Raw genomic sequence first — 115,343 nt, 5'->3', positions numbered from 1 at the left:
CCGCGTGGCGGATCAGTGGCGTGACTTTTTGAAGCGTTACGCGCTCAATGCGAAGCCGCACGCCACGATGGTCGCGTGGAAACGCTTTGCCGAGCTGCCTGCGGGCGAATTTGCCGCCAAGGCGCCTGCGATTGCCCAGGAACTCGCGAAGCCGGAAAGCGGCTGCTCGCCGGAGATCGCCGCCACCTTTGCCAAAGCGCCGCCGAAGTCGATGAAGGACGTCGCCAGCGCCTACGCGCAGATCATTCTCGACAGCAAAGTGGAGCCGCTGCGCCAGCTCATGCAGGACAAGCTCTCGCCCATGTCCGTGCCCGTCGAAGGCGCGGACGCCTTCTTCACACGCAAGGACCGCGAGACCGTGGTGCGGCTGGAAAACGAGCGCTCGAAGCTCGACAGCACGCATGCCGGCGCACCACCGCGCGCGATGGTGCTGCTCGACAAACCAAAGCCCAATGACGTGCGCATTTACATCCGCGGCAATCCCGCGCGCCAGGGCGATCCTGCGCCGCGCGCGTGGCTCACGATGTTTGGCGGCAAGAAGTTCACGGAAGGCAGCGGCCGGCTTGAACTGGCCCAGCATGTCGCCAGCAAGGACAATCCGCTCACCGCCCGCGTCATTGCGAATCGCGTGTGGATGCAGCATTTCGGCAGGCCGCTCGTTTCGCAGCCCAGCGACTTCGGCGTGCAGACACCGAAGCCCGTGCAGGCTGATTTGCTCGACTACCTAGCCGCTTACCTCATGGAAAACGGCTGGAGCTTGAAGAAGCTGCACATGCTCATCTTGAGCAGCCGCACCTGGCAGCAGAGCAGCCATGCCACGCCGGAAAAACTCACGAAGGACGCCGAGAACGACCTGCTCAGCCGCTTCAACCGCCAGCGTCTGGATTACGAGACGATGCGCGACGCCATCCTCTCCGCCACGGGCGAACTGGACGCCGCGAAGCAAGGCGGACGCGCCGTCGAGTTGAACGCGAAGGACGCCGACACCCGCCGCACGCTTTACCTCAAAGTGGACCGCTACGATCAGGCCAGCGTGCCCGCGATGTTCGACTTCGCCAATCCCGACAGCCACAGCCCGCAGCGCTTCAACACCACCGTGCCACAGCAGGCGCTGTTTTTGATGAACAGCCCTTTCATACGCGCCCGTGCCGATGCCATCGCCAAGGCCACGCCGCTGAAAGGCAGCACGCTCGATTCCGAGGCCATCCGTGCGATGTATCAGCGCATCCTCGCCCGCGATCCGCAGCCCGATGAAGTCGAGCTGGCCCAGCGCTTCGCGGCGGATGCGGAAGCGCTCAATGGTGAAAAACCCTTCCGCTGGAGCTACGGCTCGATGAAGCTTTCCCGCACGCCGGATGGCAAACCTGCCTTCGCCGAGTTCCAGCCCTTCGCCCACCTCACCGAGCGCGGTGGTGGCGGGCAGAAGCTCTGGAGTCCGAGTGATAAAATCCCCAGCGCCGATCCGACATGGGGCCATGCCTTCTGGGCGAACTACGGCGGTCATGCCGCGCCCAAAGACCTCGCTGTCACCGCCCGGTGGCATGTGCCCACGGACATGAAAGTCAGCATCGACGCCGTCTTGAGCCGCAGCAGTGATCGCGGCGACGGCGTCCGCGCTTGGATTCACAACAGCCGCAGCGGAGTCGTCTCCGAATACTTCTGCACCCCGCAGAACAAGAAAGTGCCCACCCAGATCACCACCGACGTGAAGCGAGGTGACATCTTGAGCTTCGTCGTTCACAACGAATCCAGCACCGACAGCGACAGCTTCGACTGGCAGCCCCAGATCACCCGTGCTGACAACGGCGAAGTCCTCACCCATGCCAAGAATGACTTCTGCGGCTCCGATCGCTGGCCCTTCGGCCGCCAAAAGCCCCAGCAGCCGCTCAGCCAGCTCGCGCAGGTGCTCATGATCAGCAACGAGTTCATGTTTGTGGATTGAACCGGCTCGTACGTTGTTCACGCTTCAGCGTGAGATGCGTTTCGTCACGCTGAAGCGTGAACAACGTACTCCAAATACGTCTCGACACCGCTGTCGGCGTTTCGGTATCATGCCAGCATGAAATCGCTTCTTCGTGCTGCTGCCGTGGTGTCAGCCCTGGGTCTCCTTCTCGGCTGCGCTTGGTTTGCACAGAAGCAGGCGAATCCAGCCATGATGCCCGGTTCCAAAAGCGGCACCTTGATCATGTCCGGCAGCAAATCTTACACTGGCGGCACCACGATCAGCTCCGAGGCCTTGAAGCTGCAAACCGGCAAGCCGCTGCTGCCGCCCACGAAGCCATGAACATGGCGTCCAAACTCGCTCGAATCACCGTGGTGGTGTTTTCGCTGGCACTGCTGGTGGCTTATGTCTGGCATTCGCACGTCACGCCGAACACGCCACCGCCGGATCCGCTCGGTCTCAACACCGTCGAATGGGAGCTGCAGCCTGAGGTCGCCGAGTTTGAGGGCTTCACCAATCACGGTAGCCCGGCACCGCCAGGTGGACGGCAGGGGAACGAACTTCGCATCATCAGTTCGAAGGTCATCAACCAGCCGATTTTCTCGGCAAGGAAAACAACTGTGATCCAAGTTTCAGAAGCCGTCGGCGTGCCTTTTATGTACGTTCGGCCGATGATGGCGGGCAGCAAGAGCGGCCCGGTTCAATTCTTCGGCCTCCATGCTTGGCGACGGTTGGGGTTTTTCGGATATGAAATTGCACTGAATCCATATTCGGATGCTGAACCGAAGTCTTCACCTCCGACTCCTTTCCCAGACTGGTTGGCGAAGGGACATTCCGAGACTGCAAACCGTGGTCCTGATCCGTTTGCTCCAAATAACGCCACGCAGGATCCTTTTGCGCCGCTGTCAGAGAAGCCTGCGCCATGACTCTCCCAGCCATCATCCTCTCCACCGGTTTGAGCATCCTCTTCCTCGTGGTACTGTTCCGGCCGTTGGAAAAGCTCTTCCCCGCTCGTGAAGGCCAAAAGTTCCTGCGGCCGGCGTTCTGGACCGATTTGTTCTTTCTCCTCGGCCAATACCTGCTCTGGAGCGGCCTAGTGTTCTGGGCGCTGAATCACTTCCGTGGCTGGCTCGATGGCATCGTGCCCGCGAACTTCCGTGCCGCCGTCGCCGCGCAGTCGTGGTGGCTGCAGGCCATCGAAATGATCGTGCTGAGCGACTTCATCATCTATTGGGCGCATCGATTGCAGCATCGCGTGCCGTTCCTGTGGCGCTTTCATTCCATCCATCACAGCGCCGAGCATCTCGACTGGCTGGCGGCGCACCGGGAGCATCCGCTCGACACGATTTACACCGTCGGCCTCATCAACCTGCCCGCGTTCATCCTCGGCTTTCCGTTGGAAACGCTGGCCGGCTTCCTCGCCTTTCGTGGTCTGTGGGCCATCTTCATTCACTCGAACGTGCGTCTGCCCATCGGTCCGCTGCGCATGATCATCGGCGCGCCGGAACTTCATCACTGGCATCACGACAAGGCGCGTGATGCGGGCAACTACGCGAACATCTCGCCGCTGATGGACATCCTTTTCGGCACCTATCGCTGTCCGGATCACGAACCCGAGGCCTTCGGCATCCACGAACCGATTTCGAGGCACTACCTCGGCCAGCTTTGGCATCCCTTCCGCCGCCGGAAGAAGGACGCGGCATGATCCCGCGCAGCCTCATGGACTTTCCTGCCCGGCCTGGACGATCTGGGCCGAAATGGCAAGATCAGCCCTTCCTTGTCGTACAATGCCGCTAAAATTGACCTCCAACACTCACCCCTAGCACCCCATGTTCCGTATTCCTGGCGTTCCCGGCAAAGACCTTTGTGACAAGCATCTCGGCTTCTCGCGTCGCGACATCCTGCGCGTCGGCGGCGGCTCGATGATGGGCCTCACGCTCAACAACATCCTCCGTGCGCAGTCCGCCAGTGCCGCCACAGCACCCACAGGCGCAGGGCGTGCCGGATGGGGCAAGGCGAAGCACATCCTCATGATTTATCTCCAGGGCGGCCCCAGCCATCTCGATCTCTGGGATCCGAAGGAGAACGTACCGGACAATGTGCGCAGCATGTTCAAGACGATTCCGACCAAAGTTCCCGGCAAGCACTTCACCGAGATCCTGCCGCAGCTCGCGAAGGTGAACGACAAGTTCACGATGATCAATTCGATGAGCTACACGCCGAACGGTCTCTTCAATCACACGGCGGCCATCTACCAGATCATGACCGGCTACACGACCGACAAAGTCAGTCCCTCCGGCCAGCTCGAACCGCCGAACGCCAAGGACTTCCCCAATTTCGGCAGCAACATCGTGCGCCTCAAGCCGCTGAAGGAGCCGATGCTCCCATTCGTGCAGTTGCCGCGCCCCTTGCAAGAATCCAACGTCGTCGGCAAAGGCGGCGGTGCTGGCTTCCTCGGCAAGGCCTACGATCCTTACACGCTCTTCCCCGATGGCGACGACCTCGATATGGGCAAGATGGACCGCATCAAGATCGACGACCTCCAGCTTCGCCCAGATCTCTTCAGCGTGCGGCTCGAACGCCGTGCGAAGCTGCGCAATGCCATCAACGACCAGATGCCCACCATCGAGGCTGCCGTGAAGGACATGAGCCTCGACAGCTATTACAGTCAGGCGCTTGATCTCATCTCCAGCGGCCGTGCGCGCGATGCTTTCGCGCTCGATCGCGAAGCGGTGTCGATGCGCGACCGTTATGGCCGCAACACCTTCGGGCAAAGCTGCCTCCTGGCCCGTCGTCTGCTCGAAGCCGGCACCCGCGTCGTGGAAGTCATCTGGCCCAAGGTCGCCAACTCTGACAATCATTCGTGGGACCACCACACCGGCCTCACCACGCGCATGAAGACTCAGAGCGGCCCGATGCTCGACCAGGGTCTCAGCGCGCTGTTTGAAGATCTCGACGCCAGCGGCTTGCTCGATGAAACGCTCGTCGTCGCCCTCGGCGAATTCGGTCGCAGCCCCGAAAAAGGCGTCTCCACCAGCGGCAACAGCAACAGCGCCGATGGTCGCGACCACTGGCCGTATTGCTACACCGCCGTCATCGGTGGTGCCGGCATCAAGCGCGGCTACGTACACGGCAAATCCGACGCCACCGGCTCCGCCCCGGCTGAAGACCCCGTGCATCCCACCGAACTCCTCGCCACCATGTATCACGCCGTCGGCATCGACCCCGAGACGATTGTTTACAATCATCTCAACCAGCCGCGTGAACTCGTGAAGGCCAAGCCGGTGACGAAGCTGTTTGCGTAACGCCTTCAGTCATCATGAACGCTTCTCGCGGCCATCTTCGCTTCATCGCGGATGGCCGCGAATCTTTTCAGGAGTGCCGTCGAGATGAGATTCGTGAGGAACTGCTGCACAAACACGCCCGCGAACTTTCTACATCGTTGGTGGCTTCGCCGGCAAATTGAGCGCGAAGTCGCCCGTCGTGCGACAGCCACAGCGCCATCCCGGGATGCATTGTTCGTGATTGCAAAGTGAAGCAGACGCTCCTGCATGCCGCGTGCGTATGCTATCGTGCTTGCGCATGCCCGGCACTCCCACCCTCGAATCACGTCTCGTCGTCCGCGAACGCCCGGCACGCGCGCATGTGATGCACCAGCGCTGGGAGCAGCTCCTGTTCCTGCACTGGCGCTGGGACGCGGCTGAAATTCAGCAGACACTGCCGCCGGGTTTGTTCGTGGACACGTTTCAAGGCGAGGCATGGCTCGCCATCGTGCCGTTCCTCATGCGTGGCATTCGCCCGCGCTTCTACCCTCCCGTGCCAGGCATCAGCAACTTCCTCGAACTCAACGTGCGGACCTACGTCCACGATGCGCAAGGCCGTCCTGGCGTGTGGTTTTACTCGCTGGACTGCAACCAGCCGCTCGCTGTCTGGACCGCTCGCGCCTTCTTCCACCTGCCGTATCAGCATGCGCGCATGCAAGCGGCAATGAGCGACAACGAGATCGACTACACCTGTCACCGACGCGGGGAGGCGCACGAAGCACGTTTCCGCTATCGCATCACGGCTGAATCGCATCCTGCCCAGCCAGGCTCGCTCGAATTCTTCCTCGCCGAGCGCTACTTGCTGTTCTCGCAATCACCTCGCGGCATTCGATGTGGCCAGGTGCATCACACGCCGTATCCGCTGGCGGACGTGAAACTTGAAACCTGGAACTTGGAACCGTTGCTCCAGGCCGGTTTCGCCGACCCACAACGGCCACCCGATCACATTATCGGCTCGCCAGGCGTCGATGTGCGTGTGTATCCGCTCACCGCATGAACACCGTGATGCCTTCTTCTACCTTCGGCTTCACGGCGCGCAGTTTTTTGTCCGTGGAAGAGATTTGCTTGTCGCCTTGCAGGTAGTCCGGGATTTCCTCGCTGCTCGGATTGAACCGCACGCTCAGCTTGGCGGCCAGTTTGCCGCCCTCGAAGTTGGCGTAGCCGCCGTAGTCCCAGCTAAACCCGGTGATCTTGAACGGCTTGCCGTTGATCTTCTCGACCTCCTCGATGGTCATGCCGGATTTGAGGCCGTTTTCGAACTTCCACGCTTTGCCGATGACACGGATGTCGAACACGATCTTCTTGTCCTCCTTCTCCGGATCCCACACGATCTCCAGTTCACGTTCTGTGTCTTCAAACAGCTTCGCTCCAGGAAACGTGGAGCCCTCCGGGCCGGGCAGGTCCATGATTTTGAGGTTTTTCTTCCCGTAGGCCCGCTCGATCTCCACCGAGGTCATACCGGGCTTGATCAAGCCCACACGTTTGCCGAGCACGATGGTGTTGTCGGCGGGATCAAACTCATCCGCGTGAATGACAGGAACGAAAAGGGCGAGGAAGAAGAGGATGGCGCGCATGGGCCGATTACACCGACACCAGAACGGCAAATCAAGCTTGCAGTTCTCTTTTGCTCACGAACCCGTGCTACAGCCCCGATCTGATGAAGTCCACGCACTCCTGGGCATGCGTCATGACGATCAAATGCCCGCCATCCAAAACCAAATCCACCTCGGATGGCATGGGAATGACGGAGTCACGCCTGCCATGAATCCTCACCGGCCTGACTGTGCAAGCGGCGAGTCCTGCCCACCTGGCAATGGCCGGAAACATGGTCCGATAGAATGACGCCTGACAGACGCTGAACATCCGGATGGAATCCAGCACCGCCCGGGTGAAAGGCACCGGCTGTCTTCCAACCGAGCGCTCCAGAAGGTTTTCAAGGCGTCTGAAAAGCAACTGCAGCAATGGCAGAGGCACGATGCGCGTCAGCAGGCGCATGTTTTTCGTTTTTTTGAATTCGCCGCTATTTTCCCCGCTGGCGACAAGGATGAGTGAGCGAACTGATCTGATCCTGGCAATTTCGCAGGCAATCACACCGCCGAACGAGGTGCCGACGAGAACCGCCCCATCGGGAATCTGCCAGGCCTCGGCCATGAACCTGGCGACTGCGGGGATGTCAGATTCACCATGATACTCGGGCCAGTCGGTGCAGATGCAGCCGGGCAGATCCTGCCACGCACCGTGGTACGTGCGGCTGTCGGCACCCAGTCCAGGAATGAGGTAAACTGGCGCATCCATGAGATTCTGTTTGATCGTGGGTTGATGACAGCAGTGTGCCGGGCAGATACGAGCTTCGTCAGTTCGCAGACCGGCCCTTGCGGTGGGCCTTTATGAGCTGCGAATGGCGCAAGAAAATGTTGGCCAGTCTGTTCCGCATGCCAAACCAGGTGTTTTCATAGTGATGGATCGCGTACGAATCGCGGATGATGCGGGGGATCATAGGCGCATGGTGGGCGAATAGGAATGAGGCTGCTTTTGCGGATGCATTCGGGACTCCAGCCAGTCAATGAGGGCAGCTTCGTCAGGACGGTGCAGCACCCGCCGCTGCACTTCAGCCGCTTTTTGGCGCATGATCTCGTTCTCCAGGCAGCGCTTTAGCAGCGGTTCCGCCTTTCGGACGTTGAAATGGCGGATGTCCAGACTGTCTCCTACGCCCAGGCGGCGGACACGCTCGGCATTGTCCGGCTGATCGAACGCCATGGAGACGATGAACTGTGGCAAGCCTGCGGCGAAGCATTGCGACAGGGTGCCGATGCCACCGTGGTGTACAAAAGCCGCAGCACGCGGGAGCAGGGTGCTGAATGGCGCGTAGGCGGCCACAAAAATCGAAGCGGGCGGCAATGCGGGTGCTTGCTCGCGGTCGCGTGTCACAAAAACGGCCCTGCAACCAAGCCTTGCCACAAGTGCCGCGGCTGTGTCAAAGAACTGCCGTGCATGCAGGAAGCCGGTGCCCAAGGTGAAGACCACAGGTTTTTCGCCGGCCTCAAGAAACGCGTTCAAGGCGGGGTCGCACGGCTTGGTCTCGGCCAGATCTTCGAGAGGGAAATCCCATTGAAAAGTATTCTTGGGCCAGTCCGGTTGAGGTTTGGCATACCATTTGGGAAAGAGCGCCAGCACACCATCCGGGGAGTGCCACCATCCGCGTTGGAGATGGCGCGGCGGTTTGACTCCGTGCTCCAAACAATACCGGCGGACGGTTGGGAGAGCATGGCGGTCATACGGTGCCGCCAGGGAAAGAATGATCCTGCGCAGGAACAGCGGCTGCATGCGTAGAAGGCCGCCTGCGGGAAGACCGCCAGGCACCTCATGCGCGCTGACAAAGGCCATGGCATGCAGCACCACGGATACCAACGGCACACCGAGTTTTTCGCGCAGGAGATGCGCCGCGAAGTTGATGTTTGGAGCCACGAGCAGATCCGGCCTGCCATCGCGCTCCATGTCTTCCTCGAAGGCGGCGATGCAGTCTCCGATGCAGCGTCCGGCGTATTCAAAACCGAGCTTCAGGCCTTGGTGCGGCTTCCACAGCAGGGGATTTTTCAGAATCTCGTCAAATCCGTCGTCCTTCATCGCCACATACTTCAAACCGGCCCGTTCGGCGGCCTTGCGAAACGATTCGATCCAGATCATCGACACCTGGTGACCGCGTCTCAACAGCAGCCGGCCCAGCCAGATGTACGGCAGCACATCACCGGCGGTCCCGTGTGGGAGAAGAACGATTTTGGCCATCAGTCGTCAGCGGGTTGCGGGGTTGCCCATGTGTTCTTCCAGCCACGCCAGCAACGGCGCCGTGTCGCGTCGAGGATTCATGCGTGCGGCCAATTGCTCCGCATTTCGTGCGATGCCGTTATCTTCAATGCACCGTTGCAGCAGCGGCAACGCCTGCCTCACAGAAAAACGCCCCATGCGCGTACCAAGTCCGACGCCCAGCCGCTCCACGCGGCCAGCGTTGTCCGGTTGGTCCAGTGCCATCGCCACCATGAGCTGCGGAATGCCCGCTGCGATGCATTGAGCCACGGTGCCGATGCCGCCGTGATGCACGAATGCCCGTGAGCGCGGCAGCAGTAGGCTGAATGGCGCGTAGCGTGTCACGAAAATAGAGTCCGGCAGGTTCTCTGGCACCTGCTCTGGCTTGCGCGTCAGAAATACGGCGCGGTAGCCGAGCTGTCTCACCAGGGCGGCTGCCGTTTCAAAGAAGCGGTTGGCATGAAAGTGACCGGTTCCAGGCGTGAAGAGCACCGGTTTCTCCCCCGCCTCCAGAAACGCCTCCAGTTCCGGCTCCAGGGGGCATTCCGCCACCATGTCTTCCAGCGGGAAATCCCATTGCAGCAGATTTTTCGGCCAGTCGGGCTGCGGTTTCGTGTACCATTCCGGAAATAGAGCCAGCACTCCATCAGGAGAGTGCCACCACTGCTTCCACAGGCTCCACGGTTTACGTACACCATGCGCCGCGCAGCATGTACGAACCGCAGGCAGGGCAAAAAAATCCAACGGGTTCGGGAATGCGAGCACTGCCTTGCGGATCCAGAGCGGCAGCATCTGCAACAGACGGAACCCCGGCAGGGCCAGCGGAGGCTCATGCGCGCTCACAAACATCATCGGGTAGAGATGCACCGTCACAAGCGGGATGCCCAGTTTTTCGCGCAGTAACCGCGCGCCGAAGCAGATCATCGGCGCCAGCATCAGGTCCGGCGCGCCGCCGTTTGCGATCAGCTTTTCCACCGCCTTCACATAGCCGGCGGTGGAGCGTCCTGCGTGGCGGTAGGACACCAGTGACCCGACATCTCCCTGCCACATCATTGGATTGTGCAGCATCTTTTCCAGCTCGTCGTCCTCGACCGGGGCGAATTCCAGGCCGGCGCTGAGCACGGTTTCCCGATAAACCCCCGCCGTCACCAGTGTCACGCGGTGGCCGCGTTGCCGGAGCAATCTGCCCAGCCAGACGAATGGGTAGATGCTTCCAGCAGTCCCATAGGGCAGCAGCAGCACGTGACTCATGACATGGTTTGGGCGGGGTTCACACGTTCTTCAATCCAGCGCAACAAACGGTTCACGTCACCCGATTCTGCGAGCTGTGCTGCGCATTTCGCCGCAGATTGGCGAAATGACATTTCGTCCATCAGCCGCTTCAACTCACGCGCCACCCGGACTGGTGTGAACTGCCGCACACTGAGGCCGATGCCGGCGCCGAGGCGTTCCAAACGGTCCGCATTGTCCGGTTGGTCGTGCGCCATTGCCATGATGAGTTGCGGCACAGCGGCCGCGAGTCCCTGGGACATCGTGCCAATGCCGCCGTGATGCACAAAGGCTGACGCGTGCTTCAGCAGTGTGCTGAACGGTGCATAGTCGACTGTGAGAATGCTCGCAGGCAGATTCGGCGGCACTTGCTTCGGCTCCCGCGTGACAAAAACCGCTCGGCAACCAATGCGACGCACGGCTTCAGCAGCGACGGCGAAGAAACGTGATGCTTGAACATTCGCACTGCCTGGTGTGAACACGACCGGACGCTCACCGGGGGCTAGAAACGTCTGTAACTCCGGTTTGAGCGCCTGCTCAGTCGCCAAGTCCTCCAAAGGGAATGTCCATTGCAGCAGATTCGCCGGCCAGTCGGGTTGTGGTTTGGCAAACCATTCGGGAAAGAGCGCAAGAACGCCGTCCGGCGAGTCCCACCACTCCCGCCAGAGGCTTTTGGGCGGTTTCACACCATGCTCCTGGCAGATGCGCCGCACTTTGGGCAGCGCGAAGAGATCGACCGGGTTCGGCAGCGAGAACAGCACCCTCTTGAACCACACGGGCATGCGACGGAGCAGACGCATGGCCGGATGCAGCAGCGGCGTCTCATGCACGCTCAGAAACACCGCAGGCTGTAGATGCACCGTGATCAGCGGCGTGTCGTGCTTCTCGTGTGCAAGACGTGCGGCGAAGGCGGTGACCGGGGCGAGCATCAGATCGACTCTCCCGCAGCTCTCGATGGCCGCAAGATACGGCTCCACGGACTTCGCGGCGAATTCAAACACGACCTTCGTGCCATGACCGAGCTTCCAGATGCGCGGATCGCGGATCATGGCCTCGAATTCGTCTTTTTCGCCCAGCGGGATGAAATTCAGCCCCGCCTTGCGCGCCTGCTCCTCAAACAAACACGCGGTGATCATCGTCACACGATGTCCGCGTGCCATGAGATGCCGTCCCAGCCAGATGAAGGGAAACACATCACCGGCGCTGCCGAAGGGAAGGAGGAGAATCTCAGCCATGTCCGGTATCCAGCCTGCCATGCGACCAGCGTTTGAGCAACGCAGGCAGTGCCGTCGGTCGCGACATCGTCACATAGACGCCCGCCACCACCGCGCAGGCTCCGCAGAACCAGAAAATGTCTCCGGGCGTCCAGCCGAGACGGATGTTCAGTTCCTTTTGCAGCAAGGCCGCCGCGCTGATGCCCACCCATGACAACCACGAAGCCGCGCCCTGCACCGAGCCTTTGCGATCTGCCGGTGGACGATGTTGAAGCACCGCAGCCAGCGGCACGATGAACATGCCGCCGCCGATGCCCAGCAGAGTGAGGCAGACGGTAAAAATTGACTTGGAAATGTCCTCGATGCCGAGTGCGAAGCCCATCGCGGCCATGAGGAAGGCACCGAGCGGGATGAGGCCATACTCGACGTGATCGCCGCTCAATTTGCCCGCCAGCAGACTGCCAGCGGCCATGCCGATGGCGAGCGCGACCTGCAAGGCGCTGTTTTCCATCGGCTTGATGTGCATGACCTGCTCCGCGTAGAGAACGAGGTTCATCTGCAACAGCACGGCGATAAAAAAGAACCCTGTGTTGCCGAGATTCGCACGCCACAGGTCGCGATCCGTGCGCATCCAGCGGAATTCACGCCACAAATCGCCGAGGAAGTTGATGCGCAGCGGTTTGTGAGGACTCGCGGCAGGAACACGCGTGATGCCCAGGCTCATCAGCCAGCCGATAGTCGCCAGGACGAGCAGAATGCCGCCTGACCACGCCGGCTTGCCCGCAAAGCTCTCCGCCAGCCACGCGGCGGCCAGCGTGCCGAAGATCGCCGCGAGAAAGGTGAGCATCTCGATCACGCCATTGGCCCACGAGAGTTTCTTTGGCGGGACGACCTCAGGCAGCGAGCCATATTTCGACGCGGCGAAGAAGGCGCTATGAACGCCCATGAGGCAGATGCTGGCGAGTTGCAGTCCCATCTTGCCCGAGGCCAGCGCATAGGTGGCGAAGACCATGATGCCGATCTCCATCGTCTTCACGCCGATCATCACATGCCGTTTGCTGAAACGGTCCGCCATCCAGCCGCCAAACATCGAGAGCAGCAGGAACGGGATCGCAAAGTACATGCCCGAGTCAGACACCAGGCTGTCGAGCTGCTCCTTCGGCATCTTCTGCGCAATGACGAGGTAGATGACCAGCCACTTGAGCACGTTGTCGGAAAACGCTCCTTGGAATTGCGTGCCCATCAGGCACCAGAAGCCGCGCTTCCAGTGGGTTTCGGTGATCGGGGAGGGAGAAGGGTTCATGCGCGTTTGGCGGCGGCTTGGGCAGGCGTGGGGCAGATTTTCTTCAAAAGAAAGTGCGTGGGAATAAACACGAGGATGATCAGCAGCGCGATCCATGTCACAAGATAAAGCTCCGCACTCATCCAAGTCTGCGGCTGCGCATCGTCCATGCCGAAGACGTAGTTGATGTTGCGCGGCAGATTCGGGTCCGGCAGCGTTTCGCCTGCTTTTGGGAACAGGAAGAAAGCGGCAAGACACAAACCCGACGCCGAGGCCGTCCAGCCTTTCAAAGCGCGACGGTCATAGCCGAGCTTGAAGACGAGAAAGAGCAGCAGAAACGGCAGCCAGCCGTGGAACAGCGACAAACCGCGCAGGAACAGCGGCTTCGTTTCATCAAACATGTAGGACGTCATGCCGGTCATTTTGTTGCCAGTGAATTGCACCACGAAATCCACACACCACAACGCCTGTGGCATCAAGATACCCACGGCGGGCAGCGAGATGAGCAGCGGCTTTTCCAGCCACACGCCGACGAGCGTGAGCAGCAGCGCGATGTCACAGAAGTAGAGGAAGTTCGTCGGACCGTAGTGATACCAGTAAACGGGAATCAAAACCGCCATGAAGGCGGTGTAGGACACTTTGAGCCAGAGCGGGATCGCGGGTGAAGGATGTGTTTTCATGCGAGGGCAGCTTCCAGCGCGGAGATCAGATCGACCAATCGACCGTTTTTGAGTTTGTATTGAGAAAAGGCATGATCAACGCAGCCAGGCATCAATCGCAGGCGAGACATTGCCCGCGATGTGATAGGCAAAGAAGGCTACCGCAGCCCCGGCGATCACGTCCAGCGTGTAATGCGCCCGCAGCACCAGAACCGTGGCCATTTCACCTACCGCGATCACGGCGACGGTGATGCCAAGCCACAGCGGGCCGACGTGCGCGAGTTCCAGCGCGCCGAGCACGGCCAGCGCCGTGTGGCCGGAGAAAAAGAAGTCATTCCCCACCTCATACGTCACCAGCAGTGAAGGGCTGCCCGGATGCCGCCAGATCATGCCGGGAGGCGGCGGCAGCGTGCAGATGGCCTGTGAAAGCTGCCGCAGGCCAAACAGAATGAGCAGCGCAACGAACGGCGCGAAGCTGCCGCCAAACACCGCCAGCGCGATGACAGACAGCGCCAGCACGTCGATGAAAAACGAGCTCACGATGAGCAGCCGGTTCGCCGCAAGATCATTCACGCTGAGCCAGCCATGCCAGCGGGCGGTGAGATCGTGAACGAGATCGCCGAGGCCGTGACGCGGTGTGCTTTTGCGGGCGATGAGGATTTGCGTCCAATGCCAGGCGCCGAGCGCCAGCGCGACGACGCCGATGCGGATGAGGATGGTGGTGAGGTTCATGATTTGCGATGGGAGAGGGATTGGGCCATGAGCGATTCGAGACGCTGGCGGATTTCGAGCGTGACGGGATCGGCAGGCACGCCGCGTGGCCGTTCGGGTGAGACTTCAATCGCTTCGCCGATCATCACGACGGCTCGCATCGGTGGATGCGGACGTGCCACATCGGTCAGGTCTTCTTCAAAACGCTCGACCGTTTCCAGCAGGCGTTCCGGCGACTCCGAGGTGTCGAGATAGCTGCCAGGATAGCAGTGCAGCTGCTGCACGAGGTAGAGATCGGCCAGTTGCCGCCAGCGCGCGGTTTTATCGGCCTCGGAGAGAGTTTCGTCGTGCAGATCAGGCACGATGGCGGTGCGCAGCGCCTTGATGCGCTCCATGGTGTCTTTGTCACGACGCGGAGCTTTGAGCCAGCGTGCTTCCAACGGTGAAAGCAGATGGTCGATCAACGTCCCAACACGCTCCGCCAGCGATCCGCTGCGGGTGGCGCCGAGATACTCGATCTCTTTGAGCGACAGCAGCGCCTCACCGAGTTTCGCGATACGTTCCCGCATGGAAAGATGCGTTTGCGGCTGCCAGGTGAGCTTCGTTTCGATGTCCTTGAGCACCGGGCGCAGTGTTGATTCGAGATCGCCCTCGAAGAAATAGCGCAGGAAGGTCGGATGAATCACCACCTTGCGTTTCGGGTCGATCTTTGCCGCCATTTTGGCTCCCAGCCGCGCCATGAAGGCCACACCGTCCATCAGGTTCGCCAGATGATCGTTGCTGCGCGTGATGAAGCCTTCGGGAAACACGACCAGCGGTCGCCGTGCCTCGCCAAGAATCTGCGTGGCATGATTCAACGACTCGCGGTCCATCCCTTCGCGATACATGCTGAATCCGCCCATGCGCGGCAGCAGGAACGACTGCATGCGGCTCTGATGAAAAATATGCCAGCTCGCCATCGTGCTGAAATCGCAGCGCACATGCGGCCGCAGGCTGCGTGCGATCACCATCGGGTCACCGGGCCGGCAGTGATTCGCCGCCAGCAGCACGCCATGACCTGCGTTCAGCGAGTCTCGCAGCCGCTCCGCGCCGACGCATTCGCAGGATTCGATGCCATAGGCCTTTCGCAGATGCCCCGGCAGCCAGAGATGAACCAGCGCGCTCCAGAAGCGGCTGTTGCGGGAAGGAATGAAACGATAGGGCTTGTCGATGATGAGCTGTTGCATGGCGCAACCGTGCTCATCCTGACGCCATTCCTCGAATTGATAAAAGCCGAGGTTGTATCGACGGCGTCAATTGACGCCCAGGCACACCATCTGGCCCGTCGCGTTGCGTGCGTAGATGCGGCCATTCGCCAGAACGGGAGCGCTCCAGCAGCGCCCGGTGAGCACTTGGGTGCGGGAAATGGGCTCGAACTTGGCCGGATTGGCCTTGGCGATGATCAATTCGCCCTTGGCGGTGACGATGAGGAGTTTGCCATCCGCCGCCATGAGCGAGCAGAAGCCGGTGCTGGCCTCGCTCCACTTTTCCGTGCCGGTGGCGAAGTCGATGCATTTGAGCGACGCGGTTTTGCCCTCATCGCCATCGCTGCCGTAGAGATGGCCCTCGATCAGCACGGAGGAGTTGAATTGATTCTTCATCACCCGGCTGCGCCAGACTTCGGTGGGTTGTGCGGAGGCGAGATCGAGCAGGGCGCAGCCTTTGTTGTAGCCAGAGGAGATGAAGAGCTTCGTGCCGCTGAGGATCGGGTCCGCCGCGTTCACGCCGTAGCTGGTGGACCAGGTGTGCTCCCACAACACGGTGCCGTTGGTGGGATCGACGCCCTTGTAAGCGCGTCCGGAGCCCAGCACGACCTGTGCTTTGCCATTCACATTGATCGGGTAGGGCGTGGAGTAGCCTGCATTGGCCGTGTCTGATTTCCAAACCAGCTTGCCGGTGGTTTTTTCGACCGCCGTGCCCGCTTTGCCGACGTTCAGGATGAGCAGCTTGCCGGAAACGAGCGGCGAACCCGCGAAACCCCAGTCAGGAATATCCGCCTCCGTTTCCTTCTGGATGTTCTTCTGCCACACGATCTTTCCTGTGGCCGCGTCGAAGCAGAACAGATCGCCCCAGCGGCTCAAATGATACGCCTTGCCGTCTTCAATCGTCGGTGTGGCCGAGGTGCCGCCTTCGTAATACTTGTCGCCCAGATCGGCGGCATACACCTGCTTCCACACCTGTTTGCCACTGACTGCGTCGAAGCAGAACACGGTGTCCTTGTCATTCGCATGTCCCGTCGTGTAAACGCGTCCATCCGCGACGGTGAACGAGGCGAAGCCGATGCCGATCTGCGCGTTCCAGAGCTTCTTCACTTCTGTTCCGGCCAGCTTCTCTGCCGAAATGCCGTCGTGATTTGGCCCGCGCCAGATCGGCCAGTCAGCGGCTTGGGTGACGGTCGTGAGGGCGAGGAGAGAAAAGATCAGTATTTTCATGCGAGGGACTGGATCAGTTCAATAAACTCACTGGCAGCGTTAACTCGAAGATTATTTTTCGAAGAATCCTGCCAGCCAGCAAAACTTCTGATGCGCTGACCGCTCCGGTTCCAGCCGACACTTCGCCTGCTGCCATCAAAAGCATTGACGTTTGGCGACGTATCCTTGTCAGATGACGGGCCATAGTCACTTCTTTGCGCGCTGCCATGAACCTCCTCTCCAGAATTTTGATGCTCGTGCTGCTTGCCACGGCCAGCACACCGATGCCGATGTTCGCTGACTGGCCGATGTTCGGTGGCAATGCCCAGCATACCGCCATCTCCAGTGTCCAGGGCCGTGCGCTCACGCAGATCCTGTGGCAGACGCCGGTAGATCTCAATCCAGGCACGTACACTCATTACGGGACGCCCACGATCACCGCAGGCAATACCGTCATCGTTCCCGTGACCACCGGAGTTGGTGCCGATTTCGTGGTCGAAGGCCGGCGTGGATTCGATGGCTCACTGCGGTGGTCCCAGGCGACGGATTACATCGCCCCGGCATCCGTTTGGCGGCCGAACTTTTCACCGATGCTGGTCAAGACATCGCCGACCGCCTACCGCGTCTATATTCCCGCAGCCGGCGGCACCCTGGACTGGCGCGATGACGCTGATCAGGCGGCTGCCACCGCCACTGGCAAGCTCGCCTTCTTTGACAACACCCCCGGTTGCACGGCCTATCTGGCCGACAAGGCTGCGTATGACGCCAGCGTCAAAATCAACACGCCCATCACGGCCGATGCCGCAGGCAATCTGTACTTTGGTTTTCAAGTGGCCGCCAACACGCCACTGCTTCCTCAAGGTGGCGGCATCGCACGCATTTCGTCGGCAGGGGTCGGCAGCCATGCCATCGCCAGCACCGTCTCGGGCTGCCTCCAGACATCGTTGAACACCGCCCCGGCGCTGACTGCGGACGGCGCCAAGCTCTACGTCGTCTTCAACAACGGCGGTGACTATGGCAGCGGAACCGAAGGCAAGCTGGTGCAGTTCGACAGCACCACTCTCACTCCGCTGAATGCCACCGGCGTCCTTTCTGGAGTCCTGGGCATTTCCACCGCTTCTCCCACGGTCGGCCCCGATGGCGATGTCTATCTCGGCACCAACATCAGCGGAAGCTACAGCCGTGGCCGGCTGCAGCATTTCTCGGCCGATCTGCAGACGGTGAAACTCATCGGCGGCTTCGGCTGGGACACCACCGCCGCAGTCGTGCCAGCCAGTATTGTTCCTGGCTACACTTCCGCCGCCGGCTCCACCTACCTGCTGTTTACCAAGTACAACAGTTACAGCTACCCAGGAGGCCTGAACAAGATCGCCATCCTCGACCCCAATGTCGCGCAGACCGATCCCCTCACGGGTGAAACGGATATGCTGGAAGTCATGACCCTGGCCAGCCCGGGCATCAACAACGACGAATGGTGCATCAACAGCACCGTCGTCGATGTGCCCGGCAAAGCCATCTACGCCAACAACGAGGATGGAAACCTCTACCGCTGGAATCTCGTGACCGGCACCTATTCAAGCCTCGTGATCGCGACTGCGGGCCTGCAACCGTACACTCCGACGCTCATCGGCCCTGATGGCACCGTCTATGCCATCGCTCGGGGAAAACTCTTTGCTGTTGGCTCAAGACCCGCCGTGCAGCTTCCCATCACGACCTTGACGAAAGATGGGACGGATTTGTTGTTCAGTTTTCAACGTGAGAGCCTGGATCTGACCTACATCACCGAAGCCTCCAGCGATCTTAGTTCATGGATTCATGTCGCCACCCATCCAGGTGCTCCCGGCAGCCCTGTCACCGTGACCCAGCCGATTCCGCTCGGTGCCAGCAGGTATTTCCTTCGCCTCCGCGTTTATTAGCGTCTGGCAGTCCGCAGTTTCACACCAGCTTCGCGAGCACGCCCGGCAGCGGCAGCTCGAAGAACATTTTTTCATCGGTCGCAGGATGGATGAAGCGCAGTTCGCTGGCGTGGAGGGCGAGGCGTCTGGCGGGGTCGGTTTTGGCACCGTAGGGCTTGTCGCCGACGATGGGGTGGCCCATGTCGGAGAGGTGGACGCGGAGTTGGTGGCGGCGGCCGGTTTCGAGCTTCAACTCGACGAGCGTCGAGTTGTGCGTACGTTTGAGCACCTTGAAGTGGGTGATGGCCTCGCGGGTGTCTTCGCCGGGCGGGACGCTGCGGACGCGGAGGGAGAATTCTTCGTTGAGGTGGCAGCGCAGGGTGCCGGAATCGCGTTTCATGACCCCTTCGACGATGGCGAGGTAGGTTTTGTCGAAGCGATGCCAGTTCTGCTGGAGCACGCGCTTGTAGGGCTCGGTCTTGGCAAAAACGATGAGGCCGGAGGTGTCGCGGTCGAGGCGGTGGACGATCCAGACGCGGTTGCGGGCGTCGGTGGCGCGGACGTGATCGGTGAGGGCGGCGTAGGCGGTGCGGCCGTTGCCGGAGTCGGTGGCGACGGTGAGCCAGCCGGAGCCTTTGTTCAGCACGATGATGGCCTCGTCCTCATGCACGATGCTGAGGCCGGAGGGCATGGGCGGGGCGGCCTTTTGCGGGGCGTGCCCGACCTTGATGGTGATTTTGTCGCCGGGCTTGAGCTTGTGGTCGTGTCGGGTGACGGAGTGGTCGTTCACGCGGACGCTGCCGAATTTGAGCCACTGCTTGATGCGGGTGCGCTTCATGTCGGGCCAGTTCTCGAAGAGAAAGGGCAGGAGTTCGGCGGCTTCAGTAACGGTGTGCTGGGGGGGCATGGGACGTTCATGCCACGGGAAGAAGTTGCTGGCTAAGGAAAAGCGGGATGGCACGTTGTCCTCAGACCCCAACGCGCCCCATGTTTCTGCCTCGTCACACCCTGCTCATTTCGTTCCTTTGTGCCGTCACGGCGGGCGCCGCCGATTTCAAGAAGGACATCCAGCCGATCTTGGAGAAGAACTGCTACGAGTGCCACAGCGAGAAGAACAAAAAGCGGAAGGGGGGCTTCGTGTTTGACGTGCTGGAAACCTTCAAGCTCGACATCGCCGACAACGACGTGGCGCAGATCCGGCCCGGCAAGCCGGCGGAGAGCCACTTCTTGGAGGTCATCGTGAACGCGAATCACGAACGCCACATGCCGCCGGACGACCAGCTCTCGGCCAGTGACATCAAGAAGATCACGGAATGGATCTCGGAGGGCGCGAGTTTTGACAAGGACGCGCCCAAACTGGCCGTCGCCACGACCGCGCCGAAAAAAGACCTGCCGCCGATCATGAGCTGGACGAATTTGGAGGGCAAAACGATCAAGGCGGGCTTTGTGCGTCTGGAGGGCGAAAACGTCGTCCTGCGCATGCCGGCGAACGCCGCCGAGGTGCCGTATCCGCTGGCGAAGCTCTCTGCGGAGAGCCAGAAACTGGCGCGTGACTGTGCCGCGCCGTGATCACGGTCATTTCTCCGCCAGCACAGCACTGACCGCCGCTTCCAGCGGGCGTGAGCCGTCGCCACCGAGTCGTTCGTCGAGGGCTTCGAGGCGCTGGATGAGATCAGCGACGTGTTTGCGCGGGTACATGCCGCCGGCTTCGGCGCAGAAGTGGGTACGGCAGCCGAAAGGGCGGTGCGCATAGATGGTGCAGCGGCCATCACGACCCAACAGCGGACAGGCACCATCGAGGTGCGGTTTGAGCGTCTTGCGACCACTGGCGCGCACACCTTGGGCCGAATACAGCGCCTCCCCTTTGGTGAGCAGCGGCGTTCGGCCAGTGAGGCGAAAGTGGCAGCATCCGGTGCGCATCTCGCAGGTGCGGGGCAGGGGACGGCGCTCCAGCTCGGCATAGATCGCCTCGATTTCGATGCGGTGGTCGGGCTTCGGGTTTTTCATGCGGCGTCCAGCCAGCATGGCCGTGCTGGCAGTTGTGGCACGCGATTTTTGCAAAGCGGCATTTGAGATTTGAGATTTCCCATTCCGCCCCCATCGTACGCGCCCCAGATGTCGCTCCAGCCTTTGATTCCGAGGCATCCGGGTTCAACCTTCACCCACCCGAGACCACTGAATCACGCATGAGCCTGCCCGATATCGCCGGACATGAATTGCAGGACCTGGTCGGCAGCGGGAGGTGTGGGGCCGTTTATCGAGCGGTGTCCGCGAACGGCAAGGCCTGCGCGGTGAAAGTGTTCAGCTCGATGGCGATCAACCGCAAGGCTCTGGCCACCGCCTTCCGTGCCTTGCAGCAGATGCCGCATCATCGCGGGGTGCTGCCGGTGGAGAGCTACAGTTTTGACAAGACGCCCTACTTCTGCGTCATGCCGCTGGTCGGCGTGATGACGAAGGACAGCCACGGCCGCCGCCAATGGCAGACGCCCACGCTCGAGTCTGCCTGCAATGGATTGCCACCCGAGCAGGCCTGGCGGCATATTTACGAGGTGTCCGATGCGCTGGCCTGGCTGCACAAGCACGGCATTCCGCACGGTAACCTGCGTCCGTCCAACGTGCTGCTGGAGGACGATGTGGAGTCCTCGATCCGCCTCACTGACATCGCGCAGGGCTGGGTGGGCGGCATTCATCATCTCGAACTGACGGATCACTTCGTGCATCTCTGCCCGGAACAGGCGGAGAATCCGGATGGTGTGTTCGCGGGCTACGGGCCGACGTGGGATGTGTACAGTTTCGGCGTGCTGGCGTACCGTCTGCTCAATGGCATCCTGCCGCGTGGTGCGGAAATGTGGGAGAGCGAGATCGAGCGCGCCCGGCAGCAGGCCGCGGCGGGTCTTGCGGTGCAGATCGACAGCAATGCGCTGCTCGCTGCGGTCAAATCGCAGCCAAAGGTTGTCTGGCCGCATCCCGCGCAGTCGAAATGGGACGAGCGCCGCCGCAACATCATCGAACGCGCCCTCGATCTGAATCCCGCCGCGCGCTGGGCGGACATGCGCGAGGTCGTGCGCGAGTTCGAGGTGCTCGAAGGCGACTACCTGCTGGAAGAGTCACGTGAGCAGACCGTCCGCGAGCGTCAGAAGCAGGCGAAGAAGGTGCTCACGCTGCAAACGGCCGCCATCTCGTTGCTGACCATCTTTGTCCTCAGTTTCATCTACGCCTTCGTCACCTTGCGCCGGGCACAGAAGGCCGAGAAGACCATCGACAACCTCGGCTCGAATCACAAGATCGAGATCGACGCCCGCGAAAACCGCATCGCCACGCTGACGACCGAACGTGACATCTCGCGCAGTGCGAAGGCCGTGGCGGACCAGAATCTGCAAAACTCGCAGAACGCCGTGGACCAGTTCCTCACCCAGTTGCTGCAAACACCGACGGGCAACGAGATGGAGGCGGGATTTCAGAAGGAGCAGCTCAACGACGCGCTGGCCTACTGCATGCGCGGACTGCCGGCGCTGGAGCAATCGCCCACGCTCGGGGTCGAACGGCTGCGCTCGTATGGCAACATCGGCCAGCTTCACCTCAAGCTGCGTAACAGCGTGCAGGCGGTGACCTTCCTCACCAAGGCACGTGAGCAGGCCCTCGAATTGATCAGCCAGGGGGCCGGCGAAGGCGCGCAGATTGCACTCTACCAGCAGTGGCTGGGCCGTTACAGCCTGCTGCTCTCCGACATCCGCAGTCGTGAAGGACGCCACGCGGATTCACTCACGCTGCTGAAGGACGCCACGGAGAATCTCGACAAAGGCCTGGCCGCCGATCCGAAAAACCGCCTCGCGCGCAACGAATGCGCCCGTGCGTGGCTCGAATACGGCCTGCGCACCTTGCGCAACGGCGACGTGGCCGATTCCGAGCAGGCCATGGCACGCGTGCCGGCCATTCTTGATGCGAAGCTCATCGGGCACGACCTCATCAATGACGAAAAATTCATCCTTGCCCGTGCCAAGTTTGCCAAGGGCATCAGCCAGCGTGACGCGGGCAAGACCGAGGACGCGCTCAACACGCTCATCGATTCCGTGAAGGACATGGGCGAACTCGTGCTCGGCAGCAGTCCGCGCAACCAGGACCAGGCCCTTCTTCTCGCCGAGGCCTACACCGAGCTCGCCGAGTTGATCGGGCGTCATTTCAGCGGGGCTGATGCCAGGGAGGCGCACAACCAGGCCCTGCCCATCCTGCTCGAATTGAACCGGCTCATGCCCGAGTGGGCCGAGGTGAAGTACTTCCTCTCTCGCACTTACGGTGCCCTCGCCTCGCTCGCGCGCGATGCCGGCAGTCCGTCCGAAGCCAGCAAGAAGAAACAGGACGCCATCGAGCTGGTGAACGAAATCCTCGCGGATGACCCGACCAACGCGCGCTACGGCTTCCTGCTGGCCAAGCTGCGCGGTGAATACGCCGAACTGCTGGCCGACAGCGGCAAGACCAGCGGTGCCATTCCGATCGCGAAGCAGGCCGTGGAATCCCTTGAAGCGCTCATCACCGCGCAGCCGCCGTCAGAGAAGCTCACGCCGGAGCGCCGCATGTGGGCCAGCCAGCTCGCGCAGCTTTATGGCTCGCTCGGTCACACGAGCGAAAGCGCCGGAAAAAAAACCGAGGCCAAGGCCGCTTTCGCCAACGCCGTCGCCATCTGGGAAAAACTCGCCGCCGCCATCGCCAACGACGAGGCCATCCAGGCCGGTTTGAACTGGAGCAAGGGCCGTCTCGCGAAGATCAAATGACCCTGGCAGAGAAACAGCAGTCGCTCATCGACGACCTGAACATCATCCACGATCCGCACGAGCGCCTGAACGCCGTCGTCTCACGCGGCGCGTCGATGAAACTGGATGCCGCGCACAAGATCGAGGCGAATCTCGTCCCCGGCTGCGTTTCCCGCGTCTGGTTGCACGGCGAACTCGTCGATGGTCGCACTCGTTTCGTCTGTGATGCCGAATCCCCGATGGTCAAAGGCCTCGCCGCGCTGTTGTGCGAACTCTACACCGATTCCGATCCGCAAGAGGTCGTCACCATCGATCCGAAAGTCTGGGAAGGCTGTGGTTTCACCAAAATGCTCTCGCCGACACGTTTGAACGGCCTCGCGAACATGCGGAAACTCATCCGCGAGATGGCGGAGCGGTTCGCTTGATGCTTCCCAAGAATTTTTGGAACAGAAGATAACGGAGGAAACAAAGGTCTGACTCTGCATCAATCCGGCCTCCGTTAACTTCGTTATCTCCTGTTAAAATCAGGACACTGCACTTCCCGATGCTTCGTCTCCAAAACTTCCACGGCCCCGAACTCGAACCGCATCTCGATGCGCTCGGCTCCCTGCGCATCACCGTGTTTCGCGAGTTCCCGTATCTCTACGACGGCAGCCTCGACTACGAACGCGAGTACCTGCGCACCTACCTGAAATCCAAGAGCAGTCTGGTCGTGCTGGCCTTCGACGGTGATCGTGTCGTCGGTGCCACCACCTGTCTGCCGATGCTGGATGAAGGCCCGGAGTTTCAGGTGGCCTTTGTGAAGGCCGGTTACGATCTCGCCACCATTTGCTACTTCGGCGAATCCATCCTGCTACCCGAGTATCGTGGTCAGGGCATCGGCAAGGAGTTCTTCGCTCGTCGTGAGGCCCATGTTCAAGCCTTGGGCATGAAACTCAGCACCTTCTGCGCTGTGGATCGCACCGCCCATCATCCGTTGCGTCCCGCAGGATACCGCCCGCTCGACGACTTCTGGCGCAGCCAAGGCTATGTGAAGCATCCCGAGTTGCAGGCCACGTTTGTGTGGAAGGAGATAGGTGAGGCGGCCGAATCACCGAAGACGCTGACGTTTTGGACGAAGAGGGCGGCGTGAACGGATCTCAAGCTGTTGGGTGTTCGTGTCAGATGTTCATTGATCTTCAGCCCGACGGCGATCACTCTGACCAGGCATTCCTGCCTGGCATTTTCACAACCTCCGACATCCAACGAACATGCAAGAGACAGAACTGCTAGAGCAAGTGGAGTTGCTTGCGGGGAACACGAGGCAAAAATCTTTCCGCCTCGCTGCGGAGTTCATCATCCGTCACAAGATGCGAAGAATCGTCGAGACCGGATGCTTTCGCGGACAGCCGGCCGCCACGACACAGGCGCACATCGAGAACCGCGGCCATGACGGGCAAAGCACGGTCATTTTCGCGCTGCTGGCCAGGGAGCTCGGCTGTGTCTTCGACTCCTACGACAAGGATCCCAACCATGTCGCGCGGGCACGTGAGCTGCTGAGTCTCTTCGGGCTGCAGGATTCGGCCAATTTTCACATCGGGGACTCGGTGATCGCGCTTTCCCAGCGCAGCGAGCCCATTGATTTCATTTATTTCGATTCCTTCGATCACAACCCCAACAATCCGTTGCCGTGTCAGTTGCACCAGCTTGCCGAGGTTGGCGCGGCCCACGGCAAACTCCAGCGGCCCGCTGGAATCCTGCTGGATGACTGCAAATTCGCGACCGGCGGCAAAGCCGGCCTCAGTGACCCCTTTTTGAGATCAAGAGGCTGGAAGCTCGAGTTCGACGGCTACCAGAGGCTTTTCACATGGCTGGAATGAACATTGTGCCAGCAGTGGAGTTCATCCTGCCGTCCGAATATAGGGGCTACATACCTCGGTTTTTGGGAGTTCTGCCGTCGCACTTGCCTGAGTTACATTGATAGCAGGCGGGTTGTATATTGTCGATGTGGTCCGTGCCTCCCCGAGCGAGGGGAATAATGTGATCCTTGGTCCATATGTGACGATAACGCAGATCTGGTCGCGCGGGGATTTTGCTCCAAAGGCGGTTGCAGATCGGACAGTGATCAAACATGGCCAATTTGGCGAGCCATGCGCTTTGAGTATGGCTCGATTGGCTTGCTTTCTTGCGAGCGGAGTATGCGGCAGCCCGGATTCGGCGACACGGGCGACAGTAACGGTGAATCTTACCGGTGGACGCTGAAGTCCAGATGCCGAAGTCGCGAGAACCACACTTGGTGCAGGGTTCCGCTGTGCTGCCGTTCATAGAACTTCAATCTGCCTGTTACTATCTCAGACGATTGGAGCGCTATTAGTATCATTCAAATGCCGATCCAACTCATACTTCCCAAGCGCCAGCGCCCCAAGCAAACCTGAGCGTGCTCCCAAACCTGGGGCGACGATGAAGTCGTCGATGGTACGGCCGAGTTCGGGGACGCGGAGGTAGCCGTTGTTGAGTTTGAGGAGGCGGCCGCGGATCAAGGGCAGGATGTGTTCCTGGCTCATGACGCCGCCGCCGAGGATGATGCGCTTGGGGCAGAGGCTGAGTGTCAGATTCATCAACGCATGTGCCATGACATCGGCGACTTCCTCCCAGGCGGGATGATCGGGCGGCAGGGCGTCGGCTTTGACACCCCAGCGGGAGGCGAGGGCGGAGCCGCTGACGTAGCCTTCGACGCAGCTCTTGTGAAACGGGCAGTGGCAGGCCTGCTGAACGGCGGTGGAGTTGTGCGGTGGTGGCACCAGGAGGTGGCCGATCTCGGGATGCAACAATCCGTGCAGAAGCTGGCCGTTGATGAGCACGCCACCACCAACGCCGGTGCCGACGGTGATGTAGATGAGTGGATCCGTGTTTTGTCCAGCGCCCCAGAGGAATTCGGCGAGCACGGCGGCGTTCACATCGGTGTCCCAGGCGATGGGGACGTGATAACGCTCACGCAGCTTCGGCACGATGTTGGTGAACTGCCAGCCGGGTTTCGGCGTGGAGGTGATGTAGCCGTAAGTCTCGCTGTTTTTGTCGAGATCAATGGGTCCGAAGGAGCCGATGCCGATGGCGGCAAAGGGGCCGTGCTTCGATTTTGCCATCGAGAGGAAACGAGTCACCCCGGCGAGCGTGTCTTCGGGCGTGGTGGTGGCGATGCGGGTGACTTCGCGCACGTCATGTGGCCCGGTGCCGACGGCGCAGACGAATTTCGTGCCGCCTGCCTCGATGGCGGCGATGAGGGGCAGTTCTTCGCTCATGATTGCGGACGCACGGCGGCGGAGTCACGGATGCCGAGGCTGGAGTAGATCTCGCGCGTGGCGTGGGATTTGTTCAAGGTGTAGAAATGGATGCCATCGACACCGTGATCGAGCAGGTCATGGCACTGCTCGGTTGCGTAGTGGATGCCGACTTTCTGTACGGCGGCCTCGTCACCACCGCAGCGCTGGATGGCACGCAGCAGCTTGGCCGGATAACGCGCCCCGGCGGCCAGTTCGGCCATGCGGCGCATGCCGGCGGCACTGGTGATGGGCATGATGCCGGCGATGATGGGAATGTTGATGCCAGCGAGCTGGCAGCGCTCGCGGAAGTCGTAGAAGTCGTGGTTGTCGAAGAACAACTGCGTGCAGATGTAGTCCGCGCCGGCATCGACCTTGGCTTTGAGATAATCCATTTCCAGCACGCGGTTCGGCGTGGTGGGATGACCTTCGGGGAAACCGGCGACGCCGATGCCGAAGCCGCGCGGATCAGGATGCGCGCCCGTGTCGATGAACTTCCTGATGAAGGCCACGAGATCAGCGGCGTGCTGGAAAGCATCCTTCGCACGGTCGTAGCCGGTGAGGCTCTGCGGGGGATCGCCACCGAGAGCGAGGATGTTGCTCACCCCGGCCTTCGCATAGCGTTCGAGGATGCCAGCGATGTCGGCTTCACTGTGGCAAACGCAGGTGAGATGCGGGATGGGATCGAGCGAAGTCGTCGTTTTGATGCGCACGACGAGATCGTGCGTGAGTTCACGCGTGGAACCACCTGCTCCATAAGTGACGCTGACGAACGAGGGTTTGAAGGCTTCGAGTTCGCCGATGGTGCGATACAACGCCTCCGATGACTCGGCGGTCTTTGGGGGAAAGAACTCGAACGACAGCGTGGGGCGCTGGGCTTTGAGGATGTCGGCGATGTGCATCTAGTGGTTCGCAGTACTCGGTTCTCAGTTGTCTCAGGCGATGTGTTCGCCTTTGAGCACGTCGTCAAGCGTCTGACGTTCACGCACGACAGTGGCCTTGTCACCATCGACGAGGATTTCAGCGGGCATGGGACGCGTGTTGTAGTTCGAGGCCATCGTGAAACCGTAGGCCCCGGCGCTGAGCACAGCGAGATACTCACCCTCTTTGACGAGCGGGAGTTCACGGTTCTGGGCGAGGAAGTCGCCGGATTCGCAGATGGGTCCGACGACATCGACTTTTTCGAGCGCATCGGTCGTCGGCTGCTTCAATGGCGTGATTTGATGCCAGCCTTCGTAAAGTGTCGGACGGATGAGGTCGTTCATGCCGGCATCGACGATCTTGAAGATCTTGGCGGAGCCGCGCTTCTCATAGAGCACCTTGGTGAGCAGCACGCCGGCATTGCCGACCATAAAGCGGCCGGGTTCACAAAGAATGCGCAGCCCGAGCGGCGCGAGATGCGGCACGACGGCGTCGGCGTAAGCCTGCACGGTCAGCGGATGCGTGTCCGCATTTTCCTGCCACCACGCGGAATCACCGGAGTCGAGGCTCTGCTTGTAATTGATGCCGATGCCGCCGCCGATGCTGAAGAATTCGATGCCGTAGCTCTGTTTCACCTGCTTCACCAGCGGGATGACCTTCTGCACGGCTTCGAGGAAGGGATCAACATTGGTGAGCTGCGAGCCGATGTGCATTTGCAGGCCCTTGATGACGAGATTCGGGCAGTCGGCGGCGACGCGGGCATACACATCGAGGATCTGGTCGAAATCGATGCCGAACTTGTTCTCGCTCTTGCCGGTGGTGATCTTGGCATGCGTCTTCGCATCCACGTTCGGGTTCACGCGCACGGCCACAGGCGCTTGCAGGCCGAGTTCCCCGGCGACTTGGTTGATGTAGTGCAGCTCGGCCTCGGACTCGGCGTTGAAACAGTAAATGCCGGATTTGAGGGCGTATTCGATCTCGTCGCGTGTTTTGCCGACACCGGCGAAAGTACACTTCGCGGGATCGCCACCGGCCTTGATGACGCGGTAGAGCTCGCCGGCGGAAACGATGTCAAAGCCACCGCCGAGCTTGGCGATGGTGTTGAGCACGGCGAGGTTCGAGTTCGCCTTCACCGCGTAGCAGATGAGGTGGTTCAGCTTGGAAAGAGCCGCATCAAGACGCGTGAAGTGGCCGGTGATGGTGGCCTTGGAATAGACATACAGCGGTGTGCCGTGCTGTTCGGCGAGCGACTGAAGCGGGACGTTTTCGGCAAACAACTGGCCTTGGTGGTAATGAAAGCTGTGCATAAGCGGGCCGCGTAGATAAGCGGGATTCACCCCGGCGCAACCGGCCTGCGACGCCAGAATGCAGCTACTTCGCCAGCGCCTTGCCAATTTCCTCTGCGACTTTCTGGGCCAAATGCTCGCTGCCTGCCGCTGTGTAATGCACATCACGCGGGTTCTGCATCGTGGCGAGGTGCGGGGTGATGTGGGCGTTGAGGTCGTCGATGGCGACACCGTTCTCGGCCATCACTTTGGCGGCGATGGCGTTGTATTCGGGCACCTGGCCGAATTTACGCTGCGGGTTGAGTTCGCCTTCGGGAATCGGCGTCGTGGTGGCCCAGATCAGCTTGGCACCGGTGGCTTTCAGGGTAGCGACGAGGCTGCGCAGATTGGCTTCGTAGTCTGCGGGTTCGACCTGGCGTTTGCCATCGGGCATGTATTTGAGGTCGTGGATGCCCCAGTTGAAATGAATCACGTCCCATTTGCCGGTGCCGAGCCATTTCTGGATGTTCGCGACACCGTTCTTGGTCGGACCGCCGTTGGTCGGGATACGGTGGACGTTGGCCTTGCCTTCCAGCAGCTTTCGGGTCGGCACGGTGTAGCCGATGGAGATGGAATCGCCGATGAGCAGCACCCGAGGCAGCCCGGCCACATCTTGAATGGGGGCCATGGTCGGATTCGGGGCGCGTTTGGCCTGTGGAGCTTTGGCGGCAGGAGTGTCGGCAGCGCCCGTGGTATGGATGAGGCCGAAAAGCAGGGCGAGGCAGGGCAGGGAGGTGTGAAGGCGCATGGGTGGAATGGGAAGCTGTGGAGACAGTCGAGGGCGAGGATTTCTATCTTCAGGTTATTAAACCGTTAAGGTTTATCGGGATTATCCCTTTGACATACGGTAACGAATGCGCTAGGGTTGGCGCATGAAGAAAAAAGACGTGAAGTTCCAAAAGAGGGGCCAGGACAGCATCACCGTCCGCGAGTTCTTCCAACTGTTCCCCGATGACGACACCTGTTTGGCTCACGTCTTCAAGAACCGCTTTGGCGACGGCCACGCATGCCCCAAATGCGAGCGTTCGGCCAAGTGGTATCGCATCCAAGCCGAGCGCGCCTTTTCCTGCCAGTGGTGCGGCCATCACATCCACCCGACCGTGGGAACGCCGTTTGAAGCCTCCCACACGCCCTTGCAGCTCTGGTTTTACGCCATCTACCTGTTCACCACGTCCCGGCATGGTGTGTCCGCAAAGGAGCTGGAGCGCCAGCTTGGTGTCACCTACAAGACCGCTTGGCGTATGGGCCATGAGATCCGCAAGCACATGGCTGACGTGGACGGTGACCGCATCCTTGAGAACATCGTGGAAATTGACGAGACCGTTATCGGCGGGCGTGTGGCGGGAGGATTGCCCGGCTGCGGCGAACCAAACAAGACATTGCTCTTTGGCATGATGGAACGCGACGGCGACATCATCACGGAAGTGGTTTCCGACGCGAAGCGCGAGACGCTGCTTCCGCACATTGAAAGCAACGTGGCCTCCGACGCCACAATCCACACCGATGAACACCGCTCCTATCGCATCCTGAAAACACGCGGCTTCAAGCACGAAACCGTCAAGCACGGCGCGAGGGAATACGCCCGTGGCGAAATCCATGTGAACGGCATCGAATCGTTCTGGAAAATCTTCAAGGACAGCGTTCGCAGCACGCACATGCACGTGAGCCGCAAGCACTTGAAGAAATACGCGAAGGAGTTCGAGTTCCGGCACAACAACCGGCACATCCCTAAAGAGATGTTTCCGCGCCTCGTTTCCGAGTTTTTGGCCGTTCAGCCTTCTCCATCTGCTCAAGCGTCTTGAGCAGGCGGGGCTTGTTGGCTGGCGCGGAGGATTTGCGCTCCTTGATGAACGCTTCAAGGTCGCCGCTCTCTCTGGCTTGGCGAAGGGTGGTTTTGGGCTTCGTGGGCATGGGTGCATTTTAGGGCTTGGGTTTGGGATTGCCAAGGTCGGATTGGCTCCCTACGCTCGTTGGATATGAGCGATGATCTTCCTGACCGGCTCCGACAACGCGTGTGGCAATCATTGCGCACAGACACGGTGGAATGGATAGCAGGAGGATCAGGGACAGTGCTCCTAGCAATCCTAGCGTGGTTTCGGGATTCGTGGTGGCCAGCACTAACAGACTGTTTGTCGCGACACACAGCAGAAACGCTGTTTTTATCAGCACTCGGAGCCACGACAGTCTTTGTGGTGCTGTGGCTGAACGCAAAGGAAACTTCGCGGATTGCATTGGAGTTGGCATCGGAGAGGGCTTTAAGGGTCGATGTCTTGGAGGGGGAGCTTTCTGAAAAAGAGCAGCAACTCGCATCCTTGGAAGCGGTGAGCCAAGCGCTTCAGAAGCCTGCTGATATTCTTCAGAATTGCGGCCAGCATCGCTCTGTTCTTAGTTTCCTGTTCAAATTCAAAGAGGGGGCTTTTATGGAGGTCTCGAACGAGCTTTCTATTTCTCAAGCGAACGCGCAGGGGCTTCTGCGAGAATTGGAAATCGATTTTCACCTTATCGACCGGATTGGCAAAACCGCTCAAGGCCACATTATTTATGCCCCTAACGAGAAGGGACTCGCATACGCAGGGTCTCACAACTGGACGCCCGGAAACCAGACAATGAGCGAGATTCGCGCCAGCGAGGCGGAGAGGGAATTGGAGATAGTGCGCGCTAGCTTTAGCTCCACGTTCCAACAACTGGCCGATGCCAACAATGAAACAGTAGAATTGACGAAAAAACTCGACGCGGCTAACGCCTGCATCGCTTCTTTGCAGAAGGAGCAGCAGCTTGCTCGCTTGCCACCAAAGCCTGCTGGAATGGCACCTCTTCCCGGGCGTTGAGATTTCGCTACTCACAAACCACCTCCATTTCGGAGAAGTGTTCCAGAAACGTATGCCAAAGGGATAATCCCGAGGTTTATTGACAATATTTGTGGAAATTATATAATTGGTGGGTAAATAACGGTTTAGCCAACTCTCCCACTCCATGCGTCTCTTCAAACACATCACCCTTTGCGCCCTGCTCGGTTGCACCAGCCTGCGGGCGGACGTGATCACAGACTGGAATGCTTTGATGCGGCAGACCTTCAAGGCTGAGTCCACTTCGGCGACTCCGCCCACCAACTCCCGTACCATGGGCATGATGGGAGCGGCGATGTTTGACGCCGTGAACTCCATCAACCGCACCCACACCGGCTACCACGGCTACTTCGATCCCACGACCGCTGGCAGCAGCATCGACATCACCGCAGCGGCTGCCGCAGCCGCGAACACGGTCATGCAGTCCATTTACACCGACTTGTATGGGGCTGGAAACACCCATCTGACGAACTTCACCAGCCTCTACAACACACAGATGAGCGGCATCGCCGATGGTGAGGCGAAGACTCGCGGCATTGAGGTGGGCATCGCCGCCGCGCAGGCGATGATCACGGCACGTGCCGGCGACGGCTGGAACGCGACTTCGACGTATTCGACGCAACCGCTCGGCACCGCCGGTGCCTGGCAACCTGGAACCACCGCCGGTGCTTGGGGATCCTCCACCGGCACGTTTTTGAGGTCGGAATGGGGATACGTCACCCCCTTCACCATGACCAGCGGCGACCAGTTCCGCCCCACGTCCATTGCAGGCTATCAGGCGAATGATCTCGCCTCGCTCGTCGGCAGCCAGACCTACACCGATGGCTTCAATCAGGTGAAAAGCCTTGGCGTGTCCACTGGTTCCACCCGCACCACCGACCAGACCAACATCGCCTACTTCTGGGTGGATGGCCCCGGCACGGCCTCGCCACCGGGCCACTGGAATCGCATCGCACAGACCATTTCCGCCAGCATGGGCCTGAGTGTGGAGGATAATGCGCGCCTCTTTGCCCTGCTCAATCTCGCCGAAGCGGACGTGGGCATTGCCACTTGGGATGCGAAGCGTGCTTATGACTTTTGGCGGCCCATGATCGCCATCAACACCGCCAGCACCGATGGCAATGGGGACACGCTCGAAGACGCCGCATGGGCACCGCTGATTCCCACGCCGTCCTTCCCCGCCTACACCAGCGGCCACAGCGCCTTCAGCATGGCGGCGGCGACCATTCTCGCGGAGTTCTTCGGCACCGACGACATCGCCTTCACCACAGACACCGAGTCGCCCTTCCTGCCGCTAGGCTACACCCGTGATTACACCAGTTTCAGCGAGGCTGCTGCGGAAGCCGGCATGAGCCGCATCTACGGCGGCATTCACTGGGATTGGGACAACACCGAAGGTCAGGTTCTGGGAGCGAATGTGGCGGACAATGTCTTCAACAGCTACTTCCAGCCCGTGCCGGAACCCGGCAGCGCCATGCTCATCCTATGCACGGGCGTGGCCTTCATGCTGCGCCGCCGTTCACGTCTTCTGTAACCGGGGCATTCCTGCCCCGTCTGTGGTTTGATAAGGAGGCAGGAATGCCCCCGCTACCTGCCTCAGACGATCTCCACGCTCACTTGCGCACTCGTGTCCATCGTGCCGATGATCTTCGCGCCCGTGCCGCAGCCCAGCGCCTTGTCGGCGTCGTCGGGAGAAACAATCGCCACCCAGCCGAGACCCATGTTGAAGGTGTCGAAGGCATCCTTCGGGTCCGCATGACGCAGCACCTTCTGCACCACGTCGTTTTGCCAGAAAGGAATGCGCAGGTTCGCACCGAGGCCGCGCTTCAGGAAGATGCGGCCCAGATTTTCCGGCAGACCACCTCCGGTGATGTGCGCCATGGCCTTGGGCTTGATGCCAGCGGCTTTGAGGGCCTTCGTCTGCTCATGGTAGAGCAGCGTCGGCAGCAGCAGGGTGCGCATTTCGTCCTCGCTGAACTGGAGGTTTTCCTTCTCGATGATGCGGCGCACGAGGCTGAAGCCGTTCGCATGGAAACCCGCGCTGGGCCAGCCGATGAGCACGTCACCTGCGGCGATGGTGCCGGGATCGAGCATGTCCTCCTTTTCACACGCGCCGATGGCGAAGCCGCTGAGCTCCACCATGCCTTCGGGCACCATGCCGGGCATCTCGGCCGTCTCACCGCCTGCGAGGATGCAGTTGCAGGCCTCCAGGTATTCCGTCATGCCGGCGATGATGCGGGTGATCTGCCGCTTGTCGATTTTCGGGATGCCGACGTAGTCGAGGAACATGATGGGATCGGCCCCCGTGGTGAGCACGTCGTTCACGTTCATGGCGACGAGGTCTTTGCCGGCGGCTTCGAGCTGGTCGTGCTTGAGCAGCAGCTCGATCTTCGTGCCCACACCGTCGCAGCCCGTGAGAATCATGGGGTGCTTGTAGCCGCTGAGGTCGTAGGCGGCGGCGAACAGGCCGAAGGGATTCGCCAGCTTGCGGTTGCGCTGCGTGCGCTTCACCAGCACCCCGATGTCATCAACCAGCGACGCTGCTTCGTGAATATCGACGCCGGCTTCTTTGTAAGTGTGTGCGGAGGGGCTGCTCATGGGGGAAAGGTGGCCCGCTGACTAGCCCGAAAGCCGGGACGGCTCAAACGGAAACTCATCGCTCTGAAGTGTGAAAGAGGCTGCAAGGCTGTGCTTCCCGCCTGAAACGATTCTTGCCTCGCCTGCCAAATATAATGACTGACAGGCACACCCCAGTGTGGATGATGCCCATGTCAGGCGTCATTCCACCCATTCATCATCCTTATGAAATCCATCCATTGCCTGGCTCTCATCGCGTTCACCACCGTCGCCTTGGCCGGCTGTGGGTTGTTGCCCCAAGGTGCCCAGGACTGGATGGTGCGCACTGGCATTGGCGACATTAATCGTGATGGGGATTCAGGCGGCTCCTCCTACAGCTCCAGTTCCGGCAGCTCTTCCTCTTCTTCTTGCACCCACTGCGCCGGACAGGGACAGGTCAAACGCCAGGATGCCTGGGGATCCGACTCCAACGGCCAGTTGGTCAACAAATACCACTGGGAAGTGTGCCGCTGGTGCAACGGCACCGGCGTTCGTTGAACATCGACCGGCAAAGCGGGCGATTCGTGCTTCAGGGCTTGGGAGCCAGAAACGCCTTTGGTATGACCTCATGCACCGCTCCCATGATGCGCTCCTCCACATCCGGCGCGAACTTGGTTGGACGATCATAATAAACCATCGCTCCAGCGCCTTCGTAGCCGCCTTCATCCAAAACGCGGCGCGAGGGCACATAACACGGCACGTCATTCGAGTAGCCGTTCACCCACATGCGCGCACGGTCGAACTCGCGCTTGATGCGCAGAGAGTAATCCACGGTGATCTCGCCGGGCAGGAAGACCATCGCCATGTCATCGCCAAAGCTCCAGCGCTGCACGAGGTAAGGCAGTTGTGTCGGAAGCTTCTCGCCACGGTCCAAACGGGCGAGGTTCTTCTTCGCGTGATACGCAATCGCTGGCGTCTTTGAGGCCGCCAGAGTCTCCCATTCCTCATGCGTCGGCAATTTGTCGTAGGCCAGCTCGATCTGCTTCGCCTGGCATTCTAGCGGGCCATTCACCGGCTTGAGGTCGCCTTGCACGAGGCGTTTGGCCTCGGCACCGAGATCTTCACCGTATTGTTTCACCAGTTCCATCGTGCGGCGCGGATTTGGATTCTGATCCGCGCCGCAACCGAGTGCCGTGAGTGCGATCGCTCCTGGAAACTCGCGTTGCAGCGCCTCTTGCGCGCATCCAGCCCAGTCGCCGTGGATCTCGTCGATGCCAATGGTCGTGCAATGGCAGGCGTAGCTCGTGAAAATCGCCCGCACCTTGTCGTCCGCGCCCGTGGCACACAAAACAGGCAGATCGTGATCCACCGGCTTCATGGGAAAACTGCGGCGATTCGCCGCGAAACCGACTTTGCCGACACTCCATGCCAACGTGGTCGGTTTTCGGTCCGCCAGGGCCGCCAGCACGACTTTTTCGATGTGGTCGGTCAGTTCGCGTGTGTAGCGCTCGATGGCTGGCAGATGCTCCGCCGGGATGTCCATGCCAAACAGATTCGGCAGCACGCCAATCAACATCGGCGCGCAATGCGTGTGGCTGGAGCAGATCGCGAAATGCTCGCCGATCACCTTGCTCTTCGTCGCGAGGCGACGCAGCACTTCATCCCGCATGGAGGCCGGCACGCCGCAGTTATCTACGGTGACAAGCACCGCCGGGCCTTCTTCGTCACTGCCAATCGCCAGCGCCTTGGCAAAGATATGCTGCGACACGCCGGTGTTCGGCAAACGACGTCCGCCATAGCCACTGAGGCGCACCGGATAGTCCGGCGTGATGTCCACCGAAGCCGCTCCGACTTGGCGAGTGGTGTCTGCGGCAAAGACGGCGAGTGGCAGAATGATAAGCGCGAGGAGGATGCATTTCATGAGTGGTCATCACTACGCGCGCCGATGAGGTGGACTTGCCGATGACTGCCCGCTGTCACTTGCTCCACTCCATCCATGCCTTTGCCATGCGCTGGCCGATCTCGAGTTTGGCACCTTTGCTGAAGTGCAGGTTGTCGTAGCGCTGTCCGCGCAGGTCCAGCGTGTCGATGTAGCGAAAGGTGGGATCGTTTTTCGCCAAGGCTGACTGCTGCGCACGCACGACATCGCTCTTCTCACCGCCTGAGGCAATGCCGCCGATGATGACTTTCATCGCAGCGGCATTCGACAAGTCCTTGCGCATGTTTTCGACGAGTGTGCGCACTCGCTCGCCTGATGCGGCCGCTTCGGCGGGGCTGTCGCTCTCGCCTTGGATGTAAAGCAGCGCGGCGATTTCAAAGGTGACACCTTGCGGCAGCGCTTTGACTGCCTGCTGCACGGTTTCGACGACATGGCGATACATGTGGTCATCGCGACTTCCCTTCAGCCAGCAGCTGTTGCCACCGCCGCCACGGCTGGCTTTGACGAAGAGAAAATCCTTCACGCCATTTGCGGCCAGGTGCCGTGAGAAGCCGATCTCCGGTCCCCAAAACAGAGGGTTCGCCCCATCGCCCTTTTGCGCGCGCAGTGTGACGATCTTCCCGCCGGAGTCATCGTAGAGCTTTGCCGCGGCATCACCGCTTCGTGACGAACGATTCGCCCAGAAGAAGGGAATCCGGGCATCCATCGCGTCTTTGCCCGGCGAGATGTCAGGCTCCTTCGTGTCAGCCGTCGTGCCGAGGCTGTTCGACTGGCCGGTGAGCACGAAAATCTTCACATGCTGGCCGTTTGCCTTCAGCGGTGATACGTCGTCCTGTGACCAGGCCACTCCTGCGGCCAACATCAAGCATGTGAAGATGAAATGGAAAGGCTTGCTCATGGTTTCGGCATCTCCTTCGCCAGCGCCTCGATTTCCAGGGCATTCAGAGTCCGGCGATACACACGCACATCGGACAGACGTCCGTTCAAGGATCCATTCATGCCGGTGCCGATACGCAGTGGTGCATCCGTGTCGAGTTGATAGCTCGTGACATCGAAAGCAGACGTTTGTGAAACCATCTCGCCATCGACATAGAGCGTCAGGCGATTCGCCGACTTCACGGCGGTGATGTGATGCCATGCGGAAGACAGCGTATGACCCCAGGTGGTCTGCCGACCGGCGGAGAAGGCGAAAATCTTGCCGGATGGCAGCGTGCTGCAAAACACCTGGCCGTCGTGCTCGGCCATCGTCCAGGCGCGGCGATAAGTGACATCCGGCGTGTGATCGAGCCGTGCGAGCTTCTTCCATGTGTCGCCGCCTTCATATGAATACACCTCCGCCAACGGCAGGGAACCGGCCATGAGGCGGCCATTGTGAACGGTCATGCCCATGACTTCCAGTTCCTCGCCGAGGCGGCCCACGTCGGTCCATCGGCCGACATCCTCGAAGCGAAACACACGCCCGCTGCGCCAGGTGCCGACATAGAGACGCCCTTCGTATTGCGCAAAGGAGTAGGTCTGCGTGTTGTCGCCGAGCTGGCCGCAGTCGGTCCACGTCTTGCCATCAAAGCGATGCACATGACCGCCGTCGTAGCTGCTGGCGTAGATGAAGCCGTCATACACGGTCAGTGCTTCCACGCGCTTTGGGCCGATCTCCTGCGTCTTGAGATCAGGCCCCTGCGGCACAGGTAGCGCCGTCCAGCGCGATTCACCTTCGTGGCGGAAGAACCCGGCGGGCTTGAACAATGACGAGGCATAAAGCTGATCCTTGAACACCACCAGTCCGCCCACGGCCTCCGTCTCGGGCAACTGGCCGCAATCCACCCATTTTGTGCCGCCTTCATAACGAAACACGCGCCCACCGAGCGTGGGGTTCTCGGATTCCTTCAACGAGGAGCCGCCCAGCCGATACTTGCCTGTGCCGGCATAAAGTTTGCCGTGATGCACCGCGAGCGCCGTGACCGAGTTCGATTTGTCCGGCGAGCCGCAGTCGATCCACAAGTCACCTCCGCCGTGGCGATACACATGGCCGGATTCATTCTTCCCCGGTTCACAGGTGCCCGCGTAGAGAGCGCCTTCATGCACCGCGAGTCCAAAGGCGAGCGTGGCATTGCCAGGACGCCCGCAGTCGCGCCACTCCGATGCGCGATCATCATCAATGCCGAACTGCAAGTGCCGCCAGTTCACCTGGTTCGTCGTCGCGCCCGGATTGCTCTTGAGCGTGAGATGAAACCCGCGTCGTTTCACGGGATCGTATTGGCTCATCAGATCGCCCGGCAGACGATCCGCGTTCTCTTCCGACTTCATCCACATCGACAAGGTGAAATCACCCGCGCCAAACTGCGGCGCGTCTTTGGCCGGAACTTCGAGCGCTTGGTCCGCCGCAGGCCAGTGGGCGATGAGATCACGCTTCAATTCCACTTTCCCAGCACGAGGTCGCAGATGCTTGTCGAGAAACGCATACGCCGCCTGACGCTCTGGCGCAGGGAAGGCATGACCGGCATCGGGATAACGTACCGCGAGCCGGTCCTCGGCCTGGAACACCTCGCGATACACCGGAATGGCCGCCGTAAAGCAATCGCGCACGCCGGACACCTCGAAGTCCGGCGCATCATGCAGCGGCGCGTTCACAAACACCGCGCGAGGTGCCAGCGCTGCCAGCACTTCGGTGAAATCGAAGGGAATCTTCGCAGGCACATCGCCATACACCGTCTTGATGCGCGGCATGTAATAGCGGCTGCTCCAAGCGCGCACGTCGCCGCCATTGTGCTTCGAAAAAACATTGAACCCACAGCTCGACACCACCGCCTTCACCCGTTCATCAAACATGGCCAGAAACAACGCATTGTGCCCGCCGAGCGAGTGCCCGATCACGCCGATGGCCTCCGCATCGACAAACGGCAGCGATTGCAGCACATCCACGCCGCGCCGGTGGTTCACGACGCCCTTCATCGTCGCGCTGTCATACTTCAGCGCATACGGATCGGTCTTGTACTCAACCGTGTGCAGCAGCGGATAGTCGAGCACGAGGCAAACGTAGCCGCGCTCCGCCAGCTCATGCGCATACGCACGATCCGCGCTCGCGGTGAGGCCTGCGGGCGTGTCCTTGCCCGGCGCGGAGCTTCCTGGTAGGCAGATCATCGCAGGTCGCTTGTCCGTCGCGCTCGCGCCATCTGGCACCAGCAGCCATCCCGGCAGGCGGTCACCTTGCTCGGCCAAAAACGTCACATGCTGCTGCGTGTAGTGTCGTAGCGGAGTCTCACTATCGATTTTGAGGTCCAAAGGCAGTGTGGTCTTCTCCGGCAGCGCTCCCATCACCAGCTCCATGTTCGCCCGGATGTGCGCCGCTCTTCGCGCCCAGTCATCGGACGACTTCACGGTCTTCAACGAGCCTTGATCGTCTTTGTAGTGCAGCAAATTTGCGCGGTCATCATACCAAGGCGCGGCTTTGCTCTGCGCCAGCGCCGAAACCACCGGCAGCAGCAGAGATGAGGTGAAGATGAAAGCAGTCAGTCGGTTCATAAAATAATCAGCCTTTCCGCAACGCTCCGAAGACCGTCGTCATGATGTCCTTCAGCAGGCTGCTGTCATTGGAGTGGCAAATGAAGCGAGCGCCTTGTTTGATGGCGCGGAGTTGCTGCTCGGTTTTGCCGAACCACGAGCCAGCAGGAATGTGGCGCTTGTCGGCGGCGTCGATGACCTTTTGCACGGCGGCGATGAAGTCGGGGTGGTCGTATTCGTTAGGGATGCCCATGTTCGTCGTCATGTCGTTCGGACCGATGAACAGGGCGCTCACGCCGGGAATGGCACAGATGGCGTCGAGATTGTTCACGGCTTTCACGGATTCAATCATCGGCACGAAGAGCGTATCAGCACATTTTTGCTCGATGTAGTCGCGCGTCTTGTCGCTGGGCCATTTGCCTTCTTTGATGGCACGCTCCAGCGCGACGCCTTTGAGCGGGCGATACACGGCTGCAGCCGCCAATCGTTTGATCATCTCCACATCCTCCGCATACGGAATGACCACGCCATCAAATGAATCGCACACCTTGGCCACGTCATCGGCATCGCGGCTGTGCGTGCGCGCAAGACAAGCGATGCCCTTGGCGGCCAGCGCATAGCGCAGCGGCATGAAGTCGGCGATGTCGAGCGCGTTGTGCTCCGCCGTGACGATGACGAAGTCGATGCTGCCATCAGGAATGAAGTCCACGATCGCAGGCACGACAGCGTGCTGGATCAGCGTGCCAAAGACCGTGTGGCCTTTCATCATCTTCTCTTTGAGGGTTCGGGCGGGCTTGGAGCTGGCGGGACCGTAGGGAGTCGGGTTGTTCATGGTTGGAAAGGGATACGGCTTGGCTGCGGTGCGATTATCCCCGGAAAGTGCCTTCATCGGCGACTCGTAGGTTTGCAGCGCATGTTCACCTTCCCGAGCAGCACCTCCAGCCACCACCGCCGCAGTTTTCTGAAGGCGGGGGCGATGGGTGTTGGGTCGCTGACGCTGGCGGACTTGCTGCGCGCGGAATCGGCGGCAGGTGTTCGGTCTTCGACGAAGGCGGTGATCAACATTCATCTCGATGGCGGGCCGCCACAGATGGATCTCATCGATCCGAAGCCGGACGCACCGAGCGAGATTCGCGGCGAGTTCAAATCGCTGCCCACGAAGATTCCCGGCCTGCATTTGACCGAGTTGCTGCCGCGATTGGCTGCGAACGCGGACAAGTATGTCTTCCTGCGCTCGTTGGTCGGTGCGGCGGGTGCGCACAATGCGTTTCAGTGCCAGTCGGGCTATGAGGAAAAGGATCTCGCCTTCATCGGCGGACGCCCGGCGATGGGTTGCGTGGTGAGCAAGCTGCTGAGCACTTCCAAGGACTCCGCGCCTGCCTTTGTCGATCTCATGCAGGGCCGTCCGCTCGTGCGGAATAGTGCGCGGCCGGGCTTTCTCGGCACCGCATCTTCAGCGTTTCGGCCGGACATCTCGCATCTGTTTGAGCGACAGTTGGAAGAGGGCATGAAGGCCGAACTGGCGCGTCGAGGCTCGGGTCACAATCAAAGTCTCGCGCTGACAAAAGGCCTGACCGTCGGGCGGCTTGAAGACCGGGTGTCGCTGCTGCGTGATCTCGACACGATCCGCCGCGACATCGACTCCAGCGGCTCCATGCACGCGCTGGATGAGTTCACGCAGCTTTCACTCGGCATTCTCACTTCCGGTCGATTTGCGGCGGCGATGGATCTGAGCAAAGAAGACCCCCAAGTGCTCGAACGCTACACGCCGCGCATCATTCGCCCTGCCGATGCCTTCGGCTCCATGGAAAGCCCCAAGTGCGCGCAGAAGTTCCTGCTCGCACGGCGCTTGATCGAGGCCGGTGTGCGCTGCGTGAGCATCTCCATCAGCGATTTCGACACGCACTCACGAAACTTCTCCGCCATGCGCTATCTCGGTCCGCTAATCGATCACGCGCTGCACACGCTCGTCACCGATCTCGACGAGCGCGGCATGTTGCAGGACGTGATGATCATCGTCTGGGGCGAGTTTGGCCGCACACCGAAGATCAACGTCAAAGCCGGCCGCGATCACTGGCCCAAGGTGGCGATGGGCATCATGGCAGGCGGACACCTCAAAACCGGCCAGGTCATCGGGGCCACCGACAAACACGCCGCCGAGGCCACTCAGCGCCCTGTGCATTATCAGGACGTGATCGCCACGCTCTACCATCACCTTGGCATCGACGCACGCGGCACCACGCTCACCGACACGACCGGCAGACCACAGTATCTCGTCGATCTCGGCCAGCCGATTGCCGAACTGATATGATCCCTGATTTTGGCAGGGGAATGTTCGGGCAGAGGAATGAATCCGAGTCATTCCCTTGCCACATCATTCCTCTGCCCAATCAGAACCCACGATAAGCATGAAACGCTTCCTTCTCCTCCTCAGTCTAACCATCACGATCCAAGCCGCCGAACTCCGCATCGGCTCATCCACGGTCAGCATCACGCCGGACAGGCCTGTGGCGCTCGCGGGGCAGTTTGGGACGCGCATTTCGCAAAGTGTCGAGGCACCGATCATCGCCGCAGCGGTGGCGATTGAGTCAGTGGAGGGCGGCGAGGTGGTGGATCAGAGCATTCTCATCTCCTGCGACCTTGTGGGCATTCATCACTCGGTGCTCGCGCAGTTTCGTCAGTATCTGAAGCCGCTGCTGCCGGACTTTGATGTGCGGAAGGTCATCGTCTCCGCTACGCACACGCATACCGCGCCAGTGACCTCGGAGATTCCAGAGGAGACGCTGATCACCTATCCAATCCCAAAGGAAGGCGTCATGCAGCCGGCGGAATACACCGGATTTCTTGTCGAGCGACTCTCGCAGGCCGCCGTGCAGGCCTGGAAGGGCCGCAAGCCCGGCGGTGTGAGCTGGACGCTCGGTTTCGCGCAGATCGGCGAGAACCGCCGGTCCGTCTTCGCTGATGGTCATGCGCAGATGTATGCGAAGACGAACGACGCGCGCTTCCGCCACATGGAGGCCGGTTCGGACTCGGGAATCGAGACGCTGTTCTTCTGGAATGCCGAAAAGCAGCTTCAAGCCGTCGCGATCAACGTCGCATGTCCTTCGCAGGAAGTGGAAAGCCGCAGCGCGCTCAACGCCGACTTCTGGCATGACGCGCGCGAGCAGTTGAAGGCCAAACTGAACATGTCTGACCTCGCCGTGCTCGGCTGGTGCAGCGCTGCGGGAGATCAATCGCCGCATCCACAGTATCGCAAGGACGCCGAGGCGCGCATGATCAAGCTGCGCGGCCTCTCGCGGCAACAGGAACTCGGTCGCCGCATCAGCAACGCCGTTTTCGACACGGTCGATGCCGCGAAGGCCGACATCCGGACTGATGCGCCGTTCGGTCATATCGTTGAAGACCTGCCGCTGCCGCCGCGCAAGATCCTCGAACGCGAGTATGAGGACGCGAAGAAGAACATCGCGCAATACAGCGTCGTCGAAAAGCCGGACAACCGCGTCATCACGATGCTCGCGCTGGAGAAAGGCATCGTGAAACGGTTCGAGGAAGCGGACAAACTCCCGCCCTACGACATGGAGCTGCACGTCCTGCGTCTCGGTGACATCGCCATCACCACGAACACCTTTGAACTGTATCTCGACTGGGGCATCCAGATGAAGGCCCGCAGTCCCGCGCAGCAGACGTTCGTGCTCCAGCTCACCAACGGCTGCGGCATGTATCTGCCCACCGCGCTCGCCATCGAAGGCGGCAGCTACAGCGGCCTGCCGCACGTGAACAAAGTCGGCCCCGAAGGCGGGCAGATTCTCGTCGATCAAACCGTGCGTGCCATGCATGCGCTGTTTCCATCACCGTCTGATGTGAAATAAAACATGTCGTCGCAAAGACGCGACATCCTCACCTAACCGCTAGGATTCAGGCTCGTGCCGGGCCTCGATCGCGGAGATCATGGGATGAATGTGCGGCTTTTTGCCATCGCGCGGCCTCATGATCGAGAGACTCTGTTCAAACGATCCCCACTTGATCACCTGGATGTTCACGTTGCGGACGCCCCAACTGTTCATGGATGCCTTTGATGGCCGGTAGAGGTCGATGGTTTTCGTGCCCACGAGCGCGGAGCCATAGTCGTCCACCTGATAAACATACGGCTCGCCCTCGATCTTGAACTCGGTTCCTACGGGGTAAACGGACCAGTCTGCTGCGGCGCTGCGCACAGCACCAAACTTGAGGGTGGTGCCGACGGCGCTCTTGGCACCATAAACGATGTGGTCGCTCTCGCTCTGGGTGTACGCCGTGGTCCTCACGTTGTGGAGGGAACCGGGAAGACCCACACTGGTAATCTTTCTCGATGGCACTTTTGAGGTGCTTTGGCAGGCAACAGAACCCACGCAGAGCGCGGCCAGCAGGATCAAGCGAAGTTTAATCATCATCATTATAGTTGCGGACCCATTGGCTGGTCGGCAATTCTCAGACAGTCTCACTGCCCTTGTGTTCAATCCGTCGGCCCCATGCATGATGCCGAACAGCAAGTGTCGAGACATTGTAATCGTGGCGGAAAGCAAGGCCCGCCATCTCATGACGTAGGTTCTCATCAACTCAACGCCACGCGCATGAATCCCACGACTGCATCCATCACTCAGGCCTTCAGTCCCGCTCGCGGAGATCTGTTGCGCGTCGGTTCCACGCGGCGCGGTTTTCTCCAGACTGGACTCGCGGGCTTGGCGGGCGTTTCGATGCCTTCGCTGCTCCAAACGCAGGCGCTCGCAGCAGCCACTGGACAGGCGAAGAGAAAGACAAACGTGATCCTCTTCTGGCTCTCGGGCGGGCCGAGCCACATCGACATGTGGGACCCGAAACCTGACGCGCCCAGCGAGATTCGGGGCCCTTTCGGCCACATCGCGACCAAGGTGCCCGGCATTCATGTCTGCGAGCATTTGCCACTGACCGCGAAGATCATGGACAAGCTCACGCTGATCCGCTCGGTCGATTGCAGCGCCAGCAATCACACACCGATCACCATGCAGGCCTGCAATCCGCTCGCGAAGCGCACGAACGATGGTCGTGATGGCGGCGGCTGGCCTTCGATGGGTTCGATTGCGGCAAAGTTTCGTGGGGCAAACGCACCAGGCATTCCCGGTTACGTTGCGCTGGCTGACTCACTGCCTGCCGACATCTGGGGCGCGGGGCACATGGGTGGCGACTTTGAACCTGTCAGCGGCAAGGATTTGTCCGGCCGCCTCAAACTCTCCGAGGGCCTGACCATCGAGCGCCTCGGCAATCGCCGTGATTTGCTCACGCAGATGGACGACTGGAAGCGCAGTGTCGATGGCAATGCGCAGATCGCCGCTGCGGATCGCTACACGCAGCAGGCCTACGAGGTGCTCATGACCGGCAACGCGCAACGCGCCTTCAATCTCGACGCCGAATCACCCGCGATGCGTGACCGCTACGGCCGCGACAGCATTGGCGAAAAGGCGCTGCTGGCACGTCGTCTCGTCGAAGCCGGCTCTACCTTTGTCACCGTGAGCGGTGCCTGGGGCTACTTCGATCATCATGGCGATGAAGTGAAGTGGGGCGGCATCAAAAAGGGCCTCACGCCGCTGCTGCCCAGCGTGGACCGCACGCTGCACGCCATCGTCACCGATCTCGAAGAACGTGGCCTGCTCGACAGCACGCTCATCCTCATGATGGGTGAGTTTGGCCGCAGCCCGACCATCAACAAGAACGCCGGACGCGATCACTGGCCGCGCGTGATGTCCATGGTCGTCGCGGGTGGGGGAATGCGGCACGGCCAGGTCATCGGCAGCACCGACCGCCAGGGCGGAGACATCGACAGCCGTCGCGTCGCGCCCGGTGATCTCGCCGCCACCGTGTTTCATCATCTCGGCATCGAGCAGAACACCAATTGGATAGATCCGCAGGGCCGTCCTCGACCCATTGTCGCGGATGAAGGCAAGGTGATCAGCGAATTGGTTGGCTGAGTTCGGTGCGCGAGCGCATTCTCCCGCATCTCATGAACGCCCGCCTCATCCTCGCGCTCCTCGCCACCTCGCTTCCACTTTCTGCGCACGACCTCGTGCTCGCTAACGGTCGCGTGATGGACCCGGCCAGCGGGCTCGACGCCGTGCGGCACATCGGCATTACGGGCGGCAAAATCAGCGCGATCTCCGAGACGCCGCTTTCCGGCGACAAGGTTCTCGATGTGGCCGGGCATGTCGTTTCGCCCGGTTTCATTGATCTGCACGCGCACGGTCAGACGACGGGAGATTTGCAGATCAAGGCACAGGATGGTGTGACAACGGCGTTGGAGCTTGAAGGAGGCGTCTATCCTGTTGCAGAGTGGTATCAGTCGATGGAAAGCAGCGCACCGATTCATTATGGCGCCACGGTGGGCCACATCTCGTCAAGATTTGCCGCGTTTCACCCGGAACTCAAAACGGGACAGTGGGCAAGTGGCAAGGCGCGACTCGCTCTTCTGGGCCCAAAGCCCGACGGTGCGAACAAGGTGGCAGGCGCGGTAGAAATGAAGCGCATGAGCGACGCGATCCGCACGGGGCTCGATGAAGGCGCACTCGGGGTCGGTTTCGGCATCAATTACACGCCAGCGGCCACGCCGGAGGAGATCGAGGCGCTGTTTCGCATCGCGGCGGAACGGAAGGTGCCCGCGTTTGTCCACACGCGGGCCTTTGGCATCGCGCCGATCCGCGAGGCAATCACCACGGCGAAAAAGACCGGCGCGGCACTGCACATCGTCCACATCGGTAGCAGCAGCATCTCGGATGTTCCTGAGGTGCTGAAACTGATCGATGAAAACCGCACGGCAGGCATGGATCTCACGACCGAGGTCTATCCCTACACCGCCGCGTCCACGATGTTGGAGTCGGCGATGTTTAATCCAGGCTGGCAGGAGAATCTGCGCATCAGCTACGGCGACATCGTGTGGACGGCCACGGGCGACCGGCTCACGAAGGAGAGCTTTGAGCGCTATCGCAAACAAGGCGGCTGGGTCATCATGTACATGATGAAGGAAGCCAACGTCGAAATGGCCATCGCACATCCCGGCGTGATGATCGCCAGCGACGGCGTGCCGTTTGTCGATGGCAAAGGCCATCCACGCGGCGCAGGAACGTATGCGCGTGTGCTCGGCCATTACTCTCGCGAGAAGAAACTGCTGCCGCTCATGGATGCGCTGGCGAAGATGACGATTCTGCCCGCGAAGCGTCTTGAAGGCCACGTCCCGATGATGAAAAACAAAGGCCGCATCGCCGTCGGTGCCGATGCGGACATCACCGTCTTCGATCCGGCCAAAGTGATCGACCGCGCGACGTTTGAAGCGCCCACCACGCCTTCCGCGGGCATTCCACATGTGCTGGTGAACGGCATTTTCGTCGTCCGCGATGGTGAACTCGTGAAAGATGCCCGTCCGGGCCGCGCTGTGAAAGCACGCAAATAGTGGTCCACCGAACCCACCAAAAATCATGAAACCGCTTCTGTTCTCCATCCTCCTCGCCACCACCGCCCTCGCCGATGACGTGCCGCAGTGGCGCGATCTCTTCAATGGCAAGGACCTCACCGGCTGGGTGGATGTGAACACGAGCAAAGAAACCTGGCGCGTCAAAGACGGCCTGCTCGTCTGCAAAGGCTTGCCCATCGGCGTCATGCGCAGCGAGAAGCAGTATGAAAACTTCATCCTGCACATCGAGTGGAAGCACACGCAGGCGGGCGGAAACTCCGGCGTCTTCGTCTGGAGCGAAGGGAGCACGCCTCCGAATCGACCGCTGCCGAAGGGTATGGAAGTGCAGATGCTGGAGCTGGAATGGCCCCAGCTCCATCCCGGCAAAGACGGTCAGCCAAATCATCCTGGTTATGTTTCAGGCGAACTCTTCGGCGCGAACGGCCTCGAAGGCATTCCCGACAATCCACGCGGTCGCCGCAGCATGTCGTGGGAGTTTCGCTGCAAGGGCAAGGGCGAATGGAACACCTACGACGTCGTCTGCGTGGATGGCACGGTGAAGCTTTCGATCAACGGCAAGTTCGTGAACGGCATCAGCCAGTCCACCGTGCGCAAAGGCTACCTCTGCCTCGAATCCGAAGGCGCGGAGATTCACTTTCGGAACATCAAGATCATGGAGCTTCCCGGCGGCCGCGCGACGCCGGAGCAAACGGCTCCAGTCGTCGGAAAATAGTCGCTTGGTTTGCTTGAACAGCTTCTCGACCTCATATCATCGAGCGGGATCGCGAAATGGTGTAGCATGCGTGGCCGTGAGACTCTAAAATCAAAACCATGCTGTGCTTGCCATGACTGACTACCCCGACGCTGACGAGATGGATACGCTTGAGTTAGCTTCAAGCGATTATGGTCGTGTTAATGCAATTTACGAGATTGCGCAGGCAATCGACGACAGCGGACGGTTATCGGAACTACTATCAGAAAAGTCGTGGGATAGATATGAAAGTCATGAGCCTAACACAGACCTGTTGATTCAACTGGTGGAGGATCGTCACCCAAAGATTGCAAATTGTTTTGCGTTTCGTTGCGACATCGAACGATTGGCCGATGACCGTTCCCCAATCTATTTCGCGAGTGCATTGAATTTTGCGAGACGAGTTTGGCAGGAATTGAGTTCTCAAATTCGCAAACGTGCAGGCGACATGAACCTTGGAGGCATATCCAATGAGCATCGGGGTGGGGTACATGTTTCCGTGGTCTTCGAAGAAGCCATGAGGCGTCTCAAATGGAACATCGATTTTGCAGATAGGTGGGGCGCTCCGCCGGACTACTTGATGTACAACACGGCTTGCCCGGTTGAACAGGCAGATTTTTACAATACCGAGGGTTGGCGGTGTCGCGCTGAAAGCATTAAGGCTTTAGATAGTCGTCGATGTAAACAATGTGGTCGCGGCAATGCGACGGAGTCGATCCATGCTCATCACGATGAGCCAATTTATGGTCTGCTGACGACTTCTTTTGTGAAAAATTTCGAATCAAATCGCATTTATTCGATGTGCAAAAGCTGCCACGAAGCCTTCCACAGAGAACGTCTAAAACATAGACGTGATTTCGTGCCGGTGTCGAGTGAGATGCTCGAGTATAGAAGACTTGTCAGGATTGCTCACGATAACAGCCGAGTCTGTGGATATTGCTTTGGAATCGATTCTCTGCCGACTTTTTACCAACCGCAGACTGATTACCTTCAGATACTTTCATCATAAAAGCTGCCGCAACGCGGGCTGTTGGCGGTCATTTAATCCGTGTTATCAATTCCTCGACCTTCGTCGTAATTCGCTCCTCCACGGTCTCGGTGTAAGGCGCACGATGGCCGTATTCAAACATGCCGGTCACACCCTCGTAACCGCCTTCCTTCAAGACGCGTAGCGAAGGCACATAACTGAGCAGGTCGTTGTTGTAACCACAGACCCACGTGTTGTTCCAGCCGTAGGCCGCTTTGAACTTCAGCGAGTAATCCACGACCGTCTCGCCAGTCAGCGCGATGAAGGTGAAGTCTGCCCCGATGCGCCACACTTGAACCGGATACTTCACGCGATCCGGCGGTGAGCCCAGTGTCTCATACTGCCGGATGAAGTGCTCGAACTCGCGTTTCGGCATGCCGGTGAGGTTCGGAACGCGTTGCTTCAACTCATCGAGCGGGATTCCAGGTTGCAATTCCAGTTCCGTCTCGCCCATCGCGGCACGAATCGGCCCCGTGAGTGATTTCATCGTGCCAGCGATGACCTGACGCACAGCTTCCGCCAAAACCTCGCCATACATGCCCGCCAGTTCCGTTGCTTCGACATCCTTCCCGCGAATGCGCGGCAGTGGATTCGCATCGCCGCCGCAATTCTGCACAAACATCGCCACCGAGCCTGGAAACGACTTCTCCAGCTCAAGCTGCGCAAAGCCCGCGTAGTCGCCATTGATGCTCAGGCCGCCGAGAGCCGTCGTGTGGCAGGAATAACCAAACACGATGGCCTTGAGATCATTGCCGGCCTTCACCGTGAGCACCGGCACATCCTGATCCACCTGCCCGCCGAGCGCTCGGCTTTCAGCACCGCGTGAGCGACGACGATTCACCGCCACCCCGGCCAGCCCTTGCTCAAACGCTAGCTCCGCCGGTGCGAGGTTCGCGATGGCCTTGCCGATCACCTCATCATACTTCGCATACACCATCGCCGTGTAGCGATCCTTCGCCGCCGCCTCTTCCGGCGTGAATTCATAATACAACCACAGCACATCCTCCGTCACCGGGCACGAGTGATTGTGCGACGTGTTCAAGATCAGCCGCTCCCGCGGCACTCCATGCTTCGCCGTCGCGTTCTTCGCGATCACCGCGACCATCTTGTCGCTCAGCCCCACCAAATCCGCCGTCACCAGCACCGAAGTCGCACCCGAGTCATCCTTCAGCGCCAGCGCCTTCAGCCAGATCGCATGCTCCACCCGCTCCGACATGCGCGTCTTGCCTCCATACCCCGCCAGCGGCACGGATTCGGTCGGTGTGATGTCGGCTTTCGACACGCCAGCTTGCCAGGCCGCAGAGACTGGCATCGACAACAAGCATAGGACTGTAAAGAGATGTCTCATTCAGGTGGAAACAATCCGAAGACGCGTTCCGCCTCACGCACGCGCAGACGGCGTGTATGATTCAGATCAAGAGCCTGTATGGTCACGCGACCGATGGCGGTCAATCCAGCAAGAGTCGTTCCCTGCCATTCAAAGTGCAGTGACCAGATGTGTTGACGCGGGTGAAACAAAGAGACGACCAGTCCAGTGTCAGGATCGTCGGCATGGGAGCGGTCCGACTTGTGCAGGTTGCAGCTCGGACAGGCGAGCGCCAGATTTTCAGCGGTGGTCGCACCACCGCAAGTGACTGGGACAACATGCTCAAGATGAAACGTCGCCCCCTGGAGCGATTGGCACATGCCGCAGTATTCGCAATGATGCCCGGCACGATCTCGCACCAGCGCAGCCAGGTCGGAGGGGACGCTCATGCCGGGCGCCGACCTAGAAGTTGCAGCGCCTGTGCTCGCAGGAGTGAGATCTCCTCACTGAGCGCTGCCAAAGCCGCCAATTCTTCCTTTTCGGGCGGCTGCAAGATGCCATTCGTGTTCCGATCCATGAGGCTCTGCAATTGCCGGTCGGTCTGGTCCGGCAGGCGGAAGTTGCTGATCGACTCAATCCAAGAGGCAGGAGCTGCAATGGTGGCTGGCATGAGAAAAGGTGCTGGCAGGTCTTCTTTTGTCAATGCCCCATGCGCTTCATGCCGCCTCCAGCCCCGTGAGCGTTCCCGTGCTGCTGCCAAACTTGTCGGCTTCGATGCCCATGCGTTGCAGCATGGTCACATACAAATTCGACAATGGCGGGCAGTTCTTCGGATCAAAGGCGAGGTGCTGGCCATGCTTGAAACCGCCACCGGCAAGGATGACCGGCAGATCCTTCGTCGAATGACTCGCCGCGCTGCCGAGATTGCTGCTGAAGAAGACCATCGTGCGATCAAGCAGCGTATCTCCCTCCTCCTTGGTCTGCTTCAGTTTCGCCAGCAGTTCCTGCACCAGCTTCATCTTGCCCAGTTCCACTTTTTTGAGCTGCTCGATCTTCGCCGGGTCCTGACCATGATGGGAGAGATCGTGATGCCCAATCGTCACGCCTGGAACGAGCGGCACGCTGCTCGTTCCAAGCAGCAGCATGTTCACCAGCCGCGTCGAATCCGTCTGCAGAGCGAGATGCGTGAGTTCAAAGAGCAGCTTCGTCTTCCCGAGCAAGTCGGCGGAGTTCATGTTGTTCTGCATCGGCTTGGCATCGACGTGCGGCTTCGGTTTCAATGCCCACTCCTGCGCCGTAACCATGCGCTGCTCCAGCTCGCGCACGCTGGTGAAGTATTCGTCCACTTTCTCGCGATCTCGTGCGCCCATCGCTGGAGCCATGCGCTTCGCCTGCTCGCTCACCGTGTCCAGGATGCTCTTGCCATTGCGCAAGCGGCGCGTTTGCGCCTCCACTTCATCGGGCCGGCCTTCGAGGAACAAACGCGCGAATACACTCGCAGGCCACAAGTCCGGAGGGACCAGCGCACCGCTGCGCGTCCATGACAGGCCAAAACCCTCCGCCGACAGCGACAAACTCGGCACCCGTGTCTGTCCGCCGATCTTCTCCGCCGCAAACTGGTCGAGCGAGATGCTATTGCGAAACCCGGCGCGGATTTCCGGATGCGGGGCCGCCGTGAGGAAGCTGTAGATCGAGTCATGGCTCGATCCGACATCAGGATGCGACAGCCCCGAGATCACACTGAAGTCATTCTTGAACTCCGCCAGCGGCTCCAGGTAAGGCGTGAGCGCATAGTCCCTGCCCTTCTGTTGCGGATACAAATGCGGCGTGTGCAACCCCAGCGGCGTGCAGATGCACACCATGCGCCGGATTGGCTTCACACTCGCCGCCGCACGGCCGCGCGGCGCGAAGCATTCGAGGAAAGGCAACCCAAGCGTGACACCAGCGCTTCGGAGAAAGTGACGACGGGAAAGCGGATTCGTGTTCATGGCGGCAGAGGAGCTGGTTCATGAGACAGAACGCTGGCTGCCTCCGTATCCTCGCAACCTGTCTTTCCACCGCCCCGCCTTTGAGAAACAGCTTCGTCGCTCCGTTTGGTCTCACAACCATCGTCGCTGCCATGAAACACTGCATCCCTGTCATCATCGCCTTCCTGTTTGCTCACGCATTGCCCGTCAGCGCCGAGCCGTCCGGCTTGTTTGCCCTTGATCTGCCCGAGGTCGCTGTGTCGGAGCGCGTCAGCTTTGTGAAGCGGCTGGAGGCGAACCAGCGCGAGACCTATGCCACGCTCGATGGCCCCGGCTGCATCAAGCACATCTACCTCTGTTTCAGCAAGCCGATCGTTCCGACCGCAGTGCAGATGATGAATCGCAAGATCATCATCCGCATCTTCTTCGACGACTCGCCGATCCCGCATGTCGAAGCACCGGCGGGCGATTTCTTCGGTGTGATGCACGGCCAGAATCACTATGCCATCGACACCCCGCTGCTCTCGGCGAAGCAGTGGAGCGCCTTGAACTCCTACTTCGAGATGCCCTTCGCCAGGAAGGCGCGCATCGAGTTCGAGACCGGCGGCGAAGGCATGGCGGTCTATCTGCAAGTGGACTGGCATCGCTATCCCGATCAAGAGTTGAAGGAGCAGCGCCGCTTCTGCGCAAGCTGGCGGCGCGAAATGCCGACCGCGAGCTATGGCGAAGATTTCTTCATGCTCGATGCGGATGGCCCAGGGCAGTTGATCGGATTCGTCTATGGCGTGCGGCTCATCGACAACACCGACCGCTGGAGCCACGGCGGGGCCGACAACATCTTCATCGACGGCCTTGGCGACCATCCCGCGTTCATCCGCGGCATTGGCGGCGAGGATGTGTTCGGCACGTCGTTCGGTGGCGCGCTGCATCCCCCCGAGACGCACCTGTGGTCCGGTATGCCTTACTACACGCATGAGGACACCGGTGAGGCACGCGTGGCACAGCGGCTGGTGGGTTATCGATTCTTTGTGCCTGATCCAATCAAGTGGCGCGAGTCCATCCACATGCGCTTCGGCACGATGGAGAACGACGTGTGCGCCACGGTGTATTGGTATCAAACCAAGCCGCGCCGGCCCTTCGTGAAGCTGCCGAAGTTCGAGGAGTTCCTCCCCGGCGTCGAACTCAAGCGCGGTGTCACGGACCTGCCGCTGCCCGATCACGGCTCCTGGTGGCTCAATGGCACGCTCGTGAACGAAAAGAATGCCGCCATCGACACCGCGCTGCGCTCGCCGCTCGATGCCGTTTTCAAACTTGGCGGCGAAGGCTGGGTGAAGCAGCGCAGCGATCATGGCTTCACCGACTTCAATCACGCCTTCCGTCCGCACAAACGCGGTGCGGGCGCGCATTTCACCGGCGTGGCCGCGCAGGCCGGTTGCGTGCTCGATGCTGACCGCGACATGACCGCGCAATTCCAAATCACCTGGGATGATCACCTCGTGCTGCGCGTGAATCAGGACAAACCGCTCGACCTCGGCGCGCACACGCATTTCCGCACCGCGAAGATTGAAGTGCCGCTCAAGAAAGGCACCAATCGTATCCTGCTCACCCTGAACAACGAGTCAGGCACCAATCACGGCGGCTGGACTTTCGCCTTCAAGGCCGCCACGCCGGACGGCACGGTGCTGAAGCCGAAAGCGGTTGAGTAATCTGGCTGATTGCCACGCCCTCAGTTCTTGTTCGTCGATTCACCAAACAGCGGCACGCGGCCATCGACACCGACACCCCACGGCTTCGCGCCAATCGGCAGCGCCCCCACATCGGGCGCGTCTTTGTCATCAGCGCGCATCTCATCAGGCCACTCGGCGGGCAAGGCGATGCCGGTGTTGATGGCGGGGCTGTCACCTTGCAGGCGGAGATCGGTCAGCGAGGCAAATTTCGGATCAAGGACACGATCCTGCGTGGTCCAGCCTGCTGCGTGGATTTTTTTGCTCGCTTCAAACAACGGTGAGGCGCGGAATTTAGCGAAAGGGTCGGCTTTGGAACTGTCATTCACGCCCCAGAGGATGTTGCCGCCTTCGCGCAGGCTCCAGGGTTCCTTGAGGCCGGCGAAACTCGCGCCGGGCATCTTGTCGATCTGGACGAGGATGTTGTTGAAGACATCGCGCTCGGTGCTGCGGATGCCTTGCGCACCGAGACCGAGCAGGAAGTAGTCGCGGAAGGTGGGTGTGCGGCGCAGGATGGAATTGTGATACCAGCGCATCACGGCCCAGATCGGACCGCCATGGTCGCCGACGAGATGGCCTTCGTGGTGCAGGAAGTCTCCACTCGGATCGGGTTCGGACGGCGATTGATAATAGGCTCCAGCGCGCTGGTCGATGACGTTGCGATAAATGTAGGCTCCCGCACCCGGATCGTGATCCAGCGGAGCCTCGTCCTTGTCCATCTCATGCTGCGTGAAGTGGCTGAGAATGCCGCCGATGCGGTTCTGGAAGATGTAGAGCGTGTGATCCCGACGTTTCGGGCCGACCTCGAAGCCGTCGTCGTTGAAGTTATCGATGAAACAGTGGTGCAGTTTCAGATTTTTCGCGAAACGCAGGAAGGCGAAATCGTGGTCGTCGGTGAACTCACAGTTCGCGAACTCGATGTTCTCGTTGATCGGCTGGTCGTCGCGCAGCACGATCTGGTAGGAAGCGGTGCCACGGTATTTCATATGCGCGCGCCCAGTCCACGGTGCTGCGAGGCCGCGCATGGTGCTGTGGGTCATGGTGATGTTTTTCGAGGCATTGATGAGCAGGCCCGGATTCCCGCCGAAGATGGCGCAGTGATCGATCTGGATGTTTTCGCAGCCGTAGATGCTGATCATCGGACTGCCGGTGGCTCCGCGCAGGATGAGATTTTGCAGACGCACATGCTTGATGCCGGTGAGGCGCAAAACATCGTCGCCAAAGCCGAGCGCAATGATGAGCGGCAGCTTGCGCGGGTCCGTCTCGCCGCGATACGCGCGGTTGCCGAGACCGTCGAGCTGGTGGTGCGCGAGCCGGATGTGTACACGCCCCGTCTCGCGGTCAAACCACACGCCGGGTCCGCAGTAGAAGTCAAAATCCTCCTTCTTGCCCTTCACCCACAGCTCGTTCATGGAACGTAGATCCTTCAGCGAGCGGTAGCCATGCAGCGGCACCATCGAATCCGCGAAATGGCCAAGCGCGAGCGGCCGCTGCTCCTCAATGCCCCACATCGGCTCCCACGCGGCCGGGAGGAACTGATGCGGCACGCGGCGGTCATCCACATCCGCAAAGCTCCGTGTGGAAACGAACTCGCCCTCCGCACCGCTCGACAGCGGCTCCCAACTCGACGCAGGAGTCTCCTGAAACTCGCGCGCGCTGCCGTCGATCACCGCCAGCTCACCAGGATACGAAGCGATGGTGATCGGCTGCTCCGGCGTGCCCGATTGCGTGAGTGGGACCTTTTCAAAATAGGTGCCGCCGCGCAGATAGAGCGTGTCACCCGGTTTCAATCGGCGCAGCGCATGACCGAGCGTTTTCCACGGTTCCTGCTCGGTGCCCGCCTTGGCATCATCACCACGCGTGGCATCGACAAAATGCCGCGGCCCCTTCGTCAGAGCCGACTTTGAGACCACGGGCAGCGGTCGCATCGCTGGATGCGTTTGCGCGTGCAGCATGCTGTTGAGGCACAACGCAACGATCAGAGCTGTAGCGAGTGTTTTCATGGTGCGACGGTTCATTTGTTCTGAAACAGCTCACTCGCGACGACCTCGTGGATCAGCATGCGGAAGCCGAGATTCTTCGCTTTGGGCTTTGCGACAATCGACAATGGCTCCACGCAGGAAATGGCAGCGGTGGGTGTTCATGTCACCCAAACGGCGGGACTCGGGGCGCTATCTCAGAGCTATGAATTAAAAACACCGCAGGAGATAGAACTCATCTCACGCGTGTCTCCAGACTCTTGCGGTGTGAAGCTCAGCATCAGAAAACCCAAGGCTTGACCTCCGGCGACATTTTCGCTTCCATCGGCTCATTCATCCAAATCCTTTCCTTTCGTCCGCGCCCTCTTTTTCCATCAACTCAACACTGCCAATCCACAAAGAACTGTGGACGAATTAGATTCGCACACGATTTAATGAGGCTAAACAACGTTCGGCCAACAACAAGACGCCTCCATGCTAATCATGCTCGCCAATATCGGTGTCCCCATGTTGTTCGTGCATATGCCGACCATTGCCGCCGCCCTGTTGCCCATTATCTTGGCTGAGTCTTGGATTGCCAAGCGCACTTTTCAGACGACTTGGCGGAAGACGCTTCCAGCAGTATCCGTGGCCAATCTCCTTTCGATGGTCTTGGGTTTTCCGCTCATGTGGTTACTCATGGTCGGCGGGATGTTCGTCTTTAACACTGGAGCTGCGCTGGGGCTTTCGACCACCGGCCAGAAGATCTACGCCGTGACAGTTCAGGCTCCGTGGCTCATCCCGTATGAGAAGGACATGTGGTGGATGATCCCCTGTGCGGCTATCACTTTGATGGTTCCAGCATACTTCATGTCAGTCGTGGTTGAGCGTTGGTGGCTTCGGAGATCGTGGCGTGAGTTTCCCCGCTCGGCTATATACCGATATTCATGGCTGGCTCACATCGCCTCCTATGGCATCCTCATTCTCTTCTGGCTAATCTGCCTTGGCCGGGACTTCAGAAGGCACAACGAGGCGAAAGCCAATCAAAATGCAGGCAGCATCCACGGCCACCCATGAAGGCGGACAAACCGGATACAGGCAACGGCTCGAATGGCATCTGTCGTGTCATCGACGCTTCCCGCTCGCCGCCTGATCCGAATCGTTAGGTCAGAAAACGTTACCCAGGAGAAGAATCCAATTCCCGCATCACGGTCCCTCCATGATTGATACAAGCTTCAATATGTATATCGACGCCAATGGCGGGGATCCTGATGCCACCAGTCCCACATTGCGACGCTATCACAAACTTCTTTGGAGCAAGTCCTTGCCGAGTGGTGACTTCTTCGACTTGCGAGATGACAAGCCTAGCTGCTACCTATTCCACAGCTCTGCATTGGGCGACTTCTCATTGGGGAGCGACGCCATCACTCACTCCTACAAAAATCAGACGAACAAGAAGTGGCTTACCACGCAAATTCCGAAGGAAGTGCAGGAGCTATTTGATCATGGTTCAACAATAGGTGCGTACCTCATTTTCCCAACAATCAGGTGGAGCGAAAGCACACAATAAATCAGGCCAGAGGCATATCACGGCTCATTGACGACCGATTCGACCTGACCTTGGAGTGCATCAAGCGCTTCTACATCAACGAGCCAAGTCCATTGGAGGAGGCCCTGAGAAGATATGCTTCGTTTTTTCGATTGTTTGAGACATTCGAGGGCTACGTTCAATTCTTCCTCCTGAACGACTTGGTGGATGAGCAAGGCGACGTGAAGTTCTACTTACCGTTCGAAGACTTTCAGTCCACACCGAAGTTTAAAGATCAAGGAGATTACCTCATCTATAAAAGCAGGGTGGAATCGTTCATCAATTCTCGCAGTCGGCGGATTGAAGAATATGCTGGGCGACTAAAGAACTAACGGGGCTGTTGTGTCGGCCCTGCTTTCCGTAACTCCAACCCGCCATCCCGTCTCTTTGCTCACCCCCGCCCCGGCGGTCGGCACAGCTTAGACGTTGAGCCGAGCAAGCAAACGGGTCACTTCCTCTGAAACAACTCACTCGCCACGATCTCGTGGATCAGCGTGCGGAAGCCGAGATTCTTCGTTTTGGCCTTCGCGACGATGGCGTCGATCTTCGCATGGTCGATGCGCTGGGGCGGACCGCCGGTTGCGTAGGTGATGAGTTTGGTGGTCAGGGCGCGGGCGATTCGATCTGTGTCGGCGAGCAGCAGTTGTTTGAACTCGTCGATGTTCTTGAAGGCGCGGCCATCGGGCAGCACGTCGGCGGGATCGACCGGTTTGCCGGTGCGGAAGTTCGCGGGACGGCCATCAAGCACGTATTTTTCGCGGTAGCCGCCGATGACATCGAAACTCTCCAGCGCGAAGCCCGGTGGATCGATTTCGACATGGCAGCTCGCGCAGGATTCGACCTGACGATGCTTCGCGAGCTGCTCGCGGATCGTGGTGGTGCCGCGCGTGTCGGGTTCGAGCGCGGAGACGTTTTCTGGCGGCGGTTTGGGCGGTGTGCCCAGGATGCGGTCCAGCACCCATGCGCCGCGAATCACCGGCGAAGTGCTGGTGCCGTTCGCGGTGACCTTCAGCACGCTCGCCATCGTCAGCAGGCCGCCGCGATGACTTTCCGGTGCGAGTTTCACCTTCTGAAACTCCCAGCCGCTCACGCCGTCGATGCCGTAGTGCTTCGCGAGGCGGCCATTGAGCATGGTGAAGTCGGATGCGATGAAATTGGCGATGCTGAGGTCGTCTTTGATCACTTCGTCGAAGAACAGCTCCGTCTCACGTTGCATCGACGCACGCAGCATCTCGTCGAAATGCGGATACACGATGTGGTTCGGCATGGTGAAGTCGAGTTCGCGCAGATTGAGCCACTGGCCGGTGAAGTTCGTGGTGAAGGCGGCGGCTTTCGAGCTTTTCAACAGGCGCTCGACTTGCGCGTGCAGCGTCGCGGGATCGCTGAGCTTGCCTTGCTCCGCCAGCGTGAGCAGTTCTTCATCCGGCGTGCTGCTCCAGATGAAATAGGAGAGCCTGCTGGCGAGTGCGGGAGCATCCAGCTTGCCCGGTGCTTCACGCAGAAACAAAAACTCCGGCGCGATCATGATGGCGCTGAGCCCGACGCGGATGGCTTTCTCAAACGACTGCGGCTCGGCCAGTTTCGCGGCCACGAGATTGAGATACGGCTTCATGTCCGCATCCGTGACCGCACGCCGGAACGCGCGGCGGGCGAACTTCCGCAGGATACGATCCGCATCGGCCATCGGCGCGTCCGAGATGACCTCCACGCGGTCGCTTTGATTGTAGATCGGCGATTTGCCCTGCTGCATGTCACCAAACAGCCTGCGGTGACTTTCCGGCGGCCAGGTTTCATTGAGTGGTCCTTCCATTTCCACCCAGTCGATGGCCACTCCAGGCCCGTCCCATGCCTCGGCACCAACTTTGCCCACCGTTTGCGCATTGGGCAGATCATACGGCAAAATCGTGATCGAGGTCTTCGGTTCCATCTGATCAGTGAACTCAATGATTCGCGGCTTGTCCGCCGGAGCGTCATAATAGCCGACCAGACGCGCCTTTGGCCCCGCCATGCCACCACCGCCGCTTTTCACGCTGAAGGTCACCGGCTTGCCCTCGCTCTGCACGCCGGACACCGACATGCGGAAACGATACGTGCCGCGCTCGGCGATATAAAACAGTGTCGCAGCCACCCACTGCGACGACGAGAACATCACCACGCGCTGTTCCTGTTTGCGAAAGACCTTCTCGGAGTTGGCCTTCACCTGATACGCCGCCTCCAATCCAACGCGCTTCTGCTCCAGCTTCGGCGGCTTCGGACGATTCGTGATCGCCTGATCCAGCGCTGCCTCCGCCGCGATGAGATACTGATCCATCAGGAATGAAGAGGTGTGCAGCGCATCGCCGACATTATCAAAACCATTCGCCGAAGTATCCAGCGGCAGCATCGTCTGCAGCTTCGCCGACGTGCCGAGGAGATCATTCACCGTGTTCTCATACTCTGTGCGATTCAGCCGCCGCAGCACCACGCGGCCTTCCTTGGCCGTCACCGCGCTGACTTGAGCACTGATCCAGTCGGTCAAAGCGTTCGCCTCATTCTCGGGCGGACGCGGCTTCGACTTCGGCGGCATGTCGCCGCTCTCAATCTGCTCCAGCACCTTCTCCCAGCGCGCACGTCCTTTTGGATCTGCAAAGTCAGCCGACAGCTCATCCACCCGCCATTTGCCCTTCGGCTTCTCGCCGCTGTGGCATTTCGTGCAGTGCGCGTCAAAGAACGCCGCGTGTGGTGCTGCGCGCAGATGCTGCGCAGCGATCACCACAAAGAGAAGCAGGCGTTTCATGCGGGTAACACGTTCACCGCGCCATCAATCCATCATCCCGGTGCAAAGTGGCCGCGCAGCAGCCCGTACTGACTGCCACTATGAACGCGCTCACCCTTCCACGCCTTCTCGTCGCAGCGTCGCTGAGCCTCACGGCGCTTCAGGCCAAAAGCCCTGACACCAAGGCTGCTGCCACGGCCATCGATGAGATTTTAGCCAAAGACTGGGCGAAACATCAGCTCAAGGGCAACCCCATGAGCGACGACGCCACGTTCGTGAGGCGCATCCATCTCGACATCATCGGCCGCATCCCCACCACGCGGGAAACGGAGGCATTTTTGGCTGACAAGGCACCAGATCGCCGCGCACGGCTCATTCAGCGGCTGTTGAACACCGAGGCGCATGTGCAGCACACCTTCAACTACTGGGCCGATGTGCTACGCATGAACCAAAACGGCGCGACGGGCGTCGGCTATGCGAACTTCATCAAAGACAGCCTCCGCGCCAACAAACCCTATGACAAGATGGTCGCCGAGATGATCTCCGCGCAGGGCCGGCCGTGGGAGAACGGTGCCATTGGCTACTACTACCGCGACCAGGGCATGCCGCTCGACAACATGGCCAACACGGTGCGCATCTTCCTCGGCACGCGCATCGAGTGCGCGCAGTGCCACAACCATCCCTTCGACAAATGGACGCAGATGCAGTTCTACCAGATGGCCGGCTTCACCTATGGCGTGCAGGGCCAGAACTACGGCGGTGTGCTCGGTGACACGGCCAGGATTTACGGCGAAAAACAAAACGAACTTCGCACTGCCAACAAGGCCGCCAATCCGGAGCCACCACGGCCCAAGCGCACGAAAGACATGACGCCGGAGCAGTTCACCGCGCTGGAGACCGAGTACAAGGACAAGATGAAGGTCGTGCTCGCTGCCCGTCAGGAACACGACAAAAAACTGCGCGACGAGAGCTTCTACTTCCGCGAGGCCATGCTGGAGGCCCGCAACAACGTCCGCGACAACGCGCTGACGTTTGATGAGAAGCGCAAACCCGCGCTGCCCAAAGATTACCAATACCCGGACGCCAAACCGCGCGCTCAGGTGGCGCCCGCTGCCATGTTCGGCCACGAATGCACGCCGCAGCCGGGTGAGACCGCATTGCAGGCCTACGCACGCTGGATGACCAGCAAGGACAACCCGCGCTTCACCACCGTCATCACGAACCGTCTGTGGAAGCGCGCTTTCGGCCTCGCTCTCATCGAACCGCTCGACGAGTTGTTTGACACCACCACGCCGATGGTTCCGGAACTCCAGCCGCATCTGGAAAAGCTCATGCGCGATCTCGATTACGACATGCGCGCCTTCCTCGCCGTGCTCTACAACACCCAGACCTACCAGCGCCAGGTCACGCGCGAGGAGCACGCGCCGGGCAACGTGTATCACTTCACCGGACCGCTGCTGCGACGCATGAGTGCCGAGCAGATGTGGGACAGCTTCATCACCCTCATCAATCCCGATCCCGACATGCCCAATACGCTCGCCCGCGAGGCCGCGCAGCAACTGGTGCTCCAGGCAAAAAAATCCGTCGATGCCATCAACACCATGCAGCCTGAGGAAGTCCTCACCGGCATGCAAAAGGCCGCGGACATCTACAAAGGTCAAAAAGAGGCCATCGCCAAACTCCAAACTCAAATCGGCGAGGCCACACGCAAATCGCAGCAGGCCGAGGCGAAGGCGAAAAAAGCCGTCGGTGCCGAAATCGAACCCGCGAAGGCCGCCGCTGTCGCCGCACGTGAGGAACTCCAGAAGATCCGCCAGGAATACCGCGCCGTTACTCGCGACGCCCGCGCCATCGTCACTAGCGATGTGCTCATCCCCTCTCAGCAGCGCCTTTTTGCCAAAGTCACCGGCAAGCCGCTCGTCACCGCCTCCCTCACCACGACCTCCAGCGCAGGTGGCGAGAGCATGATGATGATGTCCGGCAACTCCCAAACCATTCGCATCCCCGGTTATGATCCCGTCGTGCTCACGCCCGAGGAGAAAAAGGCCGCCGAGAAGAAGCGCCACGCTGCTTACGCCATCGAAGCGGACTACTTCGGCATTCCTGAGAAAGAACGCCCCGCCTACTACCGCGCGCGCGATGACCAGCAGCGCAACTCCGTCCGCGCCGCTGAAATCCAAAGCCCGGCACCACGCGGCCACTACCTGCGCGAGTTTGGTCAAAGTGACCGCGAGACCATCGAAAACGCCAACCACGAAGCCAGTGTGCCGCAGGCGCTCGCCATGATGAACGGCAGCCTGCTGCCGCAGATCACCAGCAAGTACAGCCAGCTCATGCTCTCCGTGAACAAGGCCCCTTATCCCGATGAAAAGGTCGAGGCCATCTACATGACACTTCTCAGCCGCAAGCCCACAGCCACCGAACGCGACACCTGGCTCCAAGCCCAGACCAGCGGCCTCACCGGCATCGAAGATCTCGTTTTCAGCCTGCTGAATACACAGCAGTTCATCTTTGTGCAGTGATCACGCCAAAATCTCGCGCACGACCTTCCCTTTCACATCCGTGAGGCGAAAATCGCGGCCACCGTGACGGTAGGTGAGATGTTCGTGATCGAGTCCGAGCATGTGCAGCATGGTGGCGTGGAGATCGTGGATGTGGACTTTACCATCGACGGCTTCGTAGCCGAGTTCGTCGGTCACACCGTGGATGTGGCCGGCTTTCACGCCGCCACCGGCCATCCACATGCTGTAGCCTTTGTTATTGTGTCCACGACCGTCCTGACTGGCGTCATCGGGCGTGCGACCAAACTCGCCGCCCCACAACACGAGCGTGTCATCGAGCAGGCCGCGTTGATCAAGGTCTTGCAGCAGTCCAGCGATGGGTTTGTCGATCTGCGAGCAGTTGCGAATCATGCCGCTGTAAAGCGAGCCGTGCAGATCCCACTCCGAATGACTGATCTCGATGAAACGCACTCCCGCCTCGGCGAATCGACGCGCGAGCAGGCATTGTTTGCCGAATGATTCCGTGGGCGATTTGTCCGCACCGTAGAGTTTGAGCGTGGCGACGCTCTCGCCGCTGAGATCCATCACACGCGGTAATTCACCCTGCATGCGAAAGGCCAGTTCGTAGGACTCGATGAGGCCTTCGACGCGTGGGTCATGCGTCTTCGCGAACAAGTCGCGATTCATGGCTTGAAGAAGGTCCAATTGTTCGCGCTGAGCTGAGGCGCCAAGGCCGGCGTTGCTGATGTCATTCAGCGTGAGCTTCGCGCCGGGCTGGCTGGCATTGCCGAGCATCGTGGCGGAGCACGCGGCGGGTAAAAAGGCGCTGGAATAGTAGCGGATGCCGCCGAGTGCGGTGAGCGGATTGATGGAGATGAAACCGGGCAGGCTGGCATTCTCGGTGCCCAGTCCATGCACCGCCCACGCGCCCATGGAAGGCCGCACAAACTGAAAACTGCCGGTGTGAAGCTGTTCCAGCGCCTGTGGATGATTTTCATTGTCCGTGCTCATGCCGCGCAGCACACAGAGCTTGTCCGCATGCTTCGCCGTCTCCGGCAGCAGTTCGACGATGTCGATGCCGCTCTGCCCATGTTTCGCGAACTTCCACTTCGACCCCAGCAGCTTCGTGTTCGACCTGCGGCCGGTTTTGCCACTCTGCGCGGTGAGTTCCGGCTTTGGATCAAAGGTCTCCATCTGCGACGGCCCGCCGCGCATACAGAGAAAGATCACGCGCTTTGCGGTGGCGGGGAAATGCGTCGATTTCACCGCCAGTGGCCCCGCGGCATCCTGCGCCGCGCTTTCGGCAGCCATGCCTGCAAAAGCGAGATAGCCAAAACCCGCCGAACTGTGGCGGAGCATGTCACGACGAGTGAGAAAGGAAGTGTTCATGGCAAGATGCGAAACTCGGCGGAGGCCATCACCGTCTGGCAAAGCGTGGCCCAGGCTGTTTCCTGGCCGTTGGAGACAAAACGCAGCGCGCGCTGCATTTCCTCACTCGTCGGCGCACGGGCAAAAGCGAGCGCATAGAGGCGCTGGATGCGCTCGCGGTCGTCGCTGCTGCCAGAGAGGAGGCGTTTTGCCGTGTGGCGCGCTTGTTCGATCACCCATGGGTTGTTCATCAGATAGAGCGACTGCGCGGGCAGAATGCTCTCATCGCGTTGTGCCACGGGACGTTCAGGCGCGGCGAAATTGAAAAGCGTGAAGATCTCTGGAAGCGTACCGCGAATGACCGGTAGATAAACGCTGCGGTGCGTGCTCACGATGGCGGATGCGGTGAGGAAGGGCTTGAAGGTGTGCAACTCGGCCTCGCGCTGCGGATTGAATTGATCCAAAAACTGCCGCTGCGGAGGATACGGATCGAGTTGGCCGCTCAGAGCCAGCATGGAGTCGCGCAGCACCTCGGCCTCGATCATGCGTGGCGTCATGCGCCAGAGATAGATGTTGTCCGGGTCTGACTTGTCAGACTGGTCCGACGCGTCTGACGATCTGCGGTAAGTCTTGGATAAAACAATTTCTTTGATGAGCCGCTTCACCGACCAGCCGCCGTCCATGAAGCGCACCGCCAGATGATCCAGCAGCTCGGGGTGCGAGGGCTTCGCGCCACTCACACCGAAGTCATCCACTGTGGTCACGAGCGCGCGGCCAAAGAGCTTCTGCCACACGCGGTTTACCATCACCCGTGCTGTGAGCGGATTGTCACGATGCGTGAGCCACTGCGCGAGCTCCAGCCGTCCGCTTTGCTTCGGCGCAGGCGCGGACACAGCCTTGATGGCGATAACTTGGAGAAAACCACGCGGCACGGCATCGCCAAGGTTCGTGATCTCACCGCGAATATGAATGCGGCTGTTCTCGATCTTTTCGCGCTCACGCGCACCCATCGCCCATGCGGGCTGCGGGGGCGCTGCGTCCTTCATGGCTTCCACGCTTTTCTCCAGCACATCCACTTTCACATTCCAGTCGGCCACCTTGGCCTCCATCTCGGCAATTTCAGCGGCGAGCTTGTCCTTCTCGGCTCCACTCACTTCACCCAGCCGACGTTTCATCTCCGGGATGCGTTTGGAAACACCGTAGCGCGCAGAACGCGCCTCGTGCATCGCCAGCGTCTCGGCATCCAGTTTGTGAAAATACTCCAGCGCGGCAGGTGCGAGTTTTTTCGCCTCATCACCCAGAGCATGCCACTCCGTGTGATGAAATGCGGTCGCCTTGATGCCACGCGTGCCATAGCCGTAAAGTGGCTGCGTGCTGCGCAGGATGCCAGCCAGCGCATAGTAGTCCGCCGTGGGGATGGGATCAAACTTGTGGTCGTGACAGCGCGCGCAGGCCACGGACAGGCCCAGGACGCTGCGGCTGATCGTTTCGATCTGCTCGTCGATCACATCCATCCGAAATATCTCCGGCTTCGATTCCTCGTAGGACTTCGCGCCTAGCGCCAGAAAGCCAGTGGCGGTTAGCATCTCATCGCGCTGCGCCTGATGCTTCGACGCCATCAAATCTCCGGCGATCTGCTCGCGAATGAACTGGTCATACGGTTTGTCCGCGTTGAACGAGTCGATCACGTAATCGCGGTAACGCCATGCATGGTAGAAGATCACATTGCGGTCGCGGCCGTTGCTATCCGCATACCGCGCCGCATCCAGCCAATGGCGGCCCCAGCGCTCACCGAAATGCTTGCTGGCGAGCAATTGATCGACCACGCGCTCGATGTTTTTCATCTCAAACGCCGCCGCTTCTTCAGGCGAGGGAGGCAGGCCCGTCAGATCGAAGTACAGCCGCCGCACGAGGCTGCGTGGATCGGCAGCGCCATTCGGCGTGAGTTTCTGCTCGGCGAGCTTTACGCTCACCAAGCTGTCGAGATCATCCTGCATCGCTTTCGGTGGAATCAGCGACCACAGCTTGCGGCCTTCCTCGATGCTCATGCCGCCAGCGTGAGCGAAACTCGTCGCCAGCACGAACACCACGCCCAATGGAACCTGCCAGGTCATGGAGCTGTTGTTTTGACCTCAGCCGCCATCTCCAGCAGCGCGTTCATGAGCTTCACGGAGGCCTGCGACTCGGTGTTGTTCGTGCCGGGCCACGTTTCGTAGCCGCCGAGTTCAAAATGACGCGGTGTAGGCATGTAGCCGTAGTAGCCGTGCGCCAGCTCGACCATGAACGACTTCGCGAACGGGCTGCGCTTTCTGAATTCGACGCCGGTTTCGGCAAAAGTTTCGCAAGGAGACGAGCCGACGCAGATGTCGCCAATGCGGAGAATCTGCGCGGGGAATTTCGTCTCGGGGCTGGCCTCGGCGAGTCGTTGCACGCGGCCCGCATACGCCAGCGGCAGATCGGCCTTGCCGCCTTGGATGCGCGGAGCCTTCGCCTCGGTTTCTTTGGCCCAGGCGATGAGTTCGTCCGGGATTTTGCGCCACTTCACATCGAGTTCACGGTAACGCGAAGCGAGCGGGGCTTCGCTCTGCCACGTCACCTTCGCGAGAGCGCCGTTCACCTTCGCGGCCACGTCTTCAGCGACGTATTGCATCTGCTCATACGGCTGTTTGCGCGGCTGCGGGTTGCGGAAGTTGATGTTGTTCGCGTCGCCGCTGGTGCCGTTCGCCATCATCGCGACGAAGGGCGGACCATTCGCGCCATCGGCCTGGAGACGCTTCAAGGCCTCGCAAAAGTAGCCGTAGTAGTCGGCGGAGATATGAGCACTCCCCACGCCGCCGACGTAATGCAGCGAGTAGGCCGAATAGACGGAGATCAGCCGACCACCGGGCTCACGCAATGCGAGGAAGCTCACCGTTGGATCAGGCTCGCCAGCCGGTTCGACGAGCGCCGGATTGCCCGCGCCAGGATTCATCTTCACCTTGTCGATCTTGCCAAAAGGGTTCGGAGGCATGGAACCTTCTTTGAGGAACCAGCGGCGGATATGCACATGCTCCGGCACATCTACCGTGCCGAACGCGATCTCCGCCGGGCGCAGCAGATGGATGGCTCGACGCACGCCATCCGCGATGCGGCGTGCGACGAACTTTTGGTAATCGGTCAGCTCCAAATCGGAGAAATAACCGCGCACCGGGCCGCCGAGGGCGTTCACGGCGGAATGCGTGTGCGTGCCGGAAATGAGCACGTTCGCCGCCGGAATGCCCGTCTCCGTCTCGATGAACTCGCGTGCTTTCAACGACACGCTGCGATGCAGCCCGAGCAGATCGCACACCACCAGCACCAGCTTCGTCTTCCCATCATCGAGCACGAGGCAGCGCGCATGAAGCTCATCATGGATGTGCGTGCATGGAAACGGCGCGAAACCGCCCACGACCTCGCCGCCGAGCTCCGGCGTGATATTGGACGTGGCCGCTCCCGCCATCAGCGGAGCCTTGGGAGCATCGGCGGCGAAGACGGAGGCGGTGACGAGGAAGGCGAGCAGGAAAGTGCGCATGGAAGCAATACAGCGCAGCCACGGCTGTTTTGTCGCGGTTTAGCGAACTACGCGACTCATCCAAACAACGCCATCACCGGCTTGCCGCCGTCCACCATAGGGATCGGACGGTTTTCGCGATTCATGAGCATGAGATCGGGATCAATGCCGAGGGACCAGTAGATCGTCTTGGCGAGATCTTCGGGCGACACCGGCTTGTCATCGGGATAGGCGGCTTCTTTGTCCGACTTGCCGTAAACGATGCCGCCGCGCACACCCGCACCGGCGATGAGCGCGGGGAAGCAGGTGCTCCAATGGCCGCGGCCCCAGGTGGCGTTCGGGATCGGCGTGCGGCCCATTTCGCCGATGGCGATGACGAGTGTCTCATCGAGCAATCCGCGTTCGTCGAGATCGCTGAGCAATGCGGAGCAGCCTTGATCAAACGTGGGCAGCAGGTGATCGCGTACATCATCGCTCGTGCGGTGCGAGTCCCAGTCGTAGCCGGTCACGGAATCGTAATGCACCGTGACGAAGCGCGTGCCCGCCTCGACCAGGCGACGCGCCATGAGACAGCTTTGACCAAAGAGATGCCGCCCGTAGCGGCCGCGCATCGTTTCGGACTCGGCTCGGATGTTTAGCGCGCTGCTCGTTTTGTCGGAGGAGATGAGCGCCATGGCGCGCTTGCGGTGCAGATCCATCGCGTCGCCATCGCCGATGTCGAGCCGCGTGCGCACGGCCTCGAATTGATCGAGCAAACCGACGCGCTCCTGAATTCGGCTCACAGGGATCACGGGCTTCAGGCCTTCGATCTCGTAGCTCAGCTCGCCATCCGCGCAGGCACGCCAGTAGGGATTGTCCTTCACGTCTTTCTTGTCGATGACGGTCGTCATCGGGTTGTAGGCTTGACCAAGCCAGCCTGCATACTCACCAGGACGGATGTATTGCCCGCGATCCTGCAGTTTGCCGAGGCGGTTCGGCAGCACCGCATACGAGGCGAGATCGCGCTCCATGCCACCGGGCGATTTTTGGCTCAAATGCTCCACCACAGAGCCCATCGACGGCCAATCCTGCGGCGTGGCCGAAAAACCGCCGCCAATCGGCAAATGCCAGCGATGCCCCGTTTGCAGGTAATGCCCCGCGCCGCTGTGATCGTTGTAGCTGTGCGTCATCGAGCGGATGACCGCGTACTTGTGCGAGATCTTCGCCAGTCGCCCCAAATGCTCGCTGATGAGCAGGTCCGGCGTGCGGCTCTTGATCGGTTTGAAAGGCCCGCGCACCTCGCGCTTCGCGTCCGGCTTCATGTCGAAGGTCTCAAGCTGGCTTGGGCCACCAAAGAGGAACAAGAAGATCACAGACTTCGCCTTTCCGCCCTCAAATGCATGCTGCGCTTCCTGCGCGGCGAGAATGCCCGGCAACGTCATCCCAAACAATCCCGCGCCACCAATCTGCAACAGCTCACGACGCGTGACGCCGGAGCAGTTGGAGCGAGATGTGCCGTTGATGGTGAGCATGGGCGCTGAACATACGGGCGGCGAGCGACGGGGTTATCACGCCAGCACCTCGCAGATGACATTGTCCCACGGATTCAGGGCGACCACGGATTGGAACAGAAGATCAGAGGATTCGTGGTTGTCCTGAATCCGTGGGATGCTTCACAAAACGCAGGTCAACGGACCTTTTCCCGAAGTGAATGGCGATGCCCCAAGGCAGCCCGAGCCACTTCAAATAGGTTTGGAGAATGGCGCGGTCGGCAGCTACCAATCCGTCGCCCAGAGCTGAGATGCTGACGGCGCACTGGCTGTTGACTTGGATGCAACGAAGTGATGCAGGGCCAAGATGATGAATGGATGCAACAGGCTCGACCACATGCCCGATTCCTTCAGCCAGTAAACACGCCTTCAGCAAACCGCGATAAGTCGTCTCACGATAGCCTAGCCCATGATCTGCATGAATATCACGCAGGAAACCGAGCAGCGTTTTTGCCAGTGATGGATGGGTGACGAACGACGGAATCGGTGTCTCTGGGAAACCGGATGAGACATCGGTGGGAGCAAGGACTCGTTTCGGCACAAGGCTCTCTTTGGCAAAATCCACGAGCAACCCAACAGGGATGTGCCAGAACTTGAGATACACCAGCAGTTGAGTGAAGTGGCTCGGACCAAAGGTGCCACGAATGGCTTTGAGTTCGGGAATCAATCGATTTGGCACGACGAGATCGGGCTCGAACTCATCGGCGACATGCCCGCGATAGATCATCTGGGTGCGGGGTTTGTACTCATGCTCAAGACCCGCTGCTATCAGCTTCTCCGAGAGCAAGCGGTGATAAAACTCTTCATTGATGCCAGGGCCTAACTCACGATGCACTTCCAGCGCCTTGCCGATGACAGCTCGTGAGACTGAGTCGTTTTTGAAGTCCATAGGGTGAAGATGTTGTCCCACGGATTCAGAGCGATCACGGTTTTTTTTGTTAAAGGTATTCCGAAATCCGTGGTCGCCCTGAATCCGTTGCACACCTCCCTCTCACGCCAGCACCTCGCGGATCACATTGCCGTGGTCGATCTCCAAGCGCTTCCGTCCTGGCACCTCCAGAGCGCGCAGATCAATGCCAAGCAGATGACACGTCGTCGCATGCAGATCGGTGATGTAATGACCTTCACCCTGCGCGTGGTAGCCGAGTTCATCCGTCTCGCCATGCACCGTGCCGCCCTTCGTGCCGCCACCGGCGAACCAGATGGTGAAACCATGCGGATGATGATCGCGCCCGTCTTTGTGTCCGCTGCGCGTCTCCATGCCGGGTGTGCGGCCAAACTCGGTGCAGAAAACGACGAGCGTCTCCTCCAGCAGGCCGCGCTGTTTCAGATCGCGCAGCAGACCAGCGACGGGCTGGTCCACGCTCTCGCACAAGCCCGTGTGGTTCTTCTGCAACTGCGCATGCGAATCCCACTTGCCGGTGTTCGACGGATACACCTGCACGAAACGCACCCCGCGTTCGACCAGACGACGCGCGGCCAGGAAACGCTCTCCAGCGTCCTTGGTCGCCGGTTTGTCGATGCCGTAGAGCTTCCGCGTCGCATCGCTCTCGGTCTTCAAATCAAGCGTCTCCGGTACGGCCATCTGCATGCGAAACGCCAGCTCATACGCATGAATGCGCGCTCGCAGCGACGCGTCTTCGGGATACTCGACGGCGGTGAGTTGATTGAGGCGGTTGATGAGCTGGTATTCGCGCACCTGCTCGTTTGCGCTTTGCCGGGAGTCGCGCTTGCCAAACGGCAGCGGATTGTTCGGATCGAGCGTCAACGGCACGGCGGCATGATCGGGGCCGAGGTAGAGTGAATCAATCGAGAGCCGCTTTGTGCTGTCCGTGGGACCGCCGAGCACGACAAACTTCGGCAGATTCTCATTCAGTGTGCCGAGGCCGTAATGCACCCACGAGCCGATGCATGGCTGCTGTTCATCGAGGCGATGACGTCCGGTGTGCAACTGGTTCTCGGCGAAGTGGTCGTTGTCCGTCGTCCACATGTTCCGCACGAAGGCGATGTCATCGACGCACTTGGACAGATACGGCCACCAGTCGGTGATCTCCACGCCGCACTGGCCATGTTTACTGAAACCGACCTGCATCGGGTAGATGCTTGGATAGACATCGCGCTTGTTGATCTCCTGAGCAGCGACGGAGCGGAAGCGCTTGTGATGCTTGTCGGAGTTCAGTGGATTTTCGAGCGGCGTCTTATCAAAAGTCATGCCCGCATACTTCGTGAGCGCTGGCTTCGGATCGAAGGTCTCCACATGGCTGTAACCGCCGGAGAGAAAGATCCAGATCACCGACTTTGCTTTCGGCACCAGCGGCGTCAGCGCGGGCGATGCCTTCGCGATGCCATCACTCATCAACGTGCCGCCCAGCGCCAAACCCGTGAACCCCATGCCCGCATCCGCAAGGAAGCGCCTGCGACTGATCTGGCCGCAGGGGAAGGTGGAAGGATGAGATGAGTTGTTCATGGCCGGAGCAAATCAACGCACGGTGACGAAGTCGTTGTGATTCAATAGCACGCGCACCAGGCTTTCCTTGCTGCCTTGCTTCAAAAAGTCATGGCATGAGACCAGTTCGATCTCAGTCGGTGTGCGGCTCAAAATGTGCTCGAAGGCGGCGATGATGAAATCAGGGGCATCCGTTCCAATCTGTCGGGCGAGCGCGGCGCTGTGATCATGCACCAGCTTGCTGTTCGTCATCACCAGCGCCTGCTGCGGCAGCACGCTGCGACTGCGACGATAGCAGTCCGTCGGCTCGGGCGCGTCAAACATCGCGGCCAGGGCACTGCGGCCACCGACCTCGGGGTGGCAACTGAAGTAAAGGCTGCGGCGCGCGCTGGTCTCCGCCTCGGTGTTTTCCAATTCCTGACCACCCATCTTCGGATCGAGCGCACCGGCCAGATGCAGCACGCTGTCGCGCACGACCTCCGCCTCCATGCGGGAGGCGTTCATGCGCCAGAGGAAATGATTGTCGGGGTCTTTGTAGGACGAGTTTTCCAACTCGTCTCCTGAACGAGTTGGAAAACTCGTTCTACTGGAACGGCGATACGCCGCGCTCGTGACGATCAGACGATGCAGATGCTGCATGCTCCAGCCGTTCTCCATCAACTCCGCCGCCAGCCAGTCGAGCAGCGCCGGGTTCACCGGCTTCGCGCCATTGCGACCAAAATCAAACACGGATGCCACGAGCGGTTCCTGGAAATGCCGCATCCACAAGTGATTCACCGCCACGCGTGCCGTCAGCGGATGATCCCGCCGCGTGAGCCATTCCGCGAGTGCTTTGCGCCGACCCGTGCTCTGCGCGGGAAACACACTCGTCATCGAGGTGTAGGCTTCCGGCGACTTCGGATTCGCGCACGCAGCCTCCGCTTTAGTTAAAGCCGCCTGCGCAGTTGTTTGAGCTTTCTTCAGGGCATCCACGGCCTTCGCGTCACTCGTCGGCACGCTCATCGCATGATTCGCCGCCGCCAGCGCCGCTTCCGCGTCCGCCACAGCCGCGTCGCGTTCCGCCTGACCTGCTTTGCGTGCAAGCGCGAGTTTTTGAGCTTCGGGAGCATCGCCAAACTTCGCCTGATCCGCCGCGAGCCGCGCGATGGAGCTGGTAAGAGCCGTGCGCGCCGCCTTGAGAGTCATGCGTGCTTTTTCCAAAGCTGTTGCGGCACTCTCCGGCGAGGCGGTGAGCGCGAGAAGCTCCTCCTCAGCCCTCGTGACCGCATTCATGCGACTCGTCAGCTCCGTCTCCTGAATCACAGGCCGCAAGCCTGGATACACGGCGTCCGTGGGCAGCGACACAGGTTGGATGGCTAGATTCTGTGCGCTCAGAAAGGTCGGCATGCCCGGCGTGAGCGGCGGTTTGTTCTCCACGCGATTGCGCTCATCACCACCGGTGTAAAACCACGTCTTCGCATCACTTTGTTTGTCGAAAGCACGCACCGCGCCCAGACGGTTCGGTTTGCGCTGCGTCACATAGACATACTCTTGGAACGGCCCCGGATCAGCCTCGCCCGGCCAGCGATCCTGCCGCACACCGAGTGGTTCGAAGATCGCGCGGAAGCGGAAGTAGTCCTCGTGCGAGATGGGATCATACTTGTGATCATGGCAGTGCGCGCAGTTGAAGGTGAGGCCGAGGAAAGCCTTGCCGGTGTGCTCGATGGTGTCGCGCATCCACTGGTTCGGGTTCAGCGCATACCAGTTCCGAATCAAGAAGCCCGTCGCCACCGCCGCCTCATCATCGAGTGGAGCGATTTCATCCGCTGCGAGCATCTCCGACAGCATGCGGTCGTAGCCTTTGCCCGCGTTCAACGACTTCACGATCCAGTCCCGCCAGCGCCAGATTTGTGGCGCGCTGTTCCACACATCATTCGCCGTGCGGCGCCCATACCAGTCGCTGTAGCGCCACACATCCATCCAATGCCGCGCCCAGCGCTCGCCATGACGCGGATCATGAAGCAGCCGCTCGACCACGCGCTCATACGCATCGGGTGCGGTGTCAGCGAGAAAGGCGTGAAGCTCCTCACGCTTCGGCGGCAGGCCGATCAGATCGACGTAAACTCGCCGCAGTAGCACGGATCGCGTCGCTTCCGGCAATGGCGTGAGCTGATTCGCCGCAAGCGCTTCATTCACGAACGCATCAATCGCATTCCTGCCTGCCGCCTTGGGCAACGCAGGTCGTCGCACACTTTGAAACGCCCAATGCTGCCTCGGATCGGCCTCCGGCACTTCATTGGCCAGTCCCGGTGCTCCGGCATCGATCCACTCTCGCAGCATAGCGATCTGCTCCTCTGAAAGCGCCGCAGCCTCCTGCGGCATGCGTTTGTGCTCATCCATCGCGGTCACACGCTCAATGATGAACTTCGTCGCCGACCCCGATTTGCCGCCTTTTAGCAAGAGCTGCACCGTATCCAATCGCAGCCCCGCCTTTTGCTTCAGCCCGCCGTGGCACGCATAGCACTTCTGCTTCAGCAGCGGCTTGATCTGCGATGAATAATCCACGGCCTCCGCGCGCGGAACAAGCGCGAGTAATCCGAGGATGAAGATGCCACGTGGGCGCATGACGAAACCTACGCGAGTTCAGGGGCCAAACTCGCGAAGAGCCAGCTTATGGCTCCCAGTTCCTCGGCAGGCTCAGCGACCACACCTCGCTCGACAACGGGCGCGCATGTCCGCCCGCGATCCAGAGCTTGTCTCGGAAAACGAACACCGAATGCTCATGCCGCGCCTTCCAGCAGGTCTTAGTTTGCAGATGCTGCCACGTTTTGCCATCGGCGGAGTGCCAGACATCGCCAAAGTTGTCCTTGTCCTTCGCCCAGCCACCGAGCACCCACATGCGGCCGCGATACACTGCGGCTGAAAACCACATGCGCGGCTCCCACGGCGCTTTCTCCGTTTCGCAGGTCCAGTTCACGCCATCGCTCGACGACCACACATCATTCTTCGCGTGATAGCTCGGTGTGTAGTTGCCTCCGCCGAGGACATAGATTTTATCGTTCAGCGTGATGGCTTGGTGATATGCGCGTGGTGACCAAGGAGCCTTCGCCGTCTCCTGCTTCCACGTTTTGCCGTCGGCGGAGGACCACACGTCATTCTTGAGGCTCGTGTCATCGCCAAAGTAGTAGTTCTCAGTGCCGCCGAGAATCCACAGGTGCCCGCGATGCTCCACAAGCCCTGCCGCCAGCCGTGGCGACCATCCGGCGCTTGGCGTGACTTGCTCCCACTTCACACCGTCGCTGGATGACCACACTTGATTGCTCGCCGAATGCCCCGGCAGCCTGCCTTTGTGCCAGCCACCCATGATCCACATCTTGTCGGCAAAAGTGATGTTCATCGGCAGATCGCTGTGCAGCCACGGCGCATTCTTTTCGATGAGTTTCCACTCCTTGCCATCACCCGAGGACCACACATCGCGTGGCGGCTCCGCAAACGACTGAAACCAGCCGCCGCCGATCCAGAGCTGGTCTTTGAAAACCCACTCCGCCTGCGAATCACGCGCCTGCCAGGCGGCGGTGCCTTCGAGCACCCAGTCGGGAGCCGTTGTTTCCTGGGCGTGTGCGGATGCGAGCAAAAGGGCGGCGAGGAGGAGCAGTTTCATTGGGTGGTGATGGTTCAGGTGATGCCGAGCTTTAAGAGGCGGATCGCATTGCCGCGATGGATCTTGTATTGCACGTCGTCGGGCAGGTTCATGGCGGCGAGGATGTCGAACTGAGGGATCTCCTGGCCGGGCGCGAGGTAGTCGCTGCCAAAGAGCAGGCGGTCGGCGTGGCGCAGGACGAACTCGCGGGCAAACGCCGGGTCACGCGTGAGCGCGATGGCACCGCCGGGCTCGGAGAGGTCGCCGTAGAGATTCGGATAGGCGTCCATGAGGCGGTCGAGCGCTCCACCGGGCGTGATGGGACGCGGGACTTTCGGATAGCGGCCGAAGTCCTCTTTCGTGGCATCGCCGGAGATGGACGACCAGAAACCGCAGGCGTGGCCGATGAGCGGAAGTTTGGGGAAGGCCTTCAGTGCGTTCTCCAGGCGCGGCAGACCGACCGTGTCGATGCCGCGCAGGTCGTCGAGATGGAAGAGGATCGGCAGCTCCAGCGTGTCGCAGGCCTCATAGAGCTGCATCATCTGCGGATGATCGAACGGCAGGCCGACCTTGTGCTCGCCGAGACCGCGCGCACCGGCGTCCTTGTAGCGCTTGAGGATGTCGATCAGGCCTTTGGTGCCTGCGACATGCCCTTGTCGCGTTGGGAAGGTCTTGGTCGCAGTCGGATCGACGGTCACACGCGGATCGAGACAGCAAAAGGCGATCAGGCGGTCCGGATGCGCCCGCGCGGCATCGAGGGCCGCGTCGTTGGTTTGCAGAGGGTGCAGCGTGGGCGCGGATTCGGGCGAGACGAGCGGCTGAATCACCGCGCGCTCGACATCATGCGCGTCCATCCATTCAAGCAGGCCTTTCGCGCCGACGAGGCGTGTGAAGTAGAGATGCGTGTGGATGTCGATGTATTTGTGCTTCGGACGCACAGCCGACGCAGCGGAGGCTCCGAGCGCAGCAAACGCGGAGGTGGCAAGGAAGCGGCGGCGGGAGCAGTTCATCGGAGTGATCCATTTGAAGGTATTGATTGATCAACGTGCCGCAGGCTTCAGCACGCCGTCGATGAAACGATAGGCCAGCTCACGCGCTTCAGGCGGGAAGCCGTGGCCGCCTTCGGGATAGTCCGCCAAGATCCGGTCCTCTGCGCCGAACAAGCGATACACGCCAGCGGCTGCGGTGAGGCAGCGTTTCACGCTTTCGACCCGGAAGTTGCTGTCGCTGATCGGCGCATGCACATAGAGCGGCCTCGGGGCGAGAGCGGCGATCACCTCCGGAAAGTCGAAGGGCATTTTGTTCGGGTCTTTGCCGTAAACATCCTGGATGCGCATCATGTAGCGCGGCTGGCACCAGCCCGTCAGATTGCCGCCCATGTAGTCGTGGAAGGAGTCAAAGCCCGAACTCGTCACCATCACCTTCAGTCGTGTGTCGAACGCGCCGACGAACAGCGAGTTGTGCCCGCCGAGTGAGACGCCCACGCACCCGATGCGATTCTTGTCCACCTCAGGCAATGCCTCCAGCAGGTCCACCGCGCGCATGTGGCTCCAGATGCCCATCATCGTCCCGCTCGCAAATCCAACGGTTGAGGGATCAATCTGATTGTCGCCCAGCAGCGTGTAGTCCGGTGCAATGGTCACATAGCCACGCTCGGCAAGCTCCAGCGTGTAACGCGGATAATCCGCGCCGAGTCCCGCCGTCCGGCCGCGTCCACCACCAGTTCCCTGAAGGCAGAGCATCGCCGGAGCGGAGGCCTCCTTCAAATGGTGTGGAACGAGCAGGTAGGCCGGCACGCGGAAATTCTTCGCCGCGGCATACGTGATCTTTTTGCGGGTCAGCGTGGGCAGCGTCTCCGTCTCCAGCACCTGCACATCCAGCGGCACGCGGCTGTCCGCCCCTGGCAGCGGACCCATCACCTGCTGCATGTTTTGCAGGATGTGATCACGCCGCCGCTGCCAGTCCTGCGTGTTGCTCACCGGATGTTCTGTGCCTTGTCCGTCGCGCCAGACGAGCAGCTTCATTTTGTCGGGATAAAAGGGAGCGGGATCGGCGGCGGCGAGTGATGCATGTCCGAGAAGAAAGCCCATCACACAGGCGGTGAAATGGAATGGGAGGCGTGGCGGAGTCAGGTTCATCGAATGGAGTTCTTGGTTGGAGATGGTCATGCGAGGACGTCCTTCACGACCTTGCCAAACACGTCCGTGAGGCGGTAATCGCGACCGGCGTGGCGGTAGGTGAGCTGTTCGTGGTTGATGCCGAGCAGGTGCAGGATCGTGGCCTGGAGATCGTGAACGTGGACGGGATCATGCGCGACGTTGAAGCCGAAATCGTCCGTCGCGCCATGCACATGGCCGCGCTTCACGCCACCGCCGGCCATCCAGAGGCTGAAGGCGTTCGGATGATGGTCGCGGCCTTCCTTGCCCTTGTTGATGCCTCGCCGCACCTCGCCCATCGGCGTGCGGCCAAACTCGCCGGCCCAGACGACGAGCGTGTCGTCGAGCAGACCGCGTTGCTTGAGATCCTTGAGCAGCGCGGCGGCTCCCTGGTCGGTCATGGCGCAGTTGTTGGCCAGTCGGCCGTTCAGATCGCTGTGGTGATCCCAGGTGCTCTGCACGAGATGCACAAAACGCACGCCGCGCTCGACCATGCGCCGCGCCAGCAGGCAGTTCGTGCCAAAGGCGCGCGTCTTGTCCGCATCCAGGCCATACATCGCGCGAGTCGCGGCGGACTCATCCTTGAAATCGAGTAACTCAGGCGCGGCGCTTTGCATGCGGAAGGCCATCTCATAACTGGCGATGCGCGAGGCGATCTCAGCGTCGCCGGTGCGCTGCTGATGCATCCGGTTCAAATCGCGCAATGCATCGAGCCGCGCCCGCTGTGTTGCAACGCTGATGCCGGGAGGACGGCTGAGGTGCAGAACCGGATCGCCGCTGTTGCGAAAAGTCACACCGCGATAGGTCGAGGGCATGAAACCGCTGCTCCAAAGCGAGCTGCCCGCGCCTTCGAGCCCGTGGCCGTCGTCGGAGGTGAGCACCATGTAGCCGGGCATGTTCTGACTCACGCTGCCGAGGCCGTAGTTCACCCACGAGCCCATGCTGGGGTTTCCAAACAACGGTGTGCCGCAGTGCAGCAGCAGTTGCGCGGGATCGTGGTTGCTCTGCTCGCAGTGCATCGAGCGGATCACGCAGATGTCGTCCGCCATCGTGGCGGTGTGCGGCAGAAAATCCGAGAACTCGATGCCGCTCTGTCCATGGTGCGCGAACTTGCGCGGGCTGGCGAGCACCGTCTCCAGCACGCCGCCGGTCGCGCTCTTTTTCGCCTGAACAAGCGAGGCTGGCATCGGCTGGCCGTGCAGCGCGGCCATCTTCGGCTTCGGGTCAAAAAGATCGACATGCGACGGCCCTCCCATCATGAAAAGGAAGATCACATTCTTCGCCTTTGGAGCGAAATGCGGCTCAGCGGCGGCCCCACCTCGCGCTAGCAGATGCCACAGCGCCATCGCCCCGAAACCGTGTGAGCCGCGCGCGAGAAAGTCGCGGCGGGAGAAAGGAGAGTTGATCATGACTTCACTCACGGTTGATGAATTCATCGAGGTTCAACAGCACGCTGCAAAACGCGATCCACGCGGCATCAGAGCCAGACGGACTGTCCTGGAGCAGTTCGCTGGCGGAAGTGGCGTCCTTGGCAAACAGAGCCCGTTGCTGATCGAGGTAGGCGAGAAGCCGCTGCGACTCCTCGGAGCGCGGCGGGCGTGAAAGCACGAGCGCAAAGACATGAGCAAGTCGTTGTTCGTCATCATCACGCGATTCCCTCAATACACGCGAGGCGAGCGCTTGGGCTGCTTCGAGGAAGGCGGGATCGTTGAGCAGATCGAGCGCCTGCAATGGCGTGTTCGAGCGTTCACGGCGTGTGCAACTCCGGCTCGTGTCAGGGAGGTCAAAGGTGACAAATTGCGCGAAAGGCGACGTGCGCTGGATGAAGGTGTAGAGGCCACGCCGGTAACGATCCCCGCCCGTGCTCGGCTCCCAGGCGTTCTTGTAGCCATCTTTCGACACACTGGCGGGCTGCGGCGGTTTCACGCTCGGACCACCGACAGTGCGATTGAGCAGTCCGCTCACGGCCAGCGCTGAATCGCGCACGGCTTCGCCGGACAGACGCAGACGCTGTTGTCGCGCCACCAGGATGTTCAGCGGATCGCGATTCACGAGTTCGGGCCGTGCGGTCGAAGATTGCCGGTAGGTTTGCGAGATCACGATCTGCCTCAGCAGCGCCTTCACACTCCAGCCTTGCTTCATGAACTCCACCGCCAGCCAGTCGAGCAACTCAGGATGTGAGGGGCGGTCACCACGCACGCCGAAGTTCTCCGAAGTGCCGACGATGCCGCGTCCGAACAACTCCTGCCAAAGGCGATTCACGACGACGCGTACCGTCAGCGGATGTTCCGGTGAGACGAGCCAGCGTGCGAGTGCCAGACGATCCGCTTTGCCTTTCAACGGCGGCAACGAGGCTGGTGTGCCAGGCTGCACTTCCTCTCCTTTGCGTCGAAACTCGCCGCGCACATGCACATGCGTTTGGCGCGGTGTTGGAAAGGTCATCATGCCGGGCGCGCGGGTCACGGGTGGCAATTCCTTCGCCAGCGCGTCGAGTTTGGACTTCAGTTCGCCCAGTTTGAGTTCCTTCGACTTGTCCGACAAAGCCGCTGGCATCGATTTGAGGAAGTAATCGAGCAGACGGTCGCGCTGATCCTGCGTGCGCTGCGCCAACGGTGTCTTGATGATGTTGAGCCCTTCGAGCTGCCCCTCGCCGAGACTTTGTCCCCATTGCAGCCCCAGCAGCTCAAGCGTGCGATCCCAGGCGAAGTCTTCATTTGGATGCGCCTCGGCATGCAGCAGCCGCTTCTCCCAATCCGCCTGCAATTCGGCGAGCGGTTTCGCCAGCGGCGCGAGCAGTTCCGCGCGTTTGCGGTCATGTTCCTGTTTCGCCGCCTCATACGGCTCGCGCTCACCGGGCAGCGGCGCGTTGACGTTCACTTCGTCGGCATTGTTGAAGAAGGAGTAGAGTTGGTAGTATTCACGCTGCGAGATCGCATCAAACTTGTGATCGTGGCATTGTGCGCAGCCTGTGGTGAGCGCGAGCCACGTCGTGCCGAGCGTCATCGTGCGATCCAGCACCTGATTGACGCGATACTCCTCCAAATCCGCGCCGCCCTCGCGATTGCTCAGCGTGTTGCGCAGAAAGCCGGTGCCCATGCGCTGTGAGACTGTCGCGTTTGGCAAAAGATCGCCCGCGAGCTGCTCGATGGTGAATCGATCAAACGGCAGATCACGATTGAAGGCGTCAACCACCCACTGCCGGTAACGCCACGCCACCGGTCGGATGAAGTCCTGCAAATAGCCGTCGCTGTCCCCATAATGAGCCAGATCCAACCACCACCGCGCCCAGCGCTCGCCAAAGTGCTCTGACATCAACAAGCGATCCACCACACGCTCGAACGCATCGCTGCGCGCATCATTCACAAACGCATCCACCTCCAGCGGCGACGGCGGCAACCCCGTGAGATCGAGCGTCACACGCCGGATCAAAGTCACGCGATCCGCTTCCGGCGATGGCTTCACGCCCTCCGCCGCCAATCGCGCACGAATGAGGTCATCAATCAAGGAGCGGCGGTTTCCAACCGCCATCGGCGCTTGAAGAGCGCCGCTCCTTGCGAGCGATTCGGCGGGCGCGATGTAGGCCCAATGCGGCTCATACTTCGCCCCCTGCTCGATCCAGCGCTTCAAAATGTCCTTCTGCGCCGCGGCGAGGTGCTTGCCGGTTTTCTTCGGCGGCATGGCTTCGTCCGCGTCATCCGTGAAGATGCGCCCGATCAATGCACTCTGCTTCACATCGCCTGGAACGATCGCTTTCTCGCCTGACTTCAGCTCCACCGTCGCGCCATCCGCCAAGTCCAACCGCAAGCCGGCTTTGCGCTGACCTTTGTCGAAGCCGTGACATTGAAAGCAGTTGTCCGCCAGGATCGGCAGCACGTCGCGATTGTAGCCAACTTTGCTCTGCCCCCATGCATTCCAAACCAACACGCATTGCAGGGCCACAATGATTCGGACGTTCCGTGGTCGTCCCGAATGAATGGCCGGGTTCTTCATACGCGGTCAGAACAGCTCACGAATCGCCTTCCCGCCATCCGACAGCGGAATGGCGACACCATTGGGCTTTTCAAGCCGCTGATTCTCGGAGAAGCCGAGTTTGCGGTAGATCGTCTCGGCGTAGTCGTAGGGCGTGTAGAGCGCGTCCGTCACATCGCCACCCTCGCGATCTGTTGCGCCGATCACCGCGCCGCCGGGACAGCCTGCGCCGGCAAAGGCGATGGACATCGCACGCGCCCAGTGATCGCGACCGCCGTTCTTGTTCATGCGAGGCGTGCGGCCCATCTCGGTGACGAAACACACCAGCGTCTCAGCCAGCAGACCGCGCTCGTGCATGTCCTCGATCAGCGCACTGAATGAGCGATCAAGGCTCGGCATCATCACCGGATGCGGCAGGCCGTAGCGTTCCTGATTGCTGTTCCCTTGCGGTCCGCCGCACGGACCGTTGTTGTAGATGCCTTCGTGATGATCCCAGTTCAGGAAAACTCCGCCCGGTTGGCCAATGCCGGGCCGTTTCACATGCTCCGGCGGCTGGATGCACGTCACCGTGACAAAGCGCACGCCGGACTCGATCAAGCGCCGCCCGAGCAGGTAGCAGCTCCCACGATGATCACGTCCATAGCGGTCGCGTGTCTTGTTGGACTCACGCGAAAGGTCAAAGGCATGCTTCGCCTCGTCGCTGGTGAGCAGATCGAGCGCGTGCTGCGTGTTTCCTTTCATCACCTGCCCCGCCGTCGATTCTGCCACCGCGCCGACATCGAGCGATTCGAGCAAACGATGGCGTTCGATGAGCCGCTCACGTTGCAGGCCCTTTTGCAGCTCCAGCGAGCGCACCTTCCACTGCGGATCACTCAGGTTCTCACCGAGGCTTTTCGTGCCCAGCTTCCACGGCGCACGACTCGCGGGCAGGAATCCCGTGCTGGTGATCGCATTCGGCATGTTGATGCCCGGACAAAAGATGTAGCCCGGCATCTCTGGACGGTCCGTTCCCATCAGCTCCGTCACCACGCAGCCGATGTCGGGAAAGTCGAAGGGGTTCGTGTTGCGGTAGCCTTTGAAGAACTCCTGGCAGCACTCCTTATGCCCCGCCGTCGGTGCCGATGTCATCGAACGCACCACCGCGAGCCGGTGCGCCTGTTTCGCCGTCAGCGGCATCAACTCGGAGAAATGCGTGCCCGGCACGCTCGTCGGGATCGGTTTGAAGGGCGACCGATGATCCAGCAGCGCGTCCGGCTTCGGATCAAACGAGTCCATCTGGCTGATGCCGCCCTCTTCATAAATCACCAGCACCCGCTTCGCCTGTCCCACCACCACCGCCTTCGACGAATTGCTCGCCCGCGCCTGCATCGCCAGCCACTCCGGTGCACTGAAGCCCAGCACACCCGCCGACAACGACTTCAGGAGTCGTCGCCGTTCGGGGCTTGCCTCTTTCTGGTCGCGCTGTTTGAGCCAGAGATTCATGGTCGTGTGAATACAACCTCAGAACCCTGCTTGTTTCAGATTCGGCAACGAGTCAGGCCCTCACGCCAGCGCCCTCGTGACCACCCGCCGCTCCTCCACGCCGGTGAGTCGCTGATTCAGCCCCTGATGCGGAAAACTCAGCCGCGTGTGGTCGATGCCCATCAGATGCAGGATCGTCGCGTGCAGATCGCTGACATGGCACCGGTCCTCGACCGCCTTGAAACCGAGTTCATCGGTCGCGCCGATGGCCTGGCCGCCTTTCACACCCGCACCGGCTATCCACATGGAAAAGCCATGCCAGTCGTGATCACGGCCCGGCTTGCCCACGCCTTCGCTCGTCGGTGTGCGGCCAAATTCACCGCCCCAGACGAGCAGCGTCTCGTCCCACAGTCCCGTGCGCTTCAAATCCGTAATCAGCGCGGCGATGGGCTTGTCCGTCTCGCCCGCGTGCAGCGTGTGATTGGTGATGCAGTCGTTGTGACCGTCCCAGGTGTCCTCGATGTGGCCGCCGCCGGAATAGAGCTGGATGAAGCGCACGCCTTTCTCGATCAGCTTGCGCGTGATCAGGCACTTGCGGCCAAAGTCCGCCGTGCGCTTGTCATTCAGACCATACATCTCGCGTGTCGCCGCATCCTCGCTGTCCACATCGACCACGCTCATCGCCTCCGTCTGCATGCGATACGCCAGCTCATACGATTCGATGCGCGCCATCAGTTCCGTCTCATCGGGATGCAGCTTGAGATGCTCCTCGTTCAGCGACTTCAGCAAATCCAGGCTGCGCCGCTGCGTGCGATCGCTCGTGCCCTCCGGCGTCGCCAAATCGAGCAAGGGCGAGCCACCGCTGCGAAACAACGTGCCCTGAAACGCCGCAGGCATGTAACCCGCCGTCCAGTTCGACGCGCTGCCGATCGGTCCGCCACGCGGGTCCGTCATCACCACAAAGCCCGGAAGATTTTGATTCGTCGTGCCAAGTCCATAGCTCAACCACGAGCCCAAGCATGGCTTGCCGATGAAAATGCTGCCCGTGTTCATCTGCAAGCAACCCGAAGCATGCGCCGCCGTGTCCGCGTGCATCGAGCGGATCACGCACAGATCATCCGCGTGCCGAGCCGTGTGCGGAAACAAGCTGCTAATCGGCAGTCCGCTCTGCCCATGCTGCGTGAACTCAAACGGCGACTGCATCAGATGCCCCACCGCCCGCCCGTTCGATCCCACCTTCGCATCGCCCGTGTAAGGCTTCCCATGATGCTTCGTCAGCGCCGGTTTCGGATCAAACGTGTCCACTTGGCTCGGCCCGCCGTTCATGAACAGAAACACGCAATGCTTCGCCTTCACCGGAAAATGCGGCCGCTTCTCAGCTAGCGGCGATGCCGCGAGCGCCTCGGTTACGATCAAATCTGCCAACGCCAGCCCCGCAAACCCACCCCCGACCTGCCAGAGAAACTCCCGGCGTGTCTGGCCACATGGCGTGCAATTGGGGATGAAGCGGGACATGGTTATTCAGGATAAACAAACTCGTTCAGATTCAAAATCACGCGGCAGACCTGCTCCAGCGACTCCTCCCGCAGAAACCTATGCATCTGTGTCAGCTCGGCAGCAGTTGGCTCGCGGCACAATGCCAGCCTCCATGCGAGTGTGATCTGCTTCGCGGAGTCATCACCCGCTTCGCGTTTCAAGCGGGCGGCGAAGCGCTTCGCCTGCTGGTTCACGAAGTCGCCGTTGAAGAGGCTCAGCGCCTGCGGGGCGACGGTGGTGACTTGGCGTTGGGGGCAACTGCTGACGGTGTCGGCGAGGTCGAGGGTTTCGAGCATGGGGACCACCAACCCGCGCTTGATGAAGGCGTAGATGCTGCGGCGCGAGGCTTCGCGTTCGTCGGAGGCCTGCCAGACTTTTTCTTTGTCGGTGTTGGCTTCGAGCGCGGCGGCGGGAATGCCGGGCTTCATGGCGGGGCCGAAGCGCTTCGGATTGAGCTGGCCGCTGACGGCGAGCATGGAGTCGCGGATGGCTTCGACCTCCAAGCGCCGATAGCGGTAGGGCGTAGGGCTAAGGGCGTAGTGCAAAGAGACTGAATCGCTCTTTGGCGTCGCGTTGGCTGGTTTGGTCCCTGTGCCCTTCGCTCTTTGCCCTTCGCTGCGGCTCTGCCATGCGCGGCTGGTCAGAATGAGCCGGTGCAACTTCTTCAGTGACCATTTGGCGTCGTGCATGAACCAATGCGCGAGCCAGTCGAGCAGTTCGGGATGCGAGGGCGCGGCACCCATGAGGCCGAAGTCGTTCGCGGTGGTCACGAGGCCCTGGCCGAAGTGCTGCTGCCAGACGCGGTTCACGATCACGCGTGCGGTGAGCGGGTTGTTGGTGCTCGCAATCCATTGCGCGAGGCCGAGGCGGCGCTGCGTGGTCTTCTCACCCGATGGGAATTGCGGCTGCTGTTTGACGAGAATGGCAGGCACCGCTGGCTCGACAAGATCGCCGAAACGTGTCGGCGAGCCGCGCACGAGCACATGCGTCTCGGGTGCTTTCGCGGAAGGCTCGCGCCAGATGTAAACCTCTGTGCCATCGACGGGCACGGTCAGCTCCGTGCGGCCTTTGGTCGGGCGCTGAAGCGGATTGAAGACAGCGACGAGGCTGTAGTAATCACGCGTGGCCAGCGGCTCGAACTTGTGATCGTGGCAGCGTGCGCAGCCGATGGTGAGGCCGAGAAAGGCCTGCCCTGTAGTGCTGACGATGTCGTCGAGCTGGTCGTAACGATCCGCCGCCGGATCGGCAGGCTCGTCATCCCAGTGACCGAGACGGAGGAAGCCGGTGGCGATCACCATTTCAGCTTTCAGCTTTCCACTTTCAGCTTTCATCTCATCTCCCGCGAGCTGCTCCATGACGAAACGGTCGAAGGGTTTGTCATTGTTGAGCGCTTCAATGACGTAGTCGCGGTAGTGCCACACGAAGGGCTTCTCGGCATCTCGTTCGTAGCCGTTGCTGTCGGCGTAGCGCACGACATCCAGCCAGTGGCGTGCCCAGCGCTCGCCGTATTCGGGACGAGTGAGGAGGTCGTCGATCGCCGTATCGAGCGATGAGTGCCTCTCCTGCTCCGCAATCGTCGGGGGCAGGCCGATGAGGTCGAGATACACGCGGCGCAACAAAGCCATCGGCGCGGCCTGAGGTGTCGAATTTTGTTTTCCGAAGACAAAGGCATCAATCGGATGATGGGAGGCCGATTCGGGGACTTTCGGGCGCTTCACCGGCTGAAACGACCAGTGCTCCGACGGCTTCTTCGGGATCACCTCATCGCTCGGAAATGGCGCTCCCGCCGCGATCCACAGACGCAGCGCTTCTACCTGCGATTCCGTGAGCCGTGCGCCTTCCGGCGGCATGCGCTCGTCTTCATCGTGCGAGGTCACGCGCTCGACCAGCTCAGCATGCACACCCTTGTCGATCAAGGCCCCCGCATCGAGCCGCAGATCGCCTTTTTGCTTCACAGAGCCGTGGCAGGACACGCATCGCTCTTTGAGCAGCGGTTTGATGTCCTTCGTGTAATCAGGCGCTGCCATCGCCAGCGAAACGGGCGCGACAAGGCAGGCCCAAAGACGAAAAGAGAGAGGTTTGATCATGCAAGGGTCTTGAATACGCACCGCCCCGTCGAAGTCTGGCGCTTTCATGCCACGACTAAAACTTCCCCCAACGAGCGTAGAGATGGCACTCCATGAAACGCCTGCTCCTCCCGATCGTCGTCGCTTCCTGTGTCTCCGCCTTGGCTCAAAAGGCCGCGCCTCCACAATCCGATCTCGAAGTGCTGCTCCAGCACATGATTCTCCCGTCGAATCTTCCAGTCTCCGAAGCGCAGGCCTTCTGCGAAGCGAAGGTGCCGCGTATGCCAAAGGTGACGTCTCTGGCTGAGTGGCAGACATTCGCTAATGAAACACGCCGCGATGTGCTGGACAAGATCGTCTTCCGGGGCGCACTCGCCAAACAGTGGAGAGATGCGAAGACGAAAGTGGAATGGCTCGACACCATCGGAGGTGGTCCCGGTTATCACATCAAGAAGCTGCGTTACGAAGCTCTGCCGGGCCTGTGGATTCCCGCGCTGCTGTATCAGCCAGACAAAGTGCAGGTGAAGATGCCCGTGCATCTCGCCGTGAACGGCCATGATGCCGTCGGCAAAGCCGCGCCTTACAAACAGATCCGCTGCATCAACCTCGCCAAGCGCGGGATCGCCAGCCTGAATGTCGAATGGCTCGGCATGGGGCAGCTCCGCACCGATGGTTTCGTCCACACGCGCATGAACCAGCTCGATCTCTGCGGCGTCAGCGGCCTCGCGCCGTTTTATCTCTCGATGTCGCGTGGGCTCGACATCCTCCTTGCACTGCCAGACGCCGATCCCGCACGCGTCGCGGTCAGCGGCCTCTCCGGCGGCGGCTGGCAGACCATCACCATCAGCTCGCTCGACACGCGCGTGACGCTGTGCAATCCCGTCGCGGGTTACTCCAGTTTCCGCACTCGTGCCGAATTCCCGTCTGACCTCGGTGATTCCGAGCAGACACCGAACGATCTCGCGACCGTCGCCGATTACACACATCTCACCGCCATGCTCGGCGGTCGTGCTGCCTTGCTGACGTTTAATGCGAAGGACAACTGCTGTTTCGCGTCCGATCACGCCCTGCCACCGCTGCTGGATGCTGCGCAGCCTGTTTTCAAGCTTTACGGCCAGCCGGAGCGCCTGCGTTCGCACGAGAATTTCGATCCTGGTACGCACAACTACGAGATCGACAACCGCCAGGCCTTCTACCGCATGATAGGAGACGTCTTCTTCACGGCCGACGCCAGCTTCGACGCCAAGGAGATCCCCTGTGACATGGAAGTGAAGACCAAGGAGCAACTCGATGTCCCCCTTCCCGCCGACAACCTTGATTTTCACCAACTCGCCATGAGCGCCGGCAAGGATCTGCCTCGCGATCCAGCCAACGCCACTCGTGAGAAACTGGCCGGGATCGTGAAATACGAATCCTTCTCCACGACCGCCACTCAGACCGGTGAAGAAACACGCGGCGGCATCAAGGCCGCCTTCTGGAAGCTGCGCATGGGGGATGCCTGGACAGTGCCAGTCGTTGAGCTTGCACGCGGTAACGTGACCGGCACCACGATTCTCATCGCCGATGAAGGCCGCAAAAGCTCAGCCAAAGACATTGAGACATTGCTTGCTTCCGGCCAGCGCGTCCTCAGCGTCGATCCATTTGGCATCGGTGAATCACAGACAGAGCGCCGCTCATATCTCTACGCCCTGCTTGTCGCCACCGTGGGTCATCGTGCGCTTGGCATCGAGGCCGGGCAGGTCAGCGCCGTGTCACGCTGGGCGGTCGATCACTTTCAAACGAAAGCCACGGTGCGGACCATCGGTCCGCGCGGCAGTCTCGTCGCTCTCGTGGCCAAGGCCATGGAGCCCAGGAGCCTGGGTCCATTGCAGCCCTCGCAGCACATCGAGAGCCTGCACGGCATTCTGCTCAACAACTGGACTGTGATCGAGAAGCCTGAACTGTTCTGCTTTGGCCTGCTCGAATGCTTTGATGTGCCGCAGTTGAAGGCGCTGGCAGAAAAGGCCGACTGATCAGTTTGGCCATGGGTTCGGACTCGACCACAAGATGCGAGCCACGAAGGTCGCGCCTTCGGCACCGCGTTGCTTTGAATCCTTCATGAACATGCCTTCAGAGACGGTGATCCATGACTCGTTCTCGTTGATGGAGCAGGCGCCGAAGTTGCCCAGTTCGGCCCCGCGTTCGGGAACGACAATCTTTTCCGTGCTGCGGAGGATGTGGAGTTTCTCCGTATCCACGCGGGCCATGAACAGCGGCGCGCGATGGCGGACGATGTGGTCATTGTTCGCGCCGCGTCGGGTGTAGATGAGAAACAGGCCGTCGCTATGGGCCAGCCAGTGCTGCTGCGTGTTGTAGCTGCCCAGTTCGGCGCCGTCGTCGAAGGTCCAGGGCTTCGGCTCGGCAAATTGCAGGCCGTCATCGCTGGTGCTGACGTAACCGCGCACATCGTTGCGCAACGTGAGGTAGTAGCGGCTGCCAAAGGCGATCAGCGACGGTTCATACAGGCCGCGGGCGACATCGAGCCGCAGCACGTTGCCGTTGCGCACGAAGGTGAGCTTTTCGCCATTGAAACGGCATTCGGCGACGGTGGTGCTGTAGCGATCCTTCGCGCTCGTGCCGATGTAGAGCGGGATGAGCAGCGTGCCATTGGGTTTCACCAGCCATTGCGCACAGGCGTTGCGGGCGAAGTTGAATTGGTCATCCGCAGGCAGCTCCAGAGCCTGCCAGGGCGTCCATTTCGTGGTCTTCGGATCGTAAACAGCATACACGGTCTGATGCGCACGCTTCACATCGTCGAGTTGAGCCCCCTTCGGGCTGTAACGAACGCGGCAGCCGATGGCGATGAGTTTGCCAGTCTTCTCATGCCAGCCGGGTGTCACATCGGCCACGCTGATCGTGACGCCATCTGGCTGCTGCTGCCAGTCCAGTTCGGGCGTGAGCACCGGGCCCGTCCACGGCCCGTCCACGCCGCTGCGTGTCATGAAATGCAGGCCTGAGTAGTAGTCGGAGACTTTGAGGTGCTTCTGGATCGTCATCAGCACTCCGCCGGGGATCGCTGCCGCACGCGGATGGAACCAGAGGAATCGGCCGTCATCGTGTTTCATCACCGTTTCGAGCTTCACAGTGAAGTGGAGCGGCTCGGCGGCGTGCAAAAAGGGCACGGCAGCCATCAGTAGAACCAAAAGAAGGGATTTCATGGTGTTGGAATACGTGTCTGTGCGGGCCTTACCATCGTCATCAGCACACCGCAGACGAGCAGTCCGCCCGCAGCGCATTGAAACAGCGTGCTGACGCTGATTTGTGCATCACGTAACGCACCACCGACATACACGGTGATGCCGCCGACGATGCAGGAGAACATGTTTAGCACGCCGTAGCCGGTGGCGCGGTAGCGGCTGTCGGACACCTGGCAGAGGATGGGCATCAGATTGGCATCGGAAAATACGCGCGTGAAACCGTAGATCGACAGCCCTGCGATGGCGAACGCCAGCACACTTGTGTTCGCGACCAGCAGTGTGGCCGGCGCGGCGATGAACAAGCCGATGGCAGGCACGAGGATGCGTGCGCGGTTGTTGGTCTTGCTCCAGCGATCCGCCCACACGCCGCCGACCAGTTTGCCCAGCAGCATCGCGACCGCGAGATAACTGGTGGCGGAGATGCCCGCCGCGCCTTGGTCGAGCTTGAACTGCTCTTTGAAGAAGGTGGGCATCCAGCCCATCACCGCCCAGCCTGCCAGCGCCAGCAGGCCCCAGAAGGCGAGTAAAAGAATAAACGAGCCGCTGCTGAACAAACTGACGAGCGCCTGACCGAGTCGTGGCTGTTCCGCAGTCAAGGTCACATCCCCACTCTCGCGTGGCGGGTCACGCAGCACGAACAACAATCCAACGGCATAGGCGACACCGAACAGTCCGAACACATCGAACGCCGCGGCCCATCCATGCTTCTCCGCCACCCAGCCGCCGATGCCCGCAAGGCCCGTGCCCACGCTCAAACCGGTCATGTGAATGCCCGTGGCGAGTGAGCGAGTGCTGCCGCGATGATAATCAGCGATCAAAGCGAGCGCGGCAGGCAGATACGCCGCCTCGCTCAACCCCATGAGCGCGCGCACGACGATCAGCTCCTCAAAACTCCGCGCATGACCCGTGAGCCACGTCAGCAGCGACCACACGAGCAGGCTGAACACGATCAGGCGGCTGCGATTGAAGCGATCAGCCAGGAATCCGGCGAACGGGCTCAGCAATCCATACACCCAAAGGAAAACCGAGGTCAGCAGGCCAAACTGCGCGTCCGTCATCGGCACCGCCTGCGTGAGTGAATCACGCATCGTGGTGATCATGATGCGGTCCAGGTAGTTCAGCGCCGCAACGACCCACAGCACGCCCACGATGAGCCACGCGCGCGGCAGACGATCGGTGTGAGGCGTTTCTGCGCGGGTGTCGGCTGTCATGGGATCATCGTGATGTCCTTCCGCAGCTTCAGGCGACCGAGCTTGTGTTCGCCGATCAACCAGACCTGTAGCGTGCCCGGTTTCTTCAGCAGTCCGGCGGGAATGGTGAGGGCACCCGCGCGTCTTTGCTCCTCGCTGAGGAAGAGCGGATGGCGTCCGTAGCTGTCCGCCGAGTTCCAGAGATAGACGGCGATGACTTTCATATTCTCAGCGCCGAACCCGACCTTCCAACCACCCGCGAAAGGCACGCTGTCGGCAGGCAGACGGAGGTCGAGATCACACACGGCAAACTCACAGGCTTGGCTTTGCGAACCATCTTTGTGAATCACATGTGCTGTGTAGTCGCCGCAGGTGTCGAAGCTGCGCTCATGCAAGCCGGGGCCCTCGAGTGCGATCTCCTCCATCACTTTTTCGCCACGGCGGATGACCAAGGTTCTCACGTCGAGCTTGTCGCGATCCATGACGTGAAACTTCACCGCCTTGCCCTTTTGATACGGCACCCAGTCTCCGAGATCGAGCAGCAGCGTGCGATTGATCTTCGGCGCGGTGGCATCGGCCGCATAGTTCGGGAAAAGTAGCGGCTCGGAGCGGTTCGTGCCGCGCCATGCATCGAGGTCGGTGATGCGAAAGAGTTGCTTGTTCCGCGAGGCGAGATGCTTGTTGAAGGCTGCGGCGCTGCGTTCCGTGGTCGCGGTGGTCGGCGGACGGCTTTCCTCGATGCGCACGGAGATCACGCGACCTTGATCGTCCTTCGTCACCGCCGTCACCATCTCCACATGCGAGCCGGAGGTCTCCGTGGCGTGTGGCGTGTAAATCATATCACCGACCTGCGCAGCCTCGGCCGACTGCGGCTCCACCAGTGTGATGCCGCCGCTGATTCCAGGTCCATAGCGACGGCTCACCTCCCAGATGCCGCAGCCCAGTGCGTAGCTGGTGTAGGAGGAGCAAACGGTGCCGTAATAAGCTGCTGCATTGGAAACTTTGCCCGTGAGGTTTTCGGTGTAGAGCACGCTCAGCGGATTCTCCACAGCGGCAAGGAAGGTACGCAATCCGATGTCGAAGCCGATGTATCGTCCCTCCGACCTCACGCTGGAGTAGGGCACGCCGGTGTATTCCTTTCCCGCTTCAAAGAAGCCACCCTTTCGGTTCGGCAAGGTTCCGGCGACCGGCGTCCATTTCACCCGCGAAAGGATGCGGGCATGCGCGGCGGTGCGCTCCTGCCAGGTTTGGGAAGCCTGTTCCTGCTGGCCGGCACGGGGTTTATCCGCAGCCCTCAGAGCTCCCGGCGACATGAGAAGGGCGGCCATGGCGGCAAACCATGCACGGCAAGGAGCGAGTGCGGTAATCATGAGGTCGGCTGGAAGTGAGTGATGGCTAAACGGAGTCCGAAGGCCGGAACTGGTCGGCAAAAGAGGCGAAGAACACAGGCTCACCGCTCGCATTCACCGCACCTCCTCCCAGTCAAACTCGAGCCGGATGATGCCGGGGTTCTTCTTCGCGCCGCTTTTGTAGGTGATGACGTGGAAACGCGTGCGCCCGTCACGCTCCGTCCAATATGGCTGGGCGTAGTAGCCATCGGCCACCGGTTGCTTCTCCGCATTGTCCAAGATCACATGCTGTGTGATGTCGAGCGTGTGCGGGTCAAACTTGAACAAGGCAAGCTGCATCAGCCCCGGCGCGGCCCAGTTGCGCCCAAGCAGATACGATGCGCCATCACGCTGAAACAAACGCGGCCTGCCGATATGCGAGGTGATGACCTGATGCGCGGCAGTGATGTCTTTCTTCTCAATCAACTTGAACTCCGCGTCCGTGCGCAGCAGCCATTCGCGATTGTCGTAACCACGCGCGGTGACGATGAAGCCATCGCCATGCGCCATGAACGCGCTTTCATTGATCGGTGCGTTGCCGAGTTCGTTTGTGATGCTGCGCACGAAGCGCCACGTCAGGCCGTTGTCATCGCTGCGGATCACATCCACGGATCCCGGCTGGCTCTTCGTCTTGTGAACGAGCTTTCCACCGGTGAGATTCGCAAAGGTCATCACCAGCACCCACGTCGTCTGGCCGCGTGTGATCGAGTCAAACGCATAGCCATACTCCACGCCATCGATCACGCCCGCCCGATGCACCGGCGCGAAGGTCTTGCCGCCGTTGTTGGACCTCACCACTGCCAATCCCGTCCGCAGCGAGCCCTGCGCCTCCTGCGCGTCGATGTAGTTCGCCACGTCCCCGTTCCCAAACCGCACCCATTCGCCCATCTGCATGATCTCGCCCTTCACCTCTGCCAGTGTGCCCGTGGCGAGGACTTTGCCAGATGCCTTGTCCAGCCTCAGCAGCACCTGCGTCGCTCCCGCATCCGCCGCGTGTGCTTTCCCGCGCTTGAAGCACACCAGCACCTCGCTCCCGAGATCCAGCACTGCCGGGAACGCCAGGTAGTCTCCGCCCGTCGCCAGCGTGTGAACGGATTTCTTCACAGGCAGAAATGGCTCCTGAGCAAGCGACTGCCAGCAAAGCAGCAAGGTGGCGGAAAGAAGGCAGGCTTTCATAAGGATCAGGCATACGCCCGCACTTCGACGATGCGTGCATGGTCGAGACCGTTCGTGGCGGTCACTTGGATGCGCAGCGCGGTGGCGTGCTCGGTTTGCTCCAGAAGATGCGAGCGACGGCGCTGGTAGTTGTGCGCCACCTTCAGCACATCCTGCCAACCATGGGTGGTTTCGAGGCTCAAAACGTAATCACGCACCGTTTCCGACTGTGGTTGTCCCCAGAGCATTTTTTGGGTGTAGCCGTCGGCTTGTGAAAGCGTGAGGAGGCGATGCTGGCCGGAGTCGAAAATCAGCACGACCTCGCGGATACAAACAGGCTCGTCCCAGCGGATTTCCAGCCACGCGGGCACCTCTTCACTCATCCAACGCTGCACGCCCTCTTGCCGCCGATCCGTCGGGACATTGGTGACGATGCGGGTGAATCCACTGCGCACGTTTTCAGGCTCCGCGCCAAGTTTGATGCTGGATGCGTTGATTTGTGCGGCCTGGCGGACGAGATCGCACGCGTCGTCGTTTCGCAGACCGATCAAATGGCAGTCGTCTTTGAGGAGTTGCTGCTGGATGGCGTACATCAGACTGGAGTCTGCCGCGATGTCGAAGGGCAACACGTTTTGCTTCAAAGCGAGCGCCGCCGCGGTGCCGACGCCTTGGCCGATGACGGCACAGGTGGCCATGACGCGGGTGGAGGCGAAGGCGATATGTGTGGCGGAGATGTTGCGGCCGGCAAACATCAGATTGCGCGGTCCGGTGGACACACAGCAGCGCAGCGGGATGTCGTAGATGTAGGGCAAATGATGCTGAGTGCAGGGCGGCAGCTCAGGTGCATCGACGCCCTCCGGCGGATGTGTGTCGATGGGCCAGCCGCCATAGGCAATGGCATCGGGGAAGGCGCGGGAGGTGATGAGATCGTTCTCCGTGAGGATGTGCTGGCCGATGAAGCGCCTGCTCTCGCGCTTGCCGGGCACGAAGCCGATCCACTCCAGCGCCCAGTGCGAGGCGTCGATGTCGGAGTGGTTTTTGACGAAGTCCCAGACGCCGAGCGTGATGGCGAGCAGCTCGTCGCGGATGCGTTCGTTGTCCTTCAACGTGTCGAGACAGCCGCCCCACTCGATCCACCAATAGCCGTATTCGAGGCCGAGATCGAAGCCGCTCTGGCCATAGGGCCGCAGTTTGAAATCCTTCGCGCTGAAGCGCCGTGCCCAAGGAGGCGCGGTGAAAGGCATCTCGCGGCCGTGCTTGCGAGCCTGGAACATGATCGACGAGCCGAGCGTCTTCGAGTCCGCCTCGTTCTGCGCAAGGGATTCGCCAAACTGCGCCTTGCTCTCGCGTCCGCGCATGAACGGCGCGCCTGCCTCGATGCCAAGCCGACCGTCGCCAGTGCAATCGACGAAGGTCTTTGCTCGAATGACGAAAGCATCCTCCGTGGACGGCCTCTCGGCGCGCACCTCGCGAATGAGCCCATCCTCGGCCACCGCACTGACGACGGTGGTGTTGAGATAAAGCGTCATGTTCGGTTCACGACGGCATTTGTCGTAAAGCAGGAGATCCATGAGCGCGGGCGAGCGCTGCGGATTCTGCACGGCAAGGTCGAGACGCAGTTCCTCAATGATGCCGCCCTCGCGCAGCTCGTTTTGCAGCTCCTTGCCGCCGCTGAGTCCCGTGGCACCGACGATGTGCATGCGCACCTCACTGCTCGCATTGCCGCCGAGCACGCTGCGGTCCTGGCAAAGGATCACGCGCGTGCCGAGACGTGCCGCTGCGAGCGCACAGCACACACCCGCGATGCCGCCACCCGCCACGAGCAGGTCGCATTCGAGAGTCTGCTCGGTCACGGGCATGGCGCGTCAGAGTTGTACCGCCGCGCGGGCTGCTTTCATACCGGTGGAAACGCAGCGGAAGTCGCTGATCACATTGAAGAAGCGGAAGCCCATGTCGTGATAGCCCTTCACCTGCTCCGGGGCACAGGGAATGGCCGCGACCTTGCCGTGACGAGCACATGCATCAGCCACGCTCTGCAAAATCACCCGCACCTCGGGATCGTCCGTCTTGCCGAATTTGCCAAGGCCCAGCGTGAGATCAGCGGGACCGACAAACAGCACATCCACACCCGGCGTGGCCGCGATTTCATCAACATACGGCACCACTTCCGGCTCCTCGATCTGCACGACGAGGAAATTCTCGTCATTCGCCTTCGCTAGATACTCCGCAGGCGGGATGCGGCCAAAATCCGCCTCCGCATGAATGCCATCGAAGCCACGCGCGCCGAGCGGCGGAAACTTCATAGCACTCACCACTTCGCGCACTTCGTCGACATGCTTCACACGCGGCAGCATGATGCCACGCGCACCGGCTTCGATGAGATGCAACACGTCCGTGTAGTTCGATGGCTTCACTCGAATCAACGCGTCAGCGCCACCGAGCCGGCAGGCCTGAATTAGCGCATACACCATTGAGGCATCCCCGCGCTTATGCTCCAGACAGATCCACACGGCGTCGTAGCCCGATGAGGCGATTATTTCGACCAGTTCAGGGTCGGTGTAGCAGGACTTGGCCGTGACGACGGTTTCGCCTGCACGGATTTTCTTCAAGACGGCGGAAGGCTGCATGCAAGGTGGGCTTTTCAAATCTCCGACTCTTTCGGCACCACAAACGGCGCACGATACTCGCGGGTGAGCAGTGCGTTCGCGGCGGCGTTGTCGAGGAAGGATTCCTTCTCGCCATCCACGCGGAGATGCTGGCCGAGCGTGAGCTGCGTTTTGTCGAGATCGACTCCGGCTTCGGCGAGGTAGTGTTTCGTGCGCTCCAGGGTGTCCTGCACGTCTTCGTGGGCTTTGATGTCGCCGAGATGCTTCGAAATGTCGTTCACGGAGGTTTTCGAGCCGAGGCGATACGAGATATTCGCGATGTGGCAGAGCGCGGTGCTTTGATGGCCTTCCTTGATGTCAGCGGTGAGGTCGGTGTGCTTGCGGCTGCGCACGGTGCGGAGGAAGTTGGCGAAGTGGTTCTCCGATTTGCCTCCTTCAAAGGCGCGGACGAGGTTGCCTTTCGGATCGAAGAGGCTCGTGTCGGCGATGATGCCTTCGCTGCCGTAGAAGAACCACATGGATTTGATCGTGGGATGAAACGGCGCGGTTTTGAGGCCGCGGGTTTCGGAGACGATGGTCTTGTCGCCGAAGTCGAAGATGCCGACCTGCGAGTTTGGCGTCTCCGCCACGTCGGTGTAGCCGAGGCGACCGCCATAACTCATCACACTGCGACCCAATCCGGTAACGCCGAGGCCCCAGCGGCAGATGTCGAGCGAGTGGACGTTGTTGTTGCCGATCTCGCCGTTGCCGGTGTCCCAGAACCAGTGCCAGTCATAGTGGAACTTCAGCCGCGTGAGCTTCGTCATCGGCGCGGGACCGGCCCAGAGGTCGTAATCGCAACGCGGCGGCATCGCACACTCCGCCGGGCCGCCGATGCTGCCGCGTCCGCTGTAGATGATGCTCTTCGCCAGCTTCACCTCGCCCAGTTTGCCCTCGCGCATGAACTTCACCGCCTCGGCCAAAGCGCCGCGCGACCGGTTCTGCGTGCCCGTCTGCGCGATGCGCCCCAGCTTCCGCGCCACTTGCACGATGCGGCGGCCTTCCTCGACATTCTGGCTCACCGGCTTCTCGACATACACATCCTTGCCCGCCTGCATCGCCCAGATCGCCGCCAGCGCATGCCAGTGATTCGGCGTGGCGATGAAAACGACATCCACCGCCTTGTCTTCGAGCACCTTTCGCAAATCCTGCACCTTCTTCGGCATCGGGCGCTTCAGTTCGACCAGCAACGCACCCACTTCATCCGCGCGGTCGAGATCAGGATCGCAAACATAAGCCACATCGCAATCCACCAGCCGCGCCAGCTCCCGAGCATGCGCTTTCCCACGAATCCCACAGCCGATGATCGCGGCGGTGAGCTTTTCGTTCGGGCTGCTTGATGTCGGGTCGGCAGCGAAGAGCTGAGAAGGAAGGGCAACAGCGGCAGTGGCCATCAAGGAGTCTTCAAAGAAACGGCGGCGTGTGGATGTGAGCATGGTGGTTAGGGGGAGAGATTCAGTTCGGCCAAGTAGATCGCGGTGATTGTCTTGCTGGCCTCGTCCTTCTCATGGCTCGAATACCAGGAGATGAGGCCCTTGGTCGGTGAAAGCTCGATGAAGCCTGGATACGAGTTGTCGCCGCCGCTAGGGAGTTCGGCGAACTCGTGGAACTTGTCGCCGACGAGCCAACCGAGGGATGTTTTCGGGCCGCGATCCTTGGTTTGGTTGCGTCCGCCGACGAGGATGTGATCGCTCCATTTCACCAGCAGCGGGCCGCCGACGAAACGGTCGAGCGGGCGGCGGTTCCAGTCGGTGTAGGGCGGTTTGGAGCTGGCGAGCATGGAATTGCCTCCTCCGTTGCGATCCAGGGCCAAAACGCTGCCGTCCTTCTCGAAGAAGAAGGCCGTTTCATTGCCGCCAGACTCCTGAAAGTAGGCGCGATGGCGGAAGATGATGCCGTCATCACTTTCGAGCATGATGGACTGGTTGTGGCCGCGCTCTCCCATCACGCTGACGGCAAAATTGGCCTTACGCCGTCCACAGAGGTAGGCTTTGCCGTCGCAGGTGGCGGCTCGCCAGATGTAGTAGCCAAAGGTGCCTTCCAGCAGCGTGGGATCGCTCCATTTCGTGCCATCCGGCGATGATACTGCAAAGCCGAGCTGCTTGTTCATGTCATAGTCCTTTCGATCCAACAGGCCCGACCCGGTCCACCATGTGCCGGTGTAGAGGAAGAGCTGGCCGTTGAAGTCGAGGAAGTGCGGATCACGCGTATCGCGGTCTTTGACGCTGAAACGATGCACCTGCGTCCACGTCGCTCCTTCATCCGTGCTGCGCATGATGATGACCGAGGCCGTGTTGAATACCATGTGGCCGTTCGGGCAACTGCGGAAGCACAGGTATAGCTGGCCTTTGAAGCGAACGAGGTCGGTGAACGCGTTGTGCTCGCCGTTGTGAAAGACGCGGCGGATGTTCGTGACGGTCACTTTCGGTGGCTCGGCTTGAAGAACGCCAAGAAGCCCGGCCAGGAGGAAAAGAAGTGTGCGCATGGCTTACTTGAGCAGTTTTTCCGCCTCCACCTTCGCCTTCGCGAGCACATCGGCGAGTGACACGGGTTTGCCGCCCTGGCGGAGGCTTTCGTCGGCGGCTTCCATGAAGGTAAAGATCTCGATGGTCTCCTCCGCGCTCACCGGTGGCGTGCCGCTGCGGAAGAATTTGCCGATCTGGCGGCAGAGGCCCTCGTAGCTCACGGCTTTCGCGGCCTGACCGATGCTTTTGCTGCCATAGGCCACCGCGCCGAAGTCCGCCTTGCCCTTCACGATGCCGCGATACGCGCCGATGCGCCCGTCTTTCCAAGTGCCGGTGGCGATGTCGTTGTTAGCACCTTTGACGCGTGAAACTGTCTCACAGCCCGTGCCCATGATTGTGTAGAGCGCCTCGACGCCGTGGATGCCGTAGAAGAAAAAGTCCGGCGTGCCCTCTTGATACGAGCATGGACCCCAGGTCGCAGCGCCGAGGATGTCGCCGACCTCGGCGTTGCCTTTGAGCGCCATCAACTCAGGACCAAAGCGTGAGGATGAGCTGCTGAAAAAAGGCACGTTGTGCTTCTTCGCCAGTTCCACGATGGCGATGGCCTCGGCAAGCGTGCCAGCGAGTGGTTTGTCGATGAAGACCGGTTTGCCCGCTTTGAAGATTTCCCGTGCTTCCTTGAGGTGGATGCGGCCATCGACGCTCTCCAGCAGGATGACATCGACTTTTTCGAGCAGCTTCGGGATCGAATCGACAATCTCCACGCCCATGTCGCGAAGCTGCTGCGTGAACTTTTCTTTGCGGGTGGCGCTGGCGGGCATGTCTGTGCCGCCCGTGTAGCCGGTGGTCACTTTGATTCCTGCCAGCTCGCCCTCCGTCTCGCCTTTGTTGAAAAGCTTCGTGAAGGCCGGCACATGCGAGGTATCGAGCCCGACAATGCCCGCGCGGAGCTGTTTGAGGCCGTCTTGAGCAATGGCGGTGCCGCAGAGAAGGAGTGCGAGGAGGAGGTGTTTCATGGCTGTTCCTTCAAAAGGTCCGAGATGGTCTGTTTCATCAATTTTTCTGACTCAGGGGCCGCATAGGCCTGCGATGGCTCGTAGCCGCCTTCGATGAAAGAGTGCTCCAGCGGGATGTAACCGGTGACGCCGTCGCCATAGCTCGCGGTGCAGACAAAACCTCCCGCACGCTGCTGCTGCGCGAAGAGTTGATACTCGACGAAACTCTCGCCCGGCAGATGCAGCAGGCACACGTCATCACCGAGATGCAGGCTGGTGAAGGGAATCGGCTCGCGATGACGGATGAAGCCGATGCGCAAGGCGGCACTGATGCGCGTGGCGGGCCGTGTTTCGGTGTTTTGCAGCACCTTGAGCATGCGCTCCTCCGGGAACTCGGGATCAGGCTGCAAGACGACCGGCACATGCCGCCATGCGATCTTGGTAAGCGGCACTCGCTTCGCTTCCTTCTCCGACTCGACCATCGCCGCGTGGATGCGGCCAGCGAGCAGCGGGCGCATCGGCGGTGTGCCGTCGTTGTATTTGCCAGCACCGATATTGCCGCCGCAGCCGGTGAAGTAGATGTGTGGCACGCCGTCCTCCTGCGTGCGCTTTTCACGGGCAATGCCAGCGAAGTCATGGCTCACGATGCCGTCGCCGTAGTAGCTCATCGGGTGCGTGGCGTAGTAGTGCAGCGCGGCGAGCTTCTTGTCTCCATTCCAAAAGCTGATCGTCTTGAGCATCGGGTCGATGAGACCTTCCGGCAGCGCCCGCAGCACGGGGTCTTTCGAGCCACTGCCTCGCATCTTGCCCACCTTGCCGTCGATGACCTGCACGCGGCGATTCCCAGCAACTTCGAGCACTTTGGCTTCGCCTGTCGAGATGTGTGTGACGTTCTGCGGAGTCTTCAATGCGGCCTCAATGCTTGCTGCGACACCTGCGAGCGCTTTTTCGGTCGCAGCGGCATCGATGATGCCGATCTCCGGCAGCAGCTTCTGCGCGGCGTTGTCCACCAGCGGTGCATTGTGCTGATGCAGCGAGTGCAAGGCCACACGCTCGGGCGAAGTGCCCGCTGCCTTGGCCAGGACCTCGCGCCAGTGCATGTGGTCAGCGCCGCGAATCTCGCAGAAGTCCACCGCGCATAGAACGACGGGCTTCTCGTCACTCAAAAGCACGACACCCAGTGCCAGCAGCGGTTCGCTGACTCCCAATGCAGGTTTGACGAGTCCACCACACAACGGCGCGCCGACCGGTGGTGTCACATCAGCACGAAACGTGGCGATTTGCACCGCAAAGGCCTGAATCGGAAGCAGGAACAAACAGAGAAGTGTTTTCATGGATGGAGGATCTGCGTTTGGGCGTGCCGCTGCGAGTAGATCGAGTTCATCCCATCAGCCCCTGGATGTCGATGAGGTGAAGCTGGCGGCCATTCGCCCCATCCGGCGCGTCGATGCATACCCAGCGCTCATCGCGGCTGCTGCGTGGATGGCAGTCCACGCGCCATTCACCTTTGTATTCCGGGGGTTGCGGGAAGTAACCGAGGTCAATGCGGCGGTTCGTGGCGATGTGATACAAGTGCGGCGTCTGGATGCGGCGGACGCCTTTGGGATAGGTGTCGTTGAGGATCCACTCGTTGTTTTTCAAATAGGTGAGGTGGCCGCTGCCATCGAGCACGCCGTGGCCGATCTCGGCGACAATGCCGCTGTCCTTGTCCTCAAAGAGGAAATCGCCCCACTCCTTGTTGCCGAGCCAGTCTTTGGCCTGCGAAAGAATGTGCGTGGCATCGCGCCAGATGAAATGGGAGGCGTAGCCATTCGGGATCACGATTCGTAGATCGCTGCCGTCCATGTTAGCCGTGATGAGGCGCGTGAGATGGCCGCCTTTCGGCTGCGTCCAGCGATGCAGCATGATGAAGCGCTTCCCATCCGACCCCACGAGCAGGTGGTAGGCGTGGTGCTTCGAAGTCGGGTGGTTTTCCATCACCTCGCCGGTCTTCGAAAGCAGTTCGTGGCTGACGATCAACTTCTCCGCGCCCGTTTCCAGATTCACATGAGTCACGCCGCTGCCTTTGGGAGCCATGTCATCGAAAAAGCGGTCACGGATGCCCGCGTAACCGTAACCGGGCCGGCAATCCGCCACGCGAGAGAAATCGCAGCTCACGGCTTCTTTGCCGTTGGGGCTCAAAGCGTAGATCGGAGCCGGAAGCGTGTGCTTCTCGCCTGTTTTGACATCCATGATGTGACTGACGTAACGGTCCTTCTCACGGTCGTTCCAGATGATCTTCGATTTGGTGCCCGGGATCCATTGCAGCATGCAGCCCTGCTGCCAGTTCCAGGCATTCGACTTGCCGAGCGGAATCCATTTGTCCTTCTCCTGCAAATCGACCATGCCCACCTCGATCACATCATCCCCCGTCGGCGAGCGATGCTCAAAGTTCACCTTGTTGCAGAGCACGAAGCGGTTGTCCGGTGAGAACTGGAGCTTGTCGTAGTAGGCGAACCAGTGGAAGCCCGGCCCCTTCGTGATGACGCGGGTCGGTGGGAACTTCGGCGCTTCCTGGCCACGAGCGGCGAGAGGAGCTAGTGCGAGGGAGGAGAGGAAATGGCGGCGGTTGGTCATGCAATGACTAAAACACCGCGAGGAGGAAGATTCTTCTAGTTGCGAGTTCGGGCGCGGCATTTCGTATTCAATGGCCATGAATCGCATTCTCACCTTTTTTTGCCTCGCTCTTGCCGTTCCCACATTCGCCGAAGACTGGCCGCAGTTCATGTTCAACGCGGCGCACAGTGGCAACGCGGCCCAAATCGACATCAATGTCGAAAAACTCGGCCTGCAAGGCGCGGTGGCGATGACGGATGGCATTTACACCTCGCCCGTGGTCGCGGGCGGCAAGGTGTATGTCGTCGATGGCTCGGGCTGCGCGGCTTGTTTCGACACAGCGACGCTGAAGGAGGTCTGGCGCTTTCAAAGCAAGGGCGGCAAGCAAAACGTGAACAACGTCTCCTCGCCTGCCATCGCAGGGAAACACCTGCATTTCGGCACCACGGCCGGAATTTATTATGTGCTGGATCGCGAGACGGGCGCGGTAGTGAAGGAGATCGACTGCGGGGAGCCGATCTTCAGCACGCCGGTCGTGGCGAAGGAGCGCGTGTATGTCGCCACACTCGGCGCACAGGTGCTGGCGCTCACGTTTGAGGGCGAGCAGCAGTGGAAGTGGGATTTTGTGAAGGAAATCGTCGGTTTCGATGGCAACCGCTGGAGCGGCGAGTCCTGGGCCGCGTTTTGCGAGAAGCGCATGCTTGCCACGCTCAAACCGGGCACGAAGCCCACATCGAGTGATGGACGCGTGAACTGGAAGGATCATTTCGTATGCTCGCGCGACATCTGCCTCATCAAGGGCAACGTCGTCGTCATTCCCGCAGGCGGCAGAACGCTGTTCCTCGAAGACACGGGTGCTGCGCCGAAGCTGAAGGCCACCGGCGAGATCCCCGAGTGGTCGGGGAAAGAATTTCCAGCCACCTTCGGCCAAAGTGCCGATGACGAGGGCAACGTCTATGTGCAGTGGCACCGCCGCGACAACGCGGGTCGCGTGGACATCATGCGTCTCGAAGGCGATACACTGAAAACTGGCGATTTCGTCGCAGGCACCGACACGAACATCCGCATGGACGGCCTGCTGAGCTTTTCACCCGTGGCTATTCGTGGGAGTGAGGTGTTTCGCGTGAAGCCGGAGAGCGGACGTGGATTGATCCGACATGACATGAGCACCAAGGAATCCAAACCACTCAGCAGTGCGGGAGCCATCGCGCCGCCCGTGCTCACAAAACGGCATGCGATCTTCGGCGGGCTGGATGGGGTGCTTTACATCGCCACACTAAGCGGTGACGCGCCAATCAAGAAGTTGGGTGTCGGCACCCATGCGATTTCAGCGCCAGTGGCAGTAGCTGATGGTTTTGTTTTCGTAGCCGACGAAGGTGGTTATCTAGCAAAGTATGGTTCGCTCAAAACAGACCTGCTAACAGGCATCAATGTCACCGGGCCTGCCGTTGACGTGATCCGCAGTCCGCTCACCAGCAAACTCGCCGACGCCAAATACGACTGGTACACGAACTACGGCAACTTCGCGGGCCAGAACTCGAACAACCAGGATCTCAAGCCGCCGCTGCGCATGCGCTGGGCACGGCGGCTCGAAGGCACGGTGAAGCATCTGCCGGTCTGCGGCGGCGGAAGGCTCTACACGCACACGGCCGAGGGGCAGATCATCGCGGTGGAGCAGGACACGGGCCGTCTGCTGTGGCGGCGCTGGTGGCCGGATGTGTATTTGAGTTTCACCTCTCCGCTCTACATCGACGGCAAGCTGCTGATTCCGCAGGCGGGCATGAAAAAATCCTTCGTGCGCTGTCTCGATGCCGCCACGGGCAACATGCTGTGGGAAGCGCCGTTCACCGGCAGCCCGAGCTGGAGCCGGCAGTTCCCGCCGGTAGTCGCGGGCAAGATCGCCATTTATGCGAGCGGCAGCGGCGATTATGCGCCGCAGGGCAGCGAGAAGCCCTACACCTTCGGCGGCGAGCCGGTGAAGCCTGCGGACGGCAGCGAGGTGATGAGCTTCATCTACTCGAACGACAATCCCTATTACCCGAAAAACCATCACCCGCGCGTGTGGGCCTGGGATTTGGAAACGGGCAAGGTCGTGTGGGAGAAGGATTTTTATGACCAGGGTCGCGGCGGCAACGACTGCGGCATCTGCATCCTCGACGGCAAGCTCTACTACAGCGTGTTCTTCGGCTACGACGCCGATCAGCGCGCGCGGCGCGGCCTTCCCGTGAAAAACAACGGCCTCACCTGCTGCATCGACCCGAAGACCGGGAACATCCTCTGGCAGACCAACGACTACTACGTCACCGCCAAATGCACTCTCAGCGCCCGCGATGGGAAGCTCTACATCGGCGGCTTCAACCGTGCTCAGCAAGGCACGGACGACCGCTTCGTCTGGTGCCTGGATGCCAACACCGGCAAACTCGTCTGGAAGTCCGACGCCGTGACCTCCGCGCTCAATGTCGTCAGCGTGGGCGAGCGTTTCATGTTCTCCAACGCCCTGCGCGGCAAAGGCAACATCTTCGACCGCGAGACGGGCAAGGTCACCTTCAGCATCCTCACCAACTACGCCTGCTGCCGCTTCACCATGAGCGAGCCCTACGTGCTCGGCGCGAACATGGACATGATCGACCTCTCCCAAGAAGGCAAGCTCGTGTCCACCGGCCCCGCGATTGATTCACGTGAGTGCTTGGGCGCTGTGGTGAGCAACGGCCGCATCTTTTATACTTCGCAGGCCAGCGGCTTCGTTGTGTCGCAGACCTACGGACCGGAGTCGAAGGATCTGCCGCCTGCGTGGGAAGTGCGGGAGTAATGTGGTCCGCACAGTCCTCTGTGCGGCGCACCGCACCGCAACCAGCCTCCAAACATGCCACAGCGCTTCTCCATCCGTGAGTTTTACCGTGAAACACCTCACCGGACTACCACGCGCCGCACAGAGGACTGTGCGGACCACTCTATTCCACCCAGCGGATGCACGAGGCCATCGGCACCTCGACTGGCCCTCCATGCGCTGTGATGCTGCCGCTCGTAGCGTCGATCTTGAACACCACGACATTGTTTCCCGGCATGTTCGCGCATAATAGCCACTTCCCATCGGGCGTGATGAGCAGATTTTGCGGGCCTTTGCCGCCGCTGGGTTGGATGGCGAGTAGTGTGAGCGTGCCATCCTCGGCGATGCGGTAGCTGGCGAGGCTGTCGTGGCCGCGATTGGTGCCGTAGAGGTGCTTTCCATCAGGTGTGATCTTCAAATCGGCGGTGTAGCTCTTGCCGGTAAAGTCGGCAGGCAAAGTGGCGATGGTTTGTTTCTCCTTCAGCGTGCCGTCGGCGGCGCTCCGGTCGAAGACGGTGACCGTGTTGGCGAGTTCGTTGATGACATACACGAGCTTGCCGCCGGGATGGAAGGTGAGATGTCGCGGACCGCTGCCGGGCGTGAGCTTGGCGAAGGGTTGGGCCTCGTTTGGCGTCAGTTTCGCCGTGGCGGCATCGAGCGTGTAGATCATGATCTTGTCGATACCGAGATCGGCAGCGAGGGCGTGCTTGTTGTCCGGACTGATGACGAAGCAGTGCGCATTCGGCCCCTTTTGACGCGAGGAATCGGCGCTGGAGCCGCTGTGTTGGAAAAACGAGACCACCTCGCCCAGCGAGCCGTCACTTTTCACGGGAAGCGAGGCGACGCTGCCGCTGGAGTAGTTTGCAACGAGCACGGATTTGCCCGCGGCATCGACATCAAGGTAGCAGGAGGCCGTGCCGCGTGCGGATTGGTGATTGAGACGCTTCATGCGGCCTGTGCGGCCTTCGAGGGCAAAGGCGGCTACGTTTTCGTCCTCATCGCCGCCAAATTTCTCCGCGTCGATGGCGTAGAGAAAACGTTTGTCCGGCGAGAGGGCGATGAAAAACGGATTCTGGATGTCTGTCGTGCGATGCAGCGGCTTCAGCGTGCCTTTTTCCGAATCGAAGGTGAAGGCGTGAATGCCGCCCTTTTCACCTGAGGCGAATGCCGAGACGAAGACAAGTGGTTCAGCGGCGGACAGAGACATGGCGGCAAGGAGGAGCAGGAGCGTGCGCATGATGCCCAAACGCTCTCCAAACCCGCCCCTTGCGGCACAATGGATCAATGCGGTTTGGGGCCATCCTCATCCTCGGCTTCATCCGCCAGATCCTCGCCGCCGAGCGCACGCGCAGCATCTTCCATGAAGGCGCGCATGTTTTCCTCATTGATGGCCTGCTGGGCGGCCTGCTCGTCCGCATCCGCTTCCCACTGACGCTCGGAGACATGGAGCACATAATCGGTGGTCTGGATGACGATGCGGCCGTTGCGGTCGCTGAACCACTCCAGGTAGAGCGAGTTAGAGAGCACCCAGGGCACCTCGTGGAAGCGCTTCTCCTCCAGCGCCTTCATCCAGACCTCCTCGGGCACTAGGAGCTTCTTGAGCTTTTGCGATGCGGTGATGTCGCCCACGGAGCCGGTTTGAATCATCGCGAGGCCATCGTCGTATTGCGGCTGCGGAACGGGATTGGGGTTCTCAAAGGTCAGCTTGCAGCCCGCGAGGTCCGGCCATGCGTCGCCCACGAGATCGAGCGTCATCGGTTGCTCGCGTCCGAGCAGCCAGAGCGTACCGGTCACACTCCCGCGCACGGTGTTGTCGATCTCACCGCGAATCACCATTTTGTCGAATCTCCAGGCCATGGGCGGGTGATACGACGGCAAAGAAGGAGTTCAAGCAACGATCAGCGTTGATGCCACGCCTCAAACACCTTCGCCATGGTGGCGACGCGTTCGGGCTGCTCGGAGGCGAGATCATGAAGCTCCGTGCGGTCGGTGCTCATATCATAAAGTTCCCATTTGCCTTTCGAGGCAGCGACGAGCTTCCAGTCGCCCATGCGCACGGCTTTGCTGCCGGAGGTGGCCCAGCAGAGGGATTCATGACCGGCCCGTGTGCCGCCTTTGATCACCGGCAGAAGCGATTTTCCTGCGAGAGGTGTCACCACACGATTGTCGAAGGCGGTGGGATAATTTTGGCCAGCGACATCGAAGACGGTCGCGGTGATGTCGGTGATGTGGCTGACCTCGGGGCTGATTTTGCCGGCAGGCACGACTCCCGGCCACCAAGCGATCAGCGGTGCTGAAATGCCGCCTTCGTGATTCGACTGCTTGTGCTGGCGGAAGGGGGAGTTGGAAACATTGGCCCAGGCGGGACCGGCGGTGACGAAGGTGTCGCCGGGGCCGGGCATGATGTCGGGCTTGTTGCCCACGCGGGTGCGTTTGCCGTCGGCCCGCCAGGTCTGGCCTGGCTTGTCGAGTTGCCCGACAGCCTTGTCGGAAGCGCCGTTGTCGCTGAGGAAGAAGACGAGCGTGTTGGTGCCACGCACGGCCTCCATCACGCGCCCCACACTTTGATCGAGGCAGTCGATCTGCGCGGCAAAGACGGCCATGCGCTCCGCTTCCCAGTCGAGATGTTCAGCCTCGCTCCAGGCGGCTGCACGAGCCTCGCGCGGCGAGAGTTTCGTGCCGGCAGGCAGGATGCCGCTTTCAACGAGGCGCTTCAGGCGTTGCTCGCGCGCGGCATCCCAGCCGAGTTTGCGATACAGCTCACGATACTTCGCGATGTCGGCCGCTTTCGCATGCAGCGGCCAATGCGGCGCGTAATGGGCCATGTAGAGAAGGAAGGGCTTTGTTTTGTCCCGCTGCTGGAGGAATTCGATGGTGAAATCGGTGATGAGGTCAGTCTTGTAGCCGCCATCGGGGATCGTGTAGGGCTTTCCATCGCGGTAGAAGGCGGTGTTGCGCGTGTTGGCGAAGTAGTTGCCCGGCCCTTGATGCCCGGTGGTGCCAAAGTAGCGATCCACATGATGCGAGAGGTTCTGCGGATCGTGCCAGTCCTCCGCCGTGAGCATGTCCAGCCGACCGACGGCGCAGGTTGTGTAGTCGGCGCGTTTCAGCACCTCGAACATCGTCACGCAGTTGTTCGTGAGCAGGCCGGTCCACTGCGTCATGCCGACCTGATGCGGGTGAAGCCCGGTCATCAAGGCGGCGCGTGAGGGACCACACAAAGCGCAATTGTAGAACTGCGAGAAGCGCATGCCCTCGGCGGCGAGTTTGTCGAGATTCGGCGTCTGAATCTCGCCGCCGTAGCAGCCTAGGTCGGAGAAGCCCATGTCATCGGCCAGGATGACGATGATGTTCGGGCGCGGTGCCGCTGCCGCGAATGATGAGAGCAGGCAGAGGAGGATAAGCAGGCGTTTCATGCGAGGATGTCATGCACCACATCGCCATACACATCCGTGAGGCGGAAATCGCGACCGGCGTAGCGGTAGGTGAGCTTTTCGTGATCGAGGCCGAGTTGATGCAGGATGGTGGCGTGCAGATCGTGGACGTGGACTTTGTTTTCCTCGGCGTTCATGCCGAGTTCGTCGGAGGTGCCGTAGGCGAGTCCGCCTTTGATGCCACCACCGGCCAGCAGCGTGCTGAAGGCGGTGTGGTGATGATCACGACCGCGGCGCATCGGATCGACCTTCTTGTTCTTGTCCTCGGTTTCCTGCGAGTAAGGCGTGCGGCCAAACTCGCCGGTCCAGACGACGAGCGTGTCATCGAGCAGGCCGCGTTGTTTCAGATCGCTGATGAGCGCGGCGGAGGCGCGATCGCTGTCGGCGCAGAGTTCGGGGTGGCGCTTGTAGTGGTCGCTATGGGTGTCCCAGGGCTGATTGTTGCTGCTGGTGTAATAGACGCTGATGTAGCGCACGCCAGACTCGGCGAGACGACGTGCGAGCAGGCATGAGCGGCCAAAAGGTGTGTCGCCATACAGCTCGCGCATCTTCGCGGGCTCGCGGCTGATGTCGAAGGCATCGCTGGCGGCGCTTTGCATGCGGTAGGCGGTCTCCATGGCCTTGATCTGCCCTTCCAGCGCGGTGTCGTGCTCGCGCTTTGCGGCATGGAGGTGATTGAGCTTCTGAATCAAATCGATCTGCCGTCGCTGCTGTGCGGGGGCGAGCACAGAGTTGCGCACGTTGGCGACGAGTTTGTCCACGCTCATGTCGGAGGTGATGACACCGGTGGCCTGATACTCGGCTGGCAGGAAAGAGTTGCTCCACAGCGCCGGTCCCACCACGATGTTCGGCGTGGGCCGCAGCACGACAAAGCCCGGCAGGTTCTCATTTTCGCTGCCAAGCCCATACAGCACCCACGAGCCGAGCGAGGGGCGGATCGGCTGAATGTTGCCGGTGTTCATCATGAGCAGTGCGGGCTCATGATTTGGCACGTCCGTGTGCATGGAACGAATGACGCAGCAATCGTCGATGATGCTGCCCAGTGCTGGCAGGCTCTCGCTCACCTCGATGCCACTTTGACCACACTTGCTAAACTTCAGCGGCGACGACATGAAGCCGCTCGTCTTCGGTGCGCGGTAAAGCTTGCCCGACGGCTGCTGGCCCTCGTATTTCTTCAGCGCCGGTTTCGGATCAAAGGTGTCGATATGCGACGGCGCGCCGTTCATGAAGAGGAAGATCACTCGCTTCGCCTTCGGCGTGACCTGCTGCTTCACCGCCGCGTTCGCCTGCGATCCCATCATGCCCGCGAGACCGATCGCGCCGAAGCCCGCTGAGAGTCGTTGGAGAGCGTCACGCCGGGTCATCTGGGCTGGGTTGTGTTCAGTCCACATAAAGCATTTCGTTGGTGGCCAGCAGAGCCTGCGCGAGCTGCTCCCACGCGGTGAGGGCAGACTCGGCGGGTTGTTTCAGAAACTCCTGGGCGATGGCGAGTTCTTCCGTCTCGGGTTCGCGGGCAAAAAGGAGTTCGTAGGCGTGGCGAATACGTGCAATGTCATCATTGCCGCTTTGCTGAAGGCGCTGGGCGAGCTTTTTCGACTGCTCGATGATGAAGGGGCTGTTCATCACGAAGAGCTTCTGCGTGGGCGTGGTGCTGCTGCTTCGGCGGGCGGCGTGGACGTTCGCATCCGGGTAATCGAAGAGCATGAGCGTCTTGTTCAGCTCGCGGCGGCTGACCTGGGAGTAAATCGTGCGTTTGTGATGCGTGGGAGCATCGAGGCTCTGCGATGCGCCGCCTTCCAGAGTGAGCGTGCCTGCGGTGGCCATGATGGCATCGCGCCACGATTCGATACCGAGCTGGCGGCGGTTCATGCGCCAGAGGTGATCGTTTGCTTCATCAAGCTGGGAGTTCGCGGCGCTGCCGCTGCTGCTTTGGCGATAGGTGGCGGACATGACCAGTTCGCGCATGAGACGCTTCAAGGACCAGCCGTCCTGCATGAAGCGGATGGCGAGGTCGTCGAGCAGTTCAGGATGTGTCGGTTTGTCGCCCGTCGCGCCGAAGTTACTCGTGGTGCGTGCCAGGGGCTTGCCGAAGAGCAGATCCCACACGCGATTCACCATCACGCGGGCCGTGAGCGGATTGGCAGGATCGGTGATCTGGCGGGCCAACTCCGCACGACCGCTGCCTTGCTGAAACTTCGCCGGCTCACCCTTGCTCAGCACCTGCAACCAGCCACGCGGAGCCGTGGTGCCTGGAGCCTCCATATCACCACGATCATAGACGGGCAGGTCATGCGGCTTGAGGTCGCGCACGACGTGAAGGGTGCCAGGGTCCATCTTGTCGGCCAATGTTTTGCTGTCCTCCTCCTTGCCATCGGGGCGCAGATTCACCATCTGCACCGAGGCGAAGACACCAGCCATGGCGTAGTAATCGCGGGCCGTGATCGGATCGAACTTGTGATCGTGGCAGCGTGCGCAGGCAACCGTGAGGCCGAGAAAAGTCTGCGAAACAGTGTCCACCTGCTCCGACCACTCCTCCGCCTGCACATCCAGCCGGCTGCGAGCATACAGCTTGTGCCCGAGCCCGAGAAAACCGAGCGCGGCGAGGTCTGCCTTGTTTTGCGGCTCGATCAAATCAACCGCGAGCTGCTTCTCGATGAATGCATCGTAAGGCAGGTCGGCATTGAAGGCCGCGATGACCCAGTCGCGATAACGCCACGCGTTCGGATAGTTGAGCGAGGAGTTGCCGCCTACCTGATGCGCCTGATCCTCGGCATAGCGCGCGAGATTGAGCCACACACTCGCCATGCGCTCGCCAAAGGCGCGACGACCAAGCAAATCCTCTGCCAGCCGTGCATAGGCATCCGGGCGCGTGTCATTTACAAACACCCGCACCTCCTCAGGCGTCGGCGGCAGGCCGGTGAGGTCAAAGGTCACGCGGCGGATCAAAGTCCGCGCATCGGCCTCACGTGAAGGTGTGAGATCCTTCGCCTCCATGCTCGCGAGGATGAAGTGATCCACACGCCCACGCGGCCATGCGGCGTCTTTCACCTTTGGCAAGGCCCGGGCCTTCGGCGGCACGAAGGACCAGTGCTGGCGTGCCTTGGCCCAATCAATCGCCACAGGCTCCGCCGCCTGCGTGATGACGCAGAGCAGGAGTGAGGTGGCGATGATTTGGAGCGGGGCGTTTGGCACCTGACCAAAACGTGGTGTGAACGGCTTTTTCCTCTGCAAATCACGCGATCAGTCCCTTCACCACCTTCGCAGGATTCACGCCAGTGAGGCGGAAGTCGAGGCCTTGGAAACGGTAGCTGAGCTTGTTGTGATCGAGGCCGAAGAGATGCAGGATCGTGGCATGGAAGTCGTGCATGGACACGGGATCGCGCGCGACGTGCCAGGCGAAGTCATCGGTCTCGCCATGGACCTGGCCGCCTTTGATGCCGCCGCCGGCCATCCACAAACTGAACGCGGCGGGATGATGATCGCGGCCCGTGACTTTCTTGAAACCCTTGCGGTTCTCGCCCAATGCGGTGCGACCGAACTCGCTGCCCCACACGACGAGCGTGGTGTCGAGCAGGCCGCGTTGTTTCAGATCCTTCAGCAGCGCGGCGATGGGCTGATCGACCATCTGGCAATTGTGAGCGAGCTGCGGATCGAGGCTGCTGTGATGATCCCACGAGGCGTGGATGATGTTCACGAAACGCACGCCGCGCTCGACCATGCGTCGCGCATTCAAACACTGGCGCGAGAAGGTCTGGTAGTTGCCGATGCCGCCGAGGTTGCTCTTGATGGGCGGCTCGATGCGATTCACGCCATACGCGTCGAGCGTGGCCTGTGATTCACCACTGAGATCGACCAGTTCCGGCGCCGAGCTTTGCATGCGGAAGGCCAGCTCGTAGCTGTTGATGCGAGCCGCGATCTCAGGATCGCCGATGTGCTTGTGCTGGAGGCGATTGAGGTCGTTCAGGGCGCGGATGCTCGCGGATTGCATCTCCGGCGTGATGCCATCGGGGTTGGCGAGATTCAGCACGGGGGATGCTCCATTGCGAAACATCACACCGCCATACGACGACGGCAAAAAGCCACTGGACCATGTGGAGCTGCCACCAGGCAGGCCGCGACCTTTGCTGACCATCACGACATACGACGGCAGCTCCTGCGAAGCATTGCCGAGGCCGTAGGTCACCCATGAGCCGACGCTCGGACGCCCGAGCAGCGCCGCGCCGCAGTTTAGCATGAGCTGGCCGGGCAGATGATTGAACTGCGTCGTGTGCATCGAGCGAATCAACGCGATGTCATCCGCACAAGTGGCGATGTGCGGCAGCAGATCACTGATCTCCATGCCGCATTGACCGTGCTTTTTGAAGACACGCTTCGTGCCCATCACGGTGGCCGATTCCTTTTGCAGGAAGGCGAACTTCGCATTGCCCACGATGGAGTCGGGCAGCGGCTGGCCGTCGTATTTGTTCAAGAGCGGCTTCGGATCAAAGAGGTCCATCTGCGACGGCCCTCCTTCGAGGAAGATGAAGATGCAACGCTCCGCCTTCGGCGCGAAATGTGCCACGCGAGTTGAAAGCGGATTCGCCGGAAGGCTCGCCTCCTCCGCCAGCAGCCCGTCCTGCTTCAGTAATGACGCTAAAGCGAGCGTCCCCAACCCGCAGGAACTCGTCGCGAGGAAATCGCGGCGCGTTTGCGTGAGATGTTTTTCAAAGGGGGACATGCGAGCTACGCCAGCTCCTTGATCGACTGGAATTCGTTATCGACAAGATAGTGCGGGCGACCGGAGAAGTCGGACACCGTGCTGGTATGCGGATTGATGCCGAGGTTGTTATAAAGCGTGGCGAATATCTCCTGGAAGTGCACGGGGCGATCCGATGCTTCCCCGCCGAGGCGGTCGGTGGCACCGATGAATTGTCCATTTCGCATGCCGCCACCGGCGAGCAACGCACAGGAGACGTTCGGCCAGTGATCGCGTCCACCTTTGTCATTCACGCGTGGCGTGCGGCCAAATTCGCCCCAGGCGAGCACGGTCACATCCTTGTCCATGCCACGTTCATGCAAGTCCTGCACGAGCGCGGTGATCGCCTGATCAAAGTCAGGTAAGTTTTCCTGCGCGTTCTTGAAGTTCTGCCCGTGCCAGTCCCAAAAGCTGTAGCTGAGCGTCACCACGCGCACACCGGCCTCGACGAGTCGGCGTGCGAGCAAAAACTGCTCATTCAGTCGCGGCGCGGCATCCCCTTGGATCTTCTCCGTTCCTTTGCCATAGCGCTCGCGGAGCTTGGGCGACTCCTTGGAAAGGTCGAGCGCATCGACGAGACGCGAGGAGGTGAGAATGCCGTAGGCCTGCTGCCGGAAGACATCGATGCCCGCCATCGTGCCCGAGGCATCGGTCTCGCGGCGGAAGCTGTCGAAGGCAGAGAGCAGTCCACGACGATCGCCCAGCCGCTCCAGCGTCACACCATTGAGCGACATGTCCTCTTTCCCGCGCTCCAAGGGCATGAAAGGCGCATGCGCCACGCCAAGGAAACTCGGCCGTCCTTGATTGTAGGGCGTGTGCTTCATCTGCTGCGAGAGATTCACATAACCGGGCACCGTGGGCGCTCCGCCTTTGAGCTTCGACACCACGCTGCCGATCTCCGGCCAGCCGCCCGGAGGCGCGTTGTTGCTGAGACGGCCCGTCACGCATTGAAAGCTCTCATGCCGATCCTTCGCGCCCACGACGCTGCGGATGAAGCTGAACTTGTCCGCCATCTTCGCCATGCGCGACAGGTGCTCGCTGATCTGGATGCCCGGCACATTCGTGCCGATGGCCTTGAACGGCCCGCGCACCTCCGAAGGCGCGTTCACCTTGATGTCATACATGTCCTGGTGCGGCGGCCCGCCCGGCAGGTAAACCAGGATGAGCGCCTTCTGCGATTTGCCGAGGGCCTGTTCCGACTCCGCACGCAGCAACTCGGGAAAACTCAAGCCGCCGAGCCCAAGGCCGCCGATGCGCAGAAACGAACGACGCGAAAGGCCGTCGCAGTAGCGGTTGGCGGACTGTTTGGAGAAAAGGGTGAGCATGGCGTTTCTAAACGGACGAAGGGAAGGAAGTGTTGCGATGGTGAGCCGTGAGTGATGTGGCTATTCGCGGTTGATAAACTCATCCAGGTTCATGAGCACGCGTGCGGTGGCGACGAGTGTAGCTGCTTCGATGGCTTCGGCTGGCGAAACAGCCTTTTTGATGATGCCGAGGGCTTCCAGAGCTTCTGCACCGCCATTTTGCACGTGGGCCTTTTGCTCCGCGTGGAATGATTTCAGACGCAAAATCTCTTCCGCACGTGGTGCGCGGTTCAAAACAAGCTGGAAGAGTTTCTGGAGGCGTTTTGATGTTTCTGACGCGTCTTCTCGCACGATGCGAAGAGCCAGCGATTGCGCCGCTTCGACGAAAACACCGTCATTCATCATCGTGAGGGCTTGCAGCGGAGTATTCGAACGTTCGCGGCGCACGCAGGAGTCGGCGGCATCCGGTGCGTCGAAGGTGGTGAGCGTGGGATAGAGCACGCTGCGCAGCGTGATGATGTAGAGGCTGCGGCGGTAGATTTCGTCACCGGGACTGGCCTGCCAGTTTGAGGAGCGACCGACATCGAACACATCCTCCGGCAACGGCGGGCGAAAGCTCGGGCCGCCAATGCTGCGCTTGAGCAAGCCGCTGACAGCGAGTGCAGAGTCACGCAGGATTTCAGCATCGAGACGTACGCGGTTTTGACGCGAAAGCAGTCGGTTCAGCGGGTCAAGCACGACGATGTCATCGCGATGCGCGGAGGACTGGCGGTAGGTGTCGCTCATCACGATGGTCTTGATAAGCTGCTTGCGGCTCCAACCCTCGCGCATGAACTCGGAGGCGAGCCAGTCGAGCAATTCAGGATGCGAGGGCGACTCACCGCTGGTGCCGAAATCATCAGGCGTGCGCACGAGGCCGGTGCCAAAGAGCTTGCTCCAGATTTGATTCACCGCGACGCGGCTGGTGAGCGGATGATTGGGCGACACGAG

91 protein-coding genes (2 of these 91 cut by a window edge) are annotated in these 115,343 nt (G+C 60.6%); 29 read left to right on the top strand and 62 right to left on the bottom strand.

What is annotated here, in order from left to right; genetic code table 11:
• The 7 genes from U1A53_RS25875 to U1A53_RS25845 form a co-directional block, all read left to right on the top strand.
• Nucleotides 1-1,942 carry the 3' portion of a PSD1 and planctomycete cytochrome C domain-containing protein gene (locus tag U1A53_RS25875; protein ID WP_322284800.1) on the top strand. 1,328 nt of this gene lie to the left of the window's left edge, so only the last 1,942 of its 3,270 coding nucleotides appear in the window; its start codon lies off the left edge, out of view; the stop codon is at nt 1,940-1,942.
• Between the two features lie 117 nt (nt 1,943-2,059).
• Nucleotides 2,060-2,284, top strand: a complete 225-nt coding sequence (locus tag U1A53_RS25870) for a hypothetical protein (RefSeq protein ID WP_322284799.1) — start codon at nt 2,060-2,062, stop codon at nt 2,282-2,284.
• A complete protein-coding gene (locus U1A53_RS25865; protein WP_322284798.1) occupies nt 2,281-2,868 on the top strand; it encodes a hypothetical protein in 588 nt (195 codons plus the stop codon). Before U1A53_RS25870 ends, U1A53_RS25865 begins: the two co-directional genes overlap by 4 nt.
• Nucleotides 2,865-3,647, top strand: coding sequence for a sterol desaturase family protein (locus tag U1A53_RS25860; protein WP_322284797.1), 783 nt, complete (start codon nt 2,865-2,867; stop codon nt 3,645-3,647). Before U1A53_RS25865 ends, U1A53_RS25860 begins: the two co-directional genes overlap by 4 nt.
• Nucleotides 3,648-3,771: 124 nt before the next feature.
• On the top strand, nt 3,772-5,247 hold the full coding sequence (locus U1A53_RS25855) for a DUF1501 domain-containing protein (RefSeq protein WP_322284796.1): 1,476 nt from the start codon (nt 3,772-3,774) through the stop codon (nt 5,245-5,247).
• Between the two features lie 14 nt (nt 5,248-5,261).
• The gene (locus U1A53_RS25850; RefSeq protein ID WP_322284795.1) at nt 5,262-5,408 is read left to right on the top strand and encodes a hypothetical protein; all 147 of its coding nucleotides are present in this window, start codon (nt 5,262-5,264) and stop codon (nt 5,406-5,408) included.
• Between the two features lie 116 nt (nt 5,409-5,524).
• On the top strand, nt 5,525-6,262 hold the full coding sequence (locus tag U1A53_RS25845; protein WP_322284794.1) for a DUF2071 domain-containing protein: 738 nt from the start codon (nt 5,525-5,527) through the stop codon (nt 6,260-6,262).
• On the opposite strand, the gene U1A53_RS25840 is transcribed toward U1A53_RS25845, so the two are convergent.
• From U1A53_RS25840 to U1A53_RS25795, 10 genes are all read right to left on the bottom strand, one after another.
• Nucleotides 6,252-6,839: a hypothetical protein gene (locus U1A53_RS25840; protein ID WP_322284793.1), complete on the bottom strand. Its 588-nt coding sequence runs from the start codon at nt 6,837-6,839 to the stop codon at nt 6,252-6,254. The genes U1A53_RS25845 and U1A53_RS25840 overlap by 11 nt on opposite strands.
• 67 nt (nt 6,840-6,906) lie before the next feature.
• Nucleotides 6,907-7,560: an alpha/beta hydrolase gene (locus tag U1A53_RS25835; RefSeq protein WP_322284792.1), complete on the bottom strand. Its 654-nt coding sequence runs from the start codon at nt 7,558-7,560 to the stop codon at nt 6,907-6,909.
• 198 nt (nt 7,561-7,758) lie between these two features.
• Nucleotides 7,759-9,048: a nucleotide disphospho-sugar-binding domain-containing protein gene (locus U1A53_RS25830; RefSeq protein ID WP_322284791.1), complete on the bottom strand. Its 1,290-nt coding sequence runs from the start codon at nt 9,046-9,048 to the stop codon at nt 7,759-7,761.
• 6 nt (nt 9,049-9,054) lie between these two features.
• Nucleotides 9,055-10,317 carry a glycosyltransferase gene (locus tag U1A53_RS25825; protein ID WP_322284790.1) on the bottom strand — a complete coding sequence of 421 codons (1,263 nt, stop codon included), beginning with the start codon at nt 10,315-10,317 and terminating at the stop codon, nt 9,055-9,057.
• Nucleotides 10,314-11,570, bottom strand: coding sequence for a glycosyltransferase (locus tag U1A53_RS25820; protein ID WP_322284789.1), 1,257 nt, complete (start codon nt 11,568-11,570; stop codon nt 10,314-10,316). The genes U1A53_RS25825 and U1A53_RS25820 overlap by 4 nt, the downstream gene beginning before the upstream one ends.
• Nucleotides 11,563-12,852, bottom strand: a complete 1,290-nt coding sequence (locus U1A53_RS25815) for an MFS transporter (protein ID WP_322284788.1) — start codon at nt 12,850-12,852, stop codon at nt 11,563-11,565. The genes U1A53_RS25820 and U1A53_RS25815 overlap by 8 nt, the downstream gene beginning before the upstream one ends.
• A complete protein-coding gene (locus tag U1A53_RS25810) occupies nt 12,849-13,511 on the bottom strand; it encodes a hypothetical protein (protein WP_322284787.1) in 663 nt (220 codons plus the stop codon). The genes U1A53_RS25815 and U1A53_RS25810 overlap by 4 nt, the downstream gene beginning before the upstream one ends.
• A 75-nt stretch (nt 13,512-13,586) precedes the next feature.
• The gene (locus U1A53_RS25805) at nt 13,587-14,222 is read right to left on the bottom strand and encodes a phosphatase PAP2-related protein (RefSeq protein ID WP_322284786.1); all 636 of its coding nucleotides are present in this window, start codon (nt 14,220-14,222) and stop codon (nt 13,587-13,589) included.
• Nucleotides 14,219-15,427, bottom strand: a complete 1,209-nt coding sequence (locus tag U1A53_RS25800) for a 1-acyl-sn-glycerol-3-phosphate acyltransferase (protein ID WP_322284785.1) — start codon at nt 15,425-15,427, stop codon at nt 14,219-14,221. Before U1A53_RS25800 ends, U1A53_RS25805 begins: the two co-directional genes overlap by 4 nt.
• Before the next feature lie 66 nt (nt 15,428-15,493).
• Nucleotides 15,494-16,672 carry a PQQ-binding-like beta-propeller repeat protein gene (locus U1A53_RS25795; protein WP_322284783.1) on the bottom strand — a complete coding sequence of 393 codons (1,179 nt, stop codon included), beginning with the start codon at nt 16,670-16,672 and terminating at the stop codon, nt 15,494-15,496.
• Between the two features lie 206 nt (nt 16,673-16,878).
• Between U1A53_RS25795 and U1A53_RS25790 the strand changes: the two genes are divergently transcribed.
• Complete coding sequence (locus tag U1A53_RS25790; RefSeq protein ID WP_322284782.1) at nt 16,879-18,567, top strand: hypothetical protein; 1,689 nt, start codon at nt 16,879-16,881, stop codon at nt 18,565-18,567.
• A gap of 19 nt (nt 18,568-18,586) precedes the next feature.
• On the opposite strand, the gene U1A53_RS25785 is transcribed toward U1A53_RS25790, so the two are convergent.
• Nucleotides 18,587-19,453 carry an RluA family pseudouridine synthase gene (locus U1A53_RS25785; protein ID WP_322284781.1) on the bottom strand — a complete coding sequence of 289 codons (867 nt, stop codon included), beginning with the start codon at nt 19,451-19,453 and terminating at the stop codon, nt 18,587-18,589.
• Nucleotides 19,454-19,533: 80 nt separating this feature from the next.
• Between U1A53_RS25785 and U1A53_RS25780 the strand changes: the two genes are divergently transcribed.
• On the top strand, nt 19,534-20,115 hold the full coding sequence (locus tag U1A53_RS25780; protein WP_322284780.1) for a c-type cytochrome domain-containing protein: 582 nt from the start codon (nt 19,534-19,536) through the stop codon (nt 20,113-20,115).
• Nucleotides 20,116-20,121: 6 nt separating this feature from the next.
• Here the strand turns inward: U1A53_RS25780 and U1A53_RS25775 are convergent, their stop codons facing one another.
• A complete protein-coding gene (locus U1A53_RS25775) occupies nt 20,122-20,553 on the bottom strand; it encodes a YkgJ family cysteine cluster protein (RefSeq protein WP_322284779.1) in 432 nt (143 codons plus the stop codon).
• 179 nt (nt 20,554-20,732) lie between these two features.
• Here U1A53_RS25775 and U1A53_RS25770 point away from each other — a divergent pair, with 179 nt between their 5' ends.
• From U1A53_RS25770 to U1A53_RS25755, 4 genes are all read left to right on the top strand, one after another.
• Nucleotides 20,733-23,315, top strand: coding sequence for a protein kinase (locus tag U1A53_RS25770; protein ID WP_322284778.1), 2,583 nt, complete (start codon nt 20,733-20,735; stop codon nt 23,313-23,315).
• Nucleotides 23,312-23,719 carry a SufE family protein gene (locus tag U1A53_RS25765; protein ID WP_322284777.1) on the top strand — a complete coding sequence of 136 codons (408 nt, stop codon included), beginning with the start codon at nt 23,312-23,314 and terminating at the stop codon, nt 23,717-23,719. Before U1A53_RS25770 ends, U1A53_RS25765 begins: the two co-directional genes overlap by 4 nt.
• A gap of 119 nt (nt 23,720-23,838) precedes the next feature.
• Entirely contained in the window at nt 23,839-24,426 is a 588-nt protein-coding gene (locus U1A53_RS25760; RefSeq protein WP_322284776.1) for a GNAT family N-acetyltransferase, read from the top strand.
• Nucleotides 24,427-24,643: 217 nt separating this feature from the next.
• Complete coding sequence (locus U1A53_RS25755; RefSeq protein ID WP_322284775.1) at nt 24,644-25,153, top strand: hypothetical protein; 510 nt, start codon at nt 24,644-24,646, stop codon at nt 25,151-25,153.
• Between the two features lie 471 nt (nt 25,154-25,624).
• Here the strand turns inward: U1A53_RS25755 and U1A53_RS25750 are convergent, their stop codons facing one another.
• The 4 genes from U1A53_RS25750 to U1A53_RS25735 form a co-directional block, all read right to left on the bottom strand.
• Nucleotides 25,625-26,572 carry an ROK family protein gene (locus U1A53_RS25750; RefSeq protein ID WP_322284774.1) on the bottom strand — a complete coding sequence of 316 codons (948 nt, stop codon included), beginning with the start codon at nt 26,570-26,572 and terminating at the stop codon, nt 25,625-25,627.
• Complete coding sequence (gene metF / locus U1A53_RS25745) at nt 26,569-27,492, bottom strand: methylenetetrahydrofolate reductase [NAD(P)H] (protein ID WP_322284773.1); 924 nt, start codon at nt 27,490-27,492, stop codon at nt 26,569-26,571. The genes U1A53_RS25750 and metF overlap by 4 nt, the downstream gene beginning before the upstream one ends.
• Before the next feature lie 33 nt (nt 27,493-27,525).
• Complete coding sequence (gene lysA / locus U1A53_RS25740) at nt 27,526-28,818, bottom strand: diaminopimelate decarboxylase (protein ID WP_322284772.1); 1,293 nt, start codon at nt 28,816-28,818, stop codon at nt 27,526-27,528.
• A gap of 64 nt (nt 28,819-28,882) precedes the next feature.
• A complete protein-coding gene (locus tag U1A53_RS25735; protein WP_322284771.1) occupies nt 28,883-29,584 on the bottom strand; it encodes an SGNH/GDSL hydrolase family protein in 702 nt (233 codons plus the stop codon).
• Between the two features lie 124 nt (nt 29,585-29,708).
• Here U1A53_RS25735 and U1A53_RS25730 point away from each other — a divergent pair, with 124 nt between their 5' ends.
• The 3 genes from U1A53_RS25730 (at nt 29,709) to U1A53_RS25720 (ending at nt 33,216) form a co-directional block, all read left to right on the top strand.
• Nucleotides 29,709-30,638 carry an IS1595 family transposase gene (locus U1A53_RS25730; protein ID WP_322284770.1) on the top strand — a complete coding sequence of 310 codons (930 nt, stop codon included), beginning with the start codon at nt 29,709-29,711 and terminating at the stop codon, nt 30,636-30,638.
• Nucleotides 30,639-30,965: 327 nt separating this feature from the next.
• On the top strand, nt 30,966-31,664 hold the full coding sequence (locus tag U1A53_RS25725; protein WP_322284768.1) for a hypothetical protein: 699 nt from the start codon (nt 30,966-30,968) through the stop codon (nt 31,662-31,664).
• Between the two features lie 145 nt (nt 31,665-31,809).
• Nucleotides 31,810-33,216: a vanadium-dependent haloperoxidase gene (locus U1A53_RS25720; RefSeq protein WP_322284767.1), complete on the top strand. Its 1,407-nt coding sequence runs from the start codon at nt 31,810-31,812 to the stop codon at nt 33,214-33,216.
• Nucleotides 33,217-33,278: 62 nt separating this feature from the next.
• Here the strand turns inward: U1A53_RS25720 and purM are convergent, their stop codons facing one another.
• Nucleotides 33,279-34,280, bottom strand: a complete 1,002-nt coding sequence (gene purM / locus U1A53_RS25715; protein WP_322284766.1) for a phosphoribosylformylglycinamidine cyclo-ligase — start codon at nt 34,278-34,280, stop codon at nt 33,279-33,281.
• 204 nt (nt 34,281-34,484) lie between these two features.
• Here purM and U1A53_RS25710 point away from each other — a divergent pair, with 204 nt between their 5' ends.
• Nucleotides 34,485-34,796: a hypothetical protein gene (locus U1A53_RS25710; protein ID WP_322284765.1), complete on the top strand. Its 312-nt coding sequence runs from the start codon at nt 34,485-34,487 to the stop codon at nt 34,794-34,796.
• A 31-nt stretch (nt 34,797-34,827) separates the two neighbouring features.
• On the opposite strand, the gene U1A53_RS25705 is transcribed toward U1A53_RS25710, so the two are convergent.
• Genes U1A53_RS25705 through U1A53_RS25690 form a run of 4 tightly spaced genes read right to left on the bottom strand, consistent with a single transcriptional unit; the run spans nt 34,828 to nt 40,507 of the window.
• Nucleotides 34,828-36,159 carry a neutral/alkaline non-lysosomal ceramidase N-terminal domain-containing protein gene (locus tag U1A53_RS25705; RefSeq protein ID WP_322284764.1) on the bottom strand — a complete coding sequence of 444 codons (1,332 nt, stop codon included), beginning with the start codon at nt 36,157-36,159 and terminating at the stop codon, nt 34,828-34,830.
• 55 nt (nt 36,160-36,214) lie between these two features.
• Complete coding sequence (locus U1A53_RS25700) at nt 36,215-37,075, bottom strand: sialate O-acetylesterase (protein WP_322284763.1); 861 nt, start codon at nt 37,073-37,075, stop codon at nt 36,215-36,217.
• A complete protein-coding gene (locus tag U1A53_RS25695; protein ID WP_322284762.1) occupies nt 37,072-39,696 on the bottom strand; it encodes a LamG-like jellyroll fold domain-containing protein in 2,625 nt (874 codons plus the stop codon). The genes U1A53_RS25700 and U1A53_RS25695 overlap by 4 nt, the downstream gene beginning before the upstream one ends.
• Before the next feature lie 7 nt (nt 39,697-39,703).
• The gene (locus U1A53_RS25690) at nt 39,704-40,507 is read right to left on the bottom strand and encodes an aldolase/citrate lyase family protein (protein WP_322284761.1); all 804 of its coding nucleotides are present in this window, start codon (nt 40,505-40,507) and stop codon (nt 39,704-39,706) included.
• Between the two features lie 81 nt (nt 40,508-40,588).
• Between U1A53_RS25690 and U1A53_RS25685 the strand changes: the two genes are divergently transcribed.
• Together U1A53_RS25685 and U1A53_RS25680 are read left to right on the top strand one after the other, a co-directional pair.
• Nucleotides 40,589-41,986 carry a DUF1501 domain-containing protein gene (locus U1A53_RS25685; protein WP_322284759.1) on the top strand — a complete coding sequence of 466 codons (1,398 nt, stop codon included), beginning with the start codon at nt 40,589-40,591 and terminating at the stop codon, nt 41,984-41,986.
• Between the two features lie 97 nt (nt 41,987-42,083).
• Nucleotides 42,084-43,544 carry a hypothetical protein gene (locus U1A53_RS25680; RefSeq protein ID WP_322284757.1) on the top strand — a complete coding sequence of 487 codons (1,461 nt, stop codon included), beginning with the start codon at nt 42,084-42,086 and terminating at the stop codon, nt 43,542-43,544.
• A gap of 39 nt (nt 43,545-43,583) precedes the next feature.
• On the opposite strand, the gene U1A53_RS25675 is transcribed toward U1A53_RS25680, so the two are convergent.
• Nucleotides 43,584-43,979 carry a 3D domain-containing protein gene (locus U1A53_RS25675; protein ID WP_322284756.1) on the bottom strand — a complete coding sequence of 132 codons (396 nt, stop codon included), beginning with the start codon at nt 43,977-43,979 and terminating at the stop codon, nt 43,584-43,586.
• Between the two features lie 306 nt (nt 43,980-44,285).
• Here U1A53_RS25675 and U1A53_RS25670 point away from each other — a divergent pair, with 306 nt between their 5' ends.
• From U1A53_RS25670 to U1A53_RS25655, 4 genes are all read left to right on the top strand, one after another.
• Nucleotides 44,286-45,656, top strand: coding sequence for a DUF1501 domain-containing protein (locus tag U1A53_RS25670; protein ID WP_322284755.1), 1,371 nt, complete (start codon nt 44,286-44,288; stop codon nt 45,654-45,656).
• Nucleotides 45,657-45,688: 32 nt separating this feature from the next.
• The gene (locus U1A53_RS25665) at nt 45,689-47,128 is read left to right on the top strand and encodes an amidohydrolase family protein (protein ID WP_322284754.1); all 1,440 of its coding nucleotides are present in this window, start codon (nt 45,689-45,691) and stop codon (nt 47,126-47,128) included.
• 25 nt (nt 47,129-47,153) lie between these two features.
• Nucleotides 47,154-47,861 (top strand): DUF1080 domain-containing protein, encoded by a 708-nt coding sequence (locus U1A53_RS25660; protein WP_322284752.1) that lies wholly within the window; start codon nt 47,154-47,156, stop codon nt 47,859-47,861.
• 112 nt (nt 47,862-47,973) lie between these two features.
• Nucleotides 47,974-48,888 carry a hypothetical protein gene (locus U1A53_RS25655; RefSeq protein WP_322284751.1) on the top strand — a complete coding sequence of 305 codons (915 nt, stop codon included), beginning with the start codon at nt 47,974-47,976 and terminating at the stop codon, nt 48,886-48,888.
• Nucleotides 48,889-48,916: 28 nt separating this feature from the next.
• Here the strand turns inward: U1A53_RS25655 and U1A53_RS25650 are convergent, their stop codons facing one another.
• The 4 genes from U1A53_RS25650 to U1A53_RS25635 are packed head-to-tail and all read right to left on the bottom strand — an operon-like array spanning nt 48,917 to nt 52,200.
• Entirely contained in the window at nt 48,917-50,218 is a 1,302-nt protein-coding gene (locus U1A53_RS25650; RefSeq protein WP_322284750.1) for a hypothetical protein, read from the bottom strand.
• A gap of 32 nt (nt 50,219-50,250) precedes the next feature.
• Complete coding sequence (locus U1A53_RS25645; protein ID WP_322284749.1) at nt 50,251-50,661, bottom strand: HNH endonuclease signature motif containing protein; 411 nt, start codon at nt 50,659-50,661, stop codon at nt 50,251-50,253.
• Nucleotides 50,658-50,882: a hypothetical protein gene (locus U1A53_RS25640; protein ID WP_322284748.1), complete on the bottom strand. Its 225-nt coding sequence runs from the start codon at nt 50,880-50,882 to the stop codon at nt 50,658-50,660. Before U1A53_RS25640 ends, U1A53_RS25645 begins: the two co-directional genes overlap by 4 nt.
• Nucleotides 50,883-50,928: 46 nt before the next feature.
• Nucleotides 50,929-52,200: a DUF1552 domain-containing protein gene (locus U1A53_RS25635; protein ID WP_322284747.1), complete on the bottom strand. Its 1,272-nt coding sequence runs from the start codon at nt 52,198-52,200 to the stop codon at nt 50,929-50,931.
• Nucleotides 52,201-52,331: 131 nt separating this feature from the next.
• On the opposite strand from U1A53_RS25635, the gene U1A53_RS25630 reads away from it, so the two are divergent.
• Complete coding sequence (locus U1A53_RS25630; RefSeq protein WP_322284746.1) at nt 52,332-53,885, top strand: DUF2961 domain-containing protein; 1,554 nt, start codon at nt 52,332-52,334, stop codon at nt 53,883-53,885.
• 20 nt (nt 53,886-53,905) lie between these two features.
• Here the strand turns inward: U1A53_RS25630 and U1A53_RS25625 are convergent, their stop codons facing one another.
• A complete protein-coding gene (locus tag U1A53_RS25625) occupies nt 53,906-55,906 on the bottom strand; it encodes a hypothetical protein (RefSeq protein WP_322284745.1) in 2,001 nt (666 codons plus the stop codon).
• Nucleotides 55,907-56,365: 459 nt separating this feature from the next.
• Here U1A53_RS25625 and U1A53_RS25620 point away from each other — a divergent pair, with 459 nt between their 5' ends.
• Nucleotides 56,366-56,938 carry a hypothetical protein gene (locus tag U1A53_RS25620; RefSeq protein WP_322284744.1) on the top strand — a complete coding sequence of 191 codons (573 nt, stop codon included), beginning with the start codon at nt 56,366-56,368 and terminating at the stop codon, nt 56,936-56,938.
• A gap of 163 nt (nt 56,939-57,101) precedes the next feature.
• On the top strand, nt 57,102-57,431 hold the full coding sequence (locus U1A53_RS25615) for a hypothetical protein (protein ID WP_322284743.1): 330 nt from the start codon (nt 57,102-57,104) through the stop codon (nt 57,429-57,431).
• A 466-nt stretch (nt 57,432-57,897) separates the two neighbouring features.
• Here the strand turns inward: U1A53_RS25615 and U1A53_RS25610 are convergent, their stop codons facing one another.
• Nucleotides 57,898-60,225, bottom strand: a complete 2,328-nt coding sequence (locus U1A53_RS25610; RefSeq protein WP_322284742.1) for a DUF1592 domain-containing protein — start codon at nt 60,223-60,225, stop codon at nt 57,898-57,900.
• Nucleotides 60,226-60,305: 80 nt separating this feature from the next.
• On the opposite strand from U1A53_RS25610, the gene U1A53_RS25605 reads away from it, so the two are divergent.
• Entirely contained in the window at nt 60,306-62,726 is a 2,421-nt protein-coding gene (locus U1A53_RS25605) for a DUF1549 domain-containing protein (protein ID WP_322284740.1), read from the top strand.
• On the opposite strand, the gene U1A53_RS25600 is transcribed toward U1A53_RS25605, so the two are convergent.
• The 15 genes from U1A53_RS25600 to U1A53_RS25530 form a co-directional block, all read right to left on the bottom strand.
• Nucleotides 62,727-64,094: a DUF1501 domain-containing protein gene (locus tag U1A53_RS25600; RefSeq protein WP_322284739.1), complete on the bottom strand. Its 1,368-nt coding sequence runs from the start codon at nt 64,092-64,094 to the stop codon at nt 62,727-62,729. It abuts the gene before it with no gap.
• Nucleotides 64,091-66,187, bottom strand: coding sequence for a DUF1553 domain-containing protein (locus tag U1A53_RS25595; RefSeq protein WP_322284738.1), 2,097 nt, complete (start codon nt 66,185-66,187; stop codon nt 64,091-64,093). The genes U1A53_RS25600 and U1A53_RS25595 overlap by 4 nt, the downstream gene beginning before the upstream one ends.
• A complete protein-coding gene (locus U1A53_RS25590; RefSeq protein WP_322284737.1) occupies nt 66,184-67,623 on the bottom strand; it encodes a neutral/alkaline non-lysosomal ceramidase N-terminal domain-containing protein in 1,440 nt (479 codons plus the stop codon). The genes U1A53_RS25595 and U1A53_RS25590 overlap by 4 nt, the downstream gene beginning before the upstream one ends.
• Before the next feature lie 56 nt (nt 67,624-67,679).
• Complete coding sequence (locus tag U1A53_RS25585; RefSeq protein WP_322284736.1) at nt 67,680-69,113, bottom strand: DUF1501 domain-containing protein; 1,434 nt, start codon at nt 69,111-69,113, stop codon at nt 67,680-67,682.
• A gap of 103 nt (nt 69,114-69,216) precedes the next feature.
• The gene (locus tag U1A53_RS25580; protein WP_322284735.1) at nt 69,217-70,113 is read right to left on the bottom strand and encodes a GxxExxY protein; all 897 of its coding nucleotides are present in this window, start codon (nt 70,111-70,113) and stop codon (nt 69,217-69,219) included.
• A 9-nt stretch (nt 70,114-70,122) separates the two neighbouring features.
• Complete coding sequence (locus U1A53_RS25575; protein WP_322284734.1) at nt 70,123-71,598, bottom strand: DUF1501 domain-containing protein; 1,476 nt, start codon at nt 71,596-71,598, stop codon at nt 70,123-70,125.
• Between the two features lie 12 nt (nt 71,599-71,610).
• The gene (locus tag U1A53_RS25570) at nt 71,611-74,181 is read right to left on the bottom strand and encodes a PSD1 and planctomycete cytochrome C domain-containing protein (RefSeq protein ID WP_322284733.1); all 2,571 of its coding nucleotides are present in this window, start codon (nt 74,179-74,181) and stop codon (nt 71,611-71,613) included.
• Between the two features lie 46 nt (nt 74,182-74,227).
• The gene (locus U1A53_RS25565; RefSeq protein WP_322284732.1) at nt 74,228-75,217 is read right to left on the bottom strand and encodes a hypothetical protein; all 990 of its coding nucleotides are present in this window, start codon (nt 75,215-75,217) and stop codon (nt 74,228-74,230) included.
• 14 nt (nt 75,218-75,231) lie between these two features.
• Nucleotides 75,232-76,206 carry an amidohydrolase family protein gene (locus U1A53_RS25560; protein ID WP_322284731.1) on the bottom strand — a complete coding sequence of 325 codons (975 nt, stop codon included), beginning with the start codon at nt 76,204-76,206 and terminating at the stop codon, nt 75,232-75,234.
• 30 nt (nt 76,207-76,236) lie between these two features.
• Nucleotides 76,237-77,364, bottom strand: a complete 1,128-nt coding sequence (locus U1A53_RS25555) for an alpha/beta hydrolase (RefSeq protein ID WP_322284730.1) — start codon at nt 77,362-77,364, stop codon at nt 76,237-76,239.
• Complete coding sequence (locus U1A53_RS25550; protein ID WP_322284729.1) at nt 77,361-78,761, bottom strand: DUF1501 domain-containing protein; 1,401 nt, start codon at nt 78,759-78,761, stop codon at nt 77,361-77,363. Before U1A53_RS25550 ends, U1A53_RS25555 begins: the two co-directional genes overlap by 4 nt.
• A 4-nt stretch (nt 78,762-78,765) precedes the next feature.
• Nucleotides 78,766-81,342, bottom strand: a complete 2,577-nt coding sequence (locus U1A53_RS25545; protein ID WP_322284728.1) for a PSD1 and planctomycete cytochrome C domain-containing protein — start codon at nt 81,340-81,342, stop codon at nt 78,766-78,768.
• A 6-nt stretch (nt 81,343-81,348) separates the two neighbouring features.
• Complete coding sequence (locus U1A53_RS25540) at nt 81,349-82,803, bottom strand: DUF1501 domain-containing protein (RefSeq protein WP_322284727.1); 1,455 nt, start codon at nt 82,801-82,803, stop codon at nt 81,349-81,351.
• Nucleotides 82,804-82,863: 60 nt separating this feature from the next.
• Nucleotides 82,864-84,297: a DUF1501 domain-containing protein gene (locus U1A53_RS25535; RefSeq protein WP_322284726.1), complete on the bottom strand. Its 1,434-nt coding sequence runs from the start codon at nt 84,295-84,297 to the stop codon at nt 82,864-82,866.
• A gap of 2 nt (nt 84,298-84,299) precedes the next feature.
• On the bottom strand, nt 84,300-86,405 hold the full coding sequence (locus U1A53_RS25530; RefSeq protein WP_322284725.1) for a PSD1 and planctomycete cytochrome C domain-containing protein: 2,106 nt from the start codon (nt 86,403-86,405) through the stop codon (nt 84,300-84,302).
• A gap of 92 nt (nt 86,406-86,497) precedes the next feature.
• Between U1A53_RS25530 and U1A53_RS25525 the strand changes: the two genes are divergently transcribed.
• Nucleotides 86,498-88,396, top strand: a complete 1,899-nt coding sequence (locus tag U1A53_RS25525; protein ID WP_322284724.1) for a hypothetical protein — start codon at nt 86,498-86,500, stop codon at nt 88,394-88,396.
• Here U1A53_RS25525 and U1A53_RS25520 read toward each other — a convergent pair whose 3' ends face one another.
• The 11 genes from U1A53_RS25520 to U1A53_RS25470 form a co-directional block, all read right to left on the bottom strand.
• Nucleotides 88,397-89,581 carry a hypothetical protein gene (locus U1A53_RS25520; RefSeq protein ID WP_322284723.1) on the bottom strand — a complete coding sequence of 395 codons (1,185 nt, stop codon included), beginning with the start codon at nt 89,579-89,581 and terminating at the stop codon, nt 88,397-88,399. It abuts the gene before it with no gap.
• Nucleotides 89,578-90,831 (bottom strand): MFS transporter, encoded by a 1,254-nt coding sequence (locus tag U1A53_RS25515; RefSeq protein WP_322284722.1) that lies wholly within the window; start codon nt 90,829-90,831, stop codon nt 89,578-89,580. The genes U1A53_RS25520 and U1A53_RS25515 overlap by 4 nt, the downstream gene beginning before the upstream one ends.
• A complete protein-coding gene (locus U1A53_RS25510; RefSeq protein WP_322284721.1) occupies nt 90,828-92,138 on the bottom strand; it encodes a hypothetical protein in 1,311 nt (436 codons plus the stop codon). Before U1A53_RS25510 ends, U1A53_RS25515 begins: the two co-directional genes overlap by 4 nt.
• 135 nt (nt 92,139-92,273) lie before the next feature.
• Complete coding sequence (locus tag U1A53_RS25505) at nt 92,274-93,374, bottom strand: sialidase family protein (RefSeq protein ID WP_322284720.1); 1,101 nt, start codon at nt 93,372-93,374, stop codon at nt 92,274-92,276.
• 5 nt (nt 93,375-93,379) lie between these two features.
• A complete protein-coding gene (locus U1A53_RS25500; protein WP_322284719.1) occupies nt 93,380-95,212 on the bottom strand; it encodes an FAD-dependent oxidoreductase in 1,833 nt (610 codons plus the stop codon).
• A gap of 6 nt (nt 95,213-95,218) precedes the next feature.
• Nucleotides 95,219-95,980, bottom strand: a complete 762-nt coding sequence (locus U1A53_RS25495) for an aldolase/citrate lyase family protein (RefSeq protein WP_322284718.1) — start codon at nt 95,978-95,980, stop codon at nt 95,219-95,221.
• Between the two features lie 14 nt (nt 95,981-95,994).
• Complete coding sequence (locus U1A53_RS25490; protein WP_322284717.1) at nt 95,995-97,434, bottom strand: Gfo/Idh/MocA family oxidoreductase; 1,440 nt, start codon at nt 97,432-97,434, stop codon at nt 95,995-95,997.
• 5 nt (nt 97,435-97,439) lie between these two features.
• Entirely contained in the window at nt 97,440-98,483 is a 1,044-nt protein-coding gene (locus U1A53_RS25485; protein WP_322284716.1) for a sialidase family protein, read from the bottom strand.
• 3 nt (nt 98,484-98,486) lie between these two features.
• Entirely contained in the window at nt 98,487-99,479 is a 993-nt protein-coding gene (locus tag U1A53_RS25480) for a Gfo/Idh/MocA family oxidoreductase (RefSeq protein ID WP_322284714.1), read from the bottom strand.
• Nucleotides 99,476-100,792, bottom strand: coding sequence for a hypothetical protein (locus tag U1A53_RS25475; protein WP_322284713.1), 1,317 nt, complete (start codon nt 100,790-100,792; stop codon nt 99,476-99,478). Before U1A53_RS25475 ends, U1A53_RS25480 begins: the two co-directional genes overlap by 4 nt.
• 46 nt (nt 100,793-100,838) lie before the next feature.
• A complete protein-coding gene (locus U1A53_RS25470; protein WP_322284712.1) occupies nt 100,839-102,074 on the bottom strand; it encodes a hypothetical protein in 1,236 nt (411 codons plus the stop codon).
• Nucleotides 102,075-102,150: 76 nt separating this feature from the next.
• On the opposite strand from U1A53_RS25470, the gene U1A53_RS25465 reads away from it, so the two are divergent.
• Nucleotides 102,151-104,862: a PQQ-binding-like beta-propeller repeat protein gene (locus U1A53_RS25465; protein WP_322284711.1), complete on the top strand. Its 2,712-nt coding sequence runs from the start codon at nt 102,151-102,153 to the stop codon at nt 104,860-104,862.
• A 142-nt stretch (nt 104,863-105,004) separates the two neighbouring features.
• Here U1A53_RS25465 and U1A53_RS25460 read toward each other — a convergent pair whose 3' ends face one another.
• The 8 genes in view from U1A53_RS25460 to U1A53_RS25425 are tightly spaced (at most 60 nt apart) and all read right to left on the bottom strand, a layout consistent with a single transcriptional unit that may run on beyond the window.
• Nucleotides 105,005-106,117, bottom strand: a complete 1,113-nt coding sequence (locus tag U1A53_RS25460; protein ID WP_322284710.1) for a lactonase family protein — start codon at nt 106,115-106,117, stop codon at nt 105,005-105,007.
• A 44-nt stretch (nt 106,118-106,161) separates the two neighbouring features.
• Nucleotides 106,162-106,737 (bottom strand): hypothetical protein, encoded by a 576-nt coding sequence (locus tag U1A53_RS25455; protein ID WP_322284708.1) that lies wholly within the window; start codon nt 106,735-106,737, stop codon nt 106,162-106,164.
• Nucleotides 106,738-106,778: 41 nt separating this feature from the next.
• Nucleotides 106,779-108,296: an arylsulfatase gene (locus U1A53_RS25450; RefSeq protein ID WP_322284707.1), complete on the bottom strand. Its 1,518-nt coding sequence runs from the start codon at nt 108,294-108,296 to the stop codon at nt 106,779-106,781.
• Nucleotides 108,293-109,678 (bottom strand): DUF1501 domain-containing protein, encoded by a 1,386-nt coding sequence (locus U1A53_RS25445; protein WP_322284706.1) that lies wholly within the window; start codon nt 109,676-109,678, stop codon nt 108,293-108,295. The genes U1A53_RS25450 and U1A53_RS25445 overlap by 4 nt, the downstream gene beginning before the upstream one ends.
• 16 nt (nt 109,679-109,694) lie before the next feature.
• Nucleotides 109,695-111,506 carry a DUF1549 and DUF1553 domain-containing protein gene (locus tag U1A53_RS25440; protein WP_322284705.1) on the bottom strand — a complete coding sequence of 604 codons (1,812 nt, stop codon included), beginning with the start codon at nt 111,504-111,506 and terminating at the stop codon, nt 109,695-109,697.
• A 40-nt stretch (nt 111,507-111,546) separates the two neighbouring features.
• Nucleotides 111,547-113,031, bottom strand: a complete 1,485-nt coding sequence (locus tag U1A53_RS25435) for a DUF1501 domain-containing protein (protein ID WP_322284704.1) — start codon at nt 113,029-113,031, stop codon at nt 111,547-111,549.
• 5 nt (nt 113,032-113,036) lie between these two features.
• Nucleotides 113,037-114,374, bottom strand: a complete 1,338-nt coding sequence (locus U1A53_RS25430; RefSeq protein WP_322284703.1) for a DUF1501 domain-containing protein — start codon at nt 114,372-114,374, stop codon at nt 113,037-113,039.
• A 60-nt stretch (nt 114,375-114,434) separates the two neighbouring features.
• On the bottom strand, nt 114,435-115,343 hold the final stretch of the coding sequence (locus tag U1A53_RS25425; protein ID WP_322284702.1) for a PSD1 and planctomycete cytochrome C domain-containing protein. The gene runs 1,230 nt beyond the window's last position; only the last 909 of its 2,139 coding nucleotides appear in the window; its start codon lies off the right edge, out of view — the gene reads right to left on this strand; the stop codon is at nt 114,435-114,437.

Origin of the sequence: Prosthecobacter sp. (genome assembly GCF_034366625.1) — a bacterium.
In the GTDB taxonomy this organism is placed as follows: Bacteria; Verrucomicrobiota; Verrucomicrobiia; order Verrucomicrobiales; family Verrucomicrobiaceae; genus Prosthecobacter.
The sequence above is the reverse complement of the archived record's forward strand: the minus strand, read 5'-3'. Positions and strand labels throughout refer to the sequence as shown.

Coding starts and splice junctions, on each gene's coding strand:
- U1A53_RS25870 (WP_322284799.1), top strand. CDS start 2,060: ATGAAATCGCTTCTTCGTGCTGCTGCCGTGGTGTCAGCCCTGGGTCTC.
- U1A53_RS25865 (WP_322284798.1), top strand. CDS start 2,281: ATGAACATGGCGTCCAAACTCGCTCGAATCACCGTGGTGGTGTTTTCG.
- U1A53_RS25860 (WP_322284797.1), top strand. CDS start 2,865: ATGACTCTCCCAGCCATCATCCTCTCCACCGGTTTGAGCATCCTCTTC.
- U1A53_RS25855 (WP_322284796.1), top strand. CDS start 3,772: ATGTTCCGTATTCCTGGCGTTCCCGGCAAAGACCTTTGTGACAAGCAT.
- U1A53_RS25850 (WP_322284795.1), top strand. CDS start 5,262: ATGAACGCTTCTCGCGGCCATCTTCGCTTCATCGCGGATGGCCGCGAA.
- U1A53_RS25845 (WP_322284794.1), top strand. CDS start 5,525: ATGCCCGGCACTCCCACCCTCGAATCACGTCTCGTCGTCCGCGAACGC.
- U1A53_RS25840 (WP_322284793.1), bottom strand. CDS start 6,839: ATGCGCGCCATCCTCTTCTTCCTCGCCCTTTTCGTTCCTGTCATTCAC.
- U1A53_RS25835 (WP_322284792.1), bottom strand. CDS start 7,560: ATGGATGCGCCAGTTTACCTCATTCCTGGACTGGGTGCCGACAGCCGC.
- U1A53_RS25830 (WP_322284791.1), bottom strand. CDS start 9,048: ATGGCCAAAATCGTTCTTCTCCCACACGGGACCGCCGGTGATGTGCTG.
- U1A53_RS25825 (WP_322284790.1), bottom strand. CDS start 10,317: ATGAGTCACGTGCTGCTGCTGCCCTATGGGACTGCTGGAAGCATCTAC.
- U1A53_RS25820 (WP_322284789.1), bottom strand. CDS start 11,570: ATGGCTGAGATTCTCCTCCTTCCCTTCGGCAGCGCCGGTGATGTGTTT.
- U1A53_RS25815 (WP_322284788.1), bottom strand. CDS start 12,852: ATGAACCCTTCTCCCTCCCCGATCACCGAAACCCACTGGAAGCGCGGC.
- U1A53_RS25810 (WP_322284787.1), bottom strand. CDS start 13,511: ATGAAAACACATCCTTCACCCGCGATCCCGCTCTGGCTCAAAGTGTCC.
- U1A53_RS25805 (WP_322284786.1), bottom strand. CDS start 14,222: ATGAACCTCACCACCATCCTCATCCGCATCGGCGTCGTCGCGCTGGCG.
- U1A53_RS25800 (WP_322284785.1), bottom strand. CDS start 15,427: ATGCAACAGCTCATCATCGACAAGCCCTATCGTTTCATTCCTTCCCGC.
- U1A53_RS25795 (WP_322284783.1), bottom strand. CDS start 16,672: ATGAAAATACTGATCTTTTCTCTCCTCGCCCTCACGACCGTCACCCAA.
- U1A53_RS25790 (WP_322284782.1), top strand. CDS start 16,879: ATGAACCTCCTCTCCAGAATTTTGATGCTCGTGCTGCTTGCCACGGCC.
- U1A53_RS25785 (WP_322284781.1), bottom strand. CDS start 19,453: ATGCCCCCCCAGCACACCGTTACTGAAGCCGCCGAACTCCTGCCCTTT.
- U1A53_RS25780 (WP_322284780.1), top strand. CDS start 19,534: ATGTTTCTGCCTCGTCACACCCTGCTCATTTCGTTCCTTTGTGCCGTC.
- U1A53_RS25775 (WP_322284779.1), bottom strand. CDS start 20,553: ATGAAAAACCCGAAGCCCGACCACCGCATCGAAATCGAGGCGATCTAT.
- U1A53_RS25770 (WP_322284778.1), top strand. CDS start 20,733: ATGAGCCTGCCCGATATCGCCGGACATGAATTGCAGGACCTGGTCGGC.
- U1A53_RS25765 (WP_322284777.1), top strand. CDS start 23,312: ATGACCCTGGCAGAGAAACAGCAGTCGCTCATCGACGACCTGAACATC.
- U1A53_RS25760 (WP_322284776.1), top strand. CDS start 23,839: ATGCTTCGTCTCCAAAACTTCCACGGCCCCGAACTCGAACCGCATCTC.
- U1A53_RS25755 (WP_322284775.1), top strand. CDS start 24,644: ATGCGAAGAATCGTCGAGACCGGATGCTTTCGCGGACAGCCGGCCGCC.
- U1A53_RS25750 (WP_322284774.1), bottom strand. CDS start 26,572: ATGAGCGAAGAACTGCCCCTCATCGCCGCCATCGAGGCAGGCGGCACG.
- metF (WP_322284773.1), bottom strand. CDS start 27,492: ATGCACATCGCCGACATCCTCAAAGCCCAGCGCCCCACGCTGTCGTTC.
- lysA (WP_322284772.1), bottom strand. CDS start 28,818: ATGCACAGCTTTCATTACCACCAAGGCCAGTTGTTTGCCGAAAACGTC.
- U1A53_RS25735 (WP_322284771.1), bottom strand. CDS start 29,584: ATGCGCCTTCACACCTCCCTGCCCTGCCTCGCCCTGCTTTTCGGCCTC.
- U1A53_RS25730 (WP_322284770.1), top strand. CDS start 29,709: ATGAAGAAAAAAGACGTGAAGTTCCAAAAGAGGGGCCAGGACAGCATC.
- U1A53_RS25720 (WP_322284767.1), top strand. CDS start 31,810: ATGCGTCTCTTCAAACACATCACCCTTTGCGCCCTGCTCGGTTGCACC.
- purM (WP_322284766.1), bottom strand. CDS start 34,280: ATGAGCAGCCCCTCCGCACACACTTACAAAGAAGCCGGCGTCGATATT.
- U1A53_RS25710 (WP_322284765.1), top strand. CDS start 34,485: ATGAAATCCATCCATTGCCTGGCTCTCATCGCGTTCACCACCGTCGCC.
- U1A53_RS25705 (WP_322284764.1), bottom strand. CDS start 36,159: ATGAAATGCATCCTCCTCGCGCTTATCATTCTGCCACTCGCCGTCTTT.
- U1A53_RS25700 (WP_322284763.1), bottom strand. CDS start 37,075: ATGAGCAAGCCTTTCCATTTCATCTTCACATGCTTGATGTTGGCCGCA.
- U1A53_RS25695 (WP_322284762.1), bottom strand. CDS start 39,696: ATGAACCGACTGACTGCTTTCATCTTCACCTCATCTCTGCTGCTGCCG.
- U1A53_RS25690 (WP_322284761.1), bottom strand. CDS start 40,507: ATGAACAACCCGACTCCCTACGGTCCCGCCAGCTCCAAGCCCGCCCGA.
- U1A53_RS25685 (WP_322284759.1), top strand. CDS start 40,589: ATGTTCACCTTCCCGAGCAGCACCTCCAGCCACCACCGCCGCAGTTTT.
- U1A53_RS25680 (WP_322284757.1), top strand. CDS start 42,084: ATGAAACGCTTCCTTCTCCTCCTCAGTCTAACCATCACGATCCAAGCC.
- U1A53_RS25670 (WP_322284755.1), top strand. CDS start 44,286: ATGAATCCCACGACTGCATCCATCACTCAGGCCTTCAGTCCCGCTCGC.
- U1A53_RS25665 (WP_322284754.1), top strand. CDS start 45,689: ATGAACGCCCGCCTCATCCTCGCGCTCCTCGCCACCTCGCTTCCACTT.
- U1A53_RS25660 (WP_322284752.1), top strand. CDS start 47,154: ATGAAACCGCTTCTGTTCTCCATCCTCCTCGCCACCACCGCCCTCGCC.
- U1A53_RS25655 (WP_322284751.1), top strand. CDS start 47,974: ATGACTGACTACCCCGACGCTGACGAGATGGATACGCTTGAGTTAGCT.
- U1A53_RS25650 (WP_322284750.1), bottom strand. CDS start 50,218: ATGCCAGTCTCTGCGGCCTGGCAAGCTGGCGTGTCGAAAGCCGACATC.
- U1A53_RS25645 (WP_322284749.1), bottom strand. CDS start 50,661: ATGAGCGTCCCCTCCGACCTGGCTGCGCTGGTGCGAGATCGTGCCGGG.
- U1A53_RS25640 (WP_322284748.1), bottom strand. CDS start 50,882: ATGCCAGCCACCATTGCAGCTCCTGCCTCTTGGATTGAGTCGATCAGC.
- U1A53_RS25635 (WP_322284747.1), bottom strand. CDS start 52,200: ATGAACACGAATCCGCTTTCCCGTCGTCACTTTCTCCGAAGCGCTGGT.
- U1A53_RS25630 (WP_322284746.1), top strand. CDS start 52,332: ATGAAACACTGCATCCCTGTCATCATCGCCTTCCTGTTTGCTCACGCA.
- U1A53_RS25625 (WP_322284745.1), bottom strand. CDS start 55,906: ATGAAAACACTCGCTACAGCTCTGATCGTTGCGTTGTGCCTCAACAGC.
- U1A53_RS25620 (WP_322284744.1), top strand. CDS start 56,366: ATGCTCGCCAATATCGGTGTCCCCATGTTGTTCGTGCATATGCCGACC.
- U1A53_RS25615 (WP_322284743.1), top strand. CDS start 57,102: ATGTATATCGACGCCAATGGCGGGGATCCTGATGCCACCAGTCCCACA.
- U1A53_RS25610 (WP_322284742.1), bottom strand. CDS start 60,225: ATGAAACGCCTGCTTCTCTTTGTGGTGATCGCTGCGCAGCATCTGCGC.
- U1A53_RS25605 (WP_322284740.1), top strand. CDS start 60,306: ATGAACGCGCTCACCCTTCCACGCCTTCTCGTCGCAGCGTCGCTGAGC.
- U1A53_RS25600 (WP_322284739.1), bottom strand. CDS start 64,094: ATGAACACTTCCTTTCTCACTCGTCGTGACATGCTCCGCCACAGTTCG.
- U1A53_RS25595 (WP_322284738.1), bottom strand. CDS start 66,187: ATGACCTGGCAGGTTCCATTGGGCGTGGTGTTCGTGCTGGCGACGAGT.
- U1A53_RS25590 (WP_322284737.1), bottom strand. CDS start 67,623: ATGCGCACTTTCCTGCTCGCCTTCCTCGTCACCGCCTCCGTCTTCGCC.
- U1A53_RS25585 (WP_322284736.1), bottom strand. CDS start 69,113: ATGCTCACCATCAACGGCACATCTCGCTCCAACTGCTCCGGCGTCACG.
- U1A53_RS25575 (WP_322284734.1), bottom strand. CDS start 71,598: ATGAACAACTCATCTCATCCTTCCACCTTCCCCTGCGGCCAGATCAGT.
- U1A53_RS25570 (WP_322284733.1), bottom strand. CDS start 74,181: ATGCGCCCACGTGGCATCTTCATCCTCGGATTACTCGCGCTTGTTCCG.
- U1A53_RS25565 (WP_322284732.1), bottom strand. CDS start 75,217: ATGAAACTGCTCCTCCTCGCCGCCCTTTTGCTCGCATCCGCACACGCC.
- U1A53_RS25560 (WP_322284731.1), bottom strand. CDS start 76,206: ATGAACTGCTCCCGCCGCCGCTTCCTTGCCACCTCCGCGTTTGCTGCG.
- U1A53_RS25555 (WP_322284730.1), bottom strand. CDS start 77,364: ATGACCATCTCCAACCAAGAACTCCATTCGATGAACCTGACTCCGCCA.
- U1A53_RS25550 (WP_322284729.1), bottom strand. CDS start 78,761: ATGATCAACTCTCCTTTCTCCCGCCGCGACTTTCTCGCGCGCGGCTCA.
- U1A53_RS25545 (WP_322284728.1), bottom strand. CDS start 81,342: ATGAAGAACCCGGCCATTCATTCGGGACGACCACGGAACGTCCGAATC.
- U1A53_RS25540 (WP_322284727.1), bottom strand. CDS start 82,803: ATGAATCTCTGGCTCAAACAGCGCGACCAGAAAGAGGCAAGCCCCGAA.
- U1A53_RS25535 (WP_322284726.1), bottom strand. CDS start 84,297: ATGTCCCGCTTCATCCCCAATTGCACGCCATGTGGCCAGACACGCCGG.
- U1A53_RS25530 (WP_322284725.1), bottom strand. CDS start 86,405: ATGATCAAACCTCTCTCTTTTCGTCTTTGGGCCTGCCTTGTCGCGCCC.
- U1A53_RS25525 (WP_322284724.1), top strand. CDS start 86,498: ATGAAACGCCTGCTCCTCCCGATCGTCGTCGCTTCCTGTGTCTCCGCC.
- U1A53_RS25520 (WP_322284723.1), bottom strand. CDS start 89,581: ATGAAATCCCTTCTTTTGGTTCTACTGATGGCTGCCGTGCCCTTTTTG.
- U1A53_RS25515 (WP_322284722.1), bottom strand. CDS start 90,831: ATGACAGCCGACACCCGCGCAGAAACGCCTCACACCGATCGTCTGCCG.
- U1A53_RS25510 (WP_322284721.1), bottom strand. CDS start 92,138: ATGGCCGCCCTTCTCATGTCGCCGGGAGCTCTGAGGGCTGCGGATAAA.
- U1A53_RS25505 (WP_322284720.1), bottom strand. CDS start 93,374: ATGAAAGCCTGCCTTCTTTCCGCCACCTTGCTGCTTTGCTGGCAGTCG.
- U1A53_RS25500 (WP_322284719.1), bottom strand. CDS start 95,212: ATGCCCGTGACCGAGCAGACTCTCGAATGCGACCTGCTCGTGGCGGGT.
- U1A53_RS25495 (WP_322284718.1), bottom strand. CDS start 95,980: ATGCAGCCTTCCGCCGTCTTGAAGAAAATCCGTGCAGGCGAAACCGTC.
- U1A53_RS25490 (WP_322284717.1), bottom strand. CDS start 97,434: ATGCTCACATCCACACGCCGCCGTTTCTTTGAAGACTCCTTGATGGCC.
- U1A53_RS25485 (WP_322284716.1), bottom strand. CDS start 98,483: ATGCGCACACTTCTTTTCCTCCTGGCCGGGCTTCTTGGCGTTCTTCAA.
- U1A53_RS25480 (WP_322284714.1), bottom strand. CDS start 99,479: ATGAAACACCTCCTCCTCGCACTCCTTCTCTGCGGCACCGCCATTGCT.
- U1A53_RS25475 (WP_322284713.1), bottom strand. CDS start 100,792: ATGAAAACACTTCTCTGTTTGTTCCTGCTTCCGATTCAGGCCTTTGCG.
- U1A53_RS25470 (WP_322284712.1), bottom strand. CDS start 102,074: ATGACCAACCGCCGCCATTTCCTCTCCTCCCTCGCACTAGCTCCTCTC.
- U1A53_RS25465 (WP_322284711.1), top strand. CDS start 102,151: ATGAATCGCATTCTCACCTTTTTTTGCCTCGCTCTTGCCGTTCCCACA.
- U1A53_RS25460 (WP_322284710.1), bottom strand. CDS start 106,117: ATGCGCACGCTCCTGCTCCTCCTTGCCGCCATGTCTCTGTCCGCCGCT.
- U1A53_RS25455 (WP_322284708.1), bottom strand. CDS start 106,737: ATGGCCTGGAGATTCGACAAAATGGTGATTCGCGGTGAGATCGACAAC.
- U1A53_RS25450 (WP_322284707.1), bottom strand. CDS start 108,296: ATGAAACGCCTGCTTATCCTCCTCTGCCTGCTCTCATCATTCGCGGCA.
- U1A53_RS25445 (WP_322284706.1), bottom strand. CDS start 109,678: ATGACCCGGCGTGACGCTCTCCAACGACTCTCAGCGGGCTTCGGCGCG.
- U1A53_RS25435 (WP_322284704.1), bottom strand. CDS start 113,031: ATGTCCCCCTTTGAAAAACATCTCACGCAAACGCGCCGCGATTTCCTC.
- U1A53_RS25430 (WP_322284703.1), bottom strand. CDS start 114,374: ATGCTCACCCTTTTCTCCAAACAGTCCGCCAACCGCTACTGCGACGGC.